Below are 97,855 nucleotides of genomic sequence, written 5' to 3' on the forward strand. Positions count from 1 at the left end.
GCGGGAATAGCTCAGTTGGTAGAGCGCAACCTTGCCAAGGTTGAGGTCGTCGGTTCGAACCCGATTTCCCGCTCCAAAAAATCAAAAGGGAAGCTAAGGCTTCCCTTTTTTATTGGCCGCAAGGATTGTTGAGCGGTGCGAGTGGCCACGGAACGGCGCTTGCGTTGAAGCGCTGCCCCGTCAGGCCGCCAAGTACTTGGTTGTTCGGCGCCCCGATGGTGAAATTGGTAGACACTGCGGACTTAAAATCCGCCGCTTTCCTGCAAAGGGGCGTGCCGGTTCGACCCCGGCTCGGGGCACCATGAGGATTCGATATGTCACATTACAACGCTCCCTTTGAAATCCATGTCCACGGTCAGGTGAAGTTGCAGGCCAGCGTGGATTTCGCTCAGCTTCAGGATGCGCTCAAGCCGCTGTGGCAATACGCAGGAGCGCGATCCCTCGCCGATGGTGCCGCCAGCGCCTACGAGGAGGAGCCGGGCATCCAGTTCAACGCCAAGGAGCATGTGCTGCAGATGTGCTGGACGGTGCGTGGCGATGAGGATTTCCGGCAATCGCTCGACGAGATGTGCATGAGCCTCAACGAACTGGCGGAGCAGGGTGCGGCCATCGAGGTGACCTTCTATGACGCCGAGTTCGATGAGGATGAAGCCCCGGAAGACGAGGAGGCGCGCGACGACTTCGTGATGCTGTTTGTGGGTCCGACGCCCGCCGCCATCATGCAGGTGCAGCGCGATCTGCTGGTGCAGGACGTCGTCAACCTCATGGAGCGCCACTTCGATGGCTCGGAGTTGGGTGGCGTGGTGTCCGAGATCGACAAGCTGTTCTCGCAGCGCTTTGACGCGCTGGTGAGCTCGCTGGAGATCGGCAAGCCCCCCAGGGGCCTGGGTGGGCAGGGCGGGGGCGGCCATGGTGGCGGTCGTCGTCCGCGCCACTTGCATTGATCCGTAACGGACAGACATCGGCCCTTCGGGGCCGTTTCTACTTGGAAGAGCGGCCCGCATAATCGGGGCGTCTGCAGGCCCGCCCAGTCCCTGGGTAGGCGGCCTGCGTTGAACCGCTCGACCGTACTTCCATGACCAAAACCGTTTACGTCCTCAACGGGCCCAATCTCAACCTGCTTGGCACGCGCGAGCCGCAGGTGTATGGCTCCCAGACATTGGCCGACGTGGAGCAGCTCTGCGCCGCGGCCTGTGCGCGCCATGGTCTGAACCTGGTGTTTCGCCAGAGCAACCATGAGGGCGCGCTGGTGGACTGGATCCACGAAGCCGGCCGGTTGCACGCCGCAGGCCAGTTGGCCGGCGTGGTGCTCAATGCCGGGGCCTACACGCACACCAGCGTGGCACTGCTCGATGCCGTCAAGGGCACGGGTGTGCCGCTGGTGGAGCTGCACATCAGCAATGTGCATGCGCGCGAGAGCTTCCGGCACCACTCCTATATCGCGGGCGCTGCGCGGGCCGTGATGTGCGGCTTTGGCGTGCAGGGGTACGGGCTGGCCATCGACGGCATGGCGCAATGGTGACTGCGCAAGCGGTTGCCATGCTGCCCGTGCCGTCAGAGGTAATGGCCTGGCAGCGGCAGGCGCGGCGCGCGACCACGCCCTGCGGCGCGGGCGAGACCCTATGGCATGTCTGGGGTGCGCCGCGTGATGGCGTACCTCCACTGGTGCTGCTGCATGGCGGCAGCGGCAGTTGGACGCATTGGGTGCGCAACCTTGGCGACCTGGTGGACGCGGGCCGCGAGGTGTGGATTCCCGACCTGCCGGGCTTTGGCGATTCGGCCCTGCCCCCTGTGGGGGCGGATGCCGATGCGCTGGTGGAACCATTGGCGGAGGGCCTGCGGGCCCTGTTCGGACCGCGCCAGTGCGATCTGGTGGGGTTCTCGTTCGGCGGCATGACGGCCGGCATGCTGCTGGCGGCCCATCCCGAGCTGGCTCGCCAGCTGGTACTGGTGGGCGCGCCCGCCATGGGCGTGGTGCCCCAGCGGCAGTTCGCGCTCAAGGCCTGGCGCCACCTGCCCCAGGCCGGGCAGATCGAGGCACACCGCTACAACCTGGCCGCGCTCATGCTCCACGATGCGGCACTGATCGACGGCCTGGAGGGGCTGGCCCTGGGCGTGCATGTGAACAACGTGGTGCGCGACCGCATGCCGCGCCGCCGCCTGGCGCATACCGATGCGCTGGCGCGCGCGTTGCCGCGGGTGGACTGCCCCGTGCACGCCATCTATGGCCGCGCTGACACGCTCTACAGGGAGTGGATTCTTGCGCTGGAGGGCGCCTATGCCGCCGCGGCGCCCGACTTCCGTGGCCTGGCGCTCATCGAAGAGGCCGGCCACTGGGTGCAGTTCGAGCGCCCGCAGGCCTTCATGCAGGCGCTGCTGGCCGCATTGCGGGCGGGCGCCGACGGGGACTGACCCGCAGGGCACCGAGGACACGGCCATGCATGCGCCACAGCATCCCGCCCGCGTGCCGGTGAACCCGGCCGAGGTGGAACTCAGCGCCATGCGCGCCCAGGGGGCGGGCGGGCAGAACGTGAACAAGGTGTCGAGCGCCGTGCACCTGCGCTTCGACATCGCCGCCTCCTCGCTGCCCGAGGACGTGAAGCAGCGCCTGCTGGCGCTGCGCGACAGCCGCCTCACGCTGCAGGGCGTACTGGTCATCAAGGCCCAGCAATACCGCACGCAAGAGGCCAACCGCCAGGATGCGCTGCAGCGCCTGCAGGCCCTGGTGGACAGCGTGGCCCGGCCGCCGCGCGTGCGCCGTCCCACGCGGCCTACGCAGGGGTCGAAACAGCGGCGCCTGGAGACCAAGAGCCGGCGCTCGGGCATCAAGGCGCTGCGGGGCAGGCCCACCCCGGCGGAATGAGCGCGGCGCCCGTGCGAGTGCCTGAAGTGCCTCCATGGACGCGATTGCTGCGATGGATGGGACGCTGTATCCGGCTCATGGTGCTTGGCTTTGCGCTCCTGGCTCCCATATGGGGGCATGCACGCCAGAGGCTTTGACATGAACCACCACACCACTTCCCCCGCCATTCCCGCTGGCAGCGCCGTCGCCATGCCCGCCCTGTTCGTCTCGCACGGTGCGCCGCTGTTCGCGCTGGATGCCGGCATTACCGGTCCGGCGCTGACGCGCTGGGGGAGCGAGCTGAAGGCGCAGTACCCCGGCCTGCGTGGGGTGGTCATCATGTCGCCGCACTGGATGGCGCGCGGCCCTGTGGTCATGACCGGCGCCCGGCCCGAGACCTGGCACGACTTCGGCGGCTTCCCGCCCGCGCTTTACGCGCTGCAGTACCCGGCCGCGGGCGATCCGGCCCTGGCGCAGCAGGTGCTGGCACTGCTGCAGCAGGCGGGCATGCCTGCGCAGGGCGACGAGGCCCGCCCGTTCGACCACGGCGCCTGGGTGCCGCTCATGCACCTGTTCCCCCAGGCCGACGTGCCCGTGGTGCAGGTGGCGCTGCCCGTGGGGGCCGGCCCGGACGAGGTGTACGCGATGGGCCGGGCCCTGCGCAGCCTGCGCGCGCAGGGCGTGCTGGTCGCGGGCTCGGGCAGCATGACGCACAACCTGGCCGAGTTCTTCGGCGGCGCGAGCGAGCCCGCCCCCTACGTGGTCGAGTTCAGCCGCTGGATCGAGGCGCAGCTGGCCCAGGGCGACCTGGCGGCGTTGCTGGACTACCGGGCGCGGGCGCCGCATGCCCGGCGCGCCCACCCCACGGAAGAGCATTTCCTGCCGATCTTCTTTGCGCTGGGCGCCGCGGACGAAGGCGCCCGGCCGCAGTACCTGAGCCGCGAGGTCATGTACGGCATGCTGGCCATGGACGCCTTCGCCCTGCCGGCGGCGGCCTGAGCCGGCGCGACCCCCATATTTCCCCTTTCTTGTTTCCGACCCTGATCCATGCTCGATTTACCGCTCTCCTTCCTGTACCGTCCCGTTGCCGCGAACGTGGCCCGGCCCTGGCTGCTGGTGCTGATGCACGGCGTGGGCAGCAATGAGCAGGACCTGTTCGGCCTGGCGCCCTACGTGCCCGCGCCGTTCCACGTGCTGAGCCTGCGCGCGCCCTACCGCATGGGCCCCAATGCCAATGCCTGGTTCGAGTTCACCGTGGCCGCGGATGGCACGCGCAACATCAACGAACCGCAGGAGGCCGCCAGCCGCGCCCTGGTGGCGCAGACGGTGGATGCGGCCGCGCGCCAGCTGGGCATTCCCGCCGGGCGCGTGGTGGTGGGGGGCTTCAGCCAGGGCGGCATCATGTCCCTGTCGCTGCTGCTCACGCGGCCCGAACTGCTGCACGGCTGCATGGTCTGGCACAGCCGGCTGCTGCCGCAGGCGCTGCCGCATGCCGCGCCGGCCGAGGCCCTGGCGGGCCGCCATCTGTGGGTGAGTCACGGCGTGCAGGACAACGTGATCCCGCTGGCCAGCGCCCAGGCCATCCGCGACCACGCGAAGGCCCTGCCGCTGACGCTGAACTACCGCGAGTACCCGGGCCTGCACGAGATCCGCCCCGAGGAACTGCGCGACACCATGGCCTGGCTGCAGGGGCTGGCAGCGGCCACCGGAGACTGATCCGGTGGCAGGCCGCGTAATTCCTGGTGGTGGACGTGGCTTTATATGAAAATGGGGTGTAGCATAAGCCTGTCAAGCGTCAATTGCTATCAATATTGAAGCGGTAACGCCTTCGGCCAGTACGCAGGCGTTTCGTGGAGAAAGGACTGCCAATGCCCGTACGTGACCCCGCCGAGCTTCACCCCCGGCAGGAATCCCCGGTCTCTGTCTGGACCGTCATCGCCCTGGTGGCCGTTGCTGCCGCAGGCGCAGCCTGGTGGCTCTGGGGGCGGCAGGCACAGGTGCCAGAGCCGGCCCCCACAGCGCCCGCCGTCGAGGCAGCGCCCCCTGCTGTGCCGCCCCGGGTGCCGGCGTCGGGCCCGCACCATCCCGTGGAAGCGTTGGAGCCGCCCGCCGAGACTCTGCCTGCGCTGGCCGACTCCGACGCCTATGTCGCCCGTGCGCTGGCTGAGTTGCTGGGGCCGCAGGCGGCAGCGTTGTTGCAGCCCGAGGGAATGGTGCGCCGCATGGTCGCCACGGTGGACAACCTGGCGCGCGCCCAGGCGCCTGCGCGCCTGTGGCCCGTGCAGCCCACGCCAGGCCGCTTCACGGTGGATGGGGCGCCAGACGCACCCGCGCAGAGCATTGCCCCAGCCAATGCCGCGCGCTACCAGGCCTTCGTCACGCTGGCGGAGGCCGTGCCCCTGGACGCTGCGGTGACGCTCTATGCGCGGATGTACCCGCTGTTCCAGGCCGCCTATGAAGAGCTGGGCTTTCCGGGGCGTTATTTCAACGACCGCTTGGTGACGGTGCTGGACCACCTGCGCGCCGCGCCCGAGCCGGCGGGGCCTGTGCAGGTGCTGCTGGTTCCCGTGGCGGGCGAGGTGCCGTCCACCCGGCCCTGGGTGCGCTACGAGTTTGCGGACCCACAGCTGCAGGCACTCTCCAGCGGCCAGAAGATCCTGGTGCGCATGGGCCCCGACAACGCCCGGCGGCTGAAGGCGGTACTGGCGGAACTGCGCCGCCGCGTGGCGACGGCAGATGCGGCGCATGCTCCAGCGCAAGCCACTGCCCCTGCCAGCCGCTGAGCGCGCTACAGCGTTGGCAGGGGCAGTGCGGTCTTGTAGCGCACCTGCTTGAGCGTGAAGCTGGTGCGGATCTTCTCCACGCCCGGGATGGGGGTGAGCTGGTCCAGGATGAAGCGCTCCAGCGCCCCGATGTCGGGCAGCGCCACGCGGATGAGGTAGTCGCTGTCGCCCGTCATCAGGTAGCACTCCATCACCTGGTCGTGTTCGGCGATGCGCTGCTCGAACGCGGCCAGCGCCTCCTTGCTCTGGGTCTTGAGGCTGATGTTGATGAACACGTTCAGCCCCAGCCCCAGCGCTGCCGCATTGGCCAGCGCCACATAGCGGCTGATGACCCCGGCCGTCTCCAGCGCCTTGACCCGCGCCAGGCAGGGCGAGGGCGACAGGTGCACGCGCCGCGCCAGCTCCACGTTGGACAGCGAGCCGTCGGCCTGCAGTTCGGCCAATATGCGCAGATCGATGTTGTCCAGCTTCATGTGCCGCATTGTGGTGCATCTGCGGCATGAAATGCCGGGTGGGGTGGCTGGCCCATGCCCTAAACGGCATCTCATTCCAGGGCGGGCGCCGTACAGTGGCCGCATGAATGCCGCATTGCCCCTCTCCGCCCTGCACACCATGCCAGCCCCCGACGACATCGATCCCCAGGAAACCGCCGAGTGGCGCGACGCCTTCCTGGCCCTGGTCGCCACCCAGGGCCCCGAGCGCGCCCGCTTCATGCTCGACGCCCTGGTACGCCAGGCGCACGCCCAGCGCCTGGGCTGGCAGCCGGACCCCCACACGCCCTACGTGAACACGGTGGCGGTGCAGGAACAGCCCGCCTTTCCGGGCGACCTGGCCATCGAGGAGCGCCTGGCCTCGCTGATGCGCTGGAACGCGCTGGCCATGGTGGTGCGCGCCAACCAGGCCTACGGCGAACTGGGCGGCCACATCGCCAGCTACGCCAGCGCGGCCGACCTGTTCGAGACCGGCTTCAACCACTTCTTCCGCGCCCGCGAGGGCACGGGGCCCGGCCAGCACCGGGGCGACCTGGTGTTCTTCCAGCCGCACAGCGCGCCGGGCGTGTATGCGCGCGCCTTCCTCGAAGGGCGCCTGAGCGAGAACGACCTGCGGCACTACCGGCAGGAGATCACGGCGCCCGGCGCGGGCGCGCAGGGGCTGTCGAGCTACCCGCACCCGTGGCTGATGCCCGACTTCTGGCAGTTCCCCACGGGCTCCATGGGCATCGGGCCGATCAGCAGCATCTACCACGCGCGCTTCATGCATTTCCTGACCGACCGGGGGCTGCTCGACTGCGCGGGCCGCAAGGTCTGGGGCGTGTTCGGCGACGGCGAGATGGACGAGCCCGAGAGCACCAGCGCGCTGACGCTGGCGGCGCGCGAGGGCCTGGACAACCTGGTGTGGGTGGTCAACTGCAATCTGCAGCGCCTGGACGGCCCGGTGCGCGGCAATGGGCGCATCGTCGACGAGCTGGAGCGGCTGTTCACCGGCTCGGGCTGGAACGTCATCAAGCTCCTGTGGGGCAGCGACTGGGACGGCCTGTTCGCGCGCGACCTGACCGGCGCGCTGGTGCGCACGCTGGGCGACACGGTGGACGGGCAGATGCAGACCTTCGCCGCCAAGGACGGGCGCTTCAACCGCGACAACTTCTTCGGCCAGACACCCGAGCTGGCCGCCCTGGCCCAGGGCATGACCGACGAGCAGATCGACCGCCTCAAGCGCGGCGGGCATGACCTGGTGAAGATCCACGCCGCCTATGCCGCCGCCGCCGCTCACCGGGGCCAGCCCACGGTGATCCTGGCCCACACCAAGAAGGGCTACGGCATGGGTCAGGCGGGGCAGGGCAAGATGACCACGCACAGCCAGAAGAAGCTGGACGATGCGGACCTGATCGAGTTCCGCAACCGCTTCAACCTGCCGCTCACCGACGCCCAGGCCACCGGCCTGGCGTTCTACAAGCCCGCCGAGGACAGCGCCGAAATGCAGTACCTGCGCGCGCGCCGGGCGGCCCTGGGCGGCGCGCTGCCGCGCCGCGAAACGGCCTGCGACGTGGTGCCCGTGCCCGCCATGGCGCAGTACGCGCAGTTCGCGCTGCAGGCGCAGGGCAAGGAGATGAGCACCACCATGGCCTTCGTGCGCATGCTGGGCGCGCTGCTGAAGGACGCGCAACTGGGCCCGCGCATCGTGCCCATCGTGGCCGACGAGGCGCGCACCTTCGGCATGGCCAATTTGTTCAAGCAGGTAGGCATCTACAGCAGCGTGGGCCAGCGCTACGCACCCGAGGACATCGGCTCGGTGCTGAGCTACCGTGAGGCGCTGGACGGCCAGATCCTCGAGGAGGGCATCAGCGAGGCCGGGGCCATCGCCAGCTGGACGGCCGCCGCCACCAGCTACAGCGTGCACGGCCTGGCCATGCTGCCGTTCTACATCTACTACTCCATGTTCGGCTTCCAGCGCGTGGGCGACGCCATCTGGGCCGCCGCCGACCAGCGCGCGCGCGGCTTCCTGCTGGGCGCCACCTCGGGCCGCACCACGCTGGGCGGCGAGGGCCTGCAGCACCAGGACGGATCGAGCCACCTGGTGGCCGCCACCATTCCCAACTGCAAGGCCTACGACCCGGCCTACGCGGGCGAGCTGGCCGTGGTCCTCGATGCGGGCATGCGCGAGATGCTGGTGGAGCAGCAGGACGTGTTCTATTACGTCACGCTCATGAACGAGAACTACGCCCAGCCCGACCTGCCCGCCGGCGCGGCCAAGGGGGTGTTGCGTGGATGCTATAAATTTAATAGCTATTCGCGCTTGATGGACGGGTGTGAGGGGCCTATTTCATCCCAAGCAGTGACCCTGCTGGGTTCCGGCGCCATCCTCACCGAGGTGGTCCAGGCCGCCGAGCTGCTGGCGGCCGAGGGCATTGCCGCCACCGTGGTCAGCGTGACGAGCTGGAGCGAGCTGGCGCGCGACGGCATGGCCTGCGAGCAGCGGCTGCTGCACGGTGACGCCGCACCCGGTATGCCGTGGATCGCGCAGGTGCTCGAAGGCACCAGGGGCCCGGTGATCGCCGCCACCGACTATGTGCGCGCGGTGCCGGAGTCCGTGCGCGCCTTCGTCCCCGCGGGGCGGGCCTATGCCACCTTGGGCACCGACGGCTTCGGCCGCAGCGACACGCGCGCCGCGCTGCGCGGCTTCTTCGGCGTGGATGCCGCCAGCATCGCCCGGCGCGCGCGCATGGCGATGGCGGCACAGCCATCCTGAAGAAGACCCCAGCCGGCCCTTGCGGGCATGCTGGGGGCTGCCGTCAGGACAGCGCGGATGCCGCCACGCGGCTCACGAAGGCGGCCGCCTGCAAAGTGCGCAGATCGTCTCCGTAGGCGCCGATCACCTGCGTTCCTATGGGCAGGCCGCGCGGCCTCCGGGCGATGGGCATGGACACGCAGGACATGTGCATCAGGCTCCAGAGTGCGCTGAAATGCTCCGGGCCTGAATCGGCAATGCCTTCGTCGGCCTCGCCCTGCGTGGCTGCGGCCAGGTCTTCGATGGCCTGGGCCATCTCGGGGCGCACGGCATCCCATTGCGAGGGTAAGGTTGTCTTTTTACCCGCCGATTGCCTGAGATCGGACGCTCGTGAACACGTTCTGAGACCCCAACAAATTTCTTCCGACCCGCTTCGCGCTCACTTTTCCTTCTTCTTTTCTTTCTCCGCCCCAACAAACAACCGTCTGCTGCAAGAAAGAGCGGCTGCTTCAAGCCAGGACTTCAAGCCCCGCGACGCAGACGCTGGGCACTCAGGCCGACCACGCCCAGGCTCAGCAGCATCAGGCCCCATTCGCCGAGCGTGGGCACCGGAGCGACGCCGCTTGCGCCTGTGCCTGCGGCCAGCGGCCCCAGCGGGTCAACGATGGTGCCCTTGGCGGGGTCGGCATCACCCAGTTCGTTGTCCTTGAGTTTGATGCTGGTGGTGTTAACGCCATGGCTGGTGCCCGGATGGCTGTAGTAGCTGTCTGTCGTGGCCGTGGACGATGCGCGACCATGCTTGATCACGCCCGCTACCGGGTGCGGCCAGGTCACGCGCACCGTCACCTCGCTGCTGTCGCAGCCCGTCAGCCTGAAGTGCAGCATGCCCTGCGGCAGTGCCAGGCCCGCAGGCGGGGACGCGGGCGGTGGCACGAAGGACGTGCCCGTGGTGTCGAACGCACAGCCCGGGCCGCCGCCCGTGACGCTGGCCGATCCGATGCCACCCGGCTGGCCTGCGGCGGGCACGATGGGGCCGTTGAAGGTCCGCAGCACGGGACTGAAGCTGGCCGTGACGTTCTTTGGTGCGGTCACGCCCGTCAATTGGCACGTCATGCCGGTGCAATCGCCGTTGAAGCCTGCGAAGTCGTAGCCTGCATGGGCCGTGGCGGTGCAGGTGGTGCTGCCGCCGTGGGGAACGGGGTTGGGCGTACAGGTCACCCCGCCGCCTGCGGTAGGGTTGGCAGTGGTGGCAATGGCGTGGGAAAGCGGAGCGAACCGGAAGGTCACCGCGCAATCGGCGGTCACGGCGTCCACGGTGTACGTGGAGCCACCGGCGTCGAGGCTGCCTGCTCCGCAGGTGCTGGTGGTCCCAGCGGCATCCACCACATAGCCCGCAGCGGGCGCCAGGGCGATGGTGGCGGGCTGGCCGGGGCCCGCGTCTTGCGTGGCGGGCGTGGCCGCGCCGTTGCCGCCGGTGACGCTGGTGGTGACGGTGAAGCCAGGCAGGCGCAGCACCGCGGCGTGGGATCGCGGCTGGCCCAGCACGCTGCCGAAATGTCCCCCAATGGCTAGGCGGCGGTTGGCCAGTGGATACAGTCGCCGAACATCGCGGTCGGGAAATCCGCTGATGGCGAGATGGCCAAAGCTGGCGTCGAGCGAGCCGTCGGCTTGCAGCCGGGCCAGGTCGGCACGCGGCTGACCCCCCACGCTGGAAAAAGAACCACCAATCAGCCAGCCGCCATCGGGGTGCGGCAGCATGTCGGCCACATAGCCGCTGCTGCCGACGATGCCGGGATCCTGAAAGCTGGTGTCAAGCGCGCCATCGGCCGTCAGCCGCACAAGGTATTGGCGCGGGCCGTTGAATGCGCCGCCCACGTTGATCTTGCCGTCGCTGCCGACGCTCAGGTGGAACACGCCGCTGCTGCTCAACCCCGGTTCGGAGAAGGTGGGATCGACCGTGCCGTCGGCATTCAGGCGGATCAGGCGGTGGCGCACCGCGCCGCCAACGCTGACGTTGGTGAAATAACCGCCCACCAGCAACCGGCTGCCCTGCTGGGCGATGGCCCAGATGTCGTTGTTCAGACTGGGCGGGGTGAAGCTGGTATCCAGCGTGCCATCGGGGTTCAGGCGTGCGATGTAGTTGGGCACCGCATGGGCGCTGCCATTGCCCTTGAAACTGCCAGCGATCACCACCTTGCCGTCGGGCTGCACCAGCAGCTCCTTGATGCCGATGAGCGTGTCGGCCGTGGTGCCCACCAGGGGCTGAAAGCTGGTATCAAGCTCGCCCGTGGCGGCCTTGAAGCGGAAGATGTAAGGCCTCGGCACGCCATTCACATGGCTGAAATCGCCACCCACGTAGATATGCTCGCCGCTGCGCGCCAGCGCATGCACCCAGTCGTTGGGCTTGGGCACGGCGATGCTGGTATCGCGCGTGCCATCGGCATTGAAGCGGGCCAGGCGAAGAGCAAGGCTGCCGCCGACATAGCTGAACCAGCCGCCAATCCAGAGCTTGTCGCCGTCCTGAACAAAGGCGCGGACGGAGCCATTGACCTGAAAGTTGAAGGGGTCCAGCGTGGGGGTGGTGGTGGCCTGCGCGCGGGCCGTGCCGGGCAGCAGCAGGGCCACGCAGCACAGCAGGGCCAGAAAGGCCGTTGGCAGGTGCCACTGCATGGCACCGGGCGCGCCTTCCTTGCGTTCGCCGGACGCGGGCTGCGGGCACCCGGGTGCAAGAAAAACGCATCGGGAAAGGCGGGAGAGCCAGATGAACGGGAAAAGTGAAAAAGTCCGCATGTCGGAAAAAATCTGCAAAGCCAACGGCCGAGGCTATGCAGAAGCCGGGCGCGGCGCTTCCACTGAGCGCCACACATGCGGTATGTGGCGGCTACGAACCCGCGGCCGGTGCGCCTTGCACGGGCTGCTGCCGCACGTCGCCGGGCGCGCTACCGAAGCGCTGCCTGAAGGCGCGGTAGAACCAGGACAGGTTGTTGAAGCCCGCGCCATACGCAATCTCGCTCACCGTGCTGCCCGCATGGCGCGGGTCGCGCAACTGACCCCACGCCCGCTGCAAGCGCTGCTCCAGCAGGTAGTCGCTGAAAGAGCTGTCGTTCTGCTCGAACAACGCGCGTACATAGCGGGCGGATATGCCGTGGCGGGCGGCCACCCATGCCAGCGACAGATCACCGCGCCAGGCATGGACTCGCAAATCGGCCTTGATGGCCTTCAGTCGCGCCTGTCGCAGGCCGCGTGCATTGGCGCGTGCCTGCGCCTGGGGTGTGGCACCTAGTGCCAGAACGCCGAGATCAAGAAGTTGCTCGCTGAGACGCTGGCGCTCCGCATCGCCAGTGTTGCCCAGGCTGGCGGGCCGAGTCAGCTCCAGTGCCTGCCGGGTCAGCAGCCGAAGGGGCAGACTGTCGGTCAGGCCCTCGCGCAGGACGCGATCCACAGCCGCTACCTGCGGCAGCAGACGTTCGCGCGGAAATGCGATCAGCAGACAACCGGATCGTGGGGCGTGAAAATCAATGTCGCCAGCCCGTTCGTTCAGGGCCACGCAGCCCGAACCACTGGCGCTGGCCAGTTCGCCCCGCTGTCCCAGCCCGCGCTGGTGCACCACCCAATTTCCATCCCCTCCTTCTTGCCCAGGGTTGCCTGGGTTCAGGAACAACAGCACATCGTCGTTGCCATCGGCAAGTTGGCGAGTGCTGCGGTGGACACGCAGGGGCGAACACTCGACGGCCGCCACGGCCACACCAGGCAGCAAGCGGATGCGCATGGAAAGGCTCAGGCTGCCATCGTCTACGACGATATCAGGGGCCATGTTGGCCATGGCGGCACAAGTTTCACGCACTGCATCCGTGCGCTCGTGTCCAGAGTAGTTGCGGGAGTCGAACTCAATAAATGCCATGCGACATCCGTCCTGATGAGATGTAGTCGCCGCTGCGCACCAGCATATTCACCCTGCCATGGGAACTGGAAGCGGGTATCGAGCGCGCCATCGGCATTGAAGAGGGCAAGATAGGGGCCGCAGTGCTGCCGCCAATGCCGCTAAACCAGCCACCAACCCAGAGCTTGCCCGTTGATAAAAGCTTCGGCGAAGGCACGGGCCTGAAGGTACTGGAGCAGGTGGTTTGAGAACCTCCATTTTGCTTGACCTTGGGCGAACAACCTGTTTGGACACGATAGCTAGCCAGGCACGGGCCGGCCAAAGAACGCATCCAGCACCGGCAGCAGGGTGGGGAACTCCTGCCCGAAGCGTTCACGGTGCACGAAGTACGCCTCGCAAGCCACGGCAAAGAATTCCGCCGGCGCGGTGGCGCCGTAGGCATCCAGCCAGGGCCATTCGCCGCTGAAGCGCTCGGCGATGATGACCCGTTCGCGGAGCTGCTCGTAGGCCGGCTCCCAGGCGGCGCGCCAGGCCTCGCGCGCGGCGCGCGTGCCGGTGGTGCCCAGGAAGCCGGGGGGCAGCGGCGGGCAGCCGTCGGCGCCGCCGTTGTGCATGTCGATCTTGTGCACGAACTCGTGGATCACCACGCTGGTGGCATGGCCCGGCTGGCCGGCGCCGTCCACGGCGGGCCAGCTGAGCATGACGGGGCCGTTCTCCATGGCCTCGCCCAGCAGCACCTCGTCGTAGTGGTGCACCACGCCGGCCTCGTCCACGGCCTTGCGCCGGGCCACGGCCTCGGCCGGGTGCACGACGATGCCGACGAAGTCGTCATACCAGGCCAGGGCCTTGTCGGCATCGCCCCAGTGCAGCAGGGGCAGGCAGGCCTGCGCGGCAATGGCGACGGCCATGGCGTCGGTGACCTCCAGGCCATGGGCGCCGGTGAATTCCTTGCGGTCTAGAAAGAGCGCGCTCAGGGCGCGCAGCTTGGACAGGTCCGCGAGTGGCAGCGCTGCCAGGAAGGGATAGCGCTGGACGGTCTGCAGCCAGAGGTCGGCCGAGATGTCCGGCACCGGGGCCACGGTGGCGCGCACGCGCCGGGCCCATTGGCGAAGAAGACGAAGGGGCGAGGCGGCAAAGGGCATGCCGCTACGTGGGGGTGAAGGGCAGGCGTTCCAAGCCCCCGGCCGTCAGGCGCAGCACGCCGGCGCGCGGCGGCGTGGCGTCCAGGTCCCAGTCGGTGAGCACATGGCGCGCCAGGTCGGGCGCCAGCACATGGTCGGCCGGCAGATGCGTGTGGCCGTGGATCAGGGCGTCGGCGCGCGCGGCGCGCAGCCAGGCCAGGGCGGCGGGGCCGTCCACGTCGGCATAGACGGCCGTGCCGGCCTGCTTGCGCGCCTCGCTTTCGCTGCGCGCGCTGCGGCCCTGGGCGCGGCGCTCGGCCAGGGGCCGGGCCAGCAGTTGGGCCTGCCACTGCGGGTTGCGCGCCAGGGCGCGAAAGCGCTGGTACTCCACGTCGTTTAGGCACAGCGCGTCGCCGTGCGACAGCAGCCAGCGCCGGCCTGAAAACTGCAGCACCGTGGGGTCGGCCAGCACGGGAATGCCGCAGTGGCGCGCGAAGCCGTCGCCCACCAGGAAGTCGCGGTTGCCGTGCATGAAGTACAGCGGGCGCTGGCGGGCGGCATGGGCCAGCAGGGCGCAGCATTGCGCCTCGAAGCTGCCGGGCTCGGCGATGGCGTCGTCGCCCACCCAGACCTCGAACAGGTCGCCGAGCAGGAACACCGCATCGGCGGGCGTCGTGTCCAGGTAGCCCTGCAGCGCCCGCACCGTGGCGGGCTGGCCCGGATCCAGGTGCAGGTCGGACAGAAAATCGACCGTGCGCCAGCCGGCGGGCGCTGTCAGCTCCGCGGCGGGCGGCACGGTCGCGGTCATGGCGTGCGGGCGCGCGGCGCTTACAGCGCCACGGCCTTGTCGATCACCACGGCGTCGAAAGGCACGTCGTCGTGGAAACCCTTGCGCGTGGTGCGCACCTTCTTGATGGCGTCCACCACGTCTTCGCCCTTGACCACCTTGCCGAACACGGCATAGCCCCAGCCCTGGGGCGTGGGGGAGGTGTGGTTCAGGAAGGCGTTGTCCACCGTGTTGATGAAGAACTGGGCCGTGGCGCTGTGCGGCTCGCCCGTGCGGGCCATGGCGATGGTGTACTTGTCGTTCTTCAGGCCGTTCTTGGCCTCGTTCTCGATGGGGGTGCCGGTGTCCTTTTGCTTCATGTCGGCGCTGAAGCCTCCGCCCTGGATCATGAAGCCCTTGATCACGCGGTGGAAGATCGTGCCGTCGTAGTGGCCCTTGTTCACGTAGGCCAGGAAGTTCTCGGTGGACTTCGGTGCGTTCACGGCGTCCAGCTCCAGGGTGATGACGCCCTGGGTGGCGGTCTCGGCGACGTTGATGGTGACGTGCAGTTCGACTTGCGGGTTGCTCATGGTGTGTGTCCTTTCGGTGGTTTACTTGACCAGGGTTGCGGAGTTGATGACCACGGGCGTGGTGGGCACGTTCTGGTGCATGCCGCGGTTGCCGGTGGCCACGGCCTTGATCTTGTCCACCACCTGGGTGCCTTCGACCACCTTGCCGAACACGGCGTAGCCGTCGTTGCCGGGGGCGGCGTTGAGCATGTCGTTGTTCTTCACGTTGATGAAGAACTGCGACGTGGCCGAGTCGGGGACATTGGTGCGGGCCATGGCGATGGTGTAGGTGTCGTTCTTCAGGCCGTTCTTGGCCTCGAGCGGGATCGGCGCCTTGGTGGGCTTTTGCGCCATGTCGGCGGTGAAGCCGCCGCCCTGGATCATGAAGCCGTCGATCACGCGGTGGAAGACCGTGCCGTCGTAGTGCTTGTCGCCGACATAGGCCAGGAAGTTCTCGACCGTCTTGGGCGCCTTGGCCGGATCGAGCTGCACCACGATGTCGCCCATCGAGGTGGCGAGCTTGACCTTGGGGGCCGTGCCCGTGGTTTGGGCGGTTGCTATTGTTGTGATAGCTGTCAGCGCAATGGCAGAGAGCGCCAGCGTGGTTTTTCTTCTGGAAATCATGGATTCACTCCTTCGTCAAAGAGGGCTTGTGCGCCCAGGGTGGCGGTGTGCGTGGCGGGCGCCAGGGCGGGGCTGCCGGGGCGCCCGCGCGGGTCTGGCATCAGCGGCCGGCGGGAGCCGCGGCCTTTGGCGCGGCGGGCTTGGCGCCGGTGGCGGACAGCTCGCGCAGCAGCTTGAGCTTGGGTGCCACGGAGGCGGCCGCGGCCGGGTCGAACTGCTGGGCGCGGGCGTAGGACTGGCTGGCGAGCTTGGCGTAGATGTCGCCCAGGTTCTCGTGCGCGGTGGCGTAGTCGGGCTTGGTGCGGATCGCCATCTCCAGTGCGGCGCGGGCCTTGTCCAACTGGTTCTGGCCGGCGTAGAGCACGGCCAGGTTGTTGTAGGGCTCGGGCAGCTCGGGGTATTCCTCGGTCAGCTGGACGAAGGTGTCGACCGCCTCGGCCTGCTGTCCCGAATCGGCCTGGGCCACGCCGCGCAGAAAGCGCAGCTGCGGGTCGCGCGGGTGGGCGGCCAGGCGGGGTTCGAGTTGCACGAGCGCATCGGCGGGCTTGCCAAGCTGGATCAGCCGCGTGATGTCGGCGTACTCGTCCGCATGCGCCCAGGTGGTGCCGAGCAGGGCCGCAGTGGCGAGCACGCGCAGGCAACGGTGGGCGGATCGAAGTGCTGGCTTCATGGGGGAGGGGAGAGGCTGAGGAGCGCGGCGGAACCGCGGCGCGGGCTTATACTGCGGCGGATTGTAGCTGAGGGGGTCGTCATGCCGGTACGCTGTTGCCGCTCCTGATCGCGCGCTAGCCCGCTGCCGAGCGGCGCCGCCCTGATCCCCGAAGTCGCCGCCCGCCGTGCGCAGACTTGCCGGGCCGCCGCCAGCCGCACCCCCACAGACTCCCTGAATCCATCACCCATGAGCTTGCGTATCTACAACACGCTGTCGCGTGCATTGGAAGATTTTTCCCCGCTCGAAGCGGGCCATGTGCGCATGTACGTGTGCGGCATGACTGTGTACGACCTGTGCCACCTGGGCCATGCGCGCTCCATGATCGCCTTCGACGTGGTGCAGCGCTGGCTGCGCGCGTCGGGCCACAAGGTCACCTATGTGCGCAACATCACGGACATCGATGACAAGATCATCAAGCGCGCCGTGGAGAACGGCGAAACCATCCGCGGCCTGACGGACCGCATGATCGCCGCGCTGCACCAGGACGCCGACGCGCTGGGCATCGAGCGCCCCACGCACGAGCCCCGCGCCACCGAATATGTGCCGCAGATGCTGAAGATGATCGGCACGCTGCAGTCCAAGGGCCTGGCCTACCAGGCCGGCAATGGCGACGTGAACTACGCCGTGCGCAAGTTCGCGGGCTACGGCAAGCTGTCGGGCAAGTCGCTGGACGAGCTTCACGCCGGCGAGCGCGTCGCCGTGCAGGACGGCAAGCATGACCCGCTGGACTTCGTGCTCTGGAAGAGCGCCAAGCCCGAGGAGCCGGCCGAGGTGAAGTGGGCCAGCCCCTACGGCGAGGGCCGCCCGGGCTGGCATATCGAATGCTCGGCCATGGGCTGCGAGATGCTGGGCGAGAGCTTCGACATCCATGGCGGCGGCGCGGACCTGCAGTTCCCCCACCATGAAAACGAGATCGCCCAGAGCGAAGGCGCCACCGGCAAGCCGTTTGCGCAGATGTGGATGCACAACGGCTTCATCAACGTGGACAACGAGAAGATGTCTAAAAGCCTGGGCAACTTCTTCACCATCCGCGACGTGCTCAAGGAATACGACGCCGAGACGGTGCGCTTCTTCGTGGTGCGCAGCCATTACCGCAGCCCGCTGAACTACAGCGATGTGCACCTGGATGACGCCCGCGCCGCGCTCAAGCGCCTGTACACGGCGCTGAGCCTGGTGGCGCCTGCCGCCGTGCCGGTGGACTGGGCCGAGCCGCATGCGGCTCGCTTCAAGGCGGCCATGGACGAGGATTTCGGCACGCCCGAGGCCGTGGCCGTGCTGTTCGACCTGGCGGGCGAGGTGAACCGCTCCAAGTCGCCCGAAGTGGCGGGGCTGCTCAAGGCCCTGGCCGGCCATCTGGGCCTGCTGCAGGGCGATCCCCAGGCGTTCCTGAAGGCCGGTGCGGGCCTCCAGGAGGCCGACATCCAGGCGCAGATCGCCGCCCGTGCGGCGGCCAAGGCCGCGAAGAACTTTGCCGAGGCCGACCGCATCCGCAATGAACTGCTGGCCCAGGGCATCGTGCTCAAGGACTCCGCATCGGGCACGACCTGGGAGGCGGCGCAGTAAATGCATTCAGAGTTATTTTGGCATTTTGCGCAGATGGGATAAGCGGTGGTGGCTACAAAAAAAATAGCGGACGCAGCGCCGCAGCTCACACCGCCCGTCTACTGGGCCGAGGCGTGCAAGCACCTGACCAAGAAGGACCGTGTGATGCGCCGCCTGATCCCCCAGGTGGGCAACGTGGCGCTGCGCCAGCGCGGCGACGCGTTCACCACGCTGGCGCGCTCCATCGTGGGCCAGCAGGTGTCGGTGGCGTCCGCGCAGCGCGTGTGGGACCAGTTCGCCGGCCTGCCGCGCAGCATGACGCCGCGCAGCGTGCTCAAGCTGAAGGTGGACGACATGCGTGCGACGGGCCTGTCGGCGCGCAAGGTGGAGTACCTGGTCGATCTGGCGCTGCACTTCGACAGCGGGCGCCTGCACGTCAAGCAGTGGGACCAGATGGACGATGCGGCCATCATTGCCGAGCTGGTGGCCATTCGCGGCATCAGCCGCTGGACGGCCGACATGTTCCTGATCTTCCACCTGGCGCGGCCCAACGTGATGCCGCTGGATGACACGACCTTGATCAATGGCATCAGCCAGCACTACTTTTCCGGCGATCCTGTGAGCCGCAGCGATGCCCGCGAGGTCGCCGAAGCCTGGAAGCCGTGGTGCAGCGTGGCAAGTTGGTATATTTGGCGGTCGCTCGCCCCCCTGCCGGTGGACTACTGACAGCGCTACACCGACAGGCCGTGAGGCTCCCGTGTGCGCGGACAGCAGTCCCCGCCGGGCGGCCGGTTCCGGGCCTTCAGCCCCGAGGAGAAAACAAGTTGGCGAAAAAGACCTTTCTGGATTTCGAGCAGCCCATTGCCGAGCTCGAGTCCAAAATCGAAGAACTGCGCTATGTGCAGAACGAGAGCGCGGTGGACATCTCGGAAGAGATCGATCAGCTCAGCAAGAAGAGCCACCAGCTCACCAAGGACATCTACAGCGATCTGACGCCCTGGCAGATCACGAAGATCGCACGCCATCCCGAGCGGCCCTACACCATGGACTACGTGCGGGAAATCTTCACGGACTTCGTGGAGATGCACGGCGACCGCCACTTCGCGGATGACCAGTCCATCGTGGGCGGCTTGGCGCGCTTCAACGGCCACGCCTGCATGGTGCTGGGCCACCAGAAGGGCCGCGACACCAAGGAGCGCGCCGCGCGCAACTTCGGCATGAGCCGCCCCGAGGGCTATCGCAAGGCCCTGCGCCTCATGAAGACGGCCGAGAAGTTCAAGCTGCCCGTGTTCACCTTCGTGGACACGCCCGGCGCCTATCCCGGCATCGACGCCGAGGAGCGCGGCCAGTCCGAGGCCATCGGCCGCAACATCTACGAGATGGCCCAGCTCGAAGTGCCCATCATCACCACGGTGATCGGGGAGGGCGGTTCCGGCGGGGCGCTGGCCATCAGCGTGGCCGACCAGGTCATCATGCTGCAGTACTCGATCTACTCCGTGATCAGCCCCGAGGGCTGCGCCTCCATCCTCTGGAAGACCAGCGACCGCGCGCAGGACGCGGCCGATGCCATGGGCATCACGGCGCACCGCCTCAAGGCGCTGGGCCTGGTGGACAAGATCGTCAATGAACCCGTGGGCGGCGCTCACCGCGACCACAAGCAGATGGCCGCTTTCCTCAAGCGCGCGCTGGGCGATGCCTTCCGCCAGCTGGCCGACCTCAAGCCCAAGGAGCTGCAGGATCGCCGCTACGAGCGTCTGCAGAGCTACGGCCGCTTCACCGACACCAAGGCCGACAGCCGCTGAACAGGCGGCCGCCCCCGGTGACAACGGCCCTGCGGGGCCGTTGTGCTTGGTGGGGGCGACAATCGGCGCCATGGCCCACCCCTCTGACCGCCGCCGGAGAAGCGCTTGACCCAGTCCTTCGACGCCGCCATGCAGGCCTTCGCGCCGCAGCTGCCGCTGGCCGTGGCCCTGAGCGGTGGCGCGGATTCCACGGCGCTGCTGCTGGCCTGCGCCGCACGCTGGCCGGGGCAGGTGCATGCATTCCATGTGCACCATGGCCTGCAGGCCGCTGCCGACGGGTTCGAGCAGCATTGCACGGCGCTGTGCGCACGCCTGGGCGTGCCGCTGGCCATCTTGCGCGTGGATGCGCGCCACGCCCCCGGACAAAGTCCCGAGGACGCGGCACGCCAGGCGCGCTACAAGGCTTTGGAGGCTTTGGCGTTTGACAGTCAAGCGCAACGCGCTATTAAAACAATAGCATTGGCGCAGCATGCGGATGACCAGGCCGAAACCCTGCTGCTGGCACTGTCGCGCGGAGCGGGTGTGGCCGGCCTGGCCGCCATGCCCGCGCAATGGCGGCGCGGTGGCTTGCACTGGAGTCGGCCATTGCTGCGCGTGGCGGGTGCCGATGTCCGCACCTGGCTGCAGCAGCGCGGCGAGCGCTGGGTGGAAGACCCCAGCAATACCGACGAGCGCTACACGCGCAACCGCATCCGCCGGCAGCTGCTGCCCGCGCTGCAGCAGGCCTTCCCGCATTTTCGCGACACCTTCGCCCGCAGTTGCGCCCATGCGGCGCAGGCCAGCGAGCTGCTGCAGGAGCTGGCCGAGGCCGACCTGGCCGCCGTGGGCCAGCCGCCGCGCATCGTAGCGCTGCGGCTCTTGAGCCGCTCACGCCAGGCCAACGTGCTGCGCCACTGGCTGCGCGGTGCGCATGGCACCACGCCGACGGCCGCGCAGCTCGACGCGCTGCTCGACCAGATCGCCGCCTGCACTACGCGCGGGCACCGCATCCACCTCAAGGTGGGACGTGGCCATGTGATGCGTGAAGGGGATGTGCTCGGTTGCTACAATCGGCCGGTTTTGGACCTTATTTCCGCACGGGACGGCGGCGCACCAAAACCATCTTCGCAATAGCGCCGCTCATCAGCGTTCCGTCATTGCAGATATTTCATGGCACTGTTCGTTCATAAATACGGCGGCACCTCGATGGGCTCCACCGAGCGCATCCGCAACGTCGCCAAGCGCGTGGCCAAGTGGGCGCGGGCCGGTCACCAGATGGTGGTGGTGCCCAGCGCCATGAGTGGCGAAACCAACCGCCTGCTGGGCCTGGCCAAGGAACTCACGCCCTCGCGCATCACCAGCGCCTACCACCGCGAGCTCGACATGCTGGCCGCCACGGGCGAGCAGGCATCGTCGGCGCTACTGGCCATTGCCCTGCAGGCCGAAGGCATGGAGTCGGTGAGCTACGCCGGCTGGCAGGTGCCCGTGCGCACCGACAGCAGCTACACCAAGGCCCGCATCGAATCCATCGACGACAAGCGCGTGCGTGCCGATCTGGACGCGGGCAAGGTCGTCATCGTCACGGGCTTCCAGGGCATCGACGGCGGCGGCAACATCACCACGCTGGGCCGTGGCGGCTCCGACACCTCGGCCGTGGCCATCGCGGCGGCCATGAAGGCCCATGAATGCCTGATCTACACCGATGTGGATGGCGTCTACACCACCGACCCGCGTGTGGTGCCCGAGGCGCGCCGCTTGTCCACGCTGAGCTTCGAGGAAATGCTGGAGATGGCCAGCCTGGGCAGCAAGGTGCTGCAGATCCGCTCGGTGGAATTTGCCGGCAAGTACAAGGTGCCGCTGCGCGTGCTTTCGAGCTTCACGTCCTGGGACATCGACATCAACGAGGAAGCCAAGTCCGGCACCCTGATCACCTTTGAGGAAGACGAACAAATGGAACAAGCCGTCGTATCCGGCATCGCTTTCACCCGCGACGAGGCCAAAATCTCCGTGATCGGCGTGCCCGACACGCCCGGCATCGCGTACCAGATCCTGGGCGCCGTGGCCGACGCCAACATCGACGTGGACGTGATCATTCAGAACGTGGGCAAGGAAGGCAAGACAGACTTCAGCTTCACGGTGAGCCGCAACGACTACCAGCGCACCATCGACCTGCTCAAGGAAAAGGTGCTGCCCAAGCTGGGTGCCGAGGAAGTGGTGGGCGATGCCAAGATCGCCAAGGTCAGCATCGTGGGCATCGGCATGCGCAGCCACGTGGGCGTTGCGAGCAAGATGTTCCGCGCGCTCAGCGAAGAGGGCATCAACATCAAGATGATTTCCACCTCCGAGATCAAGACGTCCGTCGTGATCGACGAGAAGTACGTCGAGTTGGCTGTGCGCACCTTGCACAAGGCATTCGAGCTGGACCAGGCGGTGGCCTGAAGTTTCGCTGAGCCGCCCTCAAACTGAGGCATAATAGCGGGATTGGAAACGTGACCGAGTGGCCGAAGGTGCTCCCCTGCTAAGGGAGTATGGGGTGTAGAGCCTCATCGAGGGTTCGAATCCCTCCGTTTCCGCCAGAGCTTAAAAAACCCACTCCAAAAGAGTGGGTTTTTTTATGCCCGCTCTAGGCATTGACCCCTTATAAAACAGCGTGATACGCTCTATATCATGTTGTTTTATACAGTACATCAGCAACCGGCATTCAACCGGCAACCATGCCTAATTCAAAGTTTTTTGGCCTACACGATGGCCTACAGAAACTGAGGCATGCCAAAGCGAATCCTTGAAATGACGGCGCTGGAAGTCTCCAGGCTGCGCGTGGAAGGCTCGCACGCCGTGGGCGGGGTCAGCGGGCTATACCTGCGGATTGAAGGCGGGTCGCGCACCTGGGTGCTGCGCTACGTCCACATGCGCCAGCGCCGCCGCATGGGCCTGGGCAGCTATCCCGGCGTGACGCTGGCCGCAGCGCGCGAAGCTGCGCGCGCGGCGATTGGCCAGCGTGATGCCGGCACCGACCCCATCAAGTCCCGCCAGGACGCACGCGAAGCCGCCCGACTTGCTGATGCCCAGCGGTTGGAGTTCGACAAGGCGGCCGACGCCTTCATCAGCGAACACGAAAGCACCTGGCGCAACGCAAAGCACGCTCAGCAGTGGCGCAACACCCTCGCCACATACGCTTCTCCGCACTTCGGGCGCATGGCTGTCTCCGAGATTGAGCAGTCCCACGTCCTGCGCGCGCTTTCGCCAATCTGGAAGACCAAGACCGAAACCGCCACCCGCGTGCGTGGCCGCATCGAGCAGGTGCTGGATTGGGCCACCGCCCACGGCCACCGCACCGGCCCCAACCCGGCGCGCTGGCGCGGCCAGTTGGAGCACATCCTGGCCAACCCGGAAAAGGTCGCGCCCGTCAAACACCGCGCCGCCGTGCCTGTGGCCGATCTGCCCGCCGCCTACCAGCAGATAGCCGCCGTGGACGGCCAAAGCGCCCGCGCGCTGTGCTTCTTGATCTTGAGCGCCGTGCGCTCGGGCGAGGTGCGCGGCATGGTGTGGAGTGAGGTCGATCTAGGCGCGGCCTTGTGGATCATTCCCGCCGAACGCATGAAGGCCAACAGGGAACACCGGGTGCCGCTCTCCACCCAGGCCGTCGCGCTGCTGCGCGTTCAAGAAGCCGCGCGCGAAGAACTGGTGGAGCACGTATTCCCCAGCAACCGCAAAGGCCCGCTGTCGGACATGGCATTCACTGCCCTGATGCGCCGCCACAAGCTGGCCGCCGTGCCCCATGGCTTCCGCTCCACCTTCCGCGACTGGGCGGGCGAAATCACGCACCACCCGCGCGATGCGGTGGAGCTGTGCCTGGCCCACACCATCGACACCAAGACCGAGGCCGCCTACCGGCGCGGCGACATGCTGGAAAAGCGCGCGGCCATCATGCAGGAATGGGCGGACTTTGCTACCCAAGAGAGCGAGTCGACATCCTCCTCGGATCATCACTCACCTGTCGCCCGAACAATATCTACCACATAGGCTGCCGCCATGGACTGGTTCCCAGCACTCACGACAACTTCACTGCTCGCCGGAGCCCTCTGGCTCGCACGCAATGCGATACACACCCGCCTGATAAAAAGTGTCGAGCATGAATTCAATGCAAAGTTGGCAAATCTCCAAGCGGATCTGAATGCCAAGTCGGCAGAGATTAGCGCTCTTAGGTCTGGCGCGCTCTCAGCGATAGCGCAAAGACAAGGTGCAATCGACAAGCGCCGGCTCGAAGCGGTGGATCAGGTATGGGCATCAGCTACATCGCTTGCCTCGACAAAGACAGTCATCATGTTTCTATCCACCCTGAATATTGACGCCATTCATCAGAAGCTTGCTTCTGGTGATATGAGAGTAAAGAAATTCATCGATAGCTTTGGAAATGACGAAACGATTAAGGCTCTTGACAATGCCAGCGCTGCTAAAGCACGGCCTTTCGTTTCACCGATGGTATGGGCTGCCTACTCAGCATTAAGCGCTGTATCTGCTCACGCAATCGGCCAATGGACTGCATTAAGGTCTGGACTCGATCCTAAAAACCTTATGGATGAAGAGTCTGTTAAGAAGCTTGTAAAGGTAGCACTGCCCTCGCACAGCGATTATGTCGATAGGCACGGAGCTCCGGCGTTCTACAACCTAGTGGAAGCACTCGAAAATCAGCTCCTGAGTGAAATTCAGAACATGCTTGATGGAGCAGAGGTTGACAAAGCCGGTCTTGATCGTGCCGCGGAAGTGTTGGCATACGCTCATGAGCTCGCAAAAACAGCACTACCCGCAAACCAAGTTCCTATTTAATGCGCCAGGATGCCCAGGCGGTTTGAAGGCATTATGTGGAACTGGTTCAACTACAGCACAGAGGGGCGCACGTGAGTCCAGATGACCAATTCGACAAGGCCATGGAAAAGCTTTGCAGCAAGCGCGGTATTCAAGCCTTGCAGCAAAGCATTGAACGCGGCGACTTCGTAGGCGAGCAGGAAGCCAAGGCCCGCGCCTTTCTGTCCAAAAAGGCCGTGGAAGCAGTGACACGCTACCAGCTCAGTCCAGAATATTCGGCGCTACGGCAAGCAAATGCGGCAGAGCAAGCCAACAAACTCAGCGCAGCAGCTAACGCGAAGGCCCACCGCGCGTACGTCATGTCGGCTATCGCGGTCTTCGTGTCATTGGTGGGCCTGGTGATCCAACTGGTCAAGGGGTGAGCGAAAGCCGGCAGGCTGACCGGGAATACATCGCTCAAGAAAATAGCCAAATACGCCGCTAGCCCTTGCCAATAAAGCGCATGCAGCTATCGAATCAGAAGCGACAGCGCTGCACGCTCAGGCCTGGCACATAGCGGGCCGTGTTGTGGGGCATGGCGGCCCGGCCATCCACCCAAGGATGGTGCTTTTGCACATCGCGCGCCAGCTCATACACCGCCTCGCGGCCGGCGTAGATGGTGAAGCGCAGCACCTCTAGGTGGCGGCGCTCCGCGTCGGTCACGAACATCATGCCTGGCCCGCGAGCATGGGCCAGGGCGGGGGCCTGTGGCTTCGGCGTGGCCGCATCCAGAAACACGCGGATCACCTTGAGGTGGAAGGCCGCACTGATCCAGGCGGCGTAGGCGATCACCAGCTCGCGGCAGGCGTAGGTGCCGCCGTTGCGGCCTTTGATGGTTTTCATGGAAAGGTGCGAATCTGCACCTTTTTCAAAACTCTGCAGATTCGCAGAGTTTTCAATTTCCGCCCTCAGCTCCCTCGCCCAGTCCATGCGCAAGAAGAACGCGGGCTGGTGCCGGTCTTCGCCGCCAGCGGCACGGTGCAGATCGTTCAGGCAGAACAGGCCATCAAGTTGACGAACCGAGATATTGCCCAGCGTGAGGGCGAGAGAAGATGCAGCCATAACGGCCTCCAAGGGTGCGGTTTGCGACAACCGCCGCACCCGAGACCAATCAGGGCGGCAGCTCGGACGGGTTGGTCTACCGGGCACCCTTGCGGAACCGGCGAGCCTTGCGGCTCCCCGCCCGAGCCACCAAAAAATGGGGGCGCGAACGAACAAGCCGCAGGGCTCCTGCGGTGAGGCCTACGGCTTGCGTCGTAGGGTGCGGCGGGAGACCAATCCCGACTGCGCCTTTTTCGCGCAGCGCTTGCAGTGTATCACCGCATACCTTCGTGTTGCACAAGTGTGAACAAGTGACTACACTTTGCCCATGTACACCGTCAAGCAACTGCCCGAGTTTTCCGACTGGCTGTTCGGCCTGCGCGATGGCATGACACGCCGCCGCCTGGCCCGCCGTCTGGAAAAAGCGCAACGCGGCCTGCTGGGCGACGTCGAGCCCGTGGGGGAGGGCGTTTTCGAGATGCGCGAGTTCTTTGGCCCTGGCTGGCGCATGTACTACGTGCTGCAGGGCGACGTGCTTGTTGTGATGCTGGCCGGTGGCGACAAATCCACCCAGCAGGCCGACATAGCCCGTGCCATCGCACTGGCCAAAACTGTTGAAGGAGAGTGACCATGACCCAAAAAATCAAAGTAGCCGACCTGCCTGAATTCGACATGGCCGAACACCTGGACAGCGACGAGGCTATTGCCGAATACCTGTCCATCGTGCTGGAAGAAAACGACCCGGCAGAACTGGCGCACGCCCTGGGCACCATCGCCCGCGCCCGTGGCATGACCGAAGTGGCCCGCGCCAGCGGCTTGACGCGCGAGGCGCTGTACAAAGCGCTGCGCCCCACATCGCAGCCGCGCTTTGACACCATCATGAAGGTCATCAATTCCCTGGGCCTGAAGATCAGCGTGCAGCCCGCCGCGCACGCCTGATAGCCTCACCCGGTAGCACCGTCCGCTGCAGGGCTATCCGTCCCACCCCACGCCCTGGGGCACCCCTGCAGCCATTGCATCACCTCGGCCACCAGCCAGAACAGCTTGGCCCCCATCTTGCGCGGGTGCGGAAAGCCGCGTTGCTCAATCAACGCGCGCAACGTGTTCTCCACGATGCCCAGTTCTTCCAGCAGTTGCTCTTTGTTCAGAACCAGCTGCCCCATACCTTAGCCCTCCACCCTTTCTACCCGCAGCACCTGCTTGCCGCTGGTCAGGTGCGCCAGTGCCTCTGCCTGGGTGGCGCTGACGGCTTTCAGCCGCATGGTCGGCAGCAGCTTGGCGTCGGCCAGGTCTTCCACATCCGACAGATTGACGTTCTGCGGCACAAGGTGCGCGCGGTAGCTGCGCAGCGGCAGCACTTGGTGAACGGCGTTCATGGGTTCTCTCTCCTGAAGTTGGCTCAGGCCACCAGCTGCAGCTGGGCCTGTTGCGGGTTGATGGCGGGTGCCACCGGCTGGCGGCGCTTGCGGCGGGGGCGGGCGGCGTCTGCCAGGCGCTGGCGCTCGGCGGCGAACACCGCGGCCAGGTGGTCCTGGGTGGTTCCGGCGGCTGGCACGTAGCCGCCATGCAGCGGTCGCTGGTAGCAGTGCACGCGTGGGTCGGTGCGTTTGGCATTCATGGCCTTCACTCCTGTGGTGGGTTGGTGGTGGGGAAGTCGGCGCGCAGCACGCGCACGCTGGAAATTGCGGTGAGCAGGTCCGCCAGCAGCTCGGCCGGCGTCGCCATCACCTCGCGCTTCATCTGGTCGCGCGCGGCCTGGCTGTCCTGCATGTCGTCGCAGCGGCGGCGGGCCGCCAGCAGCACCTGGGCGCGCAGCGGCGTCACTTTCTGGCCCGTTTCGGCCATGGCGTTGCGCGCCTCGGTGGCCGTGGTGTGCTGTGGTGCCTGTTTTTTCATCACTGGCAGGCCTCCGCATCGCGCAAGGCCCTGAAATGGGCCACCACCTGGGGGGTGCACCAGTCCTCGATTTCGTGGTCGCCGCGGCCAAAAACGATGCGCGAGACCGCGCCCGTGAGGCGGGCCGTACAGTTATTGAAACCAGTCCAAGCGCGCGGCAAAGCCGCGCGGGCCTGCGCCCCCTGCGTGGCGCTGCTGTGGCCCTGAGCTTGTCCCGCTTCATCCTGGGCGCCCTGCGCATGCGCGGCGTGCGCGTCCTCGCCGATTACCGGCGCCCACGCAATGCGGCGGCTCACCAGCCAGCGGCCACACATGCGCCCGCGCTGTGCGCGCAGGCCCACGATGCGGCCCACCTTCACTTCCTCGCCGTACTTGTTCACCTGCCCGTCCTCGGGCGTTCGGTGCGCCGTGCGCAGGTGCCAGCGGTGGCGCGGCAGCGCATGACCGCCCATGGCCTCCATGAACAGGCACCAGTCCGCGCGCAGGTCGCCATGGCGGTGGCAGGCCTGGTAGGCGCGCACCGTGGCCTGGTCCCCCTCGCGGTCGAATAGCTCCAGCTGGTCTTTGGTCACCCGGCGCAGCTCGCGCCACACCGTCACGCTGGGCATGCCGATGGTCTGAAACTGCCGAATGCCCCAGGTGGCCGCCCAGGCGTCCACCCGGCGGTAGCCCTGGCCATCCATCTGGCCGGGCTCCTGCAGGTTGCGCGCGTCCGTGGGGCCAAAGTCCATCACGATCTGCTGGCCCTGCACCACGTCCATGTGCTCGGCCAGGGCCAGGTGGCCCACGCTCTTGGCGATGTACTTCGCCACGTAGCCCGCGGCGCCACCCTTCACCATGCGCTTGACGTTCACGCGGTTTTCGACCGCGCCGCGCTCTTGGCCGTCATCGCTCAGCCAGTAGCGGCGCACCTGCTTTTCAATCTCCTGCGCTCCGGCTTCATCCTCGGCCCATATCAGGGCGTGCCAGTGGGGGGTGGCGTCGTGGTGCGGCTCGGCCACGCGCAGGCCGTACATCTTCACGCCCTTGCGCGCCAGCGCGGCACGCGTCTTGGCCCACATATCGCGCAGCCACAGCTGTCCGTCGCGCGGCGTGGCGCCGCTGTACTTCTTGTTTTGCACCGGCCGGCCGCCGCTGCCCAGCTTCACGGGGTGGAAGCGGCTTGGCAGCGTCAGCGTGACGAACAGGCCCACATGGGCGCGGGCATCCGCGTATTCCTCTGCGCCGCGTATGCGCGTCATCAGCTCGCCGCCGCGAATGATCGGGTTGGCCGTCCCCAGCGCGGCCAGCTCCTGCAGCGTGAACACCTGGCCCGCTTCATTGCGGTACAGCGTGCGGCCCAGCGCCTCGGCGTTCCGTTTCAGCTGCGCCTGGCGGCGCTGCAGCCCGTCCTGGCTCACGTACCCGCCGCGGCCCTTGTGCACCTGGCCCAGGCCCACCGCGCCGGCCTCCACCACGCGTGTCACATGCACGCGCAGGCGGCGACGCCACCATGCCGGGTCTTGCGCGCGCTTGATGGCCGGCTCGCCCGTGATGGGCTTGTCCTCGTCTATGCCTACGCAACGCACAAGCAGACGTATGGAATCCACGCGGTCCGCCAGCGTGGCGTTCTGGCCCTGGGCCAGCGCATCCAGTTCATCCGCCTCGGCCGCCAGCTTCTTGGCCATGGCGCAGATTTCGTAGTCATCGAGGTTCCACAGGCTCGCCGCGCCAAATCGGTCTTCAAAGTCGGCCACCGCCTGCAGCAAGTCCCACGCCTGCGCCCACTCGGGCGGCGTGTTCAGAAAGTCCCGCGCTGTCTGTACGGCCGCCAGAACGGGCGGCACGGTGTTGTCAAAGCGCCCCTTGATGGCCGCCTGCCAACTGGCCGGCGCACAGCGAATCACCCGCTCCAAGTGCCCGCGCGCCATGTACAGCGTGGGCTTGTTCTTCTCCCACTCGGCCAGGCTGGCGTTTGGCAGTTTGCGCGGGATCGTCGGCATGGCTTTACACCCGTGCCGCTAGGGCCGTCACGCGGCCCAGGCTGCGCTTTCCCACACGAATGGCGTGCTTGATGGCCACGCGCTCCGGCTCGGGGAACTCCTGCCAGTTGCGGCTGGCCAGGGTGGCCATGTTGTCCACCTCCAGGCCCACGCCGGCCACCAGCAACAACGCCATGCGCCAGTTGCTGGGCAGCTCGCGCCACTCGCGCGCGGCGGCATCCACAAAGCGCCCCGCGCTTTTGATCTGCACGAACTCATCGCGCAGCGCCATCAGCTTTTCCAGCTGCTCTGGCGACGGCGGCACCAACGCGGGTTGCACGGCCATGGCCTTGCGTGGCGCGCACTGCGCCAGCAGATCCAGCTCTGGCGCCACGCCTACCGGGCGCTCGCCATCGCTGCACAGCTCGGGCTCACGGTACGCCATGGTCAGCCCTTCGCCACCCGGTGCACGCCAAAGCTGCACGCCTGGCAGCCCATGCGCTCGGCCACGTCGAAAGCGCAATCCCAGGCCGCAGCCATGGTACGGGCCAGCAGCGGCTGCATGCGCAGGCCGTCCGCGGTGCGGTAGGTCATCACGAAGGTGCTCACGCCGGCACCTCCAGCAGGTGCTTGCTGCGGCCGTCAATGCTCAGCGAGACGCGCAGGCGGCCCTTCATCAGTTCAAGCCGCACATCCTTGTGGCTGTGGTCGTATTCCTTGCGCTCTGCCACACGCATGCCGCAAGCCAGCAGCACGTTCGCCAGCTTGGCATTGAGCGAGTGGTCGAGGATCCCCGAGCCCAGGTAGATCGTTTTGCCGCCCCAGTCGTTCACTTGATCCAGATTCAGCACAATGCCGGCGGCAGCGATGGCCGGCATGAACGCATCCAGCAGCACGAGCCGGGCGCCCATGCGCTTGATGGCGGCCAGCCTGTCCGCGTGGCGCCCCTGTTCGTATGCCAGCAGTTGAGCGCCCAGTGGCTTGGGCGCTTCGGGCGCGTTATCTCGGCGGGTGGCGGTACGTCGCGACATTGGCAAACCTCCGGTTTCTTCGGGCAAAACAAGTCCCTGCCAGGCGTTGCCGCCTTGCAAAAATCAGGTGTGTGGTGATGGGTGCCGCTGCTAATCAGCGGCTGGTGGTGCGCCGGCTATGAGGTGTCGGCGCCTCCTGCGAACAGATCGCCCGTGATGGGCTCCACGGGCGTGATGGGTTCGTGGTCGGCCTCTTGCGCGTTGTCCAGCAGCACGCGCAGCATCCCGCGGCGTACATGCTTTGACAGCGGGATATTCACCGTAGGGTCAGGGATGGCCGATGGCGTGAGGCTGCGCACCGTCTCCGCCATCACCACGAAGCAATGGCCGCATTCCACATTGGTGCACTGGTAGATCACCTCGCGCATGGTCTTGCTTACTGCACGCCCGTGGCGGATGACGCTCTTGGCGCCGCAGTGGGCGCACTCCATGCGGGTGCCTTCGTAGCGCAGCTCGCGGCCCTGGTGGCGCCGCTGCTGGCGCGCAGGCTGCGCCGCCAGCAACGCTCGGCGCTCCGCTTCGGTGTGCATCATCGTGGCGTCTCCCTTGGGCATCGTGTTGCGGCTTTTGAGCGGCTATTTGCTGCTCAGTGCTTCCCGCCTTGTTCCGCCAGGAACGACTCCAGCCCGCGCAGATACATGCGGCGGCAGAACCAGGCCATGGCGCGGTCATCCTGCGCGGCCAATTGCTGGGCCTGTGTGTACTCGTCCGGCATCAGGCGCATGCCGGTGTTGCGCATCTTCGGCGCCGCGTCCTTCTCTGCTGCCGATGCGGGCTCATCGAGCCGCCCCGCGGCGCGGTTGGCGGCCACCAGCGCCTTGAAGCTGGTTTTGGGTTGCTTGCCGGTGGTCATCATGTTCATCCTTCGCGCCCCGTGTCGGGCCTGGTGTTGTCAATGGCCAGCTTGGGGCCTGGCCGAATCCCCGTCATCGCAAAGACGGACTGGTCAATCTGGCTGCTAATTAGCAGCTCCAGCACCGCCGTGGTGGTGGGCAGGCGGTACGCCCGCCGCAGCCGCTCCAGCTTGTGCTGTAGCTCGGCGGACACCTCCACCGTGGTTTCTTGGGTCTGCATTGATCATGGCTTTCCGCATCAGCAGTGGAGTGCGGGGCCGCCGGCGGCGGTGGCGTGCTGCTGGCCACCCAGGCCGATCTTCTGCAGCTCCTTTTCAGCGGCCAGCAGCGCCATGTTCTGGATCAGCGTGGCCTTTTGCAGGCCCAGGCGCTTTGCCAGCAACTCAATCAGCTGGTTGTCCTCTGTCTTGAAACGCACCGTGTGGCGGTGGGTCTTTTTTTGCTCTTTGTCCTCATAGGCCATGGCGTACCTCCTGCTGATTTCCGCTGGCGTAACATGCTGCTATCCGCTGTAACGCCTTATTCCCAATGCTCTTCACCAATCAAACGCACATCTTTAAACCCGGCTCGCGGGATGACGTTGCCTGCACCTTCCCTGTTCCCACAGACCCCGTTTTGAACGTTGGCGACATCCTCTACCTTGGGTCCACCAAGTTGCGCGTACGGGTGACCGGCGTTGAATATGTTCTCAACCTTGAGAAGTCTTCGGACCTTCTCCAATCACCGCGTGCCTCACTCGCAGGTCGCAGCGTGTACACGGCCGAAGCGCCTCTGGGATAAGCGCCAGGGCGGGCGCGTAGTCCACCGTGTTCACAAACGCGCCCACCTCCACCCCTGCTGCGTGCAGCGCCCCGTACTGCAGGATGCCGACCCCCGTCACGTCAATGCGTACCTGGGCCGCGGGCTCGATGGCGCGCAGGCAGGCAATGAGCACCTGCGCGTCATGCACCCAACGCTCAACCGGCAGGGCGTTGTCGTCCTGCGCGGGTGTGATGTGCACGGATACCTTCCCAAACGCACCCGACACGGTGGCGTCGCCCACCAGAGCGGAGAGGGCGCTTTTCAGCTGTGCCTTGAGTGCCGCTGCGTGGTCGGCCGCGCATGGCGCGGCCCCTTCTTTAATGCTGTGTAGCATGGCGTTATGCGGTGAGTTGGTATGCGCCGAATGGTTGGAATTCATGTCTGTAAATGGATGAGAGATGGAAGAACCGAAAACCGACATCGTTGAAACTTCTGAGCCACCTTCACTGCATCCAATGCTGAAGGACAGCTCTTGCCATCTGCAATTCACCGTGTATCGATACGGCCAGGAGCAGGCGTTTGAATTGCCGCTGGTGGTGCTGCCATATCCCGATGCCCAAGCGCTGTACATGCAGCTGAACAGCTACCTTGAGGCTCAGATGACGTACAACGCCGAGTTCCGTAAGCCGCCAGGCGCCTGATCTCATCAGGCGACACATGCTGCACGGCCATCAGGACTTTGCGAGGCGGGGCGCCATCAACACCTTGCTGCCACACATGGGCACAAATGACGAGCACGGAAGGCAGGCCGTCTTCGGTCACATCCAAGGATGTGCCCAAGCTAATTTGCAAGCTCAGCCGTTTTTCGCAGCCGTCAAAGCTGCTGCAGGCCTGCAAGCGCTGCCCTGCAGGGGCTTCCTGATTTGCTGCATGTAACATCGCGCTACGCGGTGAGTTGGTATGCGCCGCATTGTTCTATCCATTTGGATAGATGTCAACGCATTTCTATCTTTATGAGTGGTTTTTCTGATCGCCTTCGGGAAGAGCGCAAGCGCCTCAGCCTCACGCAGGCCGACATGGCTGCGGCTGGCGGCGTGAAGCCGAACGCCCAGGTGCACTACGAGAGTGGGGATCGTGCGCCGTCTGCCGACTATCTTCAGCGTCTGGTAGGCGCAGGCATTGACGTACCCTTCTTGTTCACCGGCCGGCGCAGCGTGGGTGATCTATCCGGCCCAGCACCGGCACCCGCTGACGGTGCGGACTCCATCCGTATTCCGCTGTTTAGCGCCACCGGCAGCATGGGCCCGGGCAACGAACTCAGCACCGAAGACGTGATCCTGGGTGATGTGCCCGTGTCCCGCACCTGGCTGCAGACGAACCTGCCGCGCAGCCGGCCCGAAGCCCTGCAACTGGTGCACGCCTACGGCGACAGCATGGCGGGCACCCTCAATTCCGGCGATTTCGCCTTGGTGGACACGGACCAGCGCGTGGCGGATGTGGATGGCGTCTATGTCCTGCAAGCCAATGGCCAGCTGTTCATCAAGCGCGTGACCCGCAAGATGGACGGCAGCCACGAAGTGAGCAGCGACAACCCCAAGGTGCGCACGGTGGAGGTGCTCAACGGCACGCAGCAGGTGAGCATCTGCGGGCGGGTGGTGTATGGGTGGAATGGGCGGCGGTTTTAGCCATCCCTTCGCGAACCAATATTCACAAGAGAGGGAACCATGAAACTGCGATTGTTTGGCGCGCTGTTGCTTGCACTGGTGTCTGCGCCTGCTTTGGCACAGATGGTTTCGCAAACAGTGGATGACGGCGGTTTTTTTATTACTGCCCATAAAGGCCAAACCTTCACGGCCCCAGCTTCGGCCATTATTTCCGGGATCAGTGTGCGGCCATACAGCGACGGTTTTTCCGGCACCCTGTATATCTACAACGGCAACAACGGAAGTGGAATCCCGGGTTCTGTTGGCACACCCGCATACACACAAACGGGTGTGACCGTAACAGCCTCCACATCAGGCGGCCCGATGCGGGACATTGTGCTGACCACCCCTTTCCCAGTGACTGCCGGTAGCGTCTATTCATTTGTTCTCTCAGGCCCCGGTGGGCTGGCCATCTCCACCAATGATGAATATGCAGACGGAGAGTTTTTCGATAACTTCGCCGATTTCGGGTTTCCCACCTATGACTTGGCTTTTCAGGTCTGGGCTGGAACACCCCAAACCATTACGTACACCTCCACTGCCCCTGCTGCCGCCAAGGTAGGTGACTCATACACTGTCGCAGCCACAGGGGGTGCCTCTGGTAACCCCGTGGTGTTCACCATTGACCCTTCGGCCAGCGCCGTTTGCACCATTGCGGGCGCAACAGTCAGTCTCACTGGCGTTGGCACCTGCGTCATCAACGCCAATCAGGCTGGCAACGTATCCAGTTTCGCTGCCCCTCAGGTGCAGCAGAGCTTTGCGGTAGCTGCGCGCCCGTTGCCTGTTGCCACGGCCGACAGCTACACCACGGCATTCAATACGCCCCTCACCGTGGCTGCCCCCGGCGTGCTGGGCAACGACAGTTCACCCCTGGCGCTACCCCTTACTGCGGCGCTGGTCACGGGCCCATTGCATGGCACCTTGGTTTTCAATGCCGACGGCAGCTTCACTTACTCCCCCGTTGCCGGCTATAGCGGCGCGGACTCGTTCACCTACACCGCGTCTGACGGCTTCGGCACCCCGCCCGTCACAGTCTCCCTCACCGTATCCCCAGCAGCCGCCCCAGCTGCGCCTGCCAGCATTCCCACCTTGTCGCAATGGGGCCTGCTGGCGCTGTCATCGCTGATGGGGTTGTTTGCGCTGGGGCGGGTGCGTAGGCATACGGCTGTCGGCAAGTGAGCAGCGACAACCCCAAGGTGCGCACGGTGGAGGTGCTCAACGGCACGCAGCAGGTGAGCATCTGCGGGCGGGTGGTGTATGGGTGGAACGGGCGACGCTTTTAGGTAACTGCGCTGCTGCTGGTGCGGCTGGGGTTCTAACTATATGGAGGGGATAGTAATGCACGCAAGCTCTTTCACCGTAAGTCCATACAAGATGAAGATTGATCTTCGTGTTCTGGACCATTTAGGAATAAAGCTTTATAGCAATGTTTCTGCCGTGCTTTCGGAGGCGGTTGCAAATGCTTGGGATGCGGATTCAAAGAATGTCAGCATTCACATATCTAAAGATCGCATTTCAATTGAAGATGATGGTTGCGGAATGAATCTAAATGCAATCAATGACCGCTTCTTGTATGTGGGGTATGACAAGAGGCAAAACGAAGGAGGCACCTCTCCCGGTAATCGACGCTTCATGGGGCGAAAGGGGATCGGGAAGCTATCTTTGTTCTCCATCGCTGAAAGAATAGAAATTCACACCAGCAAAGATGGAGAAACCCATGCGTTCGTAATGACGGTCCATGGTATACAGGCGGCCATAAAGAAAAATGTGGTTTATCAGCCAGAGCCCATAACCTTCAGTGGCCCGCCGAAAGGAACTCGCATAGAGTTAACCGAGCTGAAAAAAAGAGGTGCAACTCAGACGATTAACGCACTGCGGAAGCGGGTGGCTAGAAGATTTTCAATAATCGGATACAAAGGTGTCGCAGGTGATACCTTCGATGTCAAAGTCAACGGAACTCCGATCACTGTGGTAGAGCGGGAGGATCTTCAAAACATCGAATTTCTGTGGCAGTTTGGAACAACATCTCTCGACACCACGACTCTACTAAAAATTAAGAAAAAATTCTCCTTGAATGGAGGGGTAAGTCCTGAACATTCGGATTGGGTAGTAAATGGATGGCTTGGCGCATCCGCCAAGCCAAACGATTTGAGAACGGATGACTCCGGATCAATGAACGGAATCGTCGTTGTGGCAAATGGGCGTCTTATTCAAGAAAACATCCTTGATAAGTTGAATTTCCATAAGCTGATGGGTAACTATGTCACCGGGCAGGTTGAGGCAGATTTTTTAGACCTTGATGATCAGCCGGATATAGCCACGAGTGACAGGCAACGTCTGATTGAAGACGATCCCCGTTATGTGGCGCTTGTCGCTTTTCTTCGAAGAACCTTGGTGGCCATTTCGGAAGAATGGGCGACGCTGCGAAATGAATCTCGCGGAAAGGAGGTTCAGCAAGAGATTCCTCCCTTAAAGGATTGGGTGGAGAGGCTGCCCGAGGGACAGCAAAAAGCCGCTCGATCAATGCTTGGGCTAATTAAAGGCGTTGAACTCGAAACGGAAGATGATCGACGAAGCCTGTATAAGGCAGGAGTTCTAGCGTTTGAACGATTGAGGCTCAAGGAGGCGAGCCATCAACTGGGTACTTTGACCAATCTTACCGCGGCTAATCTGATGCCGCTATTGATTGATTTTGGCAGTTTGGAGGGATCCCTTTACAGGGATATTGTTGCTGGGCGTTTGGAGATAATTAAAAACTTCATCAAATTGGTTGATGATGATCAGAGGGAAAACTTACTTAGAGACTTTCTTTTTGAAAACATGTGGATGCTTGATCCAGGCTGGGAGAGAGCGACCGGTAGCGAGCGTATGGAGCAGGCGCTCAAAACGCAGTATAAGGAATTTGCTGCTGGCCTAACGGATGATCAGACGAAAGGCCGTGTTGATATCAGGTATCGGACCAATGCTGAGCAGCATATATTGGTTGAGCTCAAGCGTGCCGGAAGGCGACTGACTGTCGGTGAGCTTTTGGATCAAGGGATGAAATACAAAAACGCACTAGAAATGTGCTTGAGGAAGGAGAGGGGAGATAATTATTCTCCAAATATCGCTGTCGTTTTTGTGCTTGGAAAACCTGTCGATGACAATTCTCATCCACAACAAGTTAATCAAGCGCTGCAAGTTATTAACGGTCGGGTGGTGTATTACGAGCAGCTCATAAATTCGGCCAGAAACGCCTATGCGACATTCCTGGACGAGTCTGCCAAAGTTAGCGATGTGGAGAAATTAATTGACTTGATTTCACCTGACAAATCCGATTCATTGACGTCCTAGTGATTTCACATGTTGTAGAAACGTCTTTCCAATTGCTTCTCCCAATTTCGGAGGGACGGCATTCCCAATCATCTTTCCGAGCTTGTCCATGTAGATCTCGGACTGATTGCCTACAAAATCGTATGACTTCGGAAACGATTGCAGCAATGCAGCCTCCCTTGGGGTCAGGGCGCGATCTTGCGTAGGGTGGCCGAAGCGCCCGGCACCAAAGTTATAGAACTGCGTAGTCATGGTCGGCGAAGCTTGATCCGCACGCATGCGCGCGTAGACGGCGGAGAAGGTCGCCCCCGATGCCTTGTTGTGGCACGGCGAGCGAAGTTCTTCCGGCCAATCGCGCCAAGTCCCCCCCGGTGTCGATGCGCGTATACGGCGCAGATTGATCTCCGACAAATTACGCGCGAAATGGATCTTGTCGTGGGGGTCAGCCTCACCCGCTTTAAGCGGAGTAAGCCCGGCCAACGCGTGGTGAACGTCGTTGGGTTCGTCACCCAACTCCAATGGCTCCAGCTGTTTGGGAATTGCTCCTATCCGCGAGGCCAACAACACCAGGCGACGGCGAGTTTGCGGTACCCCTAGCTTTTCGCAGGAAACGCTCTTGTACCAAACGTCATAGCCCAGCTCTTTGAGCGATTCAACAAAGTTCTTGAAGGGCGCATGCGATTGAACCTTCGGCACGTTCTCCATCGTGACGAGGTGGGGATCGCACTCCTTGATCAGCCGCGTGAACTCATTCAGCAGGTAGTAACGAGGATCTGCTAGGCCCGGCACCGAAGGCCCCTTTCCGGCTGCTTCGGCCTCGGCTTTTCCTTTAACGCGGAACGTATTCGCCGCTGGGGAGAACGGTTGGCAAGGCGCGCACCCTGCAAGCAACTTGATGCTCCCCTTCCCCTTGCTCCAAAGCTTGTTCAGATTGGCGCTGGTTACGGTTCCGACGTCCTGCGCGAAGAACTTCGCCCCTTCGTTGTTAGCCTCGTATGCGTGCCGGCACGACTCTTCGACGTCAAACCCAGCCTTGACTTCGATTCCCGCATCCAGAAGTCCCCGGGTGAGTCCCCCCGCCCCGCAAAAAAGGTCGATTGCTTCGATTTTCATGGCGTCGAAGTTTAAAGAATTACGAAGCGCTCGTCGATGCCGAAACCCATCTTTCTCAGCCCCTGTGTCACTCAGAGATGCGGCCCTCGCTATGCTGAGATGCCATGGACACCGTCAGCCCGGAAGTACGCCACAGAATCATGTCGAGCGTGCGTAGCAAGAACACCAAGCCGGAAGTGGCCGTGCGCTCCCTGGTTCATTCGCTCGGATTGCGCTTCAGGCTTCATGATCGAAAGCTGCCAGGCCGCCCTGACTTGGTTCTTTCCAAGCACCGCACGGTGATATTGGTTCATGGCTGTTTTTGGCATCGGCACGACTGCAGCAAGGCAACGACCCCAAAGACTCGTGTCGACTTCTGGCTGGGCAAGTTCAACGCCAACATATCTCGCGACGCGCGACAACGCGAACTTCTGGAGGCGGCAGGCTGGCGTGTGCTCACCATTTGGGAATGTGAACTGCAGGATGCTTCGGCACTTCGTGACAAGTTGTTCGCCTGGTTCGGACTGGCAGATCACCCCATTGGTTCGAACTGAGAGCGCCTCTCGCCACTACAGCAGCAATTCCAACTCTAGCCGAGTACCTGAGCCAGCCACCTATCGTCCAGGCCGAGCCCCCTGGCTGGCCTAGCCAGCCAGAGCTTTCTACCTCGATCCATGGGGGCGAAAGTGTCCAGAACCTAAGTTTCCTTACCTGTCTCCAGCTCCAGTCGTGATGTGAACCCACCCTCCGCAAGCGTGTGCGCAATCTTGACCACCAGCCACGGCGTGGCGTCTATCTGCGGCTTGAATCCCTTGAGCCGCAGGGGCGTCTGCGGCATCAGCTCGGGCTGGCCCAGGGCCAACGTCAGCTCCATGGTGGCTTTGCCGCGCTTGATGCGGCCCATTTCCGCGCGCGCGGCGGCCAGGGCGTCGGCTTCGCTGCCGTAGGTGTCCTTCAGGCGCTTTTCGTTGTCCTCAGTGCCCACCAGCACGCTGCGCTTCTCGGCGCGTGCGGCATCGTGCCAGGAGGCGCGCACGCCGCTGTAGGCGTTGCGCTCGGCTGTGTGGTAGCGGTGCTGGTCGCCGTCTGCGCGGGTCAGTGTCCAACCCTCCAGCTCCACGCCGGCCGCATTCCTGCTGCCGTTGATGGGGATGAAGGCCAGGCGCCCCTTCTTCACGGTGCACACGGCGTCGTACTGCTTGGCCAGGCGCGTGGCGAAGTGCAGGTCGCTCTCGTGCGTCTGGTCGATGTGTGCCACACGCACGCCGGCCAGCGTGGTGTCCACTTTGGCCTGCAGCCCGTTTCGCGCGGCGATGGCCCGCACGATCTCGCCCAGGGTGGTGTCGTGGTAGCTGTGCTCGGTGCGCGTGCGTAGCTGGCGCTTCATTTCGGCTGATCTGGCGCGGATGCTGATGCGGTCGGGCGCTCCGCTGTACTCGATTTCGTCCACCTCGAAGGTGCCCTTGTCCACCAGCCGGCCGCCGGCCCAGCCCAGACGCAGGGTGATTTCTTCGCCCTTGCTCGGAATGGCCATGCGGCCGTCGCTGTCGTCCAGCTCAATGTCGAGTTGGTCGGCCTCATCGCCGCGCGACTCTGCCAGGGTGAGCTGGATCAGCCGCGCGTTCACCGTTCGCGTGATGTTGCGCCCGGCCACCGTCAGCTCAAACGCGGGCGTGGCATAGGCGTATTCCGTCACAGCCACCACTCCCAGTAGTCGTCATCGGGCCACGGGTCTACGCCACCCGCACCCTCGGCCTGGTGGTCATCCACATGGGCAAGCTGCAGCTCAAACTCGATGCGTCGGGGCCTGCCATGCGCTATGAAATGGGTTCCCGTTTCCGACAGGTTCTCGATGACCCATGCGCCGAACACGTCGCCCGCGCCGGACACCAGCGCCCAGGCCTTGCCACTGTCGGCCATGTCGCGCAGCGTGCGCAGCGAAAGCGCCGTGCCCTTGAACTCTGGCGCCAGCACGCCCGACAGGGTGATGGTGTCGTCGCCAGGCCCCACCGACTGCCGCGCCGGCCGCGCGCCCACGCGCGAATTGCTGGGGTGGCGCCACGCGCTTTGCCGGCGCAGCGTGTCGAACGCCAGGGTGTCGAGGCCAAACACGAATTGGCCCAGGCTCATGAGCATGGTTGCGCTCCCTCTCAGTCAATGTCCGCAAGCTGCGACAGCACGCGCGAGCGCTTGGCGCGCTCGCGGCGGTCCAGCTCGGCCGTGACGGCGCGTGCCAGGGCCTGGGCGTCCATGCCCGGCGCGGCGTGGATGGTGATTTGGTAGGTATTGCCGGCCGCCGCAGGCGCGGGCGCACCCGCCAGCGCCGCGGCCGACAGCGGCGGCCGGCTGTCGACGCGCACGGGGCCCGCACCGGCCATGCCTGGCGCCGCCGCCGTGGCAGCGGTGGCCAGCGTGAGCGCCGCGGTGCGCACGGCGCCCTGGCCGCCCTGCATGCCGATGGCCGCGCCCTCGGCGATCCAGCCGCCGTACTGCATGAACACGCGCGATGGTGAGTTGATGCCCAGCTTCTCGCGGAACCAGCCGCCCACGGCATCGGCCACGCCCACCACCGCGTCGCGTACTGCCAGGGCGCGGCTGGTGATGCCGTCCACCAGGCCCTGCAGCAAGTCGGAGCCAGCCTGGAAGAACTGTTGCTTGGCGCTCACCAGGGTTTGCCACAGCGATGCGGCGCCCGCCGCTGCGCGATCCCACAGCGCGCCGGCGGTGTCCGAGAGCTGGCGCCAGATGGCCAGCAACCCGCCCTTGATGCCGTCCCAGTTGCGCCACACCATGTAGGCAGCGACCGCCAGCAGCGCGAACGCGGCGACGATGGGGTTGGCGATCAGGAACACGGCGAGCACTCGCAGACCGGCCAGCAGCCACGCGGCGGCACCGCGTAGCAATGCGAAGGCCCGGCCTGCAATGAAGCCCGCGCGGTAGAGCAGGCCCATGCCCCCGGCCGCTGCGCCGGCAGCGGCGCGTGCGCCGAACATGGACACCACCAGCCACTGGAACAGGAACCGTACCAGCATGGCCTTGCCTGCCAGCAACGCCAACGGCACCAGCAGGGCACCCAGGCCCACCAGCAGCGCGGACACCGCCAGGAATGCGCCCAGCAGCCAGCCCACCAGCGTCTTGTTCTCCTGCACAAATGCGCTCACGCCCTCGATCAGCGGATTGATGGCATGCAGCAGGCGCAGCAACGCGGGCTCCAGCGCTTCGCCCAATGCAGAACTCAGGTTGAACGCCCGGTTGCTGGTCAACTGCCACTGAGCCGACAGGTTGGCGTTGCGCGCCGCGGCCTCGCGCGCCATGGATCCCTGGGCCCTTTGGCTGTTGGCCAGGTTGAGCTGCCGCTGCAGTTCCTCGGGCTTGTCCACCAGCTTGGCGAGGGTGTCGCTGTGCTCCATGCCGGCCAGCTCCACCATTACACCCGTGCGCTTGTGCTCCGGCAGCTTGCGGATGGCCTCCACCACCTTGAGGATGGTTCCCATGGCGTCGGTAGACATGCCCTTTTGCACAGCATCAGGCGACAGCCCGATTTCCGCCATGGCGGCCTGGAACTTCTTGGTTCCCTTGGTCGCGGCGGCGAACTTCTGCACGATGGCGTTTGCCGCGGTGCCCGCAGTTTCGGCACGCTCGCCCAGCGTCAGCAGCGTGGAGCCGAGCGCGGCAGCGTCCTGCGCCTTCATGGCCACCGTGGACACCACGCCGCTGGTTCGGTTCAGAAAGTCGATGATGTCGCCGCCCTTGCTGATGGCGTTGTCATCGAGGTAGTTGATGGAGTCCGCAAGGCTGCGAATGTCGGTCAGCGGGATCTTGAAGTTCTTCGCCACCTTGCCCATGGACTCTGTGATTTGGTCGGGCACGGCGTCGAAGGCGGTCGCAATCTCCGAGGCCATGAGCGTGAATTCGCCCAAGCGGTCGGTCGGCACTTCCATGCGCGCCGCGGCCGTCACCATGTCTGTGATGGCGGTGGTGGCCAACGGAATGCGGTGGCTCAGGCCGCGTATCTGTTCCTCGATGGCGCGGTAGACGGGCGTGAGGTTGCCGGCATCGTCGCGGGCGCCTTCTACCTGGCGGGCGATGCCCAGCATGTGGTCCTGGTGCTTTGCGAAGTCGGTTACCGGCCCCATGCCCACCTGCACGCCGCGCCGGCCCGTGGCCTGCATGGCCGCGCCCACGCCAGCCGCCATGCCGGTGTGCAGCATGGTGCGTGCGTGCTTTTCGCGCAGCGCGGCCAGTTGCCGCTGCTGGTCGGCCTGGGTGCGCAGGGCGGCGTTCTGCCGGGTGATTTCCGCAGTGGTGGCGTTGATGTTGGAGCGCAGCTCGCGCTCATGGTTGGAGAGGCCGCGCGTGCTGATGCCCGCGGCCTGCAGCTTGTCGCGCAGCTCCTGCACCTGTCGCGCTTGGCGTTCGTGCTGCTGGCCCAGGCCGGCCGCCTCGCGTTTGGCGGAGGCGAACTCCCGCGCCATGGCCCGTGTGGGCGGCCCTGCTGCCTGCAGGTTGCGCGCGAGCTGCGCCACGCGGCCCTGCGCCTGGGCCAGCTTGTCGGCGGTGTCGGCAAGGCCGGCGCGCATGGTGCGCCAGTCGCCCACCATGGCCTGTTGTTGGTTCAGTTCCTTGAGGCGGTCGCGGGTGGCCTTGAGTGCCTTGGCAGCATCGTTGCTGCCCGCGCTGATGCGCTTGAGCGGCCCCAGCACGCGGTCCACCACGTCAAGCACCACACGCAGGCGCATGCTGTCAGCGGCCATGGATGCCTCCATGGCCTGCGGTGGTGGCGTGGCTTGGGGTTAGATGCCGCGCAGCGGGCGCGAGCGGCCGGCGTTGGCGCGGGCCTGCAGTGCCTGGGCCTGTGAGAGCAGCGCATCGGACTGCGCGAGCTGCTGCTCGGCGCGCTCCAGATCGGCCTTGGTGCCCGAGCGTGCCCAGGCCAGCAGGCCTGCGGGCAGCAGCAGGACGCAGGCGCCCCACAGCACCACGATGGCGAGCAGGGCAAGGGCGATGGCGGTAAGCATGGTTCATTGTTGCACAGTCCGAATCGGGGCGTCGCAGGGGTGGCTCACTCCTGCTTGCCGTAGCGCTCGCGGGCTCGCTCGCGCCACTGCATCAGCTCGGCCAGCGTCATGTCTTCCATGTCCGCGGGCCGCCAATGGAACACCAGGGCCAGGTCGGCCATGGCGTCCTCTACTCGCTCGGGAACACCTCCCTCTGTGCCTTCGGCACCAAAAAACCGGCCACCTCCGTTCCCAGCGCCACAAGGTCGGCCGGGTCAACCATGTGCATCTCCTGCTTGTGGATCATGGGCTCGGTGATGCGCGGCAGGATGGTTTGCAGTGCCGTGGTGTTCATCTGCAGCAGCTCCACAAGCGAGAGGCCGCGCAGCGCGCCCGAGTTGGGCTTGCGCACCAGCACCTTGCACAGATCGCCATTGGGGCGCTTGATCGGCACGTCGAGGGTGACTTCGCGCACGTCGTGGTTTTGCACTGCGGCTGAAGCGGCGCCGGCCTGTTCGGCCGTGATGGGTTCCTTGATTTCTTTCATGGTGGTTTACGGATGGAAGTTGATGAGGGGATGCGTTAGATGCCCAGCGCGGCGCGCACCTGGGCCAGGCGGTCAACACCGTTGACCACTTCGATGAAGTTCACGCAGTCGATTTCGAGCTGCACCTGACCGTTGATGGACAGCTTGTAGTAGCTCACGGCCATCTTGAACTTCAGCTCTGTCTTGTCGCCGGCCTTGGCCTTGCCGGGGTCGATTTCGGAGAAGCGACCGCGCATCACGACTTCAAGCGAGTCCACGCCTTCGCTGTCGTCGCCCTGCAGCGCGCCCGCGAAGCGCAGCAACACGGCGTCATGCCGCTGCGCACCCCAGGTGTCGAAGAGGTCTTTCATGTAGCCGGCGGCGGTCAGTTCGGCTTCCAGCGCTTCCATGCCGAAGTCGAGTGCAGCCTCGCCGTTCATACCGCCCGCGCGGTACTTTTCCATCTTGCGTGTGAGCTTCGGCAGGCCCACCTCGGGCATCTCGCCGACATACGAGATGCCATCAACGAATGTGGCGAAGTGTTTCAGGGAGCGGGGCAGACCCATGGTGTGTTTCTCCTGTTGGTTCGGTGTGTGGGGTGCTTACTGGCCGGTGCCTACGCGCAGTGCGAAGTCGGCGAAGTAGCGGTCGGTGATGCGCTGGCGAAAACCCAGGTCTTCCAGGGGCGGCACAGGCGTGAAGTCGTAGTCCAGCAGCAGCTTGCCGGCCTTGAGCGTGGCGGTTTCGTTCACGCTTTCGTCGTACCAGGCCTTGCCGTCGAGGATGTAGCCCAGGGCCTTGAGTTCGCGGAACTTGGCGTTGATGCCCTCCAGAATGTCTTTCACCAGGCTGGGGTGCATGGGCTTGTCCACGGCCCAGAAGTGGGACTCGGCCATGGTGTCGCCCAGCACCTGGGCGGTGCGCACTGCGCTTTCAAAAACGAAGTTCGGCTCGCTGGTGCACGTGCGCGAACCCCAGTAGCGGTGCCCCTGGCTCTGGATCAGCGTGGTGATGCCGGCTTGGTTGAGGATGCCGGCCTCGGTGTCCGGGCTCTGCAGATCCCAGTGCACGTCGCGGCTGATGCCCAGCACGCCCGAGAGCGGCACGTTGGAGAGCGTCTTGTGCCAGCCCTGTTCCTGGTCGATCTTGGCGCGCAGGCCCAGGGCATAGGCCACGGCTGACACGTCGCGCACGGCTGCGGCGTTCACGTCGAACGCCTTCCAGCCGGGCCACAGCATCATCAGCTCGCGCTGGCCGAAGTGGTCGCGGTAGGCCTGCGCCTCGCCCACGTTGTCGCCGATGGCCTGCGCGTAGGTGAAGCCCTTGAGCTTGTAGGCGACTGCGGCCATCGCATCGGTGACGGCCTGGCTGTCGAGACCCGGCGTGCCCAGGATGCGCGGCTTGACGCCCAGCGTGCCCTGCGCCGCCAGCAGCGCTTGCATGCCGGTGTACTGGTTGCCCACGGTGGTGCCGATCACCTTGGCGTCCTGGTCTGCCAGGCGGTCTTCTTCGGTGATGCCCTCGCCATCGGGCACGCGCACGACGACGAGCACGGGTCGGCATTGATTCTTGATGGCATCGAGTGCCGGCGCCAGCGTGCCCTTGGTGCCGGCCTTGCCGATGGCCGCGTCGATCTTCGTGACCAGCACGGGGCGGTTCAGCGGGAACGTGGCCGCGTCGGCGTCGCTGGCCGTCGCCACAAGGCCGATCACGGCGGTGGACACGATGCGGATGGCATTGATCCCGTCGCTCACTTCCGTGACGCGGATGCCGTGGTGAAAAGGTGCGGTAGCCATGAAGTGGTTTCTCCGGTGTTGTGGTGGATCAGGTGCGAAGGGATGGCGGCTGCTGCAGCCGCCGCAGCTCGGACAGGTAGGCGGCCTCGCAGTGGCTTGCCTGCCAGAAGAACAGGCGGTCGATGGCGCCGGCCGTCCACTCCCAGTAGCGGTGCCCCTTTACGCGCATGCGGTGGGCGCGGCTGGAGAGGGTTTCGTCGGGCGCGCCGGCCAGCAGCGCGTTGGCGAGCTGGTCGATGGCGATGGCGATGTTCAGCAGCCACGTCATAGCTCGATGCCCTTGGCGTCGATGAACAGCGCGTCCATCTGCTCGGTGGTGAGTCCCAGCGCCACCGCTGCCTGGTTCAGGAACGGCGAGTCACGCCGCCATGTCAGCGTGTCGTTCAGCGCCACTTCTGCAAGGGCCTGCTCGATGGGGTCTGCGATGCCCGCAACAAAGCCCTGTACCGCCGGCCACATGCCGGCGCGGATCAGCGCGGCCTTGCCTTGGGCGCGGGTAATGGACTCGGGCACCTCTGGCTGCGGCGGCTGCGGCGGACTGAAAACCCCGGTCAGATCGTCGTACAGCCACCCCGGCGAGGCATCGCCGCAGGGCAGCCATCCATCGGGTTGCTGCTCGGCCTCCACCACGTTGTCGGCCATGCCCCTTTCGACTCGTGCGAAACGCTGCATGGTCAGTATTCCTCGATGCGGATGAAACCGCCGGAACCGTTCGCGCCGCGGTAGAAGGCGCCGTTGCCGCGACCTGCGCCGCCTCCGGCGCCGTACCCGCCCCCAGGCTCTGCAGCAGCTGTTCCCGCGGAACTCTTGCCTCCTACGCCCATGGTCGAATCGCCGCCCCCGCTGATACTCCCAGCCTTGGAATTTGTTTTGCCCAGCGTTGGTGTCGTATCCGGTGGTGTCGCTCTGCCGGTCTGGTCGCCGCTAGCGGGCCCGCCTGCATTGCCACCTCTGCCGATGCTCCCTTGCAGGCCCGCAATCGCCGCTGCCAGCTCACTGGCTTCCACCTTGCTGAGCATGCTGTTCGTCAGCGCCGTGCACGCGCTGTCGAGCGCGGACAAGGCGTCGCGCAGGCGCAGCACGTCCTGTTCCAGCTTGTTGTCGGGGTGCGGCATGGAAAGGCCCATGCCCGGTGTGCGGTCATCCACCATCACAGCACCACCGCGCGCAGGTTTGCGGCCCAGGGCCTGGCGCTGAACCCGCCATGCATTGCCACGCGCAGGCGCAGGCGTTCGGCCGCGAACTGTTGCAGCTCGTAGGTCAGCTCCATGACGCCGGCCGTCATGGCGCTTGACGACAGATACGGCACGTCCGTCCACGCGGCGCCGGGCGCGTCGGCCAGGGCCTGAACGGTCAGCGACGTGCCGGCGGGCAGGTAGGCCTCCAGCGTGGCGCGCACGGTGACCATGCCGCCCGCGCCGAGCATGGGCGTGATGTAGTCGCCATCGTCTTGCAGCGAACCCACCACCAGCTGCAGGCCGGGCTCCAGCACGGCGGCGAAACGGGCATCGCCGCGCAGCCGGGCCTTGACGCTGACCGGGCCGGTGTAGCGCGAGGGCAGCTCCACCACCTGGCCGGCGGCGGCCTGCACGGTGTGTGCGATGCCGGTGGCGGCCATCTCGAACACGGCCACGGCCGCCGCGCTGGGCTGGTGTGCGAAGGCCTGCACGCACAGGTCGGTGGCGTCCGCCACGTTGACTGTGCCCAGGTCGATGACGCGCTCGTGCTCGGTGTAGTCGGCGGCAACCAGGCGGAATGCCATGTCCATGTCCTGGTGGGCCGTCCATGTGCTGGCGTTGGAGCTGGAGAGCAGCACGCCCACCTGGTAGGGCTGGCTGGTCACCCAGCGCTTGGCGGTTTCGTCCCAGCCGCCGAGCTGGGCCACGGCGAGCGCGGTGGTGTCGTCGTCGGAGAGCACGACGACGGCGTATTCGCGGCCGGGCTGCAAAACGACAGGGCTCCATTGCGCGAGCGTGGGCGTGCCGTCCGTCTTGATGGCGGCCGGCTGCAGCCGCACTTGGGCCAGCACGCGCGGCGTGGGGGCACCGTTGTCGGCCTCGCGCAGCTGCACCAGCGCACCCGTGGCGCCCACGGCCGTGAAATGCAGCTCGACACCCGTGCAGTGCTCGGGCGCATCGAGCATGAAGGTCTGCGCCAGCGGATCTACCGGCGCGGCCACGAAGTAGATGATTTGCGACAGCTCGCGGTCGATGCGCTCGCCTTGGCCCGTGAACAGGGTAGAGGCCCTGCTGCCGCCCGTGCCGCGAAACTCCACCGCCTTGGTGCCTGCGGGCACGCCGGCCGGCACGGCGAACGTGCCGCTCAGGCGGCCCGTGGCGTCGGCCACCAGCGTTCCGCCCGGCAGCGGCTGCGCCTCCATCGCCATGCCGTCGAAGGTGAGCGACTGCAGGCTCTCGCCGGGGCCGAAGTCGAGGTCGAAGCGCACGTCGATCTCGCGCAGGAATTCAAGCTGCTCGGTGGTTTGCTTGACCACCTTCTTGTCGCCTTTGCCGCTGTACCAGGCCGCCATGCGGGTGGGCGCGCCCAGCGTGTCGTTCACGTCGGTCCAGCGGTCCACCGCAGGCGTGAGCGTGGCGGCCCTGGGCAGCGGGTCGAACGCGCTGTAGGGGTTGACCAGCATCGAACCCGTGCGCGCCGGCTGTGACAGGGCAGTGCGGTGCGTGTAGGCCGGGCTTTGGCGGGCGGTCAGGCTCAGGCCGATCTGGTGCACGGCGATGGCGATGGGCAGGCGCAGCGCGCCGCCCACGATCAGCCCGGTCTGCGGCTGGCCCGCGTCGCGCATGTCGTTGGACAGCATGGGGTCTGCGAACTGCCCGCGCTTGATGCCCGAGTAGCGGCCCGCAATGTCCACAGCGAGGCGGATTTCTGCCAAGTCCATGCGCATGCGGCGGTTGTCCTCGCGCAGGTCGGCGGCTTCGTCCATGGGCATCATGCGCACGCCGTCCATGGTGACGCGGCGCTGATCGTCCCAGCTCTGGTAGACGCTTGCGATGGCCAGCACGCTTGTGGGCACCTGGGGCGCCAGTGGAATCCAGGGTGCGGGCACGCCGCGCACCCAGGCGAATGTGCCTTCGCGGTCGAGGGTGAGCCGGTCGATACGGCGCAGCGCGTTGTGGTAGGACAGCATCACGGTGGTGCCTGCGACGGCGCCCTCCACGGTCAGGCCGCGCGCGTCCACATCAGTGGGCTCCACCACGGCCATGTAGAGATAGGTCACCTTGTAGGTGCTGCCGGGCGCGGGCTCTGCGCCGTCCGGGCTCCAGTCCACTTGCCCGGCCGTGAGCTTGAAATCGTCAGTGGGCGCGAACTGGACCGCGCCTTGCTGGATCAGCTCGATCTGCTGCACGCTGTTGTCGGGCAGCGGATCGGCGGCGCCCACGAAGCCGCCGTGCACCACATCGACGGTGCGCCGGCGGATGGCGCGCACCTGGGGCGCGCCCACCATGGGCCAGCGGTCAAAGGCGATGCGCTGCGCGCCGTCTGTGGTGGACAGGTGCGGCTCGGAGTCCACCCACTGCAGGTCGGGCTGGGCGTTGAACACGAGGCGCCGGCCGCTGGGCAGCTCCAGCGCGCGGCCGCCGATGCGTGCCGCGCCTTCGGCCAGGTTGTAGACCTGCTCGCCCGTGGGCAGGTCCGCCGCCTGGCGCAGCTCCATGCCGCGCACGATGTAGGTGCCGCCTGCGCTGTCGCGGTCGTAGCGCTCCAGGGCCTGGGTGACGGCGTCGATGTTGGGTGGCGGCTCCTTTGGCCGCACCCATCCGTCTTCCACGGTCCAGACGGGAAAGAAGTCGCCGGCCTGGCCGCTGGCGCCGATGCCCCATGCGAGCTGCACGCGCTCGCGGGCGGCGCCGGGCTCCCGGAAACCATCGGTCCCTTTGGCGGGATTCAGCAGTTCGGGGTCTTCCAGTTCGGTGATGAGGTCGCGCGTCATGTAGACGCCCACGTACACCACGCCCACGGTTGCGATGGCGAGTTGCGCAGGCGGCACGCCGCGCACGCAGCCGGCCACGTAGAGCGCGCCGGCCTCGCATGTGGTCGCGCCCGTGCTGTGGTTGACCACGATGCCGGCGCCGCTGACGATGGAGCCTTCCTTCATCAGCATGTCGGCCACGCCGCGCAGGCGGGCGTGCAGCGCGCTTTCCAGCTCGTTCACCTCGGCGCTCTGCAGTACCTTGTCTGCGCGCCACCGGATGCGGTCGTAGTTTTTCGCCGGGTCGAAGCGGTCGTAAATGGCGTTTGGGTTGGCTGTCGTCATGGCTTACCGGCCCTTAGAAGGGCAGCACGTATTCGTAGGTCTGGCGCACGGCGCCGTTGCGCTGGAATGCCGGCACGCGCTCCAGCGTGTAGAGCCGGCCGGGCGCGGCCACCTGGTCTGGCGTGAAGTAGCGCTGCCCCACGGGCAGGCCCGCCACGGGCTGGGAGCCGAAGAAGATGCCCAGCTCGCGCAGCGTCTCGCCGTCCGCGTCGGCGAAGTTGAAGACAACGCGTACGTAGAGCCAGCGCGTGGGGCCGGCCACGACGGTGTACTTGCTGCCGCTGGGCAGCTCCACCTCGCCGGCCGGGTCGGGTTGCACGAAGCCGACGAAGGTGGCCAGGCGGCGGCCCACTTCGTCTATCAGGCCGGTGGCGTCGATGGGCTCTGGCTCGGGCTGCGCATCCCACGCCGGCAGGCCCCGGCCCCAGGCCAGGTGCACGGGCTGCGCGGCCATGGCGACGGCCAGGGCAATGCGTCCATCGTCTTGAAGGGTTGCCATTCAGGTGCTCTCCGTAGATTTCGATTCGATGAATACGGGACGCCAGCGGTTGGCGCCCCAGGTGCCGGCCCAGCTCTGCGGCTGGGGCAGTGCGGGCGGAAGTTCTTGCGCGGCGCGGGTGGTGGTGGCCACTTCGGACCGCGGTGCGATCCATGCGGTTTCGGCCACGTCGATGACGCCGAGCGCCCCGTTCTCGCAGGCGACGCGCTCGTAGGCGGGCGCTTCGCTGGTTCGCAGCACTCCCATGCCGCCGAATTCGACGGCCCGCACGCGCGAGTCGAGGCGCCAGGAGTCGAGCACTGGCTTGTCGCGGCGCGTGACGCGCGCCACGTGCGCGGCAGTGCACAGGCCCAGCGGCTGGCCTGCGGCGGCGGTGGTGCCGCCGCGGTGTATCGCCCCGAAGCTGGCCTTGACGGGCTCGCCCGTCTCCACGCTGTGCCACACGCCCGAGTCGTCATCGAGCAGGCCTTGGTCGAGCCGCTGGGGGCCGTCCATGCGCACGGGGCGCCGGTCGTAGCCATGGAACACGCGCCAGAACTGCACGTGGGCGGGCACGGTGGCGCGCACCACGTGGGCGATGCGGCCGATTTCCTCGGCAGTGGCCGCGCGGCCCAGGTCGATGTGGAGGCGCGCGCCGCGCATGTCGAGCGTGGCGGCCGGGAAGCCTACTGGTTGAACAGCAGGCGGGTTGCGTTTTTCATGGATGGATCTCTCGCGGATATGGGTTGCGGTAGTTGCGTTGTAGGGTGCGGCGGCGGTGTCAGCAGTCGGCCTTCAAGGCGCCTTCGGTGCCCGTGGATGCCGGTGTGGGTCGGCTATGACCCCAGCCACACGGGCGACAGCGCCGGCCTGGTGGTGCTGGCCCCGCCGACCAAGCCCGGCGGGCAACTGCGCGTGCTGCATACCCAGCAGTTCAAGGGCATGGACTTTGAGGCGCAGGCGAAGGCGATCAAGGAAATCACACAGCGCTACAACGTGGTGGCCATGACGTTGGACACCACGGGCATAGGGCAGGGCGTGTTCCAGTTGGTGCAGAAGTTCTACCCGGCCGCGCGCGGCATCAACTACAGCGTGGAGACCAAGACCATGCTGGTGCTCAAGGCGCAGCAGGTCATCAACGCGGGCCGGCTGGAGTTCGACGCCGTCAACAAGGAACTGGCCAGCAGCTTCATGGCCATCAAGCGCGAGCTGACGGCCAGTGGGCGCAGCGTGACCTACGCCGCCGGCCGCAGCGAGGAAACCGGCCACTCTGACCTGGCCTGGGCCTGCATGAACGCGATCAGCAATGAGCCCCTGGAAGTCGGCACCGGCCTGGCCACGGTGCAGGGGCAGTCTTTTCTTGAAATCTCTGAATAGCCATGACCAAACGCACACGCCGCACACCCGCACAGGCCCGGCACTATTCCGCGCAGGCAGCAGTGACCGCGCCCCACGTCCCGCCCGCGGATCCCATCACGGAATCTCCCGCCGCCCAGTCGTTCACCTTCGACCTGGGCGAGCCCGAGCCCGTCATCGGTGGCCGGTCTGCGCTGCTGGAGTACGCGGAGTGCCTGCAGTCTGGCGACTGGTACGAGCCGCCAGTGAGCCTGGCCGCGCTGGCCCGGCTGCTGCGCGTGGGCGCGCACCACGAATCCGCGCTGCGCTTCAAGATCAACGTGCTGGCCAGCACCTTCGTGCCGTCGCAGTGGCTCAGTGCAGAGTCGTTCCGCGCCCTGGCGCTGGACTTCATGGTGCTGGGCAATGGCTATTTGGAGCGCCGCCGCAACCGGCTTGGCAACCTGCTGGAGCTGCGCCACGCGCTGGGCAAGTACGTGCGCCGCGGCGTGGAGCCCGGCCGCTACTTCTTCGTGACGGACATGCAGAGCCCCCACGAATTCCCCCGCAACGATGTGTTCCACCTGCGCGAGCAGGACATTCACCAGGAGGTGTACGGCCTGCCGCCGTACCTGGGCGCGCTGCAGTCCGCGCTGCTCAACGAATCGGCCACGCTGTTCCGCCGCCGCTACTACAACAACGGCAGCCACGCGGGCTTCATCCTGTATGTGACCGATGCGGCCCAGGCGCAGGGCGACATCGACAAGATGCGCGAACAGCTGACCAAGACCAAGGGCACGGGCAACTTCCGCAACCTGTTCTATTACGCGCCCGGCGGCAAGAAGGAGGGCATCCAGCTCATCCCCATCAGCGAGGTGGCCGCCAAGGATGACTTCCTGAACATCAAGAACGCCAGCCGCGACGATGTGCTGGCCGTGCACCGGGTGCCGCCGCAGCTCATGGGCATGCTGCCCAACAACGTGGGCGGCTTCGGCGACGTTGAGAAGGCGGCCAAGGTCTTCGCCCGCAATGAGATCGCGCCCCTGCAGGCCACCATGGCCCACGCCATCAACACCTGGGCCGGCGTGCCGGCCTGCGCGTTCAAGCCCTACGTGCTGGAAGACCTGCCCGCGTAGCCCCCGCCCGCCGCCGCCCCACAAGCCCGCCCAAGCGCGGGCTTTTTCGTGCCCACCCCCGCCCCTTGCCTGCGCCCCTGCCTGCCCCTGCGGCCCGCCCGGCGCCCCCCTCCTGCTGGCCCCGCGCCCCGGCCGGCGCCCGCCCGACCCCACCATGACCCGCGGCGCGCCGTCGAGACCCCGCCGCGCCTGCCCGCTTCATGTGTTGATTTCGTCGGCTGTGCCGCCGCCATCCCGCGCAAGGCCTGGCGCGGGCTTGCGCCCGGTTCTCGGCGTTCATGGAGTGTCGGGATTTGACGGGTTTGTCTCTCCTGAATTTGCGAGAAGATGCCCCCGTTAACAGGCCCGGCAAGGCGTCAAATCGGCCCGCCAAGGCGGTCAAATTTGATGGCCTACGGTATGGCCTACGGCATGCTTAGAAACGCTTGCAAGCCGCGTCGTTGCTAGGTCTCAATCTCCCTCCGTTTCCGCCAACACTAAAAAAACCCACTCTAAGAAGTGGGTTTTTTTGTGCCTGATGTGGCGCAACACCTTCAAAAGCAGAGAGATGACGACTGAGCTCATTTATCTGCCGAATTGTTCAGGAGTGTTAAAGCACTGCTATAATAAAAGGCTTCGGAGAGGTGGATGAGCGGTTTAAGTCGCACGCCTGGAAAGCGTGTGTGGGCTAATCCCCACCGCGGGTTCGAATCCCGCCCTCTCCGCCATACAAAACTTGCAAGTGCTTAGTTGCTAAAGATTTTTCGAATTCTGGCAGTCGGCACTTGTAAAAAATAAAAAAACCGCAGCGAGTGTTCGTTGCGGTTTTTTCTTTCTGGCTCCAGCCCATGACTTGCTCTTTCAGGAGCTGTTAGAACGTGTTCATGATCTTTGCTCTTGCCCTGACAATTGGTTGGTGCGAAGCAAGAAATACCCCAGCGACACGAGCCGCGAGCAATTCGAGATCATCAAGCCCTTGCTGGAGGGTGCGCGCAAGAAGACCAAGCCGCGCACCGTTGACTTGTACGAAGTGTGGTGCGCGGTGTTGTACCTGCTGCGCACGGGCTGCCAGTGGCGGGCACTGCCCAGCGACTTTCCCAAGTGGCGCACAGTGCACTCGTACTTTGCCCAATGGAGCCAGCCCGATGAGCAGGGCGTCAGCCTGCTGGAGCGGGCCTTAAAAAAATCAGGTTGGCGCGGCCCGAGAGAGACAGGGGCGCAACGCATGCAGCGCGTTCTTGATCATCGACGCGCAGAGTGTGAAGAACACAGACACGGCGGGCCTGAAGGACTATGACGCGGGCAAGAAGGTCTCGGGCATCAAGCGCCATATTGCGGTGGACACCCATGGCTTGCCGCACGCGGTGGCGGTGACGACGGCCGAGGTGACGGACCGCAAAGGGGCATTGCAAGCACTCAAGCGCTGCAAGCCCTGCCTGGGACGAGTGCAAAGTGTGCTGTGCGACAACGGCTACGTGGGCCAGCCCTTTGCGCAGGGCGTACAAGAGATTCTGGGTGATCACGTAACGGTGCAGATCGCCAAGAGGAGCGAGATGCACGCCTTCAAAGTCATGCCCAAGCGCTGGATCGTCGAGCGCAACTTTGCGTGGTTGGACAAGAACCGGCGGCTGTGGAAGAACTGCGAGCGCTGGCTTAACACCAGCTTGCAGTTCGTCCACCTGGCATTCTTGGCTCTATTGCTCAGAAGATCGTGAACACGTTCTTAGGGGCCGATTTGGTCGATCCGTGTCCATAGAATGGCCGAGTCGCTGGGAGAGAGGGGCGCCGCCTGTGTGCCGAAGGCATGGCGTCGCACTCACGAGAGTGCTCTGGCCTCATCCCATCGGCACCGGCACGAAGATGCGTTCGCCATCGCGCTCGATGAGTAGGGCGACCGATTTCTCAGCTTTAGACACCACGTTCCGTATCTGCTCGACGCTGTTCGCGGGCGTACCGTTGATGGCGAGCAGCACATCGCCAGGCTGCACGCCGGCCAGCGCAGCGGCGCCGCTGGCCCGCTCGACCAGCAGGCCTGCGTCCACATGGGCTGCCTGCTTCTCCTGCGGCGCCAGTGGCCGCAGGGAAAGGCCGAGCTTGCCTTTGTCAACATTGCCCGCGTCAGCCACCCGCTCGGCCTTGTCCTTGGCCCCACCCAAGGTGGCGACGATCTGCTCGGCATGTCCCTGACGCCAGATATCCAGCGACAGTTTGTCGCCTGGCTTGGCCATGCTGACCTGTGCCGGCAGGTCACCTGCGGCAACGATGGCCTGGCCGTTGGCGCGCAGGATCACATCACCCGATTTCAGCCCGGCGCGCTCGGCGGTGCTGCCTTGCTCAACGTTGGCGACCAGCGCACCCTCGGGTCGCGGTAGTTTGAAGGAGTCGGCGAAGGCCTGATTGACCTCCTGTACCGTGACGCCCAGACGCGCGTGCTCCACTTTGCCCGTGGCGACGATCTGATCCTTGATGCGGCTGGCCAGCTCGATGGGAATCGCAAACGACACACCCTGGTATCCGCCCGAGCGGCTGTATATCTGCGAGTTGATGCCCACCACCTCGCCACGAGCGTTGAACAGGGGCCCGCCCGAATTGCCGGGGTTGACCGCCACGTCGGTCTGGATGAACGGCACCGCGCTGTCGTCCGGAAGCGAGCGGCCTTTGGCGCTGACCACACCGGCGGTCACGCTGTTCTCAAAGCCGAATGGTGACCCGATGGCGAGCACCCACTCGCCGACCTGCAGGCTCTTACTGCTGCCCAGCGTCACCGTGGGAAGGCTGTGTGCTTGGATCTTGAGCACCGCTATGTCGGTTTTCGGGTCGGCACCGAGAACGCGGGCGGCGAACTCGCGCCGGTCCGTCAGCTTGACTGCCACCGTCTGTGCGTCGCGCACGACATGGGCGTTGGTCAAAATCAAACCGTCGGGGCTGACGATGAAGCCCGAGCCCTGCCCGCGCACAGGTGCCTGGCGAAGCTCACCGCCGGGCGCTCTCTGGAACATGCCGGGCGGCAGGCCGAACTGACGGAAGAAGTCATTGAGAGGGTTGTCGAGTCCCTGGGCGAGCGCCTCATCGCCACCGTCCGACACCTTCTGAATACCACTGGTGCTGATGTTGACGACGGCAGGGCCATTGCGTGCCGTAATTTCAGAAAAGCTGGGCAGCGTTTGGTTGAGCGGTGCTTCAAGGTGCGGCGAGGCAACCGAGGGGCTGGCAGCGGGCGCCTGAGCATGCCCGACCGTGTGGCTGAGCACTGTGGCTCCCACACCCCCCAGAATCCCCGCCGCCAACAAGGCGGCCGCCAGCTTCTTCGATCGCAGTTCAAAGGTGTTCATGTGCATTCCTCATGATCAGTTGCCCTGCATGGGCCGATGCGAAGGACTGTGGCACTGGACACTTAGACGGCGCTTAAGATTTGAATGCAGGCCCCCAGTCAGGCCTTGGGCGGAAAGGCCGTGGTGACGCGCAGGCCGCCAAGCTCTGGCGATTCGTCCAGCCGCAACGCGGCACCATGGCGCAGCGCGATGGCATGCACGATGGCCAGGCCGATGCCACTGCCGTGACCTGCCGTGCCGGGAACCCGGTAGAAGCGATCCAGCGCGCGCTGCCTATCTGGCACCGGGATGCCGGGACCGGAGTCTTCGACGGTCAGCAGCACCGGCGAGCGCGTCTGGATCACGGCATCGGCTTCGCGCGTCACCCGTACATGAATATGTCCGCTGGCGGGTGTGTGCCGCAAGGCATTCTCCAGCAGGTTCCGCAGCAGGATTGCCAGCGCGTCAGCGTGCCCCATGATCCAGAGATCATCCGCAGCCTGGCCGGCAGCCGGTATCAACGCCAGCTCGATGCCGCGCGACCGGGCGTCTGGCCATTGCTCCTGAACCACCCCGGCGGCAAGCGCTGTCAGATTCAAAGGTGTGTCGGGCGCTGCCTGCACATTGCTGCCTTCCACGCGTGCCAAGTCGAGAAGCTGCTCAATGAGCCGCGTCGCGCGATCGATACCGGACAGCAGCCTCTCGGTTGCGATGCGCCGCGTTTGAGGGTCTTCCGCACGCTGCAACGATTGCGCCTGCAGGCGCAGTGCGGCCAGGGGCGAACGCAACTCATGCGCCGCGTCGGCGGTGAAATGCTGCAAGGCTTCCCACGCCGCGCCCAGGCGTGACAGCAGGTCGTTCATCTCCGCGATCAGCGGCTGCAGCTCAGACGGTAGACCTTCGCGGGGCAGAGGTGCCAGATCGTCGGGGCGGCGCATGGACATTTGCGCGCGCACGCGTTCGACGGGCGCCATGGCCCGCGCGATGACCCACCAGACGATCAGCATCAGTAATGGTGCCAGTGCCACCACCGGCAGGATGGCGCGCACGGCAAGCTGACCCGCCATCTCGCGGCGTGAGGCTGTGGCCTGGGCCACCTGCACCACCTGCAACGGCGTTTGCAGGGCGTACACGCGGTAGTCTGTGCTGTCCACACGGGTGGTGCTGAAGCCCAGCACTGCTTGTGGTGGCAACAGCCGTGTGGACGGCGATCGATAGAGCATGGTGCCATCGGCGCGCCAGACCTGAACGATGAACTCCTGCATGCGCTTGTCGCTATCCAGGGGAATGCCCCCCATCACCGCCGCGGCCAGGCTGCCGGTGAGGGATAAGGCAACGCGTTCCATCTGTGCATCGAAGACGGCTTCGGCTTCGCTGCGCGATGTGCGGTAAATGATCGAGGCCTGGACAAGGGCGACCGCCACTACCGCGAGCAGGATGAACACCGTGAGCTGCCTGCGCAGCGAAGGTTCCGGTGAGGATTCCAAGGTGTCAGGCCCTGCCGAACCTGCAGGGGGTGGGCCTGGCATCGGCCGGGAATGGCTGCCGTCAGGAGCCACTGCCGGGCTCCTGCACGGGAACGAGGTAGCCGAGGCCGCGCACGTTCTGGATCAAGTCGGCACCAAGCTTTTTGCGCACGCCGTGGATGTACACCTCGACCGCGTTGCTGCTCACGTCGTCACGCCAGGCGTAGAGCTTTTCCTCCAGCTGCGCGCGCGACAAAATGCGGCCAGGACGGGCCAGCAGGGGTTCCAGAACCGCCCATTCGCGAGCCGACAGCGCCACGGGGCGCCCGGCCAGGGTGACTTCGCGGGTCGCCGGCGTGATGCGGACGTCGCCCCAGGCGTAGACAGGTTCTGCCCGTCCTGCCGCACGTCGCACCAGTGCGCGCACACGGGCCAGCAGCTCCTCCAGATCGTACGGTTTGACCAGGTAGTCGTCTGCACCGGCATCCAGGCCCGCAACACGCTGGGCCACCGCATCACGCGCCGTGGTGATCAAGACGGGCAGGCGGCTCTGGTGCGCGCGCAGGCTGCGCAGCACCTCCAGGCCTTCTTTCCTGGGCAGGCCCAGGTCCAGCACCATCATGTCGTAATCCGTCGTCGCCAGGGCCGTGTCGGCCATGGCGCCGTCCTTGACCCAATCGACCGCGTAGCCTTCGGCCCGCAGGGTGTCGAGCACGACTTCGCCAATCATGGTGTCGTCTTCGGCCAGGAGTATGCGCATGTGGTGAGACCAGCGGCCTTCATTCTCGATGAAGGGTTGTGCTGCATCGTTGAGCCATCGGCCCTTGATGGTGCATGATTTTGTCTTTCCAGGCCACCAGGGCTTCACGACGCCCAGGGCCTTGTTGGCTCGTAGGAGGATTCTGTGACCTCTGAGGAAGTGCCAATCACCCCAGCCCTCGGCCTGACCAGCGCCGAAGCGGCCTCGCGGCTGGTCCGTTTCGGCCCCAACCAGCTCAAACCCCGGCGCCAGAGCGCGCTGCTGCAGATTCTTTCGCGTTTTCGCAACCCGCTCGTGCTGATCCTGCTGGCCGCCAGCGTGATATCGGCCGCCACGGGCGACGCCGCCAGCGCCACCGTGGTGGCGGTGATGGTGCTGCTGTCGGTGGTCCTCGACTTCGTGCAGGAACACCGTGCGGGCCAGGCCGCCGAGAAGCTGGCGTCGCAGGTCGCGCTCAAGGTGCGGGTGCTGCGCGACGGCGCACTGCAGGAGCGGGCCGCGACCGAACTGGTGCCGGGCGACGTGGTGCTGCTGTCGGCGGGCGACCTCATTCCGGCCGATGCGCAGGTACTCGAAGCCAAGGACTTCTTCGTCAACCAGGCGCTGTTGACCGGCGAGCCGTACCCGGTGGAGCGCCACGCCGGCTCGCCCATCGACGAGGCGGCCTGGAACGCCGAGGCGGACAGTGCCCTCTTCATGGGCAGTTCGGTGGTCAGTGGCTCGGCCCGCGCGCTGGTGATGCGCACTGCCAAGCGCACCGCCATAGGCCAGATCGCCACCAGCCTGGAAAAGCCGCCGCCTCCGACCGCCTTCGAGGTCGGCACGCGCCGCTTCGGCCTGCTCATCATGCGGCTGACGCTGCTGCTGGTGCTGTTCACGTTGCTGGTCAATGCGGCCTTCCACCGGCCGCTGCTCGAATCCTTCCTGTTCGCCGTTGCGCTGGCGGTGGGCCTGACGCCCGAACTGCTGCCGATGGTGGTGTCGGTCACGCTGGCGCGCGGGGCGATGCGCATGGCCCAGGCCAAGGTGATCGTCAAGCGGCTCACCGCGATCCAGGACATGGGCGCGATGGACGTGCTGTGCACCGACAAGACCGGCACGCTGACCGAGGCGCGCATCCGGCTGGAAAAGCACGTCGACCCGCAGGGCAATGAGAGCGAGCGCGTGCTGGAGCTGGCCTACCTGAACAGCTTCTTCGAAAGCGGGCTGAAGAGCCCGATGGACGATGCCATCCTGGCGCACCAGCACATCGATGTGGGCGGCTGGACCAAGATCGACGAGGTGCCGTTCGACTTCGAGCGGCGGCGGGTGTCGGTGCTGGTGCAGCGCAAGGGCGGGCCGGACAGCGACCGCCTGCTGATCGTCAAGGGGGCGCCGGAGGATGTGCTGCGTCTCTGTGTAAGCTATGAATTTAATAGCTATTCGCGCTTGTCAGATGGGCGTCAGCAGCCAAAAACGTTCAATGCCGAAGCTCAGTCGCAAGTCAAGGCCTTGTTCGACCGCCTGGGGGCAGACGGCTTCCGCGTGCTGGCCGTCGCCTACAAGCGTGAGCCCGAAACCCTGACCGACGCCGTGGTAGGGGATGAGAGCGAGCTGGTGTTCGCCGGCTTCGCAGCCTTTCTGGATCCGCCCAAGGCCAGCGCCAGACCCGCCCTGCAGGCATTGGCCGCCAGCGGCGTGGCGGTGAAGATCATCACCGGCGACACCGAGCAGGTGGCGCGCCATGTGTTTGCCGAACTGGGCATGGCCGTCACCGGCGTGCTGACCGGCACCGAGATGGCAGCCATGAACGACGATGCGCTGCGCGTGCGCGTGGCAGACGTGAACCTGTTCGCACGCGCCAACCCGCAGCAGAAGAACCGCGTGCTGCTGGCCCTGAAGGCTCGCGGCCACGTGGTCGGCTACCTGGGCGACGGCATCAACGATGCGCCCTCGCTGCACACCGCTGACGTCGGCATCTCGGTCGACAGCGCAGTCGACGTCGCCAAGCAGGCCGCGGCCATGATCCTGCTGGAGAACGACCTGAACGTGCTGCATGCCGGCATCCGCGAGGGCCGGCGCACCTTCGGCAACGTGATGAAGTACCTCATGATGGCCACCAGCTCCAACTTCGGCAACATGTTCAGCATGGCGGCGGCGACGCTGCTCCTGCCGTTCCTGCCGATGCTGCCGTTGCAGATCCTGCTCAACAACTTCCTGTACGACTTGTCGGAGCTGCCGCTGCCGCTGGACCACGTGGACGAAGAAGACTTGGCCCACCCGCGCCGCTGGGACATGGGCTTCATCCGCAACTTCATGATGAGCATCGGGCCCATCAGCTCCATCTTCGACTTCCTCACCTTCTGGCTGCTGCTGAAGGTTCTGGACGCCGACGAGCGGCTGTTCCATACCGGCTGGTTCGTGGAGTCACTGGCTACGCAGGTGCTGGTGATCTTCATCATCCGCACACGCGGCAGCCCATTCAAGAGCCGCCCGCACCCGATCCTGCTGCTCACCTCGCTCGGCATTGTGGGGGCGGCCATGGTCCTGCCCTTCACGCCGCTGGCGGCCATGCTGGGCTTCACGCCGTTGCCGCCGGAGTTCTTTGGCCTGCTGGCGGGGTTGATGGTGGTCTACCTGACGCTGGTGGAGATCGTCAAGCGCTGGTTCTATCAGCGCATGGTTGCGCGAAACGGGGAGCATGGATGACTAGAGCAAAGGCACCAGTCCACACCGCCAGCATGCCGCAGGGCCTGCGCCAGCTTGGCCCCGGCTTGATCACCGGCGCCGCCGACGACGACCCCAGCGGCATCGCCACCTATTCGCAGGCCGGGGCGCAGTTCGGCCTGTCGATGCTGTGGACGGTGGTGATCACGCTGCCGCTGATGGCGGCGATCCAGTTGGTCAGCGCGCGCATCGGCTACGTCACCGGCAAGGGGCTTTCGGAAAACATCCGCGCACGCTATCCGCGCTGGGTGCTGCATGGCTGCGTTGGGCTGCTGGTGGGCGCCAACACGCTCAACATCGGCGCCGACATTGCCGCAATGGCCGAAGTGCTGCGCCTGCTGGTGGGTGGCTCGGCGCACATCTATGCCGTCACGTTCGGTCTGCTGTGTCTGGTGCTGCAGGTGTTTCTGCCCTACCAGAGCTATGTGCGCTGGCTCAAGTGGCTGACATTGGCGCTGTTCGCCTACGTGGCGGTGGTGTTCAGCGTGCGCATCGACTGGCCGGCGGTGGCCCGGGCCGTGGTGTGGCCGCAGCTGCCGGGCGGGCACGACATGTTCCTGACCATCGTCGCCGTGCTGGGCACCACCATCAGTCCCTACCTGTTCTTCTGGCAGGCCAGCCAGGAGGTCGAAGACAAGGGCTTTCGCCCGCATGACAGCGACGAGGTGCGCTTTCACCTGGCACGCATACGCACGGACACGCTCGTGGGCATGGGTTTCTCCAACCTGATCGCCTTCTGCATCATGCTCAGCACGGCTGCCACGCTGTACGTGTCGGGCGTGCATGACATCCAGACCTCTGCCCAGGCCGCGGAAGCCCTGCGGCCGGTGGCGGGCGAGTTCGCGTTTCTGTTGTTCGGTCTGGGCATCATCGGCACCGGCATGCTGGCCGTGCCAGTGCTGGCGGGATCGGCCGCCTACGCGGTGGCCGGTGCCACCGGCTGGCACGGGAGCCTGAGCCTGCGGCTGGACAAGGGCGAGGGCAAGGGGTTCTACAGCGTGATCGCGGTCGCCACCATGGTCGGTGTCATCCTGTGCTTCACGTCCATAGACCCGATGAAGGAGCTGTTCTGGTCGGCGGTCATCAATGGCGTGGTGGCGGTCCCGATCATGGCCATCCTGATGCGACTGGCCACGCGCGCCGACGTGATGGGCGAGCACACGATCGGGCGGCGTGTGCGCTGGCTTGGCTGGCTGGCCACGGGCTGCATGGCGCTGGCGGTGGTGGGGATGGTGGTGGCATGAGTGCATCCGAAGCGTTGCCAGCCATAGGCGCACAAGCACACCGCCCATGTTCGGGCAGGCATCGCGGCGCGTCGCTTCTGGGCGGCTTCGTGGGCGTTCATCGACGCCGGTGGCGTGTGACGGGCGTGCGCACCTTTGCGGGACATTGATATGGACATCGCCGCCTGGATTGCGAGCTACGGCTACTGGGCTGTCGCGGCCGGTTGCCTGTTGGAAGGTGAAACCGTTCTGCTGCTGGCCGGTTTTGCGGCGCACCGTGGCTACCTGCAGTGGCCCTGGGTGGTCGTGGTCGCAACGCTTGCGGGGTTTGCCGGTGACATGGGCTTTTTCCTGCTGGGGAGGCGCTTCGCTTCGCAGGTCCTTGCGCGCTGGCCGCACATCGCTGAGCAGCGGCGCAAGATGGACGTGTGGCTGGCGCGCCGCGGTGTCTGGGTGGTGCTGGCGGTGCGGTTTTTGTACGGATTCCGGATCGCCGGCCCCGTGCTGATCGGTGCCAGTGGCATGCGGTGGGAGCGCTTTGCGCTCTTCAACGCGCTGGGCGCGCTGCTCTGGGCCGTGCTGCTGGCCAGTATGGGCTGGCTCTTCGGCCAGGCCGCGGAACTGCTCCTCGGTGAGTTGCGGCGCTACGAGGGGGCGCTGGCGGCGGTGTTGCTGGCCCTCGCCTTGGGCTATGCGGTGTGGCGCCATTGCAGGCGCCAGGGGCCATCCGGTGTCGGCAACGGCACGCATTGAGTACACGGCAGGCTGCACGGAATGACGCCACGAGCGCGGATGTTGGCAGGCACCCCAGGACATCCTTTACCCTTGCGCTGTGTCATCGGCCACCGCTGATGCAGCGTTCTGGTTTGAACACACGCAACCGTCCGCAGACGTGCAGCTCCTCACACGCAAATAAGAACATGCCCCCGAGTTTCATCCTGCACGGTCCCGACCGGCCTGATCTGCTGCGCCATGAGATCCTGGCCGACATCTTCGAAGCCACCGCCGCCCGCGTGCCGGACAAAACGGCGCTGGTCTTTGGCCTCCGCCACCTGACCTATGCCGAGCTGGACGCCGCCGCCGACCGTGCGGCGCACCGTCTCATCGAGGCGGGCGTGAAGCCGGGCGACATGGTGGGCCTGTGGCACCCGCGCGGCATCGAACTGCTGGCGTGCCAGTTGGCCATCGCCAAGACCGGCGCAGCCTGGCTGCCTTTCGATGCCGACGTGCCCACCGACCGTATCGCCACCTGCCTGGAGGATGCGTCCGCCAAGGCTTTGTTGATCGATGAGCAGCACGGCAAGCCTGCGCGGCGGCAGGACGGCATCACGGCCCGCATCCTGACCGCGCACGAACTGCTGGCACCGCTGCCGGATGGCACGGCGCGGCGCCACCGCGAGGGCGCAGGCCCTGGGCACACCGCCTACGTCATCTATACCAGCGGCTCCACCGGCAAGCCCAAGGGCATCGCCATTACGCAGGGCAGCATCGCCCACTTTCTGCGCAGTGAGAACGCGCGCCTGGGCGTGCGCGAGGACGACAAGGTCTACCAGGGATTTTCCGTCGCCTTCGACATGAGCTTCGAGGAAATCTGGATCAGCTACCTCGTTGGCGCGACGCTCTGGATTGCGCCGAAAGAAATCGCCGGCGACCCCGAGGCGTTGCCGCGTGCGCTGATCGAGCACGACGTGACGGTGCTGCACGCCGTGCCCACGCTGCTGGCGCTGTTCGCGCAGGACGTGCCCAATCTGCGCATCATCAATCTGGGCGGCGAAATGTGCCCGCAGGCACTGGTCGAGCGCTGGGCGCCTGGGCGGCAGATGTTCAACACCTATGGCCCGACCGAGGCCACGGTATCGGCCTCGCTGGCGGAATTGAAGGCGGGCGAGTTGGTGACCATCGGTGAGGCGCTGCCCAACTACGGCCTGCTGGTCATAGAGGTGATCGACCCGGACAGCATCGCGAACGGCGTGGTGGCGCCTTTGAAAATTCTGCCCTTCGGCGAAACCGGCGAGCTGTGCATTACCGGCCCCGGCGTGGCCGCCGGCTATCTGGGCCGGCCGGAACTGACGGCCGAGAAGTTCCTGCCCAATCCCTGGGCGCGCAGCGAGCAGGATGCGCGCCTGTACCGCACGGGCGATCTGGCCAGGGTCGAGTTCAGGGCCGACGGCACGCCGCAAATGCAGTGCCTGGGCCGCGCGGACGATCAGGTGAAGATTCGCGGTTTTCGTGTCGAGTTGGGGGAGATCGAGGCCGTGCTTGCCGCGCAACCTGGCGTGGGCACCACCGCTGTGCTGCTGCGCAAGGAAGAGGGCATTGACCAACTCGTCGCCTTCTATGTGCCCACCGGCGATGGCCCGCCGCACACTCCGGCGCTGCGCGCGGGGCTGGCCGACAAGCTTCCACCCTACATGGTGCCGGCACGCTTTGAGGCGCTTCCCGCCATGCCGCGGCTGCCCAGCGGCAAGATTGACCGCAAGGCACTCAAAGTGCAGCCGCTGGCCGCCGCCGCACCCGTAGATGGTTCAGACACGCCCGTGACCCCGGCGGAGGAGGTGCTGTTCGCCGCGCTCGAGAAGCTGTTCCCCGGCCAGCCGATCCGCCGCGAGCTGGACTTTTTCAGCGACCTGGGCGGCCATTCGCTGTTCGCAGCACGCATCACCAGCGCGCTGCGGCAGGACGCACGCTTCGCCCAGGCCACCGTCAGTGACATCTACAGCAACCGCAGGATCGGCCTGATCGCCGAGGCGCTGCAGGCGGGCATGGCCGATGCCGGCACCGTGGCAACCGAGCGACCGTTTCGCATCCACAGCGCCTGGCGCCGCTGGCGCTGCGGCATTGCGCAGGGGCTGGTGATTCTGTTCCTGGTGCTGTTGAGCATGGCGCAGTGGCTGGCGCCCTTTTTCGCCTACCACTTCAATACCGGCGAGCCGGACGACACGGTGCTGTTCGCGGTGTTCGCCTCGGTGCTCACCTTTCTCGCAGCGACGCTGATGCAGTTCGCCATCGCCTGGGCGGGCAAATGGCTGATCGCCGGGCGGCTGAAGGCCGGCAGCTACCCGCTCTGGGGCTGGGTCTATTACCGCTGGTGGCTGGCCGACCGGCTGACCGAGGCCGTTCCGACCTACATGATCACCGGCTCACCGTTGTATGCGGGCTGGCTGCGCCTGATGGGTGCGCGGGTGGGGCCGGAGGTCAGCCTCGGCTCGGTGAGCCTGCGCGTGCCCGAGCTGATCAGCATCGGCGAGGGCACCAGCATCGGCAATGCGGTGAACCTGGAGAACGCACGCGTCGAAGGCGGCCTGCTGCACCTGGGGCGTATCGACATCGGCCGCGACGCCTGCGTCGGCTCCTACGCCGTCATAGAAGGCAACACCACCATCGGCGATCACGGGCACCTCGAAGGCCAGTCGGCCCTGGGTGCAGGGCAGCAGGTGCCGGCGTACAAGGTCTGGCACGGTTCGCCCGCGCGCGAGCGCGGCGACTTCAACCCCGCCAGTCTGCCGCCACGTCCGCCGGCGGGCCGTGGTCGCCTGGCCTGGGAGAACCTGTTCTTCATCGTCGGCGCGCTGACGGTGGGGGTGCTGTTCTTCATGCCGGTGTTTCCTACCTTTTTGCTGATCGACTGGCTCGACGTTCCCGAGCTGTCCGTGCGCCCGCTGGTCGACGACGGCAGCCTCACCGCGCTGCAGGCGTTCGGCCTGCGGCTGGTGAAGTTCTTCGTGCTGGCGCTACCGGCCAGTCTGGTGTTCATCCTCGCCACCGTACTGCTGTCGGCGCTGCTCCGCTGGGCCTTTCTGCCCAGGATGCAGGCCGGCTCCTGGCCGATCCACAGCAACCGCTATCTGGCCAAGTGGCTGGTCAGCCAGATCCAGGAGTCCAGCCTGGCGGTGCTGCACGGCATCTACGCCACCATCTACAGCGCCGGCTGGTACCGCCTGCTGGGCGCCAAGGTCGGCAAGGAGACCGAACTCTCTACCGCGCTGGGTGTGGTCCCCGACATGCTGACGCTGGGCGACGAATGCTTCATCGCCGACGCCGTGATGCTGGGGGATGAGCACATCGACGGCGGCTGGATGACGGTGCAGCCCACCGTGGTGTCGCGCCGCAGCTTCATCGGCAATGGCGCCTACGTGCCCGACGGCACCACCGTGCCCAAGAACGTGCTGATCGGCGTGATGAGCGCCGTGCCACGCAACGCCAGCATGCAGGAGGGTGACACCTGGCTGGGTTCGCCACCGCTGCACCTGCCCGCGCGCGAGGTCGTGAGCGGGTTTCCCGAGCACCTGACCTTCGCTCCGTCAAAGTGGCGCAAGCTGGGCCGTGGACTGGTCGAGGCTTTCCGCATTGCCGCACCGCACGCGTTGGTCATCGCGGTCGGCTACGCCATCGTGCTGGATGCCATGCCGCTGGCCGAGGCCGACCGCTGGGGCGCGGTGGTCGTCGACCTGGCGGTGGGTGGCGTGTTGTTTGGCTTTGCCACCTTTATGTTCGTGGCGCTGTTCAAGTGGCTCTCTGTGGGGCGCTATCGGCAGCGCGCGGTGCCGATGTGGACGCCCTTCGTGTGGTTGTCGGAGGCGGCGACCAACCTTTATGAGGGCATTGCAGTTCCCTGGCTGCTGCGCTACCTGCGCGGAACGCCCTGGCTCTCCGACGCCCTGAACCTGCTGGGCGCGAAGATCGGCCGCGGTGTGTACTTGGACACCACCGACATGACCGAATTCGACTGCGTGAGCATCGGCGACCACAGCGAGCTGAATGCCCAGTGCTGCCCGCAGACGCACCTGTTTGAAGACCGCGTGATGAAGATCGACCATGTGAAGATTGGCAGCCGCGTCACCCTGGGGCCACGCTGCACCGTGCTGTACGGCGCGCGGGTGGGCGACGGCGCCCAGCTCGGCCCGCTGACGCTGGTGATGAAGGGCGAGAGCATTCCGGCGCGCACCTGCTGGCACGGGCTGCCAGCGTCGCCATGGCGCATCCCACCGACTTCGTCGTGACCATGCTCCCATCCGCGCTGACGGCTTGCCGCTTTGCTGGCGACCACCCTGGTGCCTTGCCACAGGTGTTTGCCATGCCTGCGCCCAAAGGGCTGCCGGGCGAGGCGCCGGAGTCCACGCGCGCGCGGGCGCGGCACGCCGCTCGCGCAGCGCTGCAACACCTGCTGGCCGAGGAGTTTCGCTGTACGCCCGACGCCATCGTCCTCAGCAATGTGCGCGGCCAGCCGGTGCAGGCCTTGGCCTGGCCACATGTCGGTCTGTCCATCAGCTATGCGGCGGACACTATCGTGCTGGCGCTGTTCGCGGGCGGCGAGGTGGGGGCGGATCTGGCAGCCATCGATCCTGCGGGCTGCACAGACGAGCTGTGGCGAACCGCCGTCCTCTACCTGCCGCCTGGCGATGTCTCCGCCCTGGGAAGCCACACCTCGTCAGCCGCGTTCTCGAAAGCGTTTGTTGACGCCTGGACACGGCAGGAAGCGCGCCTGAAGTGTGTGCGCCAGCCCTTGGTGGAATGGTCGTCTTCCGTGGAATCGAAGTTCGCTGGCTTGCGTGTTTCGGGTGTGGTGTTGCCCGACTGGGCCTGCTTAAACCATGTGGCTGCCGTTGCCTGGCGGCCTCTGGCGCGCCCTTGGCGAACCGGCACCTCGCGGTAAGTTGCTTGCCAACGGCTTGCTTCCTGGAGTCCAACTCCAGTAGCCGGTTAGCGTGGTGGCCGCCCCAGCCGCCGCGCCAACTCCCCGCGTGCGGCGGTGGTCTTGTGGAAGAAGCGCTTGAGGCCCGAGCACAGGTAATGCAACCCAGGTTCGCCGTCTGCCTAGGTGGTGAAGCGGTCCTTCGGGCAGTCGCCCCAGCACAGGCGCAGGTAGGGGCAGGCCTTGCAGCAGCCGGGCAGGGTGTCCGACTTGGCGTAGGCAAATTTCTTCTGCGCTTCGGAGAAGGCGAGGTCGCCCTCGTGGGTGTCTCCGATGTTGCCCAGGCGGTACTCGGGGTAAACGAAGTGGTCGCAGGCGTAGAGCGTGCCGTCGTGTTCGAGGGCCAGCGCCTTGCCGCAGATTTCGGCCGAAATGCATTTCTGCGCGCCGGCGCCGAACAGCATCGAGACGATGTTCTCGAATTGGTCGACGAAGACCGTGCCGAAGTCCTTGGCGAACCACTCGTCCCAGACGCGGCCGAGGAAATAGCCCCAGTCGTCGGGATCGATCGACCACTCGGTGACGACCGACTCGGGGTGTCCCGGGCGAGCGCGATCGCTGCCCTGCACCGGCAGCCGCTCGGCCGGCCAGTGCCCGGGCGCGCAGTGGCGGAAATCGCGGCGCTCGATGCAGGGGGTGAATTGGATCAGGCGCGGCCGCACCTGGTCGCGCAGGAAGCGGTAGACGTCTATCGGACGCTTGGCGTTGTCGCGGTTGACCACGCACAAGGCGGAGAAGGGGACGCCGTGCCGGTGCAGGCGCTCGACGGCGGCCATCACCCGGGCGTGCGTTGGCTGGCCGCCCTTGTTGTAACGGTGACGGTCGTGCAGTTCGGCCGGGCCGTCGATTGACAGTCCGACGAGGAAGCTCTCGGCCTTGAGGAAGGCGCACCACTCGTCGTCGAGCAGGATGCCGTTGGTCTGCAGGTCGTTCTCGATGCGCTGGTTCGGCTTGCGGTACTGGCGCTGCAGTTCGACGATGCGCCGGAAGAAGGGCAGGCCCATCAGCGTCGGTTCGCCGCCCTGCCAGCTGAAGACGACTTCGGGGCCGTTCTGCGCTTCGATGTACTGGCGGATGTGCGCTTCGAGCAAAGACTCGCTCATGCGCGGCATTTTGGGCTGCTGCAGCAGGTCTTCCTTGTGCAGGTAGAAGCAGTAGCTGCAGTCGAGGTTGCACTGCGCGCCGGCCGGCTTGACCATGGTGTGGAAGCGGTAGGTCTGGCCCGGGGCGGGCGCCGGGAGCCGCAGCGGCGGTTCCGGCGGCAGGGGATGGATCGGAATCATAGTGTTCGGGCGCGGAAAAACGCCAACCTGCGGCGACCATTGCCGTCGCCGGTTCGGCGTCGAAGCTCAGTCCATGCCCTTCTGCAGGAAGTCGCCGACCAGGTTGGACATATCGAAAGTCTTGCCGCCCTGAACCGGCGGGTAGTCCTTGAGCGTCGTCAGGTGCTGGCCGACCAGTTGACCCATCGGCTGCATCAGCCAGCTGACCTTCTGCAGCAGGTGACCGTAGGAGTCCTTGTTGTCGTAGGTTTCGAAAGGGTCCATGCGCAGGTTGAACACCAGGGGCACCGTGCGCGGAACGACGTTGGCGTAGTAGTCTTCCTTGGTCGAGAAGTGCCACTTCCACGGGCCCATGCGCACTGCGGTGAGCTTGCTTTCGTAGTAGTAGAAAAGGTGGTCGCGCGCCGACTCCTCGCTCTTGCCCGTCCAGTAGGGGACGTTGTTCACCCCGTCGATGTACTGCTTCTTCTCCTTCTTCATCTTCTCGGTGACGTTATCCACGCCCGCCGCCGTGGCCAGCGATGTGAACATGTCCATGTGCGACTGGATGCCGGTCTTGATCTGGCCCGGCTGGACGACGCCCGGCCACTTGAGCATCGAGATCACGCGCACGCCGCCCTCGTAGGTGGTCATCTTCTCGCCGCGGAAGGGCGTCGTCGCGCCATGCGGCCAGGAGGAATGCTCGGGGCCATTGTCGGTCGAGTACCAGATGATGGTGTTTTCATCGAGGCCGTTGTCCTTGAGGAATTGCAGCACGCCCTTGATGTCGCTGTCGTGTTGCAGCATGCCGCTACCGTGGTAGTCGGCTTCCGAGGTGTATTTCTCGGCCGCGTAGCGCCACTTGTCGTTGAGGCGGGTGTAGAGGTGCATGCGGCTGGTGTTGAGCCAGACAAAGAAAGGCTTGCCGCTCTTCTGGGCCTGCTTCATGAAGGTCTCGGCGCGCGGGATCACTTCGCTGCCGTCGAAATCCTTCATTCGTTCCTGGGTCAGTTGCCCGGTGTCGGTGCACTTCTGCTTGCCGACCTGGCCGAAGCGCGGGTCAACGGTGCCGTCGTTGGAACCCGAGGCCACGCAGTGCAGCACGCCGCGCGTGCCGAAGCGCTTCTCGTAGGCTTCGAGGCTGCCGGAGAACTTCTTGCCGAAGGCCTGGTAGTCGCGCTGCTCCGCCTCTTCCTGCGTGTTGAGGTGATAGAGGTTGCCGAAGAACTCGTCGAAGCCGTGTACCGTCGGCAGGTGCTCGTTGCGGTCGCCGAGGTGGTTTTTGCCGAAGTGGCCGGTCGAGTAGCCGGCGCCCTTGAGCACCTCGGCCAGGCTCGGCGAGGCAGCTTGCAGACCGAGCGAGTCGCCCGGCTGGCCGACGGTGGTCATCCCCGAACGGATCGGGTACTGGCCGGTGATGAACGCGGCGCGGCCGGCGGTCGAGCTCGGCTGGGCGTAGTGGTCGGTGAAACGGATGCCCTGCAGGCCGATGCTGTCGATGGCTGGGGTGGTGTAGCCCATCGTGCCCATGCCGTAGGCGCTGACGTTCTGCCAGCCGATGTCGTCGCCCCAGATGACCAGGATGTTGGGCTGCTTGTCGGCGGCTGCGACCGATGATGCAGCCGCAAGTCCGGCCACGATGGACATTGCCAGGATGCTTTTCTTCATGTTGGCCTCCATGGCACGGATGTGCCGGCTCATGAAGGGGAGCGCAGGGCATTTTTTTACCACGCGCGAAAGTCATCCTGCAACCATGATTCATGTGCCGATCAGCTTTATTTGCGATGCTTTTCGGTCACAGTTGCGCGCACGCCCATCGCCGTGCGCCGGCGTCGACAACGGGGCGTGTCTGCCATGAGTCGCCGACGAGGCCTCTTTCTTTGCAGGGCGCCTGCTTCGTTACAGAAAATTCGCGTGGCGGCGGTATGGCTTAGAAAAAGAAAAACCCCGCTATTGTGTTGATAGCGGGGTTTTTTTGCTTTCTTGGTGCCGGAGAGATGAATCGAACACCCGACCTTCTCATTACGAATGAGCTGCTCTACCGACTGAGCTACACCGGCGAAGAATTGAATTATATACCGGAGTGATAGCTTGTCACACGATCCACTTCATTTTTTGATCCGAGGATCACGCTCACGCGCTCATGCAGCTGGGTGGGCTGAAGGTCCAGGATGCGCTGCTTGCCGTTGGTGGCGGCGCCGCCGGCCTGTTCGACCAGCCAGCCCATGGGGTTGGCCTCGTACATCAGGCGCAGCTTGCCGGGCTTGTGCGGCTCCCGCTTGTCCCAGGGGTACATGAAGATGCCGCCGCGCATGAGGATGCGGTGCACGTCGGCCACCATGCTGGCGATCCAGCGCATGTTGAAGTCCTTCTCGCGCGGACCTTCCTTGCCGGCCAGGCATTCGTCGATGTAGCGCTTCACGGGGGCGTCCCAGTGGCGCATGTTGCTCATGTTGATGGCGAATTCCTTGGTGTCCTCGGGGATGCGGATGTTCTCGCGCGTCAGGACGAACGAGCCTTGCTCGCGGTCCAGGGTGAACATGGCCACGCCGTCGCCGACCGTGAGCACCAGCGTGGTCTGCGGGCCATAGATGCAGTAGCCGGCCGCCACCTGCTGCGAGCCGGGCTGCAGGAAGTCGCTGTCCAGCACGCCGGGGTGGCCCTCGGGCTTCTTCAGCACGCTGAAGATGGTGCCGATGGAGACATTCACGTCGATGTTGGAGGAGCCGTCCAGCGGGTCGAACATCAGCAGGTACTCGCCCTGCGGATAGCGGTTGGGCACCACGTAGATGCCTTCCATTTCCTCGCTGGCCATGGCCGCCAGGTGGCCGCCCCATTCGTTGGCTTCGATCAGCGTTTCGTTGGCGATGATGTCCAGCTTCTTCTGCACTTCGCCCTGCACGTTCTCGCTGCCGGCGGTGCCCATCACGTCGCCCAGTTCGCCCTTGTTCACGGCGAAGCTGATGCGCTTGCAGGCGCGCGCCACCACTTCGAGCAGCAGGCGCAGCTGGGGCGGGATGCGGCCATCCACGCGCTGTTGCTCAACAAGGTAGCGGGTGAGGCTGATGCGTTCGGTCATGGGTGGGGTCTTTCTTTAATCGGCGAGTGCGCGCGTGACGACTTCACGCACGTCGTTGGACAGGTCGGGCTTGGCGGCAACGCGGGCAATGGCCTCGCGCGCCGCGGTGCGGTAGGGCTCGGCCAGCTTCTTCCAGCGGTCCAGCGCCCGCGCCAGGCGTGCGGCCATCTGCGGGTTGAGGCTGTCGAGCTCCAGCACGCGGTCGGCCCAGAAGACATAGCCGGCCGCGTCGGCGCGGTGAAAGCCGCCGGGGTTGGCGTTGCAGTAGCTGAAGATCACGCTGCGCGCGCGGTTGGGGTTCTTGATGTGGAAGTCCGCATGCTTCATGAGCTGGCGCACGGCCGGCAGCGTGTTGCCGCCGCGGTCGGGCGCGCCGGCCTGCAGCGCGAACCACTTGTCGAGCACCAGCGCATCGTCCTTGTACATGGCGTGAAAGCGCGCCAGCGCGGGCGTGGCCAGCTCATGGCCGCTGGTGACCAGCGCGGCCAGCGCGTTGATGCGGTCGGTCATGTTGCCCGCATCCTTGAAGCGCTGGTAGGTCTTGCCCGGCCACACGGCATCGCCGCTGGCGTGCGCCGCCTGGCACAGCATGGACAGCGCCAGCCCGGCCAGCGCGCGGCGGCCGGCAGATGCCGCGTCCGGGCGGTAGCCGCCGGTGGCCTGGTGCTCCTCCCAGGCCCAGACCCAGTCGGCCTGCAGCGCCACCGCCAGTTGCTGGCGCAGGGCCTCGCGCACGGCGTGCACGCGCTGCGGGTCCACCACGTCGAGCTGTTCGGCGATGTAGGCCTCGGACGGCAGGGTGAGCACCAGCTCCTTGAAGGCCGCGTCCAGCGTGGGGTGGCGCAGCACGTTGCGCATGGCCTGTACCAGGGCATCCGGCAGGATGTTTTGGTCGATTTGGCCGTTGGCGCCCGTGGATACTGCGCTGTCAGCTATTGCATTGATAGCAATGCGCAGCATCAGGCGCTGGCCGGCCTCCCAGCGGTTGAAGGCGTCGCCGTCGTGCGCCAGCAGGGTGAGCAGCTCGGCATCGGTGTAGTCGCACTCCAGGACCACCGGCGCGCTGAAGGAGCGCAGCAGCGAGGGCACGGGCGCGCTGGCGACATCGACGAAGGTCAGCGTCATGCTCGGCTCGGTCAGCACCACGGTGCGTTCCGGTGCGCCGGGCGCGGCCTCGCCTTCCAGCTGCAAGGGCAGGGCGCTGCCGTCGGCGCCCAGCAGGCCCAGCGCCACGGGGATCACGAAGGGCTGCTTGTCCGGCTGGCCCGGCGTGGCCGGGCAGCTTTGCGACAGCGTGAGCGTGTAGCGGCGTGCCTGCGCGTCGTACTGGCCCACGGCCCGCACCTGCGGCGTGCCGGCCTGGCTGTACCAGCGCTTGAACTGGTCGAGGCGCTGGGCCAGCTCGCTGCCGGGGTTGGCATCGGCCATGGCCTGGGTGAAGTCGTCGCAGGTCACGGCCTGGCCGTCGTGGCGCTCGAAGTACAGCTGCATGCCCTTGGCGAAGCCCTCGCGGCCCACCAGGTTGTGCTGCATGCGCACCACTTCCGCACCCTTTTCGTAGATGGTGACGGTGTAGAAGTTGTTGATCTCGACATAGCTGTCGGGCCGCACCGGGTGGGCCATGGGGCCGGCGTCCTCGGGGAACTGCACGGTGCGCAGCACGCGCACGTCCTCGATGCGCTTGACGGCGCGCGCCGAGGGGCTGCCCGCCATGTCCATGCTGAATTCCTGGTCGCGGAACACCGTCAGGCCTTCCTTCAGCGACAGCTGGAACCAGTCGCGGCAGGTGACGCGGTTGCCCGTCCAGTTGTGGAAGTACTCGTGGCCCACCACGCTTTCGATGTTGGCAAAGTCCACGTCGGTCGCGGTGGACTGGCTGGCCAGCACGTACTTGGTGTTGAAGATGTTCAGGCCCTTGTTCTCCATGGCGCCCATGTTGAAGTCGCTGGTGGCGACGATCATGAAGCGGTCCAGGTCCAGGCTGAGGCCGAAGCGCGCCTCGTCCCAGGCCACGCTGGCCATCAGCGAATTCATGGCGTGCTCGGTCTTGCCCAGGTCGCCCGGGCGCACGTAGACCTGCAGCAGGTGGTCGCGCCCCGCGCGGCTCTTGATCTTCTGCTCGCGCGCCACCAGCTTGCCGGCCACCAGGGCGAACAGGTAGCTGGGCTTCTTGTGCGGGTCCACCCACTTGGCGAAGTGGCGGCCGTCCTCCAGCTCGCCGCTGTCCACCATGTTGCCGTTGCTCAGCAGCACCGGGTACTGCGCCTTGCTGGCGCGCAGGGTGACGGTGTAGCTGGCCATCACGTCCGGGCGGTCCAGGAAGTAGGTGATGCGCCTAAAGCCCTCGGCCTCGCACTGCGTGAAGAACCTGTCGCCGCTCACGTACAGGCCCGACAGCTGGGTGTTCTTGGCCGGTGCGCAGGTGGTGAAGATCTCCAGCGCGAAGGGCTCGGCGCCCTCGGGCAGGTTCTCCAGCACCAGCTGCCCGCCGTCCAGCTTGAACGAGGTGCCCGCGCCGTTGACCATCACCCGGGCCAGGTTCAGCTCCTCGCCATCCAGGCGCAGCGGCTGGGCCGGCACGTCCGGGTTGCGGCGCACGCGCAGGCGGCTCAGCACGCGCGTCTTGGCCGGGTCCAGGTCAAAGGTGAGATCCACCGTGTCGATCCAGAACGCGGGGGGCGCGTAGTCGGCACGGTAAATGGCGGGGGCTTGTCCTTCTCTCATCATGGCGATGGGCTTTCCAGTCTGTACGGGCGCGGGTGCTTACACGCCCTGTTTGAGCGAGGCTTCGATGAACACGTCCAGGTCGCCGTCCAGCACCTTCTGGGTGGCGGAGACCTCGACGTTGGTGCGCAGATCCTTGATGCGGCTGTTGTCCAGCACGTAGCTGCGGATCTGGTGGCCCCAGCCCACGTCGGTCTTGGTGTCCTCGAGCTTTTGCTGCTCTTCCATGCGCTTTTGCATCTCGTGCTCGTAGAGCTTGGAGCGCAGGCGCTGCCAGGCCACGTCGCGGTTGCTGTGCTGGCTGCGGCCGTCCTGGCACTGCACCACGATGCCGGTGGGCATGTGCGTCAGGCGCACGGCCGAGTCCGTCTTGTTGATGTGCTGGCCGCCGGCGCCGGAGGCGCGGTAGGTGTCGGTGCGCACGTCGGACGGGTTGATGTCGATCTGGATCGAATCGTCGATCTCGGGATAGACGAACAGCGACGCGAACGAGGTGTGGCGCCCGCCCGAGCTGTCGAACGGGCTCTTGCGCACCAGGCGGTGCACGCCGGTCTCGGTGCGCAGCAGGCCGTAGGCGTACTCGCCCTCGATGTGGATGGTGGCGCTCTTGAGGCCGGCCACGTCGCCGGGGGTCTCTTCGTCCACCGTGGCCTTGAAGCCCTTGCGCTCGGCGTACTTCAGGTACTGGCGCAGCAGCATGCCGGCCCAGTCGCAGGCCTCGGTGCCGCCGGCGCCGGCCTGGATGTCGATGTAGCAGTTGAGCGGGTCGGCCTCCTTGCTGAACATGCGGCGGAACTCCAGCTCCTCCACCAGCAGGCGCAGCTTGTCGGTCTCGGCCTCGATGGTGGCCAGGCCGGTTTCATCGCCCTCGTCCTTGCTCATCTCGTACAGCTCGGCGTTGTCGGCCAGCTCGGTGGTGAGCTTTTGCAGCGTCAGCACCACGGCATCGAGCGACTTCTTTTCCTTGCCCAGCTCCTGGGCCTTCTTGGGGTCGTTCCAGACGGCCGGGTCTTCCAGCGAGGCGTTTACCGTGCGCAGGCGTTCGTACTTGGCATCGTAGTCAAAGATACCTCCGTAGCTCTTGCGTCCGCTCGGTCAGGTCTTCGAGGGTGGTGCCGATGAGGTTGATGTGTTCTGCGTCCATGGTCGATACGTCCTGTGTGTTCTGAATGAAATAGCAGGCGATTTTCTCATGGAGCCCGTTGCGCCGCGGGGCAGAGGCCCTGGCGGCAGGCCGGTGCACCCGGGCGGCGCGGCCGCCGGCCCCGCGGCGCCCCTGCCGTGGGGCCGGGCGGGGGTCGGCAGGACGGCCGGCACGGCCCCTCGCCCCACGGCGCCGGACTAGGTGCGGGGATGGAGTTTAGGTGCTCGTGTGCTATTGATTTAATAGCTTCTTGCGCTTTGTGGGAAAGCGCTGAAGGCTGTTTTTGCCATTAATTGCTCGAGGGGAACACCCCCGCCGTGGACACGCACCAGGTGATGGCCAGGTAGGGGTCGCGCGTGGCGAAGGGCTGGTAGCCGCCGGCGGGGGCGGTGGGCAGCGTGGTGTCGGCGGCGGCGGCGTCCCCATACAGGCCGGCGTTCTGTGCCTGGGCCAGCCGGGCGCCCGCCGTGGGCGTGGCGTGGGTGGCCGGGGCAGTCGTGGCGATGAGCTCGTGCGTGTGCGCGGGCATCTGTGTGGTGGTGAGCGTGGTGGACTCCTGCCCGCCCTGCTGCCCGCGCCAATAGGATTCACCCTGCGGGCTGACGCCCTGGCCCAGCGGCGTGCGCCCGCGCAGGTCGGGCAGGGCGAAGTTGGTTCGGCCGTCGCCGCCGTAGGTGGTGCCCGTCAGCGTGAACAGCGCTTGGTTGGTGTTGACTGCCAGAAGGCGCCCATCGGCCGGCGCCCAGCCCCTGGGGCAGTAGCCAAAGGCGAAGGCGCGCATTTCGCTGATGAAGGGCTGTTGCGCCTGCGCGCCGCCGCAGGCGGCCAGCGCCATGGCGGCCAGCGCGGCAGCGCGCGCTCTGCGTGAAACGCTATTGAAAAAGTATCTGTTTGCGCAGTATGTACGGGCGCTTTGCAGGTTTTTCATGCTGTTCAGTTCTGCGAAGGATAGAGGCCGTTGATGGCAATGCACCACTGCATGGCGAGGTAGGGGCTGCGCACGCTGAACGCCTGCTGCCCGCCGCTGGCGCCGGTGGCCTGCAGGTGCGCGGCCGGGCCCGCGCTGGCGTAGGCTCCGCCGTTTTGCGCCGCGGCCGGCACGCGGCCCGGCGCCGGCGTGGCGTGGGCGGCGGGCTGGGTGCTGGCGGGCAGGCTGTGGATGTGGGCGGGCAGGTGGTTGGCGGTCAGTGTCGTGTGTTCGACGCCGCCGCTCTGGCCCAGGCTCTTCGTCGGCACGCCAGGGCCGGTGCCTGTTCCCACCGCCGTGCGCCCGCGCAGGTCGGGCAGGCGGAAGGTGGTCTGGCCGTCGCCGCCGTAGGTGGTACCAAGCAGCGCGAACAGCAGGTCGTGGTCGGCGATGTTCATCGTCCGCCCGTCGGCCGGCAGCCAGTTCAGGGGGCAATAGTTGCCGCCGAACAGCATCAGCTCGCCGATGTAGGGCTCAGCGCCGCTGGCCCGGGCGGCGGGTGAGGCGCACAGGGCGGCGCAGAGCGCCGTGGACAGTGCCGCCAGCCGCGCGGCCGGGCGGCGCAGGGGGGCAGGGGGGGGCAGGGGCATGGACGGGTTCATGGGCGTAGAGGAAAGATGCCGTAGAGGGCAATGCACCAGGTGATGGTCACGTAGGGGCTCATGGTCGGCACGGGCGTGGGCGTGTTCTGGCCCGCCGGGCTGCTTTGGGCCAGCGTGACCGGGGTGGTGCTGCCGGCGTAGATTCCGGCGTTCTGCGCCTGGGCCAGCGTGCGCCCATTGCCTGGCGCGGCGTGGGTGGCGGCAGCAGGGGCGGCGCCCCCGTGGCTGTGGGCGGGCAGGTGCGACTGTGTCAGCGTGGTCCAGGCGCTGCCGCCTGCCTCGCCCTGGCTCAGTTCCGTGAGCCCGGGGCCCTGGCCCATGCCCACCGCCGCGCGCCCGCGCAGGTCGGGCAGGCCGAAGGTGGTCTTGCCATCGCCGCCATAGGCGGTGCCGAGGAGGGAATACAGTGCCGAATAGGGAGCGATGGGCAGAATTTGCCCCGCGGCCTCCTCCCAGTCCCTGGGGCATACGCTCCCGCCCTTGCCGGCCATGGGCATGAGCGCGCCGATGAAGGGGTCGAACCCTTCGGCCTGGGCCGGTGCGCAGGCCGCCAGCAGGGCCAGGCCGGCGCCGAGGGCCGCCGTGCGGGCGAAAGAGGGGGTGTGCAGCCGGGCCATGGTCAGCGCGCCAGCATGAAGCAGATGCGGCCGATGGTCTCGCCGCCCGCGTCCAGCCACCCCGGGATGAAGGTGAGGCCGGTGTCCACATCGCCGCCCGTGGTGATGGCCAGCGCGCGCCCGGTGCTGGTGCGCGCGTCCAGCATCAGTGTGTAGCTGCCCGCGCCCAGGGCGGGGGCGAAGGTGACGGTGTAGACGCCAGCGTTCAGCGCGGCGGTATAGCCGCTGCCGCTGGTGACAGAGGCGTTGGCCTGGAAGCAGCCGTGGCGCACCTCGGCCAGCCCGGTCACGCCGCCCGCGCCCGCGGGGCCCTGAGGGCCCTGCGGCCCGTCAAGGCCCCGCGGCCCCTGCGGGCCGTTGCACACGTACCGGGTCAGCGCGGCGTTCACCTCGCCCGTGTCCAGCGTGCCGTTGCCGTTGGCGTCCAGGCCCCACTGCATGCGCACGCCGCCCGTGGCGCAGTTGGCGCCGGCCGGCTCCGTCGTGGTGGCGACCAGGGCGGGCTTGCCGTCGGCGCCCGGAGTGCCTGGAGCCCCTGGAGCGCCCGGGGCTCCGGCCGAGCCCGTGGTGCCGGCGGGGCCGGCCGGCCCCTGGGGGCCTTGGGGCCCCTGCGGCCCGGCCAGCGCGGCGGGGTCGCAGCGGCCCAGGACGCCGCCGGCGTCATGGCACACGGCGGTGGTCAGCGTGGCGGCCGTGCCCGGCAGGCCCGGGACCTGCACCGCGCCGGAGGGCTCCACGCGCAGCGCGGGGGCGCCCGCGTCGGTGTTGATCACCACGGCGCTGCCCGTGGCGGGCGTGAAGCTCATGTCGGTGGCCCCGGCGGGCAGGGCCGCCACAAGCGCCGTCAACAGGGCGGCCGCCGGAATGCAATGGGTGCGGGTCATGGGAAAGCGTCCTATCAAAGAAATCAAACGGAGGGGCGGGGGCGGCGCGTGGCGGCCGGGGCCCTCAGGCGCCGCAGGCCCGCCAGAGCGGCCAGTGCAGACAGCAGCAGTAGCCCCCATTCGCCCAGCGTGGGGATGGCATGCGGGCCCCCGGCGCCGCCCGGGCCGGGAGGGGCGGTCAGCGGTATCGGACCGGCCTTGCCCACCACCGGACAGCCGGGGCTGGGCTGGCGCGTCACGCCGCCGCTGGTGGCCGTGACGGTGCCTGCGTTGATCCACTGCTGGGCCAACTGCACTTGCCCGCTGTCGATCTGCAGCTGAGCGCCGGCAGCGGTGGCCACGTCGCGCGCGGCCACCAGGGTGCCGCCGCCCAGGGTCAGGGTGCCGCTGGACTGTACATTCACACAGCCCATGCTGGCCGTGCCGCCGCCCAGATGGGCGCTGGCGCCCGCTGGCAGCACCCAGTCGGCGCGCGCCGCCGTGCAGGCCAGCGCCAGGGCCGCCAGGCACAGGGGCTTGCTCAGGAAAACAGGCATCGAGGATCGCATTGAGGTAGGGCGGTTGGTGGGGTGAGGGTGGGCGGCTGCTCTTGGTTCGATAGCGTTCGCCGGCTGCTGGGCAGGTTTTGCGCAGCAGCGCGGTGGGCATCGACGCGCTGGACGTGGATCGTAAGCAGTTGCGGCTTTTTGCAACATCCCTGAAATTGGGTAATTTTCGTTGGTTTGCGCACACTCACATCCCCTGGGGGCGGTGCGCTGCCGCGGCCGTGCCGCAATCGGGGTCTTTTTAGGTAAAAAACGGCTGCGGGCGTTATTCATAAAGCGCGGATAGCTATTACTTTGGTAGCGTTTTGCGGCGCGCCACCATGCCCGTGCAGGCGGCGATCAGCGTCAGCCAGGCCAGGCCCCAGGCGCCCAGGGCGGGGATGGCCTGGGCGCCGGCCGGCGGCGCAGCCAGCAGCACGGGCATGCCGGGGTCGGAGATCTGGCGGTCGGCCGCGCCGTCGTCGTCGCCCGCGCCGCCGTCCGTCAGCGTGAACGACACGCTCAGGCCGTCGGGCGCGAACTGCGCGCCCGGCAGGGCGTACCAGTGCGGCTGCTGGCAGGCCGCGCCGCTGCAGTTCAGGCCGTCGGGGCTGGGGCCGTACTTCAGATAGACGGCGCCCGCGGGCACGGGGGCGCTGTAGCGCACCGTGACGCGGGCCTGCGGCGCCGTGCCGCCGGTCAGCGCCAGCCGCAGGGGCCGCAAGGCGCTGCGTGCGCCCGCAGGCAGCGGGGCCGGCAGATTGGCGTCGACGCCGGCCGTTGCCAGGCTCCAGCCGTTGTTGCCGGCCGCATCGGGCAGGTCGAGCGACGCGCGCAGGCCGGTGTCGCCCGTGGGCGCCCACGGCGCGGCGCAGGCCCGGGCCGTGCCGCCGTGTTCGCCCGCGCAGTCCCAGGTGTACTGGCCGCCGCTCGACAGCATGCCGCCGGGTTGGCCCGTGCGGCACAGGTCCGCCGTGGGGGGCGTGAGGCGGGCCTGGCCCTGCGCCGGGCCGCAGTCGCCATCCACGGGGGGCGGGACAAAGCGCACGCTCACCGTGCAGTCCGCCTGGATGGGCGCGGTGGTGAACACCGCCCCCGCCAGGGTGCCGCCGCAGCCGCTGGCCGATGCCAGCACCTGGCCCGCCGCCGGCGCCAGCGTGAACTGCGTGGTCTGGCCGTAGGCCACGGCCTGGGCGGTGGCGGGCGTGACCGTGCCGCTGCCCGTCACCACGGGTGTGACCCGGTACTGGCGCGGGGCGCTGCACAGCTGCGCACCGCCGCCGTACAGGCCCGCGCAGGTCCAGGCGAAGTCGGCGGCGCTGCTGCCCACGCTGCCGGCCGCACCCGCGCTGCACAGCTGTGCGCCGGGGGGCGTGAGGGTGGGTGTACCGGCGTCGGTGCCGCAGGCGCCATCCACCCGGTCGTGCGCGGCGACGATGAACGTGGCCGTGGTCTCCTGCAGGGCGGTGGATTCGCCGCCGTCGCTGGTGGCGTTGCTCTGCGTGCCCGTGGTCTGGCCGCTGCGCAGGGTGAGCGTGGCGGCATGGCTGGTGCCCAGGGCGGCCGGGGCGGTGAGGCGCACGGTGAGCGTGTCGCCGCTGCGCACGATGGCCTGGGTGAGCCAGCCGCCCGCGCCGTTGATCTGGAACTGGGGGCCGCCCGCGCCTGCGATGCGCGCGCCGCCCCAGGCCTGGCCGGCGGTGTCGCTGGGGGCGATGGCGAGGGGCGCGAAGGAGACGGAGGCACCGGGCTCGGCGTTCTGGGCGTGGGTGGGCGCCAGGGGCGCGAACGCCTGGCCCCCGCGCACGAGGCGGGTCGGGTAGGAGTCGCTGCGCTGGTAGCCGCTGAAGTCGTGGCCGCCCCTGAAAACCACCAGCCACGCGTACTGGGCGGCGTAATAGGCGTGGGGCGAGCCGGACCAGGTGCGGACCGAGGGGGTGTCGGGAAACACCACGCGGTTGACCTTGGGGTCGTCGCTGCAGTCGGTCGTGATGCCCAGAAGCTCGTTCTTGTAGGCCATGCGCCAGCCGCCGCTGACGAGCAGGTTCTGGCTCAGGCCGGCGTTGATGCCCCAGCTGGACTGGCCGACAAAGGTCTTGGGCACGAGCCGGTCGGCGTCGGCCCAGCCGTTCCAGCTCTTGGCCGTGCCCGTGCCGCTGCACTGTCCGCCGTTCCATGCTGCGCCTTCCAGGCAGCGTTTCCACACCAGGCCCGTGGCCCAGTGCATGGCCGTATCGCCGTCGAGGAGGTAGTTGTCGCTGTGGTTGGCGGCCGTGGCCGGGTCGCTGCCGCAGGTTTCCTGGGCCTGGGCCACGGCGCACGCCAGACTGGCGGCGGCCATGGCCGCGACCAGGCGGGCTGGCGCTGCGGCGTGCGGCGGTGGAGTTGGGGACATGATTTTGCTATTTTATTGATAGCTAATGACGCTTTGCTGTCAAGCGCTAAGCGGCATTTTTGCTTGTTTTTTGCGCGGGCCGGTCATGGCGCCGGCAACGGCGCGCATGGAGGGCTTCCCTCTCTTGTGTGGGTGGGAAAAGTCTAGAAACAGGGCGGGCGCGCGTCCATCGCACAAATGGACTAGGCGCGGGCAGTGCGCCGTGCGCAATACTCGGCCCATGCCTGCCCACCTGCTTCTCGTGGATGACCACACGCTGTTTCGCACCGGCCTGCGCCTGATCGTGCAGGACCATCCCGGCGTGGGCCTGATCACCGAGGCCGGCTCCGTCGCCCAGGCCTGCGCTTTGCCGCGGCGCGACGTGGCGCTGGTGCTGCTGGACATCCAGATGCCGGGCATGAACGGGCTCGACGGCCTGCGCCCGCTGCGCGAGACCTTTGCCCAGGCGCGCATCGTGCTGGTGTCGGCCAGCGTGGCGCCCGACGCGGTGCGGGAGGCGCGCGCGCGCGGGGCGGACGGCTTTCTGCCCAAGTCCGCGAGCGGCGAGGACATCCTGGAGGCCATCAGCCTGGCGCTGGCGGGCCTGCCCTGCTTTCCCGCCGCCGGCACGCCCGCGCCCCCGATGGCGGGGCAGCCGGCCCCCAGCCTCACGGCGCGCCAGCTGGATGTGCTGGGCCTGCTGTGCGAGGGCAAGCCCAACAAGGTGATTGCGCGCGACCTGGGCCTGAGCGAGAACACCGTGCGCGTGCATGTGGCGGCGATCTTTGCCCAACTGGGCGTGAACAGCCGCAGCGCCGCCCTGCTGGCGGCCCAGCGCCTGGGGCTGGTGGACTGGTCTGCCTCCGATGCGCCTTACTGACCTGCTGCGCGGGCTGGCCGCCGACTGGCATGGCGCCTGGCGCGAGGCCCTGCGCTGGGAGCGCGACGAGGTGCTGGCCGAGCAGGTGGCGCTGCTGCGGCGCAACTTCCCGATGACGCTGTGGGCGTCGCTGATCACCTCGGTGGGCACGGTGTGGATCATGTCGCTGGCGGTGCCGCTGGCGCCCATGCTGTGGTGGCTGGCCTCGCACGGGGCGGTGGTGGCCGGGGTCTATCTTGCGCTGCGCGGGCTGCCGCGCGCGCACCTGGAGCGGCGCAGCGACGCGCGGCGGCTCATGGTCTGCATGACGGCCATGGGAATGACGTGGGGCTCGCTGGGCGGCGTGGCGCTGTGGCACGGCAGCGGCACGGCCGCCGTGGTGTACGCCATCGGCATCCTGAGCACCGTGTCCTCGGGCGCGCTGGGGCTGGGGGCGCCGCTGCTGCGCGGCTACATGGCCTACCTGACCTGCACCATCGCCGGCGTGCTGATCGCCCTGGGCGTGGTGGGCGGCCCCATCGCCTTGCCGGGCTGCGTGTTGCTGGCGGTGTACTACCTGCTGACCAGCCTGCATGCGCGCAACCTGGCACAGGCCGCGCGCCACAGCATCGAGCTCAAGCTCGACAACGAGCGCCTGGTGGTGCAGCTGCGCGCCCAGACGCAGCGCGCGGTGCAGGCCCTGGGCGCGGCCGAGCAGGCCAACCAGGAGAAGTCGCGCTTTCTCGCGGCGGCCAGCCATGACCTGCGCCAGCCGCTGCACGCCATGGGCCTGTTCCTGGACACCCTGGCGCGCAGCCCCATGACGGCGCAGCAGGCCGCCGTGCTGGGCCATGCGCGCACGGCCTCCGGCGCGGCGTCGGAGATGCTGACCACGCTGCTCGATTACTCGCGCCTGGAGGCGGGCGTGGTGAAGGCGCAGGAGGCGCCGTTCGCGGTGCAGGCCTTGCTGGGCGCGCTGGAGCAGGAGTTCGGCGCGCAGGCCGATGCCGCTTCCCTGGTCTACCGCACGCGCGAGACCACCGCCGCGGCGCTGGCCGACAAGGCGCTGGTCGATCTGGTGATGCGCAACTTCATCTCCAACGCCTTGCGCTACACGCGCGCGGGCGGCCTGCTCATCGCCTGCCGCGAGCGGGGCGGGCGGCTGGCGCTGGAGGTGTGGGACACGGGCCGCGGCATCGCGCCGGAGCACCTGGAGGACATCTTCAAGGAGTTCCACCAGCTGGACAACCCCGAGCGCGACCGGCGCAAGGGCCTGGGGCTGGGCCTGGCCATCGTGCAGCGCCTGGCCCAGGCCATGCACACGCAGGTGGAGGTGCGCTCGCGGCGCGGGCGTGGTTCGGTGTTCCGGCTGTGGCTCACGCCCTGGCATGGCGCGCTGATCGACGAGGCCCCCGTGCCCGAGCAGGACGCCGCTAGCCTGCGGGGGCTGAAGGTGCTGGTCATCGACGATGACGCGGCCGTGCTGCTGGGCATGCAGTCCCTGCTCACCAGCTGGGGCTGCCGCTGCCTGTGCGCGGAATCGTCCGCCGATGCCCTGGCGCGGCTGCACAACATGCCCGCGCCCGATGTGATCGTGACCGACTTCCGGCTGCGCCACGGGGAAACCGGCAAGCAGGCGCTGCAGGCCCTGCGCGCGCGCCTGCAGCGGCATGTGCCCGCCATCATCATGACGGGCGACACCTCGCCGCAGCGCCTGCGCGATGCGCAGTCCACGGCGGCGCGGCTGCTGCACAAGCCGGTATCCACCCGCCAGCTGCGGGCCGCGCTGGTGGAGCAGGGCGCCGCGTAACCGCGCGCCGGCCAGGCCGGGGCGTGAAGGAGTGGGCGCAAATGCACGGACACCAGGGATACCCTGGCCGGATGGCGTGCCCTACCATGCCGCCGCTCGCTGTACGCCATATCCCGCGCCGCTCCTGCCGCAGTGCAACCAGGACCCTAGCGCCGACAGCAGCACGCCCCATTCGCCCAGGATGAGGTTGATGTGTTCTGCGTCCCTGATGGTGCCCTGTGTTTTCTTGCTGAATAACCCGCGATTTTTTATGGCGCAGCTGTGGCGCTGCCGCTTGGCGTCGGCCGCGCCGAGGAAAGTGCCCGGCCCGCCATGGCGTTGCGGGCGTTCGGGAAGAAATTACGGCGCAGCCCGGAGTGCGTGCAACTCTCGCTCCAACGCCTCCAACTGTGCCCGCAGCTCCCGGGACTTGCTGTCGCAGAGGGTCGCAGTCGCTTGCATCTCGGTCGAGATCGACTGCTCCAGCGTGGCGCCGGCCAGGTTGTTGGCGGCGAGGCGCTTGCGGCCCGCCAGCGCCGCCTGCTGCGATTCGCATTGGCGCTGGTGGTTGCCGATCGCCGCGCGTGCGTCGGGCACGCCGCGGTTTTCCAGATAGGACCTGCGCTGCCACTTCTCGCCGAACACGCCCTCCTTGGCCGCGGCCGGCGTGGCGCCTGTCCGCGGGGCGCTGCCGCTTGCCGGACGCACCTCGATCTTTTCGCCCTGGCCCGCGCAAGGCGCATCCTGGAACACGGTCTTGCCATCCGCCTCTTTACATTTGTGGATGGCCCACGCGGGTGCCAGCGCGGCCAGTGCACACGCTGCGATTGCTTGCTTCATCATGCTTGCTCCTGAACGGCGGTCTGCCCGTTGTTCCTGCTTTTTTGGCTGCTAGCCATTGTCTGTAAAGCGCTGGCAGCTCTCATCTTGATAGTTTCAGTCAGTCCATGGTGAAGCTCAGCGGCTGCGAGAACCCCATCCCGCCCGCAAGGTCGGTGACGGACAGGATCAGCGTGTGCTCGCCCGCCGCCAGCGGCGCGGGGCGCAGGGCGCTGTCCAGCCGCATGGTGACGGGTGCACCGAAGGCGATGGCCAGGCCGCCGCCGGGTTCCTGCACGGGGGTCTGCTTTTGCACGTCGTACAGGATGTGGATGGGCTCGACGATGTCGCCCTCGTAGATGTCGCGGTCCACGCGGTCGGGCGGGGCGTCGGCGTCGGCGAAGTCGATGTCCCGCGCGCCGATGATTTCGCCCTCCAGGTCCCCGGTGGATGGGTTGGACTCGCAGCGCAGCATGAGCAGGACGATGCGCGCGGCGTTCTGGTTGTGGCGGCTTTGCAGGCGCACGGGCGCGCCCAGCAGCAGGGCGTCGAGCTCGCCGTCCGCGTCCACCTGATGGCTCAGGGTGTAGAGCAGCAAGGGCTGGCCGCCGAGCTGAAACCATTCCTCCAGGTCGTAGAACACCCGGCCATTGCCCTGGCCGATGTCGCGGTGGATGGCGGAGATGAGGGGCGTGGTGCCGGTGACCTTGACCACATTGGCGCCGTGCCCGCTCACGGGCTGCACCTGCAACAGGTCGGCCAGCCGCACGCCGTATTGCGAGCTGATGTCGGCCATGAGGACACTGCTGCTGCGCATTTGCAGCGGCGCGACGTGGACGGCCGAGGGCGCTTGCTGCGCCTGCTGGGTGTGGCGTTCGATCAGGCCCAGGTACCCGGCGGGCATGGCGAAGGGCTGGTACACGCTGCGGTGCAGCGCGCTGCGCGGGCGCAGGGGGAAGAAGATGCTCAGGCCGTGGGCGCTTTGCGCCTGGGGGCCGGTGACGTTGACGACGATGGCGTCTTGCAAGGCCTGGTCCAGCGCGGCCTGGGCCGTGGTGGCAATGCCGTCGGCGGCGAGCAGGGCGGCGAACTGGCGCAGGTCGATCAGGTCGAGATCCTCCTTGCCGGCCGGACTATCGCCGAAGGTGAAGGTGCGCAGGCGCGCCATGGCGACTTGCTTCCAGCGCTCGACAGTGGCATCGGTGGCGGTATCGGTGGGGGCGGGCGCCGTATCGCCAGCGGCCTTCGCCATGGGCCGGGGCGGGCGGAGCTGGGGCGGCCAAAAGAGGGTGCCGCCTGCTTTCGCCGACTGGGTGCCGCTGTCGTAGTAAGCGTGCACGGCGCGGGCCCATTGGTCCAGCCGCTCCAGCAAAGTGGGGATGCGCGCCATGTCGATGATGCTGAAGGTGGTGGCGTCCAGCAGCAGCGGCGCGATGCTGCCGGGTGGCAGGGCGCGCAGTTGCTTGTCGCGGAAGGCGGTGGCCACCACCTGACCGAACTCGGGCAGGCTGAGGGCGGGCTGGCGCGAGGCGGTTTCAACCACGGCCTTCCAGTCCCAGCCCGAGCCGGGCTCCAGCTCTTGCGATGCGCCCAGGTAGTGGGCGCAGGGCTGCAGGATCTTGGCCACTTCCACCGTGGCCATCAGGCAGGCGTCGAAGCCAAGGTAGTCGAGCGTGACGCCCGTGGCGGCCTGCGCGCCTTGCAGCGCGGCGGCCATGACGGGCATGGACATGAGGCGCGGGCCGTCCGGAAAGTTTTCGTCGTGGCCAAAGCCGCCGTAGCCCGAGCCGTGGTCCCACATCATCAGCATGGTGCGCTCGGCGGGGTAGGCGCGCACGGCCCAGGTCACGAAGTCTTGCAGCGTGCGGCCTTCGTTCATATTGCGCGCGCCCAGGTCGGCCAGCTCCTTGAGCTTGCCGTCCGCCAGCTCGAAGCGCTTGACGGTCTTCCAACTGGTGACCAGGCCCTTCGGGTCCACCTTGTCGGCGCCGCCTGTGGTGATGACGATCCGGGTGGTGGCCGAGCCTTGCGCGGCCAGCATCTCCAGCAGGTTCCGGGTGCCTGCGCTGCCCTGGCTCTCCAGGTCGGAGCCGAGCAGGTAGACCATCAGCGTGGTGCGGTGCGGGTTGGTGTCGCTGCCGCCGCCGCAGGCGCTGAGGCCCCCGGCGAGCAGGGCGGTGGCGAGCAGGTGGCGGCGGGAAAGGGAGGGGGGCATGTGGGGCTTCTTGGTAGGTTCGATGAACAAGGGCTTTGGCGCCGGATTGCGCCGCCCGGGCGGCGCAATCACTTACTTAGCGGGCGAGCTTGAACCCGTCCTTGCCGTGCACGGTGAACTTGGTCTGGATGCGGTCGGAGGTGATGTTCCCCGAGACGGTCATGTCCGCCACGATCTCCGCGTACGGCAGCGCGTCGTCGCGGGCGCCCAGGTTGCTGGGGTTGGTAACGTAGGCCGAGAGGTTCACCTTCTGGCCGGCGAAGGCCCAGATGCTGGGCGTCTCCAGCTGCACGCTGGGAATCCACTGGCCCTTGTGGCTGGCGTGCTGGGCCTGGTGGGTGCCGGAAACGTGCATTTCCACCTTCGCCCAGTCCTTGATGCATTTCGACAGCACCTTGGTGCAGATCACGATCTTGCGGGTTCCGCTGGATGCCAGCTTGGCGTATTCGTAGCTCAGGGGGTCTTTGTCGCTGGCCGAGAGGATGGAGGTGCGCGCCGCGCCGGTGTCGACGTCGATGCTGGGGCGGTTTTCCTTGATGACCTGCCAGGTGAATTTGGCGATCTCGAGCTTGAGCTTGGCGGCCTCGACGGCGGCCGTCATGGCGGCGGTGGCGGGGTCCGCGGCCTTGGCCTGCGCGCTTTTTGGCGCAGGCTCGTTCAGGTAGCGGCTGATGAGATCGCACAGACCCGGCACCTGGGGGTGCGACGCCTTGCAGGCCGAGGCGGCCTTCGGTAGGGCGTCATCACCCTGCAGGTTCTGCTGGCGGATGCGCAAGCCCTGCAGGCTGTCGCGGCGCGCCGCGACCAGCGCCAGAAAGTCCGGCCACTGCATGTCAAAGCTGCCCAGCACGGCCAGCAGCTCGCTCTGGTTGGCCTGCGCGGCCTGCAGCCAGTCCCTCACGTCCTGCTCGGCGCGGTCGTCGAAAGAGACGACCTTGGCTTCGTCGATGGCGGCATAGAAGTTGATGAAGCCCGCCATGTCCAGGCCCGACTGGCGGAAATCCGCCATCACCTCATCCAGCGGCATGTCCTGGTCAAGCACGTCCTCCCAGGCGGAGCGGGTGGACTTGTACCCGCCCCGCTGCATCGCATGCGTGAGAAACGATGCGAGGAAGGCCTCGGCGTCCAGCTCCAGCCGGTCCAGTTCGGTCTGGCCCCCGGTGACGGGCAGGGTGGCGGTGGCGCCCGGCATCAGGGTGGAGTCGGCGGGGTTGTCGATGAGCTGGCCGGTCGCGGTGACGCCGAAGATCTTGCGGGTGGCTTCGGAGAGGAGTGCATCGTTCGCGTCGTAGACCTGCACGGCGTACTGATCGCCGATCTTCATCGTGTCGTCGTTGTCGGCACTGCTGCTGCCGCCGCCGCAGCCGGCCAGCGTGGCCATGGCGGCTAGCGCCAGGGCGGTGAGGGGCGCGCGTCGTGTAGGGGTGGGGTGCATGGGGATCTCCTGGTGGTTTTGGGGATTTCAGCGCCGGATCAGGCGCTCAGGGGGCGGCATGGCGTGCCGTGGTGTGATGGAAGAACGCAGTCCACAGGAAGCTCAGGTACTGCAGGCGGTTGCTTTGCAGGGAGTGGCCGTCCTTGGCGAAGGCGTAGAGCAGGTAGGGCTGGGTGCCCGTGGCGGTGTTTTGCAGCGTGGCGGCGTACTTGTAGCTGTGTCCCGGCATGACCCGGCCGTCCGCCTTGCCGGTAAAGACGTAGGTGGGCGGGTAGTCCCTGGCCTGGATGTTGTGCAGGGGCGAGAGGCGCATCAGGTTTTCGAACTGGGCCTGGTCGGTGGCCTGACCGTAGTCGCCGTGCCAGCTGAAGCCCGACGTGAACTGGTCGTAGCGCAGCAGGTCCAGCACACCCACGGTGGGGAAGACGACGGCGAACAGGTCCGGGCGCTGCAGGCCGAGCACGGCGGTGCTCAGACCGCCGTTGGACTCGCCCTGCAGGGCCAGCTTGCCCGGCTGCGTCAGGCCGGCGGTAATCAGGTGTTCGGCCGCCGCCGCGACGTCGTCATAGGTGTTTTGCTTGTTGAGCAGGCGCCCGGCATCCCACCAGGCGGAGCCGAACTCGGCGCCCCCACGCACCTGCGCCACGGCGTAGATGCCGCCGCGCTCCAGCAGGGGAAGGTATTTGGTGTCGAAGGCGGGAAGCATGGGGGCATTGAATCCGCCATAGACGTACAGCATGGTGGGCGCGTCGCCCCGTGGTTGAAGGCCCTTCTTGTGCGCGATGTAGACGGGGAAGGAGGTGCCGTCCTTGCTGATGGCCGTCAGGCGTCGGATCTCGTATTGGCTGGGGTCGTAGCCTGCCCAGCTCATGGTCGGTCCCTGCACACTTTGGTGCGCCGCCGGGTCGTACTTGTAGGACGTATGGGGCTGCGTCAGCGATGAGTACGCATAGCGCAGCACGCCGTCGTGCTCGTCGCATCGCATCTGGATGCTGCCTTCGCCGGGCAGGGCGATCTCATGCCTGCCGCCGCTGCCGTAGTGGAACAGCCGGCTGCTGCCCTGGACCAGGTGCTCGGCGTAGTAGTCGTCGCCGCAGCCGATGACGGTGTTGACGTATTCGACCGTTCCGGGGGCGCTGTTGGGCAGGATCTCGCGCCAGTTTTCGGGTGCCGGGTGGTTGAGATCGACCTCGATCAGGCGATGGAGCGCCGCGCCTTGCGAGGTGAGGACCAGCAGCTTGTCCGGGTCCTGCCCGCTGATTGCGCGCGGCTCGAAGGAGCGGCCCTGTGCGCGGGCGTCGAGGATCAGCTCTGCGCTGTTCTGGGGGTGCGCCAGGTCAATGCGCCCCAGGGCCAAGGAGCCACCGGTGGAAACGACGTAGTACAGGCGGCCCTTGTGGACGAAGGCCGGCAGTAGCCGCTCGAACTGCGCGCCGCGCAGCCAGGCTTCGGCAGGCTGGCCGGAGAAGCGCCGGTGGTACAGCGTCTGGTGGGTGTGCGGCGAGACGTGGGGGTGGGTGGTGGAGCGGGGCGAGGAATAGGCCACCCCCTGGTCCGTCAGCGCGAATGCCCCGCTGTCGATGTGGGGGATGCTCAGAATCGGGCCGCCGGCGGGCCGCTGCAGGTCGACGACGTGCAGCTCGGCGAGGTCGGCGTAGTTGCGCACCATGGCATAAGCCAGGTAACGGCCGTCCTCGGAGACCTGGTGGTTCAGCAGCTGGATGTGGTCGTCCGGCTCGATGCGCAGCGCGTCGGCCTTTAGCAGTACCCGGCCCTGCCCCGTGGCCTGGGCACTGTCCGCCACGTAGATGGCGTTGTCGGCCGAGACGAAGGCGGGCGCCGGGCCGGGCCGCATCGAGTCCTGCCGCAACTGCAGCTTTTGGACCTGGTAGTAGTACTTGCCGCCCTTGGCCTGCACGCCCTGGATGCGCTGCTCTGCTGCGCTTGCGCCGCCCCGCTTTTCGGCCATGGGGGCGTCCAGGGCCGCCACGCGGGCGGACAGTGTGGCGTAGTCCGGCAGGGCGGTGATGTGCCCGTTCGTCAGCTGGTTTTGCGCGCGCACCCAGTCGTCGGTCTCCATGCTGGTGATGTCCTCCAGCCAGCGGTAGGGATCGGCGACGGTGCGGCCGAAGTGCGTCTCGGCGTCCGTGCCGCTGCGGGTCTGGGGGTAGGCCAGGCGGGACGGCTCGGGAGCCGGGCTGCCGCCGCCCCCGCCCCCGCCGCAGGCGGCAAGGGCGGCGGCCGCCGCGAGGGTGCACAGGAGGCTGCGTATGGCTGGCATGGGGAGGTTTTTCACTATAAAAAAAGAAGCTGATTGCGCTTGTATGACAAGGCCTTCAGCCTTGTTTTATGCATATTTTTCTTACTGCCGCGGCGGGGGCGGCACCAGGCCGCGCTTGAATGCGTCGATCCATTCGCTGGCCTGTCGCGGGTGCTTGAAGGCCGAGGTGGTGGCCGCTTTGGGCAGCGCCGCAGCGTCCTGCGCCAGCGGGTGGGCGGGGCAGGCGGTTTCGCGCTGCGCGGGCGATTCGCCCAGCAGGTAGCGCGTCACCGCCGGGTCCACGCAGCCGTCCTGGTAGGGAAACACGCCGTGCTGGAAGTCGCCGGGCACGTAGACGCGGCGGGCGCCCGGGAGCTGGGCGAAGAGGGCGTTGGCGCCGTCGGTGTAGGTGGCCGAGTCGTATTGCGACTGCACGAAAAGCACGTCCAGCGAGCGCAGGGCCGCCAGACCGGGCTTGGCCACCTTGGGGCCGCCCCAGTAGGTGCAGGCGTGCACTTCGGGCATGAGCAGGGTGGGGAAGTACATGGGCGCGCGCTGCGCCACGCCGCGCACCTGGGTGGTCCAGGCGCCTTCGTCGGTGGTGGCGGCCGTGTCGTTGCAGCGCACGGCCGTGCCCAGGCCGTCCAGCCGGACGGGCGTGGGCTCGTGCTGCTCCTTGGTCACGTAGATCTGCAGCAAGGTGGTGGCCAGGCCGAGCAGCACGGCATTGCGCGCGGGGTCGGCGGGGTCGAAGGTGTGCTGTCGCAGCGCCGCCAGGACCGCGTTCGGCTGGGCCGGGTCGGGCGCGGCCCGCAGGACGGCGTCAAGCCCGCGCGCGGCGGCGATGTTGTTCAGGTACTCGTCGGCTTGCTTGCGCTGGTAGCCGTTGCTGCTCAGGGGAATGGCCAGGGCGTGCTGCACGCGCGGGCTCAGGCCGGGCATGACGGCGCGCAGCTCGGCCTCGGTCGCGCCCAGCCGAAAGATGTCGGCGTGCCGCACCGCGTAGGGTGCCAGCACCTCGTCGAACAGGCGCTGGCGCGCGGGCGGCTGGGACAGGGTCATCTCCTCGAACCCGGCGGTGAAGTCCACCGCGCTGTCCAGCACCATGCGGCCCACCTTCTCAGGGAACAGGCTGGCGTACCAGGCGCCCAGCCAGGTGCCGTAGGAGATGCCCACGTAGTTGAGCTTGTCGTCGCCCAGCAGGCCGCGCATCAGGTCCATGTCGCGGGCCGTGGCGTCGGTGTTGATGTAGGGCGTGAGGGGGTTCTTGCCGCAGGCCTCGGCGGTTTTGCGGGCGTTGTAGTGCAGGTTTGCCATGTTCTCCGGCGTGTCCCAGTCGACCAGGGTGTTGGCGGTGGGGCGGTACTGCTCGTTGGTGCCGCAGTGCAGCTGCGTGCTGGCGCCGGTGCCGCGCGGCGAGAAGCCCACCATGTCGTATTCGTCCAGCAGGCGCAGCTGCCGCGCGCCCTGCGGGTCGGCAGGGTCGCTGTCGGCAAAGGCCCTCATGAGCCAGAAGGCGTAGATCAGCCCGTCCTCGCCCGGCCCGCCGGGGTTGAACAGCAGGGCGCCGCGCCGCTGGCCGGGCTGGGCGGCGGCCAGCCGCATCAGGCTGAGGGTGACGTCGCCACGCTCGGGCTTGGCCCAATCCATGGGGGCCTGCACCAGGGCGCAGCGCAGGCGGTCGCCGGCCTGATCCCACAGCGGGCCGACCTTGTCCCGGTCGATCAGGGTGGCGTCGCACTCAGTCCACTGCACGGTTTGTTCGCGGTATTTCTGCAGCGGGTCGGGCGGGGTGCTGCCGCTGCTGCCGCCGCAGGCGACGAGGGTGGCGGCCGCAAGGGCGCACAGGGCGTAGGTGAGGCGGGGGATAGTCATGTGTGCCCATGCTGTCAGTCGTTCAGCAGCCAGCGGGACAGGCCATTGCGCATCGAAAGGTCGAAGCGCCCATAGAAATCCGCCCCGTCGGGGTCTTCGCAGCTCGACGTGCCGCCCAGCAGCTGCCCCACCACGTAGCGCTTGCCGCCCAGCGTGGCCAAGGCGGCCGACCCGCTGCTGCCGCCTTCGACCACGCCTTGCTGCCAGCCCAGGCCCAGGTAGTTGGCCTGGCTGGTGTCCTCGGTCTCGTCGCAGGTCTCCAGGTCGTTGCCCTTGCAGGTTGCGTAGCCTTCCAGCAGGGCCTGGCTGAACTTCAGCCGGTCGCCTTGGGGGTGGTGCAGGGCCGCCAGCGGCGTGTCCTCGGCCAGGGGGGCGCCGAAGTACGAGCCCGCGTACAGCACGCCGGCGGGCGGCGGCTCGTTCAGGCGCATCAGGGCCACGTCGGTGTTTGCGTCGGCGCGCAGCAGCGTGGCGCCGCCCCGCAGCGCCGTGGCAGCGGGATTCAGCGTTTCCGAGTTGCAGGCAGCGCTGCGATAGAACCAGTAGGACTGCACGGTGGACGCCTCGGCTTGGCTGGAGATGCAGTGGTAAGCGCTCAGGAAGTAGGGCGTGCCCGAGGAGCGCGCGTCGTTGATCAGCGTGCCGGTGCAGACGAAGGTGCCGCCGTTCGCGTTCACGAACGTATAGCGGGCCACCGAGCGGGCCTGCTCCAGGTACTCGGGGCGGCACGAGGCGTCGATGTTGCACGCGCCCGAAAGGGATTTGGCTGCCTTGGCGCCGAGGGCCATGGACTCGGTGGGCGTGCGTGTGAAGTGCGACAGGCTCGGCACGGCCAGCCGCACGTCCGTCGGGCGGGCGCCGGCGGGCAGGTGGATCTCCAGCGTGGCCTCGGGGCCGCCGACGTCGGGGCTCCACCAGGTGCGGGCCGCGTCGGCGCCTGCGCCCCCTTCGGCATTGCGCTTGGCCAGTGTCTGCAGGGCTTCGGCGGTGATCTGCGCTGCATCCCCGTCAAGGCCCTGCACGCGCAGCACCGCGCCCGGCGGCAGCGCCTGCACCAACACGCCCAGGCGCAGGCCGCGCGCACCCTCGGCCACGAAGCGCAGCGCCGCCGCCTGCGCGCCGCCGCCCAATGCCTGCCATTGCAGCAACGCGGCCGTGGCCTGCGCCGTGGCGGTGTCGGCCACGCTGCGCGCCTGGCCGATCTGCAGCGGCGCGCCGCTGCGGGGTGCGGCAGCCTTGGCCATGGCAGTACCCAGGGGTCCCAGTGCCACGGTGTGCGCAGCGGCCATGCGCGGTGCGGCGGCCGCTTTGGGTGCCTGGGCCACCGGGGGCGCGGCGCCGGGGTCGAAGGGCTCGATGCGGTCGATGGCGGGCGTGGGCGCCGGGGGCTGGGCGTCGCCACTGCCGCCGCAGGCGACCAGGGCCAGGGCCGTGCAGGCGGCGAGCAGGGTAGAGGATTGGGTCATGTTTTGCTCCATTTTTAATAGCTGCTTGCGATTGCTGGTTGGTGTTTGGAGGCCCAAAACACTCCAAATATCTTTCGCGGTGAGGAATCGTATGGAAAAGTTGTTTTTTGCAACATCACCCAAATTAGGTAATTTGCAGGTCCTGGCGCAAATTCACCCATTTAAGGGATAGGTGGGTAGGCCGGGCTGTCCTACGATGGGCGCCTTTCTGTTTCCAGCCGTAACCCTGCCTTGCCATGACCATCTCCTGTGTCGTTTGTGAACCCACGTTGCCTGCTCCCGTGCTGGTGGTGGAGGACGAGCCGCTGCTGCAGCAGCGCCTGCGCGGCGTGCTGTTGGGGCTGGGTTATGTGGAGGACGCACTGCTGTTCGCCGCCACGCTGGCCGAGGCGCGCAACTGCCTGGCACAGCAGCCGGTGGCGCTGGCGCTGGTGGACTTGCACCTGCCCGACGGCGACGGGCGTGAGCTGATCGTGCAGTTGCGGGCCGACGACCCTGGCTTGGGCATCCTGGTGGTGTCGGCCTGGAGTTCGGAGGACGCGATCTTGGGCGCGCTGAGCGCCGGGGCCACGGGTTATGTGCTCAAGGAGCGCGACGACATGGAGGTGATGCTGTCGATCCGCAGCGTGCTGCGCGGCGGCGCGCCCATCGACCCGTTCATCGCCCGGCGCATCCTGGAGCTGCTGCCGCCGCCCTCGGTGGCTCCGACGCGGGAGGAGGCGCTGAGCGAGCGCGAGGGCGAGATCCTGCGCCTGGTGGCCGATGGCCTGACCAACCGCGAGATCGCGGAGCAGCTGTTTCTGTCGCGCTACACCGTGGATACCCATGTGAAACGTGTCTATCGCAAGCTGGCGGTGTCCTCGCGCACGGGGGCGATACGCGCGGCGCGCTCGCGCGGGTGGCTGGAGTGAGCGCTGGATGACGTATCTCATGCGGTCCCCCGCGGAAGGGGCGCTGCCCGTGCCGGTGCTGGTGGTGGAGGATGAGCCGCTGCTGCAGCGCCGGCTCAAGTCCATCCTGGGCAATCTGGGCTACACCGACTCGCTGGTGTTCGCCGGCTCGCTGGCGCAGGCGCGCGCCTGCCTGGCCGCGCAGCCGCCCCGGCTGGCGCTGGTGGATGTGCAACTGCCCGATGGCAGCGGGCTGGACCTGATCCGCGAGATGCGCGCCCGGGACGGCGGTGTGGGCATTCTGGTTGTCTCGGCCTGGAGCACGCACGAGGCGATCGTGGGCGCGTTGCGCGCGGGGGCCACGGGCTATGTGCTGAAGGAGCGCGACGATATCGAGGTGTCGCTGTCCATCCGCAGCGTGCTGCGCGGCGGCGCGCCCATCGACCCGTTCATCGCGCGCCAGCTCCTGCAGGAGCTGCCCCAGGTGGCGCCCGGAGAGGCGGCGAGCGACGATGCGCCGGGCCTCGACGACCGTGAGCGCCATATCCTGCGCCTGGTGGGCGACGGCCTGTCCAACCGCGAGATCGCCGAGCAGGTGCTGCTGTCGCGCTACATGGTCGAGAGCTGCATCCGTGGCATCTACCGCAAGCTGGCGGTGTCCACGCGCCTGGGCGCGGTGCGCACTGCGCAGGCCCGGGGGCTGCTGTGATGAGGGCGGTGCGAAACACTCCCGGGAAAGCCGCTGGCCGGGTTGCACGGTGCGTGCGATGACGCTGCGTTGGCTGGTGCGGCTGGTGGCCCTTTTAACCCTGCTGGCCACCTTGCCGGTCTGGGCGGGTGCGCAGGAGCAGGCGCTGGGGGGCACGTGCGCGCCGCGCATCGTGGCGGTGCAGGCGGCCCTTTCGCCCGACGGCGCCCGGCCCGTCCGCAACTGGGAGGACGTGAGCCTGCCCGACGTGTGGGTGCAGCGTTGGCCGGACTACGAGGGTTCGGTGTGGTACCGCATCGACTGGGAGCGTGGCTGCGCCGAGGATGCCGAGCCGATGGCCCTGGGCATCGACGGCATGAGCATGGCGGGCGAGGTGTTCAGCAACGGCGACCTGCTGTGGCGCGACACCTCGCTGGTAGAGCCGCTGTCGCGCAGCTGGAACATGCCGCGCGCGTGGCTGCTGCCCGCGTCCAACCTGCAGGAGGGCGTGAACACGGTGTGGGTGCGCGTGGTGGGCCTGTCGGCCCTGTCGCCGGGGCTGGGTGCGCTGCGCCTGGGGCCGGCCAACGAGGTGGAGGCGGTGCAGGCGCGCAACCAGTGGCGGCAGCGCACGGCGTATGTGTTCTCGGCCGGGCTGTCGGCAGCGGTGGGCTGCCTGTTTGGCGTGGTGTGGTGCCTGCGCCGCGCGGAGCGGGCGTTCGGCTGGTATGCCCTGATGTCGCTGGCCTGGATGGGCTATCTGTTCACCCTGATGGCCACCAGCCCCTGGCCGTTCTCGGACACCCTGGCCCTGTCGCGCGTGAACATCGCTGTCTTCGTGCTGTACGTGCTGTGTTTCTGCCTTTTCACCTGGCGCTTCGGCGCGCAGGCGCTGCCGCGTCTGGAGCGGGCGCTGAAATGGTTGGCCGCCGTGGGAATCGCGGCGGCATGCCTGGCGCCGCGCGCGGTGGTGGGCGAGGTGTTCCTCGTGGTGTGGCTGGGCTTCGTGCTGGTGTTCTTCGCCAACTGCCTGCAGTTCCAGTGGCATGCCTGGCGTCCGCGGCCCGGCGGGCGCGAGCCGCAGCACATGCTGCTGGCGCTGTGCTGGCTGGTGTTCGTGGGGGTGGGCGTGCACGACCTGCTGATGGTGATGCAGCAGTGGCATGCCTACGAAAGCTGGAGCTCCATCGCCGGGCCGGTGACCACGGTGTGCATGGCACTGCTGCTGGGTGGCCGGCTGGCGGGGAGCATGCGGCGCATCGAGCAGTTCAACCACGAGCTGGCCGAGCATGTGGCCAGCGCGCGCGCGGAGCTGGCCCAGGCGCTGGAACGGGAGCATGCGCAGGCGCTGCAGCACGCCAAGCTGCAAGAGCGCATGGA

93 protein-coding genes, 5 tRNA genes and 1 pseudogene are annotated in these 97,855 nt (G+C 66.7%); 40 read left to right on the plus strand and 59 right to left on the minus strand.

Features of this window, described 5'->3' with window-relative positions; genetic code table 11:
- The 9 genes from BP68_RS17510 to BP68_RS17550 all read left to right on the plus strand — a co-directional run bounded on the left by BP68_RS17510 (window position 1) and on the right by BP68_RS17550 (window position 5,625).
- Window positions 1–76, plus strand: a tRNA-Gly gene (locus tag BP68_RS17510).
- 133 nt (window positions 77–209) lie between these two features.
- Window positions 210–302: transfer RNA gene (locus tag BP68_RS17515), tRNA-Leu, on the plus strand.
- Between the two features lie 12 nt (window positions 303–314).
- The gene (locus BP68_RS17520) at window positions 315–944 is read left to right on the plus strand and encodes a DUF6806 family protein (protein ID WP_496374144.1); all 630 of its coding nucleotides are present in this window, start codon (window positions 315–317) and stop codon (window positions 942–944) included.
- A gap of 131 nt (window positions 945–1,075) precedes the next feature.
- The gene (gene aroQ / locus BP68_RS17525) at window positions 1,076–1,522 is read left to right on the plus strand and encodes a type II 3-dehydroquinate dehydratase (protein WP_496374146.1); all 447 of its coding nucleotides are present in this window, start codon (window positions 1,076–1,078) and stop codon (window positions 1,520–1,522) included.
- Complete coding sequence (locus BP68_RS17530) at window positions 1,516–2,412, plus strand: alpha/beta fold hydrolase (RefSeq protein WP_496374148.1); 897 nt, start codon at window positions 1,516–1,518, stop codon at window positions 2,410–2,412. Before aroQ ends, BP68_RS17530 begins: the two co-directional genes overlap by 7 nt.
- Before the next feature lie 25 nt (window positions 2,413–2,437).
- A complete protein-coding gene (gene arfB / locus BP68_RS17535; RefSeq protein WP_496374150.1) occupies window positions 2,438–2,863 on the plus strand; it encodes an alternative ribosome rescue aminoacyl-tRNA hydrolase ArfB in 426 nt (141 codons plus the stop codon).
- A gap of 138 nt (window positions 2,864–3,001) precedes the next feature.
- Entirely contained in the window at window positions 3,002–3,841 is an 840-nt protein-coding gene (locus tag BP68_RS17540; RefSeq protein WP_496374152.1) for a dioxygenase family protein, read from the plus strand.
- A gap of 48 nt (window positions 3,842–3,889) precedes the next feature.
- Window positions 3,890–4,558, plus strand: a complete 669-nt coding sequence (locus BP68_RS17545) for an alpha/beta hydrolase (RefSeq protein WP_496374154.1) — start codon at window positions 3,890–3,892, stop codon at window positions 4,556–4,558.
- Between the two features lie 152 nt (window positions 4,559–4,710).
- Complete coding sequence (locus BP68_RS17550; RefSeq protein WP_496374156.1) at window positions 4,711–5,625, plus strand: DUF3014 domain-containing protein; 915 nt, start codon at window positions 4,711–4,713, stop codon at window positions 5,623–5,625.
- A gap of 5 nt (window positions 5,626–5,630) precedes the next feature.
- Here the strand turns inward: BP68_RS17550 and BP68_RS17555 are convergent, their stop codons facing one another.
- Entirely contained in the window at window positions 5,631–6,098 is a 468-nt protein-coding gene (locus BP68_RS17555; protein ID WP_496374158.1) for an Lrp/AsnC family transcriptional regulator, read from the minus strand.
- A gap of 103 nt (window positions 6,099–6,201) precedes the next feature.
- Here BP68_RS17555 and mdeB point away from each other — a divergent pair, with 103 nt between their 5' ends.
- Window positions 6,202–8,871: an alpha-ketoglutarate dehydrogenase gene (gene mdeB, locus BP68_RS17560; RefSeq protein WP_496374160.1), complete on the plus strand. Its 2,670-nt coding sequence runs from the start codon at window positions 6,202–6,204 to the stop codon at window positions 8,869–8,871.
- Between the two features lie 43 nt (window positions 8,872–8,914).
- Here mdeB and BP68_RS17565 read toward each other — a convergent pair whose 3' ends face one another.
- From BP68_RS17565 to BP68_RS17600, 8 genes are all read right to left on the minus strand, one after another.
- Window positions 8,915–9,178, minus strand: a complete 264-nt coding sequence (locus BP68_RS17565; protein ID WP_496374162.1) for a hypothetical protein — start codon at window positions 9,176–9,178, stop codon at window positions 8,915–8,917.
- A 194-nt stretch (window positions 9,179–9,372) separates the two neighbouring features.
- Window positions 9,373–11,520: an IPTL-CTERM sorting domain-containing protein gene (locus BP68_RS17570; RefSeq protein ID WP_496374164.1), complete on the minus strand. Its 2,148-nt coding sequence runs from the start codon at window positions 11,518–11,520 to the stop codon at window positions 9,373–9,375.
- 211 nt (window positions 11,521–11,731) lie between these two features.
- A complete protein-coding gene (locus BP68_RS17575; RefSeq protein ID WP_496374166.1) occupies window positions 11,732–12,751 on the minus strand; it encodes a helix-turn-helix transcriptional regulator in 1,020 nt (339 codons plus the stop codon).
- A 278-nt stretch (window positions 12,752–13,029) separates the two neighbouring features.
- Window positions 13,030–13,872, minus strand: coding sequence for a M90 family metallopeptidase (locus BP68_RS17580; RefSeq protein ID WP_496374168.1), 843 nt, complete (start codon window positions 13,870–13,872; stop codon window positions 13,030–13,032).
- 4 nt (window positions 13,873–13,876) lie between these two features.
- Window positions 13,877–14,659 (minus strand): UDP-2,3-diacylglucosamine diphosphatase, encoded by a 783-nt coding sequence (locus BP68_RS17585; protein ID WP_496374170.1) that lies wholly within the window; start codon window positions 14,657–14,659, stop codon window positions 13,877–13,879.
- Between the two features lie 20 nt (window positions 14,660–14,679).
- A complete protein-coding gene (locus BP68_RS17590; RefSeq protein ID WP_496374172.1) occupies window positions 14,680–15,207 on the minus strand; it encodes a peptidylprolyl isomerase in 528 nt (175 codons plus the stop codon).
- A 21-nt stretch (window positions 15,208–15,228) separates the two neighbouring features.
- Window positions 15,229–15,810, minus strand: a complete 582-nt coding sequence (locus BP68_RS17595; protein WP_496374174.1) for a peptidylprolyl isomerase — start codon at window positions 15,808–15,810, stop codon at window positions 15,229–15,231.
- 100 nt (window positions 15,811–15,910) lie between these two features.
- Window positions 15,911–16,480: a tetratricopeptide repeat protein gene (locus BP68_RS17600; protein WP_496374176.1), complete on the minus strand. Its 570-nt coding sequence runs from the start codon at window positions 16,478–16,480 to the stop codon at window positions 15,911–15,913.
- Between the two features lie 228 nt (window positions 16,481–16,708).
- Here BP68_RS17600 and cysS point away from each other — a divergent pair, with 228 nt between their 5' ends.
- The 9 genes from cysS (at window position 16,709) to BP68_RS17645 (ending at window position 25,073) form a co-directional block, all read left to right on the plus strand.
- On the plus strand, window positions 16,709–18,085 hold the full coding sequence (cysS, locus tag BP68_RS17605; protein ID WP_496374178.1) for a cysteine--tRNA ligase: 1,377 nt from the start codon (window positions 16,709–16,711) through the stop codon (window positions 18,083–18,085).
- 45 nt (window positions 18,086–18,130) lie between these two features.
- Window positions 18,131–18,790: a DNA-3-methyladenine glycosylase family protein gene (locus tag BP68_RS17610; protein ID WP_496374180.1), complete on the plus strand. Its 660-nt coding sequence runs from the start codon at window positions 18,131–18,133 to the stop codon at window positions 18,788–18,790.
- A 98-nt stretch (window positions 18,791–18,888) separates the two neighbouring features.
- Complete coding sequence (locus BP68_RS17615; protein ID WP_496374182.1) at window positions 18,889–19,866, plus strand: acetyl-CoA carboxylase carboxyltransferase subunit alpha; 978 nt, start codon at window positions 18,889–18,891, stop codon at window positions 19,864–19,866.
- A gap of 105 nt (window positions 19,867–19,971) precedes the next feature.
- Window positions 19,972–20,979: a tRNA lysidine(34) synthetase TilS gene (gene tilS, locus BP68_RS17620; RefSeq protein ID WP_496374184.1), complete on the plus strand. Its 1,008-nt coding sequence runs from the start codon at window positions 19,972–19,974 to the stop codon at window positions 20,977–20,979.
- 36 nt (window positions 20,980–21,015) lie between these two features.
- Window positions 21,016–22,284, plus strand: coding sequence for an aspartate kinase (locus BP68_RS17625; RefSeq protein ID WP_496374186.1), 1,269 nt, complete (start codon window positions 21,016–21,018; stop codon window positions 22,282–22,284).
- Between the two features lie 44 nt (window positions 22,285–22,328).
- Window positions 22,329–22,421 (plus strand) — tRNA-Ser (locus tag BP68_RS17630).
- A gap of 190 nt (window positions 22,422–22,611) precedes the next feature.
- On the plus strand, window positions 22,612–23,868 hold the full coding sequence (locus BP68_RS17635; RefSeq protein WP_496374188.1) for a tyrosine-type recombinase/integrase: 1,257 nt from the start codon (window positions 22,612–22,614) through the stop codon (window positions 23,866–23,868).
- A gap of 9 nt (window positions 23,869–23,877) precedes the next feature.
- Window positions 23,878–24,672 carry a hypothetical protein gene (locus BP68_RS17640; protein WP_496374190.1) on the plus strand — a complete coding sequence of 265 codons (795 nt, stop codon included), beginning with the start codon at window positions 23,878–23,880 and terminating at the stop codon, window positions 24,670–24,672.
- Between the two features lie 71 nt (window positions 24,673–24,743).
- Window positions 24,744–25,073, plus strand: coding sequence for a hypothetical protein (locus BP68_RS17645; protein WP_496374192.1), 330 nt, complete (start codon window positions 24,744–24,746; stop codon window positions 25,071–25,073).
- A 94-nt stretch (window positions 25,074–25,167) separates the two neighbouring features.
- On the opposite strand, the gene BP68_RS17650 is transcribed toward BP68_RS17645, so the two are convergent.
- A complete protein-coding gene (locus BP68_RS17650) occupies window positions 25,168–25,752 on the minus strand; it encodes a KilA-N domain-containing protein (RefSeq protein WP_496374321.1) in 585 nt (194 codons plus the stop codon).
- 307 nt (window positions 25,753–26,059) lie between these two features.
- Between BP68_RS17650 and BP68_RS17655 the strand changes: the two genes are divergently transcribed.
- Both BP68_RS17655 and BP68_RS17660 read left to right on the plus strand, forming a co-directional pair.
- On the plus strand, window positions 26,060–26,359 hold the full coding sequence (locus BP68_RS17655) for a type II toxin-antitoxin system RelE/ParE family toxin (protein WP_496374194.1): 300 nt from the start codon (window positions 26,060–26,062) through the stop codon (window positions 26,357–26,359).
- A 2-nt stretch (window positions 26,360–26,361) separates the two neighbouring features.
- On the plus strand, window positions 26,362–26,670 hold the full coding sequence (locus tag BP68_RS17660) for an addiction module antidote protein (RefSeq protein WP_496374196.1): 309 nt from the start codon (window positions 26,362–26,364) through the stop codon (window positions 26,668–26,670).
- 5 nt (window positions 26,671–26,675) lie between these two features.
- Here BP68_RS17660 and BP68_RS17665 read toward each other — a convergent pair whose 3' ends face one another.
- The 13 genes from BP68_RS17665 to BP68_RS17725 form a co-directional block, all read right to left on the minus strand.
- Window positions 26,676–26,894, minus strand: a complete 219-nt coding sequence (locus BP68_RS17665) for a helix-turn-helix transcriptional regulator (protein WP_496374198.1) — start codon at window positions 26,892–26,894, stop codon at window positions 26,676–26,678.
- A gap of 3 nt (window positions 26,895–26,897) precedes the next feature.
- The gene (locus BP68_RS17670; protein WP_496374200.1) at window positions 26,898–27,107 is read right to left on the minus strand and encodes a hypothetical protein; all 210 of its coding nucleotides are present in this window, start codon (window positions 27,105–27,107) and stop codon (window positions 26,898–26,900) included.
- 23 nt (window positions 27,108–27,130) lie between these two features.
- Window positions 27,131–27,349, minus strand: coding sequence for a hypothetical protein (locus BP68_RS17675; protein WP_496374202.1), 219 nt, complete (start codon window positions 27,347–27,349; stop codon window positions 27,131–27,133).
- A gap of 5 nt (window positions 27,350–27,354) precedes the next feature.
- Window positions 27,355–27,627 (minus strand): hypothetical protein, encoded by a 273-nt coding sequence (locus BP68_RS17680; RefSeq protein ID WP_496374204.1) that lies wholly within the window; start codon window positions 27,625–27,627, stop codon window positions 27,355–27,357.
- Complete coding sequence (locus tag BP68_RS17685; RefSeq protein WP_496374206.1) at window positions 27,627–29,609, minus strand: replication endonuclease; 1,983 nt, start codon at window positions 29,607–29,609, stop codon at window positions 27,627–27,629. The genes BP68_RS17680 and BP68_RS17685 overlap by 1 nt, the downstream gene beginning before the upstream one ends.
- Window positions 29,610–29,613: 4 nt before the next feature.
- On the minus strand, window positions 29,614–30,033 hold the full coding sequence (locus BP68_RS17690) for a hypothetical protein (RefSeq protein WP_496374208.1): 420 nt from the start codon (window positions 30,031–30,033) through the stop codon (window positions 29,614–29,616).
- Between the two features lie 2 nt (window positions 30,034–30,035).
- Window positions 30,036–30,197 carry a hypothetical protein gene (locus tag BP68_RS17695; RefSeq protein ID WP_496374210.1) on the minus strand — a complete coding sequence of 54 codons (162 nt, stop codon included), beginning with the start codon at window positions 30,195–30,197 and terminating at the stop codon, window positions 30,036–30,038.
- Window positions 30,194–30,619 (minus strand): hypothetical protein, encoded by a 426-nt coding sequence (locus BP68_RS17700; RefSeq protein WP_496374212.1) that lies wholly within the window; start codon window positions 30,617–30,619, stop codon window positions 30,194–30,196. The genes BP68_RS17695 and BP68_RS17700 overlap by 4 nt, the downstream gene beginning before the upstream one ends.
- Before the next feature lie 116 nt (window positions 30,620–30,735).
- Window positions 30,736–31,152, minus strand: coding sequence for an Ogr/Delta-like zinc finger protein (locus tag BP68_RS17705; protein ID WP_496374214.1), 417 nt, complete (start codon window positions 31,150–31,152; stop codon window positions 30,736–30,738).
- Window positions 31,153–31,205: 53 nt separating this feature from the next.
- On the minus strand, window positions 31,206–31,472 hold the full coding sequence (locus BP68_RS17710) for a hypothetical protein (protein WP_496374216.1): 267 nt from the start codon (window positions 31,470–31,472) through the stop codon (window positions 31,206–31,208).
- Window positions 31,473–31,477: 5 nt separating this feature from the next.
- A complete protein-coding gene (locus BP68_RS17715) occupies window positions 31,478–31,693 on the minus strand; it encodes a hypothetical protein (RefSeq protein WP_496374217.1) in 216 nt (71 codons plus the stop codon).
- 18 nt (window positions 31,694–31,711) lie between these two features.
- Window positions 31,712–31,936 (minus strand): hypothetical protein, encoded by a 225-nt coding sequence (locus BP68_RS17720; RefSeq protein ID WP_496374218.1) that lies wholly within the window; start codon window positions 31,934–31,936, stop codon window positions 31,712–31,714.
- A gap of 225 nt (window positions 31,937–32,161) precedes the next feature.
- Window positions 32,162–32,653 carry a hypothetical protein gene (locus BP68_RS17725; RefSeq protein ID WP_496374219.1) on the minus strand — a complete coding sequence of 164 codons (492 nt, stop codon included), beginning with the start codon at window positions 32,651–32,653 and terminating at the stop codon, window positions 32,162–32,164.
- 19 nt (window positions 32,654–32,672) lie between these two features.
- On the opposite strand from BP68_RS17725, the gene BP68_RS17730 reads away from it, so the two are divergent.
- The 4 genes from BP68_RS17730 (at window position 32,673) to BP68_RS17745 (ending at window position 37,250) form a co-directional block, all read left to right on the plus strand.
- Window positions 32,673–32,915, plus strand: coding sequence for a hypothetical protein (locus BP68_RS17730; protein ID WP_496374221.1), 243 nt, complete (start codon window positions 32,673–32,675; stop codon window positions 32,913–32,915).
- Window positions 32,916–33,227: 312 nt separating this feature from the next.
- The gene (locus tag BP68_RS17735; RefSeq protein WP_496374223.1) at window positions 33,228–33,899 is read left to right on the plus strand and encodes an XRE family transcriptional regulator; all 672 of its coding nucleotides are present in this window, start codon (window positions 33,228–33,230) and stop codon (window positions 33,897–33,899) included.
- 39 nt (window positions 33,900–33,938) lie between these two features.
- The gene (locus tag BP68_RS17740) at window positions 33,939–35,096 is read left to right on the plus strand and encodes an IPTL-CTERM sorting domain-containing protein (RefSeq protein WP_496374225.1); all 1,158 of its coding nucleotides are present in this window, start codon (window positions 33,939–33,941) and stop codon (window positions 35,094–35,096) included.
- A gap of 195 nt (window positions 35,097–35,291) precedes the next feature.
- Window positions 35,292–37,250, plus strand: coding sequence for a BbrUII/HgiDII family restriction enzyme (locus tag BP68_RS17745; RefSeq protein ID WP_496374227.1), 1,959 nt, complete (start codon window positions 35,292–35,294; stop codon window positions 37,248–37,250).
- On the opposite strand, the gene BP68_RS17750 is transcribed toward BP68_RS17745, so the two are convergent.
- A complete protein-coding gene (locus tag BP68_RS17750; RefSeq protein ID WP_496374229.1) occupies window positions 37,236–38,342 on the minus strand; it encodes a DNA cytosine methyltransferase in 1,107 nt (368 codons plus the stop codon). The genes BP68_RS17745 and BP68_RS17750 overlap by 15 nt on opposite strands.
- Window positions 38,343–38,446: 104 nt before the next feature.
- Here BP68_RS17750 and BP68_RS17755 point away from each other — a divergent pair, with 104 nt between their 5' ends.
- On the plus strand, window positions 38,447–38,875 hold the full coding sequence (locus BP68_RS17755; RefSeq protein ID WP_496374231.1) for a very short patch repair endonuclease: 429 nt from the start codon (window positions 38,447–38,449) through the stop codon (window positions 38,873–38,875).
- A 143-nt stretch (window positions 38,876–39,018) separates the two neighbouring features.
- Here the strand turns inward: BP68_RS17755 and BP68_RS17760 are convergent, their stop codons facing one another.
- Genes BP68_RS17760 through BP68_RS17825 form a run of 14 tightly spaced genes read right to left on the minus strand, consistent with a single transcriptional unit; the run spans window position 39,019 to window position 51,057 of the window.
- Window positions 39,019–40,017, minus strand: a complete 999-nt coding sequence (locus BP68_RS17760) for a contractile injection system protein, VgrG/Pvc8 family (RefSeq protein WP_496374233.1) — start codon at window positions 40,015–40,017, stop codon at window positions 39,019–39,021.
- Window positions 40,014–40,457 carry a phage tail protein gene (locus BP68_RS17765; protein WP_496374235.1) on the minus strand — a complete coding sequence of 148 codons (444 nt, stop codon included), beginning with the start codon at window positions 40,455–40,457 and terminating at the stop codon, window positions 40,014–40,016. Before BP68_RS17765 ends, BP68_RS17760 begins: the two co-directional genes overlap by 4 nt.
- A gap of 14 nt (window positions 40,458–40,471) precedes the next feature.
- On the minus strand, window positions 40,472–43,075 hold the full coding sequence (locus tag BP68_RS17770; protein WP_496374237.1) for a phage tail tape measure protein: 2,604 nt from the start codon (window positions 43,073–43,075) through the stop codon (window positions 40,472–40,474).
- Between the two features lie 39 nt (window positions 43,076–43,114).
- A complete protein-coding gene (locus tag BP68_RS17775; protein ID WP_496374239.1) occupies window positions 43,115–43,339 on the minus strand; it encodes a hypothetical protein in 225 nt (74 codons plus the stop codon).
- 44 nt (window positions 43,340–43,383) lie between these two features.
- Window positions 43,384–43,500, minus strand: a complete 117-nt coding sequence (locus BP68_RS17780) for a GpE family phage tail protein (RefSeq protein WP_496374241.1) — start codon at window positions 43,498–43,500, stop codon at window positions 43,384–43,386.
- Between the two features lie 8 nt (window positions 43,501–43,508).
- Entirely contained in the window at window positions 43,509–43,865 is a 357-nt protein-coding gene (locus tag BP68_RS17785) for a phage tail assembly protein (RefSeq protein ID WP_496374243.1), read from the minus strand.
- Window positions 43,866–43,900: 35 nt separating this feature from the next.
- Complete coding sequence (locus BP68_RS17790) at window positions 43,901–44,410, minus strand: phage major tail tube protein (RefSeq protein WP_496374245.1); 510 nt, start codon at window positions 44,408–44,410, stop codon at window positions 43,901–43,903.
- 36 nt (window positions 44,411–44,446) lie between these two features.
- Window positions 44,447–45,640: a phage tail sheath subtilisin-like domain-containing protein gene (locus BP68_RS17795; RefSeq protein WP_496374247.1), complete on the minus strand. Its 1,194-nt coding sequence runs from the start codon at window positions 45,638–45,640 to the stop codon at window positions 44,447–44,449.
- A 28-nt stretch (window positions 45,641–45,668) separates the two neighbouring features.
- Window positions 45,669–45,908, minus strand: a complete 240-nt coding sequence (locus BP68_RS17800; RefSeq protein ID WP_496374249.1) for a hypothetical protein — start codon at window positions 45,906–45,908, stop codon at window positions 45,669–45,671.
- Entirely contained in the window at window positions 45,905–46,312 is a 408-nt protein-coding gene (locus tag BP68_RS17805) for a hypothetical protein (protein ID WP_496374251.1), read from the minus strand. The genes BP68_RS17800 and BP68_RS17805 overlap by 4 nt, the downstream gene beginning before the upstream one ends.
- A 2-nt stretch (window positions 46,313–46,314) precedes the next feature.
- Window positions 46,315–46,791, minus strand: coding sequence for a hypothetical protein (locus tag BP68_RS17810; protein WP_496374253.1), 477 nt, complete (start codon window positions 46,789–46,791; stop codon window positions 46,315–46,317).
- Window positions 46,791–49,916: a DUF4815 domain-containing protein gene (locus BP68_RS17815; protein ID WP_496374255.1), complete on the minus strand. Its 3,126-nt coding sequence runs from the start codon at window positions 49,914–49,916 to the stop codon at window positions 46,791–46,793. Before BP68_RS17815 ends, BP68_RS17810 begins: the two co-directional genes overlap by 1 nt.
- 13 nt (window positions 49,917–49,929) lie before the next feature.
- On the minus strand, window positions 49,930–50,415 hold the full coding sequence (locus BP68_RS17820; protein ID WP_496374257.1) for a BW3TFN family phage tail fiber component: 486 nt from the start codon (window positions 50,413–50,415) through the stop codon (window positions 49,930–49,932).
- Entirely contained in the window at window positions 50,416–51,057 is a 642-nt protein-coding gene (locus BP68_RS17825) for a hypothetical protein (protein ID WP_496374259.1), read from the minus strand.
- Window positions 51,058–51,219: 162 nt separating this feature from the next.
- Here BP68_RS17825 and BP68_RS17830 point away from each other — a divergent pair.
- The 4 genes and pseudogenes from BP68_RS17830 to BP68_RS17845 all read left to right on the plus strand — a co-directional run.
- Window positions 51,220–51,771, plus strand: a pseudogene (locus BP68_RS17830) (phage terminase large subunit family protein); the annotation flags it as partial.
- Window positions 51,772–51,773: 2 nt separating this feature from the next.
- Window positions 51,774–52,865 (plus strand): phage portal protein, encoded by a 1,092-nt coding sequence (locus BP68_RS17835; RefSeq protein WP_496374261.1) that lies wholly within the window; start codon window positions 51,774–51,776, stop codon window positions 52,863–52,865.
- A 617-nt stretch (window positions 52,866–53,482) separates the two neighbouring features.
- Window positions 53,483–53,572, plus strand: a tRNA-Ser gene (locus BP68_RS17840).
- 188 nt (window positions 53,573–53,760) lie between these two features.
- Window positions 53,761–54,559 (plus strand): IS5 family transposase gene (locus tag BP68_RS17845; RefSeq protein WP_496374323.1). Its coding sequence is split into 2 segments (ribosomal slippage): window positions 53,761–54,032 and window positions 54,031–54,559, totalling 801 coding nucleotides; the frame shifts between segments, so codons are not numbered across the junction.
- A gap of 120 nt (window positions 54,560–54,679) precedes the next feature.
- Here the strand turns inward: BP68_RS17845 and BP68_RS17850 are convergent.
- The 3 genes from BP68_RS17850 to BP68_RS17860 all read right to left on the minus strand — a co-directional run bounded on the left by BP68_RS17850 (window position 54,680) and on the right by BP68_RS17860 (window position 58,381).
- Entirely contained in the window at window positions 54,680–56,176 is a 1,497-nt protein-coding gene (locus tag BP68_RS17850; protein WP_496374263.1) for a Do family serine endopeptidase, read from the minus strand.
- A 98-nt stretch (window positions 56,177–56,274) separates the two neighbouring features.
- On the minus strand, window positions 56,275–57,642 hold the full coding sequence (locus tag BP68_RS17855) for an ATP-binding protein (RefSeq protein ID WP_496374265.1): 1,368 nt from the start codon (window positions 57,640–57,642) through the stop codon (window positions 56,275–56,277).
- Window positions 57,643–57,703: 61 nt separating this feature from the next.
- The gene (locus tag BP68_RS17860) at window positions 57,704–58,381 is read right to left on the minus strand and encodes a response regulator (protein ID WP_496374267.1); all 678 of its coding nucleotides are present in this window, start codon (window positions 58,379–58,381) and stop codon (window positions 57,704–57,706) included.
- Window positions 58,382–58,525: 144 nt separating this feature from the next.
- Between BP68_RS17860 and mgtA the strand changes: the two genes are divergently transcribed.
- The 5 genes from mgtA (at window position 58,526) to BP68_RS17885 (ending at window position 67,963) form a co-directional block, all read left to right on the plus strand.
- Window positions 58,526–61,069 (plus strand): magnesium-translocating P-type ATPase, encoded by a 2,544-nt coding sequence (gene mgtA, locus BP68_RS17865; protein WP_496374269.1) that lies wholly within the window; start codon window positions 58,526–58,528, stop codon window positions 61,067–61,069.
- Complete coding sequence (locus BP68_RS17870) at window positions 61,066–62,331, plus strand: NRAMP family divalent metal transporter (RefSeq protein WP_496374271.1); 1,266 nt, start codon at window positions 61,066–61,068, stop codon at window positions 62,329–62,331. Before mgtA ends, BP68_RS17870 begins: the two co-directional genes overlap by 4 nt.
- 150 nt (window positions 62,332–62,481) lie before the next feature.
- Window positions 62,482–63,063: a DedA family protein gene (locus BP68_RS17875; RefSeq protein ID WP_496374273.1), complete on the plus strand. Its 582-nt coding sequence runs from the start codon at window positions 62,482–62,484 to the stop codon at window positions 63,061–63,063.
- A gap of 167 nt (window positions 63,064–63,230) precedes the next feature.
- A complete protein-coding gene (locus BP68_RS17880; RefSeq protein WP_496374275.1) occupies window positions 63,231–67,310 on the plus strand; it encodes a Pls/PosA family non-ribosomal peptide synthetase in 4,080 nt (1,359 codons plus the stop codon).
- Entirely contained in the window at window positions 67,283–67,963 is a 681-nt protein-coding gene (locus BP68_RS17885) for a 4'-phosphopantetheinyl transferase family protein (protein ID WP_496374277.1), read from the plus strand. The genes BP68_RS17880 and BP68_RS17885 overlap by 28 nt, the downstream gene beginning before the upstream one ends.
- A 161-nt stretch (window positions 67,964–68,124) precedes the next feature.
- Here BP68_RS17885 and BP68_RS17890 read toward each other — a convergent pair whose 3' ends face one another.
- The 12 genes from BP68_RS17890 to BP68_RS17945 all read right to left on the minus strand — a co-directional run bounded on the left by BP68_RS17890 (window position 68,125) and on the right by BP68_RS17945 (window position 82,200).
- Window positions 68,125–69,285, minus strand: coding sequence for an anaerobic sulfatase maturase (locus BP68_RS17890; RefSeq protein ID WP_496374279.1), 1,161 nt, complete (start codon window positions 69,283–69,285; stop codon window positions 68,125–68,127).
- 66 nt (window positions 69,286–69,351) lie between these two features.
- Window positions 69,352–70,932: an arylsulfatase gene (locus BP68_RS17895; protein ID WP_496374281.1), complete on the minus strand. Its 1,581-nt coding sequence runs from the start codon at window positions 70,930–70,932 to the stop codon at window positions 69,352–69,354.
- Window positions 70,933–71,248: 316 nt separating this feature from the next.
- Window positions 71,249–71,324: transfer RNA gene (locus tag BP68_RS17900), tRNA-Thr, on the minus strand.
- An 11-nt stretch (window positions 71,325–71,335) separates the two neighbouring features.
- Entirely contained in the window at window positions 71,336–72,343 is a 1,008-nt protein-coding gene (locus tag BP68_RS17905; RefSeq protein ID WP_496374283.1) for a class 1 fructose-bisphosphatase, read from the minus strand.
- Between the two features lie 15 nt (window positions 72,344–72,358).
- Complete coding sequence (gene pepN, locus BP68_RS17910; protein ID WP_496374325.1) at window positions 72,359–75,067, minus strand: aminopeptidase N; 2,709 nt, start codon at window positions 75,065–75,067, stop codon at window positions 72,359–72,361.
- A gap of 39 nt (window positions 75,068–75,106) precedes the next feature.
- A protein-coding gene (gene prfB / locus BP68_RS17915) for a peptide chain release factor 2 (protein ID WP_496374285.1) occupies window positions 75,107–76,211 on the minus strand; the annotation gives its coding sequence in 2 pieces (ribosomal slippage) (window positions 75,107–76,129 and window positions 76,131–76,211; 1,104 coding nt in all).
- 289 nt (window positions 76,212–76,500) lie between these two features.
- The gene (locus BP68_RS17920) at window positions 76,501–77,046 is read right to left on the minus strand and encodes a phage tail protein (RefSeq protein WP_496374287.1); all 546 of its coding nucleotides are present in this window, start codon (window positions 77,044–77,046) and stop codon (window positions 76,501–76,503) included.
- A gap of 98 nt (window positions 77,047–77,144) precedes the next feature.
- The gene (locus tag BP68_RS17925; protein ID WP_496374289.1) at window positions 77,145–77,768 is read right to left on the minus strand and encodes a phage tail protein; all 624 of its coding nucleotides are present in this window, start codon (window positions 77,766–77,768) and stop codon (window positions 77,145–77,147) included.
- A gap of 8 nt (window positions 77,769–77,776) precedes the next feature.
- Entirely contained in the window at window positions 77,777–78,397 is a 621-nt protein-coding gene (locus BP68_RS17930) for a phage tail protein (protein WP_496374291.1), read from the minus strand.
- A 2-nt stretch (window positions 78,398–78,399) separates the two neighbouring features.
- Window positions 78,400–79,281 (minus strand): DUF7151 family protein, encoded by an 882-nt coding sequence (locus BP68_RS17935; RefSeq protein ID WP_496374293.1) that lies wholly within the window; start codon window positions 79,279–79,281, stop codon window positions 78,400–78,402.
- Between the two features lie 23 nt (window positions 79,282–79,304).
- Window positions 79,305–79,817 carry an IPTL-CTERM sorting domain-containing protein gene (locus BP68_RS17940; RefSeq protein WP_496374295.1) on the minus strand — a complete coding sequence of 171 codons (513 nt, stop codon included), beginning with the start codon at window positions 79,815–79,817 and terminating at the stop codon, window positions 79,305–79,307.
- 298 nt (window positions 79,818–80,115) lie between these two features.
- Complete coding sequence (locus tag BP68_RS17945; RefSeq protein ID WP_496374297.1) at window positions 80,116–82,200, minus strand: Lcl C-terminal domain-containing protein; 2,085 nt, start codon at window positions 82,198–82,200, stop codon at window positions 80,116–80,118.
- A 220-nt stretch (window positions 82,201–82,420) separates the two neighbouring features.
- On the opposite strand from BP68_RS17945, the gene BP68_RS17950 reads away from it, so the two are divergent.
- Both BP68_RS17950 and BP68_RS17955 read left to right on the plus strand, forming a co-directional pair.
- Complete coding sequence (locus BP68_RS17950; protein WP_496374299.1) at window positions 82,421–83,059, plus strand: response regulator; 639 nt, start codon at window positions 82,421–82,423, stop codon at window positions 83,057–83,059.
- The gene (locus tag BP68_RS17955; RefSeq protein WP_496374301.1) at window positions 83,046–84,848 is read left to right on the plus strand and encodes a hybrid sensor histidine kinase/response regulator; all 1,803 of its coding nucleotides are present in this window, start codon (window positions 83,046–83,048) and stop codon (window positions 84,846–84,848) included. The genes BP68_RS17950 and BP68_RS17955 overlap by 14 nt, the downstream gene beginning before the upstream one ends.
- Before the next feature lie 339 nt (window positions 84,849–85,187).
- Here the strand turns inward: BP68_RS17955 and BP68_RS17960 are convergent, their stop codons facing one another.
- The 6 genes from BP68_RS17960 to BP68_RS17985 form a co-directional block, all read right to left on the minus strand.
- A complete protein-coding gene (locus BP68_RS17960; RefSeq protein ID WP_496374303.1) occupies window positions 85,188–85,670 on the minus strand; it encodes a DUF4124 domain-containing protein in 483 nt (160 codons plus the stop codon).
- Between the two features lie 97 nt (window positions 85,671–85,767).
- Window positions 85,768–87,861, minus strand: a complete 2,094-nt coding sequence (locus tag BP68_RS17965) for a clostripain-related cysteine peptidase (protein WP_496374305.1) — start codon at window positions 87,859–87,861, stop codon at window positions 85,768–85,770.
- 76 nt (window positions 87,862–87,937) lie between these two features.
- Window positions 87,938–89,296 (minus strand): hypothetical protein, encoded by a 1,359-nt coding sequence (locus BP68_RS17970; RefSeq protein WP_496374307.1) that lies wholly within the window; start codon window positions 89,294–89,296, stop codon window positions 87,938–87,940.
- Window positions 89,297–89,342: 46 nt separating this feature from the next.
- Window positions 89,343–91,577 carry a prolyl oligopeptidase family serine peptidase gene (locus BP68_RS17975; protein ID WP_496374309.1) on the minus strand — a complete coding sequence of 745 codons (2,235 nt, stop codon included), beginning with the start codon at window positions 91,575–91,577 and terminating at the stop codon, window positions 89,343–89,345.
- Between the two features lie 81 nt (window positions 91,578–91,658).
- Complete coding sequence (locus tag BP68_RS17980) at window positions 91,659–93,431, minus strand: alpha/beta fold hydrolase (RefSeq protein WP_496374311.1); 1,773 nt, start codon at window positions 93,429–93,431, stop codon at window positions 91,659–91,661.
- A 14-nt stretch (window positions 93,432–93,445) separates the two neighbouring features.
- Window positions 93,446–94,897 carry a trypsin-like serine peptidase gene (locus tag BP68_RS17985; RefSeq protein ID WP_496374313.1) on the minus strand — a complete coding sequence of 484 codons (1,452 nt, stop codon included), beginning with the start codon at window positions 94,895–94,897 and terminating at the stop codon, window positions 93,446–93,448.
- Between the two features lie 236 nt (window positions 94,898–95,133).
- Here BP68_RS17985 and BP68_RS17990 point away from each other — a divergent pair, with 236 nt between their 5' ends.
- The 3 genes from BP68_RS17990 to BP68_RS18000 form a co-directional block, all read left to right on the plus strand.
- Window positions 95,134–95,808 carry a LuxR C-terminal-related transcriptional regulator gene (locus tag BP68_RS17990; protein WP_496374315.1) on the plus strand — a complete coding sequence of 225 codons (675 nt, stop codon included), beginning with the start codon at window positions 95,134–95,136 and terminating at the stop codon, window positions 95,806–95,808.
- Window positions 95,809–95,827: 19 nt separating this feature from the next.
- Entirely contained in the window at window positions 95,828–96,496 is a 669-nt protein-coding gene (locus tag BP68_RS17995; protein WP_496374317.1) for a response regulator, read from the plus strand.
- Window positions 96,497–96,554: 58 nt separating this feature from the next.
- Window positions 96,555–97,855, plus strand: a 1,301-nt coding sequence (locus BP68_RS18000; RefSeq protein WP_496374319.1) for a 7TM diverse intracellular signaling domain-containing protein, incomplete at its 3' end; no start/stop codon positions are given.

The sequence above is a fragment of the Diaphorobacter oryzae DSM 22780 genome, from assembly GCF_059568935.1.

Bases quoted from the DNA above. Each gene is read 5' to 3' on its own strand.
- BP68_RS17970 (WP_496374307.1), bottom strand. From the start codon at position 89,296: ATGCACCCCACCCCTACACGACGCGCGCCCCTCACCGCCCTGGCGCTA.
- BP68_RS17555 (WP_496374158.1), bottom strand. From the start codon at position 6,098: ATGAAGCTGGACAACATCGATCTGCGCATATTGGCCGAACTGCAGGCC.
- BP68_RS17725 (WP_496374219.1), bottom strand. From the start codon at position 32,653: ATGAATTCCAACCATTCGGCGCATACCAACTCACCGCATAACGCCATG.
- BP68_RS17660 (WP_496374196.1), top strand. From the start codon at position 26,362: ATGACCCAAAAAATCAAAGTAGCCGACCTGCCTGAATTCGACATGGCC.
- BP68_RS17685 (WP_496374206.1), bottom strand. From the start codon at position 29,609: ATGCCGACGATCCCGCGCAAACTGCCAAACGCCAGCCTGGCCGAGTGG.
- BP68_RS17520 (WP_496374144.1), top strand. From the start codon at position 315: ATGTCACATTACAACGCTCCCTTTGAAATCCATGTCCACGGTCAGGTG.
- BP68_RS17750 (WP_496374229.1), bottom strand. From the start codon at position 38,342: ATGAAAATCGAAGCAATCGACCTTTTTTGCGGGGCGGGGGGACTCACC.
- BP68_RS17715 (WP_496374217.1), bottom strand. From the start codon at position 31,693: ATGCAGACCCAAGAAACCACGGTGGAGGTGTCCGCCGAGCTACAGCAC.
- BP68_RS17995 (WP_496374317.1), top strand. From the start codon at position 95,828: ATGCGGTCCCCCGCGGAAGGGGCGCTGCCCGTGCCGGTGCTGGTGGTG.
- BP68_RS17785 (WP_496374243.1), bottom strand. From the start codon at position 43,865: ATGAAAGAAATCAAGGAACCCATCACGGCCGAACAGGCCGGCGCCGCT.
- BP68_RS17805 (WP_496374251.1), bottom strand. From the start codon at position 46,312: ATGCAGCGTTTCGCACGAGTCGAAAGGGGCATGGCCGACAACGTGGTG.
- BP68_RS17735 (WP_496374223.1), top strand. From the start codon at position 33,228: ATGAGTGGTTTTTCTGATCGCCTTCGGGAAGAGCGCAAGCGCCTCAGC.
- BP68_RS17650 (WP_496374321.1), bottom strand. From the start codon at position 25,752: ATGGCTGCATCTTCTCTCGCCCTCACGCTGGGCAATATCTCGGTTCGT.
- BP68_RS17700 (WP_496374212.1), bottom strand. From the start codon at position 30,619: ATGTCGCGACGTACCGCCACCCGCCGAGATAACGCGCCCGAAGCGCCC.
- BP68_RS17835 (WP_496374261.1), top strand. From the start codon at position 51,774: ATGACCAAACGCACACGCCGCACACCCGCACAGGCCCGGCACTATTCC.
- BP68_RS17810 (WP_496374253.1), bottom strand. From the start codon at position 46,791: ATGGTGGATGACCGCACACCGGGCATGGGCCTTTCCATGCCGCACCCC.
- BP68_RS17600 (WP_496374176.1), bottom strand. From the start codon at position 16,480: ATGAAGCCAGCACTTCGATCCGCCCACCGTTGCCTGCGCGTGCTCGCC.
- cysS (WP_496374178.1), top strand. From the start codon at position 16,709: ATGAGCTTGCGTATCTACAACACGCTGTCGCGTGCATTGGAAGATTTT.
- BP68_RS17740 (WP_496374225.1), top strand. From the start codon at position 33,939: ATGAAACTGCGATTGTTTGGCGCGCTGTTGCTTGCACTGGTGTCTGCG.
- BP68_RS17640 (WP_496374190.1), top strand. From the start codon at position 23,878: ATGGACTGGTTCCCAGCACTCACGACAACTTCACTGCTCGCCGGAGCC.
- BP68_RS17955 (WP_496374301.1), top strand. From the start codon at position 83,046: ATGCGCCTTACTGACCTGCTGCGCGGGCTGGCCGCCGACTGGCATGGC.
- BP68_RS17885 (WP_496374277.1), top strand. From the start codon at position 67,283: ATGGCGCATCCCACCGACTTCGTCGTGACCATGCTCCCATCCGCGCTG.
- BP68_RS17980 (WP_496374311.1), bottom strand. From the start codon at position 93,431: ATGACTATCCCCCGCCTCACCTACGCCCTGTGCGCCCTTGCGGCCGCC.
- BP68_RS17595 (WP_496374174.1), bottom strand. From the start codon at position 15,810: ATGATTTCCAGAAGAAAAACCACGCTGGCGCTCTCTGCCATTGCGCTG.
- BP68_RS17545 (WP_496374154.1), top strand. From the start codon at position 3,890: ATGCTCGATTTACCGCTCTCCTTCCTGTACCGTCCCGTTGCCGCGAAC.
- BP68_RS17890 (WP_496374279.1), bottom strand. From the start codon at position 69,285: ATGATTCCGATCCATCCCCTGCCGCCGGAACCGCCGCTGCGGCTCCCG.
- BP68_RS17815 (WP_496374255.1), bottom strand. From the start codon at position 49,916: ATGACGACAGCCAACCCAAACGCCATTTACGACCGCTTCGACCCGGCG.
- BP68_RS17860 (WP_496374267.1), bottom strand. From the start codon at position 58,381: ATGCGCATACTCCTGGCCGAAGACGACACCATGATTGGCGAAGTCGTG.
- BP68_RS17945 (WP_496374297.1), bottom strand. From the start codon at position 82,200: ATGTCCCCAACTCCACCGCCGCACGCCGCAGCGCCAGCCCGCCTGGTC.
- BP68_RS17585 (WP_496374170.1), bottom strand. From the start codon at position 14,659: ATGACCGCGACCGTGCCGCCCGCCGCGGAGCTGACAGCGCCCGCCGGC.
- BP68_RS17925 (WP_496374289.1), bottom strand. From the start codon at position 77,768: ATGCCCCTGCCCCCCCCTGCCCCCCTGCGCCGCCCGGCCGCGCGGCTG.
- BP68_RS17680 (WP_496374204.1), bottom strand. From the start codon at position 27,627: ATGAAAAAACAGGCACCACAGCACACCACGGCCACCGAGGCGCGCAAC.
- BP68_RS17625 (WP_496374186.1), top strand. From the start codon at position 21,016: ATGGCACTGTTCGTTCATAAATACGGCGGCACCTCGATGGGCTCCACC.
- BP68_RS17670 (WP_496374200.1), bottom strand. From the start codon at position 27,107: ATGAACGCCGTTCACCAAGTGCTGCCGCTGCGCAGCTACCGCGCGCAC.
- BP68_RS17635 (WP_496374188.1), top strand. From the start codon at position 22,612: ATGCCAAAGCGAATCCTTGAAATGACGGCGCTGGAAGTCTCCAGGCTG.
- BP68_RS17975 (WP_496374309.1), bottom strand. From the start codon at position 91,577: ATGCCAGCCATACGCAGCCTCCTGTGCACCCTCGCGGCGGCCGCCGCC.
- BP68_RS17690 (WP_496374208.1), bottom strand. From the start codon at position 30,033: ATGGCGTACCGTGAGCCCGAGCTGTGCAGCGATGGCGAGCGCCCGGTA.
- BP68_RS17895 (WP_496374281.1), bottom strand. From the start codon at position 70,932: ATGAAGAAAAGCATCCTGGCAATGTCCATCGTGGCCGGACTTGCGGCT.
- pepN (WP_496374325.1), bottom strand. From the start codon at position 75,067: ATGAGAGAAGGACAAGCCCCCGCCATTTACCGTGCCGACTACGCGCCC.
- BP68_RS17800 (WP_496374249.1), bottom strand. From the start codon at position 45,908: ATGACGTGGCTGCTGAACATCGCCATCGCCATCGACCAGCTCGCCAAC.
- BP68_RS17960 (WP_496374303.1), bottom strand. From the start codon at position 85,670: ATGATGAAGCAAGCAATCGCAGCGTGTGCACTGGCCGCGCTGGCACCC.
- BP68_RS17985 (WP_496374313.1), bottom strand. From the start codon at position 94,897: ATGACCCAATCCTCTACCCTGCTCGCCGCCTGCACGGCCCTGGCCCTG.
- BP68_RS17705 (WP_496374214.1), bottom strand. From the start codon at position 31,152: ATGATGCACACCGAAGCGGAGCGCCGAGCGTTGCTGGCGGCGCAGCCT.
- BP68_RS17590 (WP_496374172.1), bottom strand. From the start codon at position 15,207: ATGAGCAACCCGCAAGTCGAACTGCACGTCACCATCAACGTCGCCGAG.
- aroQ (WP_496374146.1), top strand. From the start codon at position 1,076: ATGACCAAAACCGTTTACGTCCTCAACGGGCCCAATCTCAACCTGCTT.
- BP68_RS17950 (WP_496374299.1), top strand. From the start codon at position 82,421: ATGCCTGCCCACCTGCTTCTCGTGGATGACCACACGCTGTTTCGCACC.
- BP68_RS17780 (WP_496374241.1), bottom strand. From the start codon at position 43,500: ATGGCCGACCTGGCCCTGGTGTTCCATTGGCGGCCCGCGGACATGGAA.
- BP68_RS17935 (WP_496374293.1), bottom strand. From the start codon at position 79,281: ATGACCCGCACCCATTGCATTCCGGCGGCCGCCCTGTTGACGGCGCTT.
- BP68_RS17745 (WP_496374227.1), top strand. From the start codon at position 35,292: ATGAAGATTGATCTTCGTGTTCTGGACCATTTAGGAATAAAGCTTTAT.
- BP68_RS17790 (WP_496374245.1), bottom strand. From the start codon at position 44,410: ATGGGTCTGCCCCGCTCCCTGAAACACTTCGCCACATTCGTTGATGGC.
- BP68_RS17930 (WP_496374291.1), bottom strand. From the start codon at position 78,397: ATGGCCCGGCTGCACACCCCCTCTTTCGCCCGCACGGCGGCCCTCGGC.
- BP68_RS17850 (WP_496374263.1), bottom strand. From the start codon at position 56,176: ATGAACACCTTTGAACTGCGATCGAAGAAGCTGGCGGCCGCCTTGTTG.
- BP68_RS17875 (WP_496374273.1), top strand. From the start codon at position 62,482: ATGGACATCGCCGCCTGGATTGCGAGCTACGGCTACTGGGCTGTCGCG.
- BP68_RS17870 (WP_496374271.1), top strand. From the start codon at position 61,066: ATGACTAGAGCAAAGGCACCAGTCCACACCGCCAGCATGCCGCAGGGC.
- BP68_RS17665 (WP_496374198.1), bottom strand. From the start codon at position 26,894: ATGGGGCAGCTGGTTCTGAACAAAGAGCAACTGCTGGAAGAACTGGGC.
- BP68_RS17770 (WP_496374237.1), bottom strand. From the start codon at position 43,075: ATGGCCGCTGACAGCATGCGCCTGCGTGTGGTGCTTGACGTGGTGGAC.
- BP68_RS17540 (WP_496374152.1), top strand. From the start codon at position 3,002: ATGAACCACCACACCACTTCCCCCGCCATTCCCGCTGGCAGCGCCGTC.
- BP68_RS17580 (WP_496374168.1), bottom strand. From the start codon at position 13,872: ATGCCCTTTGCCGCCTCGCCCCTTCGTCTTCTTCGCCAATGGGCCCGG.
- BP68_RS17765 (WP_496374235.1), bottom strand. From the start codon at position 40,457: ATGCTCATGAGCCTGGGCCAATTCGTGTTTGGCCTCGACACCCTGGCG.
- BP68_RS17720 (WP_496374218.1), bottom strand. From the start codon at position 31,936: ATGGCCTATGAGGACAAAGAGCAAAAAAAGACCCACCGCCACACGGTG.
- BP68_RS17965 (WP_496374305.1), bottom strand. From the start codon at position 87,861: ATGCCCCCCTCCCTTTCCCGCCGCCACCTGCTCGCCACCGCCCTGCTC.
- BP68_RS17905 (WP_496374283.1), bottom strand. From the start codon at position 72,343: ATGACCGAACGCATCAGCCTCACCCGCTACCTTGTTGAGCAACAGCGC.
- BP68_RS17575 (WP_496374166.1), bottom strand. From the start codon at position 12,751: ATGGCATTTATTGAGTTCGACTCCCGCAACTACTCTGGACACGAGCGC.
- BP68_RS17775 (WP_496374239.1), bottom strand. From the start codon at position 43,339: ATGCTTACCGCCATCGCCCTTGCCCTGCTCGCCATCGTGGTGCTGTGG.
- BP68_RS17530 (WP_496374148.1), top strand. From the start codon at position 1,516: ATGGTGACTGCGCAAGCGGTTGCCATGCTGCCCGTGCCGTCAGAGGTA.
- BP68_RS17940 (WP_496374295.1), bottom strand. From the start codon at position 79,817: ATGCCTGTTTTCCTGAGCAAGCCCCTGTGCCTGGCGGCCCTGGCGCTG.
- arfB (WP_496374150.1), top strand. From the start codon at position 2,438: ATGCATGCGCCACAGCATCCCGCCCGCGTGCCGGTGAACCCGGCCGAG.
- BP68_RS17880 (WP_496374275.1), top strand. From the start codon at position 63,231: ATGCCCCCGAGTTTCATCCTGCACGGTCCCGACCGGCCTGATCTGCTG.
- BP68_RS17655 (WP_496374194.1), top strand. From the start codon at position 26,060: ATGTACACCGTCAAGCAACTGCCCGAGTTTTCCGACTGGCTGTTCGGC.
- BP68_RS17550 (WP_496374156.1), top strand. From the start codon at position 4,711: ATGCCCGTACGTGACCCCGCCGAGCTTCACCCCCGGCAGGAATCCCCG.
- BP68_RS17825 (WP_496374259.1), bottom strand. From the start codon at position 51,057: ATGCGCGGCGCGCGCCTCCACATCGACCTGGGCCGCGCGGCCACTGCC.
- BP68_RS17920 (WP_496374287.1), bottom strand. From the start codon at position 77,046: ATGGCGCTGGCCGCCTGCGGCGGCGCGCAGGCGCAACAGCCCTTCATC.
- BP68_RS17990 (WP_496374315.1), top strand. From the start codon at position 95,134: ATGACCATCTCCTGTGTCGTTTGTGAACCCACGTTGCCTGCTCCCGTG.
- BP68_RS17820 (WP_496374257.1), bottom strand. From the start codon at position 50,415: ATGGCAACCCTTCAAGACGATGGACGCATTGCCCTGGCCGTCGCCATG.
- BP68_RS17675 (WP_496374202.1), bottom strand. From the start codon at position 27,349: ATGAATGCCAAACGCACCGACCCACGCGTGCACTGCTACCAGCGACCG.
- BP68_RS17730 (WP_496374221.1), top strand. From the start codon at position 32,673: ATGGAAGAACCGAAAACCGACATCGTTGAAACTTCTGAGCCACCTTCA.
- BP68_RS17710 (WP_496374216.1), bottom strand. From the start codon at position 31,472: ATGACCACCGGCAAGCAACCCAAAACCAGCTTCAAGGCGCTGGTGGCC.
- BP68_RS17570 (WP_496374164.1), bottom strand. From the start codon at position 11,520: ATGCAGTGGCACCTGCCAACGGCCTTTCTGGCCCTGCTGTGCTGCGTG.
- mdeB (WP_496374160.1), top strand. From the start codon at position 6,202: ATGAATGCCGCATTGCCCCTCTCCGCCCTGCACACCATGCCAGCCCCC.
- BP68_RS17795 (WP_496374247.1), bottom strand. From the start codon at position 45,640: ATGGCTACCGCACCTTTTCACCACGGCATCCGCGTCACGGAAGTGAGC.
- BP68_RS17755 (WP_496374231.1), top strand. From the start codon at position 38,447: ATGGACACCGTCAGCCCGGAAGTACGCCACAGAATCATGTCGAGCGTG.